The organism is Sorangium sp. So ce834 (assembly GCF_051521425.1).
GTDB classification, from domain to species: domain Bacteria; phylum Myxococcota_A; class Polyangia; order Polyangiales; family Polyangiaceae; genus Sorangium; species Sorangium cellulosum_D.
In genome coordinates this window covers 8,344,322-8,459,664 of record NZ_CP150351.1, presented here as the reverse complement: position 1 = coordinate 8,459,664, position 115,343 = coordinate 8,344,322, and the positions used below count along the sequence as shown (strand labels likewise).

Annotated in this window: 92 protein-coding genes and 5 pseudogenes (2 of these 97 running past the window's edge); 63 read left to right on the top strand and 34 right to left on the bottom strand. The window is 72.1% G+C overall.

The window, feature by feature from the left end:
- The 15 genes from WMF20_RS30755 to WMF20_RS30685 all read left to right on the top strand — a co-directional run.
- Positions 1-27 carry the final stretch of a hypothetical protein gene (locus tag WMF20_RS30755; protein WP_437605442.1) on the top strand. 1,092 nt of this gene lie to the left of the window's left edge, so only the last 27 of its 1,119 coding nucleotides appear in the window; the start codon falls outside the window, past its left edge; its stop codon occupies positions 25-27.
- Positions 24-797 carry an SDR family NAD(P)-dependent oxidoreductase gene (locus tag WMF20_RS30750; protein WP_129577734.1) on the top strand — a complete coding sequence of 258 codons (774 nt, stop codon included), beginning with the start codon at positions 24-26 and terminating at the stop codon, positions 795-797. The genes WMF20_RS30755 and WMF20_RS30750 overlap by 4 nt, the downstream gene beginning before the upstream one ends.
- A 38-nt stretch (positions 798-835) precedes the next feature.
- Entirely contained in the window at positions 836-2,458 is a 1,623-nt protein-coding gene (locus WMF20_RS30745; RefSeq protein WP_437605441.1) for an MFS transporter, read from the top strand.
- Between the two features lie 101 nt (positions 2,459-2,559).
- Positions 2,560-3,657: a PfkB family carbohydrate kinase gene (locus WMF20_RS30740; RefSeq protein ID WP_437605440.1), complete on the top strand. Its 1,098-nt coding sequence runs from the start codon at positions 2,560-2,562 to the stop codon at positions 3,655-3,657.
- The gene (locus WMF20_RS30735; protein ID WP_129577732.1) at positions 3,654-4,295 is read left to right on the top strand and encodes a bifunctional 4-hydroxy-2-oxoglutarate aldolase/2-dehydro-3-deoxy-phosphogluconate aldolase; all 642 of its coding nucleotides are present in this window, start codon (positions 3,654-3,656) and stop codon (positions 4,293-4,295) included. The genes WMF20_RS30740 and WMF20_RS30735 overlap by 4 nt, the downstream gene beginning before the upstream one ends.
- Positions 4,296-4,706: 411 nt before the next feature.
- The gene (locus WMF20_RS30730; protein WP_437605439.1) at positions 4,707-6,071 is read left to right on the top strand and encodes a hypothetical protein; all 1,365 of its coding nucleotides are present in this window, start codon (positions 4,707-4,709) and stop codon (positions 6,069-6,071) included.
- Between the two features lie 40 nt (positions 6,072-6,111).
- Positions 6,112-6,336, top strand: coding sequence for an RICIN domain-containing protein (locus WMF20_RS30725; protein ID WP_437605438.1), 225 nt, complete (start codon positions 6,112-6,114; stop codon positions 6,334-6,336).
- A gap of 291 nt (positions 6,337-6,627) precedes the next feature.
- Complete coding sequence (locus WMF20_RS30720; RefSeq protein WP_437605437.1) at positions 6,628-7,881, top strand: cytochrome P450; 1,254 nt, start codon at positions 6,628-6,630, stop codon at positions 7,879-7,881.
- Positions 7,878-8,072: a ferredoxin gene (locus tag WMF20_RS30715; protein WP_437605436.1), complete on the top strand. Its 195-nt coding sequence runs from the start codon at positions 7,878-7,880 to the stop codon at positions 8,070-8,072. The genes WMF20_RS30720 and WMF20_RS30715 overlap by 4 nt, the downstream gene beginning before the upstream one ends.
- A 78-nt stretch (positions 8,073-8,150) precedes the next feature.
- Positions 8,151-8,594 carry an IS630 transposase-related protein gene (locus tag WMF20_RS30710; protein WP_437605435.1) on the top strand — a complete coding sequence of 148 codons (444 nt, stop codon included), beginning with the start codon at positions 8,151-8,153 and terminating at the stop codon, positions 8,592-8,594.
- 32 nt (positions 8,595-8,626) lie between these two features.
- Complete coding sequence (locus tag WMF20_RS30705; protein ID WP_437605434.1) at positions 8,627-9,211, top strand: transposase; 585 nt, start codon at positions 8,627-8,629, stop codon at positions 9,209-9,211.
- A 180-nt stretch (positions 9,212-9,391) separates the two neighbouring features.
- Positions 9,392-10,654, top strand: a complete 1,263-nt coding sequence (locus WMF20_RS30700; protein ID WP_437605433.1) for a glycosyl hydrolase family 8 — start codon at positions 9,392-9,394, stop codon at positions 10,652-10,654.
- Between the two features lie 140 nt (positions 10,655-10,794).
- Positions 10,795-11,262 (top strand): RDD family protein, encoded by a 468-nt coding sequence (locus WMF20_RS30695; RefSeq protein ID WP_129577728.1) that lies wholly within the window; start codon positions 10,795-10,797, stop codon positions 11,260-11,262.
- Entirely contained in the window at positions 11,240-11,401 is a 162-nt protein-coding gene (locus tag WMF20_RS30690) for a hypothetical protein (RefSeq protein WP_165374287.1), read from the top strand. The genes WMF20_RS30695 and WMF20_RS30690 overlap by 23 nt, the downstream gene beginning before the upstream one ends.
- A gap of 24 nt (positions 11,402-11,425) precedes the next feature.
- Entirely contained in the window at positions 11,426-12,289 is an 864-nt protein-coding gene (locus WMF20_RS30685) for a hypothetical protein (protein WP_437605432.1), read from the top strand.
- A 459-nt stretch (positions 12,290-12,748) separates the two neighbouring features.
- On the opposite strand, the gene WMF20_RS30680 is transcribed toward WMF20_RS30685, so the two are convergent.
- Together WMF20_RS30680 and WMF20_RS30675 are read right to left on the bottom strand one after the other, a co-directional pair.
- Complete coding sequence (locus WMF20_RS30680; protein WP_437605431.1) at positions 12,749-13,534, bottom strand: YbhB/YbcL family Raf kinase inhibitor-like protein; 786 nt, start codon at positions 13,532-13,534, stop codon at positions 12,749-12,751.
- Between the two features lie 295 nt (positions 13,535-13,829).
- A complete protein-coding gene (locus WMF20_RS30675) occupies positions 13,830-14,693 on the bottom strand; it encodes a helix-turn-helix domain-containing protein (RefSeq protein WP_437605430.1) in 864 nt (287 codons plus the stop codon).
- Positions 14,694-14,773: 80 nt separating this feature from the next.
- On the opposite strand from WMF20_RS30675, the gene WMF20_RS30670 reads away from it, so the two are divergent.
- A complete protein-coding gene (locus tag WMF20_RS30670; RefSeq protein ID WP_437605429.1) occupies positions 14,774-15,769 on the top strand; it encodes a quinone oxidoreductase family protein in 996 nt (331 codons plus the stop codon).
- 215 nt (positions 15,770-15,984) lie between these two features.
- Here WMF20_RS30670 and WMF20_RS30665 read toward each other — a convergent pair whose 3' ends face one another.
- From WMF20_RS30665 to WMF20_RS30655, 3 genes are all read right to left on the bottom strand, one after another.
- On the bottom strand, positions 15,985-17,493 hold the full coding sequence (locus WMF20_RS30665) for a trypsin-like peptidase domain-containing protein (protein ID WP_437605428.1): 1,509 nt from the start codon (positions 17,491-17,493) through the stop codon (positions 15,985-15,987).
- Between the two features lie 406 nt (positions 17,494-17,899).
- Positions 17,900-19,201 (bottom strand): RNA polymerase sigma factor, encoded by a 1,302-nt coding sequence (locus tag WMF20_RS30660; protein WP_437605427.1) that lies wholly within the window; start codon positions 19,199-19,201, stop codon positions 17,900-17,902.
- A complete protein-coding gene (locus WMF20_RS30655; protein ID WP_061625379.1) occupies positions 19,198-19,596 on the bottom strand; it encodes a YciI family protein in 399 nt (132 codons plus the stop codon). Before WMF20_RS30655 ends, WMF20_RS30660 begins: the two co-directional genes overlap by 4 nt.
- A gap of 154 nt (positions 19,597-19,750) precedes the next feature.
- On the opposite strand from WMF20_RS30655, the gene WMF20_RS30650 reads away from it, so the two are divergent.
- Together WMF20_RS30650 and WMF20_RS30645 are read left to right on the top strand one after the other, a co-directional pair.
- Entirely contained in the window at positions 19,751-19,873 is a 123-nt protein-coding gene (locus WMF20_RS30650; protein WP_237244249.1) for a DUF2935 domain-containing protein, read from the top strand.
- 691 nt (positions 19,874-20,564) lie between these two features.
- The gene (locus WMF20_RS30645; RefSeq protein ID WP_437605426.1) at positions 20,565-20,936 is read left to right on the top strand and encodes a DUF4180 domain-containing protein; all 372 of its coding nucleotides are present in this window, start codon (positions 20,565-20,567) and stop codon (positions 20,934-20,936) included.
- A 53-nt stretch (positions 20,937-20,989) separates the two neighbouring features.
- Here WMF20_RS30645 and WMF20_RS30640 read toward each other — a convergent pair whose 3' ends face one another.
- On the bottom strand, positions 20,990-21,493 hold the full coding sequence (locus WMF20_RS30640) for an SRPBCC family protein (protein WP_437605425.1): 504 nt from the start codon (positions 21,491-21,493) through the stop codon (positions 20,990-20,992).
- Positions 21,494-21,638: 145 nt separating this feature from the next.
- Positions 21,639-21,869: a hypothetical protein gene (locus WMF20_RS30635; RefSeq protein WP_437605424.1), complete on the bottom strand. Its 231-nt coding sequence runs from the start codon at positions 21,867-21,869 to the stop codon at positions 21,639-21,641.
- 177 nt (positions 21,870-22,046) lie between these two features.
- Between WMF20_RS30635 and WMF20_RS30630 the strand changes: the two genes are divergently transcribed.
- Together WMF20_RS30630 and WMF20_RS30625 are read left to right on the top strand one after the other, a co-directional pair.
- Entirely contained in the window at positions 22,047-25,874 is a 3,828-nt protein-coding gene (locus WMF20_RS30630; RefSeq protein ID WP_437605423.1) for an ATP-binding protein, read from the top strand.
- A 118-nt stretch (positions 25,875-25,992) separates the two neighbouring features.
- Positions 25,993-26,349, top strand: a complete 357-nt coding sequence (locus WMF20_RS30625; RefSeq protein WP_437605422.1) for an ArsR/SmtB family transcription factor — start codon at positions 25,993-25,995, stop codon at positions 26,347-26,349.
- Between the two features lie 29 nt (positions 26,350-26,378).
- Here WMF20_RS30625 and WMF20_RS30620 read toward each other — a convergent pair whose 3' ends face one another.
- From WMF20_RS30620 to WMF20_RS30605, 4 genes are all read right to left on the bottom strand, one after another.
- Positions 26,379-27,011: a glutathione S-transferase family protein gene (locus WMF20_RS30620; RefSeq protein WP_437605421.1), complete on the bottom strand. Its 633-nt coding sequence runs from the start codon at positions 27,009-27,011 to the stop codon at positions 26,379-26,381.
- Positions 27,012-27,169: 158 nt separating this feature from the next.
- Complete coding sequence (locus tag WMF20_RS30615; protein WP_437605420.1) at positions 27,170-27,586, bottom strand: VOC family protein; 417 nt, start codon at positions 27,584-27,586, stop codon at positions 27,170-27,172.
- A gap of 47 nt (positions 27,587-27,633) precedes the next feature.
- Positions 27,634-28,125 (bottom strand): DoxX family protein, encoded by a 492-nt coding sequence (locus tag WMF20_RS30610; RefSeq protein ID WP_437605419.1) that lies wholly within the window; start codon positions 28,123-28,125, stop codon positions 27,634-27,636.
- A gap of 150 nt (positions 28,126-28,275) precedes the next feature.
- Positions 28,276-29,226 (bottom strand): sigma-70 family RNA polymerase sigma factor, encoded by a 951-nt coding sequence (locus WMF20_RS30605; protein ID WP_437605418.1) that lies wholly within the window; start codon positions 29,224-29,226, stop codon positions 28,276-28,278.
- 261 nt (positions 29,227-29,487) lie between these two features.
- On the opposite strand from WMF20_RS30605, the gene WMF20_RS30600 reads away from it, so the two are divergent.
- Together WMF20_RS30600 and WMF20_RS30595 are read left to right on the top strand one after the other, a co-directional pair.
- Positions 29,488-30,807 (top strand): flavohemoglobin expression-modulating QEGLA motif protein, encoded by a 1,320-nt coding sequence (locus WMF20_RS30600; protein ID WP_437605417.1) that lies wholly within the window; start codon positions 29,488-29,490, stop codon positions 30,805-30,807.
- 113 nt (positions 30,808-30,920) lie between these two features.
- Positions 30,921-31,751: a hypothetical protein gene (locus WMF20_RS30595; RefSeq protein WP_437605416.1), complete on the top strand. Its 831-nt coding sequence runs from the start codon at positions 30,921-30,923 to the stop codon at positions 31,749-31,751.
- A 13-nt stretch (positions 31,752-31,764) separates the two neighbouring features.
- Here the strand turns inward: WMF20_RS30595 and WMF20_RS30590 are convergent.
- Positions 31,765-31,938 (bottom strand): annotated as a pseudogene (locus WMF20_RS30590) (DSD1 family PLP-dependent enzyme); the annotation flags it as partial.
- 763 nt (positions 31,939-32,701) lie between these two features.
- Here WMF20_RS30590 and WMF20_RS30585 point away from each other — a divergent pair.
- From WMF20_RS30585 to WMF20_RS30570, 4 genes are all read left to right on the top strand, one after another.
- Complete coding sequence (locus tag WMF20_RS30585; RefSeq protein ID WP_129577707.1) at positions 32,702-32,905, top strand: hypothetical protein; 204 nt, start codon at positions 32,702-32,704, stop codon at positions 32,903-32,905.
- A gap of 212 nt (positions 32,906-33,117) precedes the next feature.
- Positions 33,118-33,855: a ferredoxin--NADP reductase gene (locus tag WMF20_RS30580; protein ID WP_437605415.1), complete on the top strand. Its 738-nt coding sequence runs from the start codon at positions 33,118-33,120 to the stop codon at positions 33,853-33,855.
- A 264-nt stretch (positions 33,856-34,119) separates the two neighbouring features.
- Positions 34,120-36,816, top strand: coding sequence for a valine--tRNA ligase (gene valS / locus WMF20_RS30575; RefSeq protein ID WP_437605414.1), 2,697 nt, complete (start codon positions 34,120-34,122; stop codon positions 36,814-36,816).
- 603 nt (positions 36,817-37,419) lie between these two features.
- Positions 37,420-40,116: a protein kinase domain-containing protein gene (locus WMF20_RS30570; RefSeq protein WP_437605413.1), complete on the top strand. Its 2,697-nt coding sequence runs from the start codon at positions 37,420-37,422 to the stop codon at positions 40,114-40,116.
- Positions 40,117-40,287: 171 nt separating this feature from the next.
- Here the strand turns inward: WMF20_RS30570 and WMF20_RS30565 are convergent.
- Positions 40,288-40,668, bottom strand: a pseudogene (locus WMF20_RS30565) (transposase); the annotation flags it as partial.
- Positions 40,658-41,113 carry a helix-turn-helix domain-containing protein gene (locus WMF20_RS30560; RefSeq protein WP_437605412.1) on the bottom strand — a complete coding sequence of 152 codons (456 nt, stop codon included), beginning with the start codon at positions 41,111-41,113 and terminating at the stop codon, positions 40,658-40,660. The gene WMF20_RS30560 and the pseudogene WMF20_RS30565, both read right to left, overlap by 11 nt.
- A 209-nt stretch (positions 41,114-41,322) precedes the next feature.
- On the opposite strand from WMF20_RS30560, the gene WMF20_RS30555 reads away from it, so the two are divergent.
- Entirely contained in the window at positions 41,323-41,595 is a 273-nt protein-coding gene (locus tag WMF20_RS30555) for a hypothetical protein (protein WP_437605411.1), read from the top strand.
- Between the two features lie 664 nt (positions 41,596-42,259).
- Complete coding sequence (locus WMF20_RS30550) at positions 42,260-42,466, top strand: hypothetical protein (RefSeq protein WP_437617262.1); 207 nt, start codon at positions 42,260-42,262, stop codon at positions 42,464-42,466.
- 71 nt (positions 42,467-42,537) lie between these two features.
- Here WMF20_RS30550 and WMF20_RS30545 read toward each other — a convergent pair whose 3' ends face one another.
- Positions 42,538-43,722, bottom strand: a complete 1,185-nt coding sequence (locus WMF20_RS30545) for an FAD/NAD(P)-binding protein (protein ID WP_437605410.1) — start codon at positions 43,720-43,722, stop codon at positions 42,538-42,540.
- A gap of 400 nt (positions 43,723-44,122) precedes the next feature.
- Between WMF20_RS30545 and WMF20_RS30540 the strand changes: the two genes are divergently transcribed.
- Entirely contained in the window at positions 44,123-44,782 is a 660-nt protein-coding gene (locus tag WMF20_RS30540) for a DUF1826 domain-containing protein (protein WP_437605409.1), read from the top strand.
- A gap of 175 nt (positions 44,783-44,957) precedes the next feature.
- On the opposite strand, the gene WMF20_RS30535 is transcribed toward WMF20_RS30540, so the two are convergent.
- The 4 genes from WMF20_RS30535 to WMF20_RS30520 form a co-directional block, all read right to left on the bottom strand.
- On the bottom strand, positions 44,958-45,344 hold the full coding sequence (locus tag WMF20_RS30535; RefSeq protein ID WP_437605408.1) for a MerC domain-containing protein: 387 nt from the start codon (positions 45,342-45,344) through the stop codon (positions 44,958-44,960).
- A 102-nt stretch (positions 45,345-45,446) separates the two neighbouring features.
- Complete coding sequence (locus WMF20_RS30530; RefSeq protein WP_437605407.1) at positions 45,447-46,373, bottom strand: DUF3299 domain-containing protein; 927 nt, start codon at positions 46,371-46,373, stop codon at positions 45,447-45,449.
- Complete coding sequence (locus WMF20_RS30525; protein ID WP_437605406.1) at positions 46,370-47,713, bottom strand: ABC transporter permease; 1,344 nt, start codon at positions 47,711-47,713, stop codon at positions 46,370-46,372. Before WMF20_RS30525 ends, WMF20_RS30530 begins: the two co-directional genes overlap by 4 nt.
- Entirely contained in the window at positions 47,710-48,444 is a 735-nt protein-coding gene (locus WMF20_RS30520; protein WP_437605405.1) for an ABC transporter ATP-binding protein, read from the bottom strand. Before WMF20_RS30520 ends, WMF20_RS30525 begins: the two co-directional genes overlap by 4 nt.
- A 233-nt stretch (positions 48,445-48,677) precedes the next feature.
- Here WMF20_RS30520 and WMF20_RS30515 point away from each other — a divergent pair, with 233 nt between their 5' ends.
- From WMF20_RS30515 to WMF20_RS30505, 3 genes are all read left to right on the top strand, one after another.
- Positions 48,678-49,115: a hypothetical protein gene (locus tag WMF20_RS30515; RefSeq protein WP_437605404.1), complete on the top strand. Its 438-nt coding sequence runs from the start codon at positions 48,678-48,680 to the stop codon at positions 49,113-49,115.
- A 45-nt stretch (positions 49,116-49,160) separates the two neighbouring features.
- A complete protein-coding gene (locus WMF20_RS30510; RefSeq protein WP_437605403.1) occupies positions 49,161-49,634 on the top strand; it encodes a hypothetical protein in 474 nt (157 codons plus the stop codon).
- Between the two features lie 115 nt (positions 49,635-49,749).
- Positions 49,750-49,968 (top strand): hypothetical protein, encoded by a 219-nt coding sequence (locus WMF20_RS30505; protein ID WP_437605402.1) that lies wholly within the window; start codon positions 49,750-49,752, stop codon positions 49,966-49,968.
- Positions 49,969-50,035: 67 nt separating this feature from the next.
- Here the strand turns inward: WMF20_RS30505 and WMF20_RS30500 are convergent, their stop codons facing one another.
- Positions 50,036-50,896 (bottom strand): class I SAM-dependent methyltransferase, encoded by an 861-nt coding sequence (locus tag WMF20_RS30500; protein WP_437605401.1) that lies wholly within the window; start codon positions 50,894-50,896, stop codon positions 50,036-50,038.
- A 326-nt stretch (positions 50,897-51,222) separates the two neighbouring features.
- Between WMF20_RS30500 and WMF20_RS30495 the strand changes: the two genes are divergently transcribed.
- On the top strand, positions 51,223-51,654 hold the full coding sequence (locus WMF20_RS30495) for a hypothetical protein (RefSeq protein WP_437605400.1): 432 nt from the start codon (positions 51,223-51,225) through the stop codon (positions 51,652-51,654).
- 41 nt (positions 51,655-51,695) lie between these two features.
- Here the strand turns inward: WMF20_RS30495 and WMF20_RS30490 are convergent, their stop codons facing one another.
- Entirely contained in the window at positions 51,696-52,769 is a 1,074-nt protein-coding gene (locus tag WMF20_RS30490; protein WP_437605399.1) for a CobW family GTP-binding protein, read from the bottom strand.
- Positions 52,770-52,967: 198 nt separating this feature from the next.
- Between WMF20_RS30490 and WMF20_RS30485 the strand changes: the two genes are divergently transcribed.
- From WMF20_RS30485 to WMF20_RS30465, 5 genes and pseudogenes are all read left to right on the top strand, one after another.
- Complete coding sequence (locus tag WMF20_RS30485) at positions 52,968-53,852, top strand: metallophosphoesterase family protein (protein WP_437605398.1); 885 nt, start codon at positions 52,968-52,970, stop codon at positions 53,850-53,852.
- Positions 53,842-55,485, top strand: coding sequence for a nucleoside recognition domain-containing protein (locus WMF20_RS30480; RefSeq protein ID WP_437605397.1), 1,644 nt, complete (start codon positions 53,842-53,844; stop codon positions 55,483-55,485). The genes WMF20_RS30485 and WMF20_RS30480 overlap by 11 nt, the downstream gene beginning before the upstream one ends.
- Positions 55,486-55,667: 182 nt before the next feature.
- Positions 55,668-55,925, top strand: a pseudogene (locus WMF20_RS30475) (DUF1636 family protein); the annotation flags it as partial.
- Positions 55,922-56,944, top strand: coding sequence for a hypothetical protein (locus WMF20_RS30470; RefSeq protein WP_437605396.1), 1,023 nt, complete (start codon positions 55,922-55,924; stop codon positions 56,942-56,944). The pseudogene WMF20_RS30475 and the gene WMF20_RS30470, both read left to right, overlap by 4 nt.
- A complete protein-coding gene (locus WMF20_RS30465; RefSeq protein ID WP_437605395.1) occupies positions 56,941-57,072 on the top strand; it encodes a multicopper oxidase domain-containing protein in 132 nt (43 codons plus the stop codon). The genes WMF20_RS30470 and WMF20_RS30465 overlap by 4 nt, the downstream gene beginning before the upstream one ends.
- A 144-nt stretch (positions 57,073-57,216) precedes the next feature.
- Here WMF20_RS30465 and WMF20_RS30460 read toward each other — a convergent pair whose 3' ends face one another.
- Positions 57,217-58,509 (bottom strand): hypothetical protein, encoded by a 1,293-nt coding sequence (locus WMF20_RS30460; RefSeq protein ID WP_437605394.1) that lies wholly within the window; start codon positions 58,507-58,509, stop codon positions 57,217-57,219.
- Positions 58,510-58,909: 400 nt separating this feature from the next.
- Between WMF20_RS30460 and WMF20_RS30455 the strand changes: the two genes are divergently transcribed.
- Both WMF20_RS30455 and WMF20_RS30450 read left to right on the top strand, forming a co-directional pair.
- A complete protein-coding gene (locus tag WMF20_RS30455; protein WP_437605393.1) occupies positions 58,910-59,455 on the top strand; it encodes a hypothetical protein in 546 nt (181 codons plus the stop codon).
- Positions 59,456-59,494: 39 nt separating this feature from the next.
- The gene (locus WMF20_RS30450) at positions 59,495-61,399 is read left to right on the top strand and encodes an Ig-like domain-containing protein (RefSeq protein ID WP_437605392.1); all 1,905 of its coding nucleotides are present in this window, start codon (positions 59,495-59,497) and stop codon (positions 61,397-61,399) included.
- 43 nt (positions 61,400-61,442) lie between these two features.
- Here the strand turns inward: WMF20_RS30450 and WMF20_RS30445 are convergent, their stop codons facing one another.
- Together WMF20_RS30445 and WMF20_RS30440 are read right to left on the bottom strand one after the other, a co-directional pair.
- A complete protein-coding gene (locus WMF20_RS30445; protein ID WP_437605391.1) occupies positions 61,443-62,801 on the bottom strand; it encodes a hypothetical protein in 1,359 nt (452 codons plus the stop codon).
- Positions 62,801-63,328, bottom strand: a complete 528-nt coding sequence (locus WMF20_RS30440; protein ID WP_437605390.1) for a hypothetical protein — start codon at positions 63,326-63,328, stop codon at positions 62,801-62,803. The genes WMF20_RS30445 and WMF20_RS30440 overlap by 1 nt, the downstream gene beginning before the upstream one ends.
- Positions 63,329-63,395: 67 nt before the next feature.
- Between WMF20_RS30440 and WMF20_RS30435 the strand changes: the two genes are divergently transcribed.
- The 6 genes from WMF20_RS30435 to zigA all read left to right on the top strand — a co-directional run bounded on the left by WMF20_RS30435 (position 63,396) and on the right by zigA (position 71,211).
- A complete protein-coding gene (locus tag WMF20_RS30435; protein WP_437605389.1) occupies positions 63,396-66,056 on the top strand; it encodes a TonB family protein in 2,661 nt (886 codons plus the stop codon).
- Positions 66,040-66,873: a hypothetical protein gene (locus tag WMF20_RS30430; RefSeq protein ID WP_437605388.1), complete on the top strand. Its 834-nt coding sequence runs from the start codon at positions 66,040-66,042 to the stop codon at positions 66,871-66,873. Before WMF20_RS30435 ends, WMF20_RS30430 begins: the two co-directional genes overlap by 17 nt.
- Positions 66,874-66,931: 58 nt before the next feature.
- Positions 66,932-67,867 (top strand): hypothetical protein, encoded by a 936-nt coding sequence (locus tag WMF20_RS30425; RefSeq protein ID WP_437605387.1) that lies wholly within the window; start codon positions 66,932-66,934, stop codon positions 67,865-67,867.
- Between the two features lie 315 nt (positions 67,868-68,182).
- Positions 68,183-69,148, top strand: coding sequence for a hypothetical protein (locus tag WMF20_RS30420; RefSeq protein ID WP_437605386.1), 966 nt, complete (start codon positions 68,183-68,185; stop codon positions 69,146-69,148).
- Positions 69,126-69,761: a hypothetical protein gene (locus WMF20_RS30415; protein ID WP_437605385.1), complete on the top strand. Its 636-nt coding sequence runs from the start codon at positions 69,126-69,128 to the stop codon at positions 69,759-69,761. Before WMF20_RS30420 ends, WMF20_RS30415 begins: the two co-directional genes overlap by 23 nt.
- Positions 69,762-69,960: 199 nt before the next feature.
- The gene (zigA, locus tag WMF20_RS30410; protein ID WP_437605384.1) at positions 69,961-71,211 is read left to right on the top strand and encodes a zinc metallochaperone GTPase ZigA; all 1,251 of its coding nucleotides are present in this window, start codon (positions 69,961-69,963) and stop codon (positions 71,209-71,211) included.
- A 101-nt stretch (positions 71,212-71,312) separates the two neighbouring features.
- Here zigA and rpmG read toward each other — a convergent pair whose 3' ends face one another.
- Positions 71,313-71,507: a 50S ribosomal protein L33 gene (gene rpmG, locus WMF20_RS30405; RefSeq protein WP_437605383.1), complete on the bottom strand. Its 195-nt coding sequence runs from the start codon at positions 71,505-71,507 to the stop codon at positions 71,313-71,315.
- A 176-nt stretch (positions 71,508-71,683) separates the two neighbouring features.
- Between rpmG and WMF20_RS30400 the strand changes: the two genes are divergently transcribed.
- Positions 71,684-72,367 (top strand): DUF1826 domain-containing protein, encoded by a 684-nt coding sequence (locus tag WMF20_RS30400; RefSeq protein ID WP_437605382.1) that lies wholly within the window; start codon positions 71,684-71,686, stop codon positions 72,365-72,367.
- Positions 72,368-72,370: 3 nt separating this feature from the next.
- Here WMF20_RS30400 and WMF20_RS30395 read toward each other — a convergent pair whose 3' ends face one another.
- Entirely contained in the window at positions 72,371-72,718 is a 348-nt protein-coding gene (locus tag WMF20_RS30395; RefSeq protein WP_437605381.1) for a hypothetical protein, read from the bottom strand.
- Positions 72,719-73,059: 341 nt separating this feature from the next.
- On the opposite strand from WMF20_RS30395, the gene WMF20_RS30390 reads away from it, so the two are divergent.
- From WMF20_RS30390 to WMF20_RS30360, 7 genes and pseudogenes are all read left to right on the top strand, one after another.
- Complete coding sequence (locus WMF20_RS30390; RefSeq protein ID WP_437605380.1) at positions 73,060-73,887, top strand: hypothetical protein; 828 nt, start codon at positions 73,060-73,062, stop codon at positions 73,885-73,887.
- A 168-nt stretch (positions 73,888-74,055) separates the two neighbouring features.
- Positions 74,056-77,943 carry a protein kinase domain-containing protein gene (locus WMF20_RS30385; protein WP_437605379.1) on the top strand — a complete coding sequence of 1,296 codons (3,888 nt, stop codon included), beginning with the start codon at positions 74,056-74,058 and terminating at the stop codon, positions 77,941-77,943.
- Positions 77,944-78,112: 169 nt separating this feature from the next.
- Positions 78,113-79,216 (top strand): annotated as a pseudogene (locus WMF20_RS30380) (serine/threonine-protein kinase); the annotation flags it as partial.
- A gap of 121 nt (positions 79,217-79,337) precedes the next feature.
- Positions 79,338-80,099, top strand: coding sequence for a hypothetical protein (locus WMF20_RS30375; RefSeq protein WP_437605378.1), 762 nt, complete (start codon positions 79,338-79,340; stop codon positions 80,097-80,099).
- A gap of 210 nt (positions 80,100-80,309) precedes the next feature.
- Positions 80,310-84,065, top strand: a complete 3,756-nt coding sequence (locus WMF20_RS30370) for a CHAT domain-containing protein (RefSeq protein WP_437605377.1) — start codon at positions 80,310-80,312, stop codon at positions 84,063-84,065.
- Positions 84,055-86,583 (top strand): hypothetical protein, encoded by a 2,529-nt coding sequence (locus WMF20_RS30365; protein ID WP_437605376.1) that lies wholly within the window; start codon positions 84,055-84,057, stop codon positions 86,581-86,583. Before WMF20_RS30370 ends, WMF20_RS30365 begins: the two co-directional genes overlap by 11 nt.
- A gap of 170 nt (positions 86,584-86,753) precedes the next feature.
- On the top strand, positions 86,754-89,897 hold the full coding sequence (locus WMF20_RS30360) for a WD40 repeat domain-containing protein (protein ID WP_437605375.1): 3,144 nt from the start codon (positions 86,754-86,756) through the stop codon (positions 89,895-89,897).
- A 31-nt stretch (positions 89,898-89,928) separates the two neighbouring features.
- Here the strand turns inward: WMF20_RS30360 and WMF20_RS30355 are convergent, their stop codons facing one another.
- The 5 genes and pseudogenes from WMF20_RS30355 to WMF20_RS30335 form a co-directional block, all read right to left on the bottom strand.
- Positions 89,929-91,095, bottom strand: a complete 1,167-nt coding sequence (locus tag WMF20_RS30355) for a hypothetical protein (RefSeq protein ID WP_437605374.1) — start codon at positions 91,093-91,095, stop codon at positions 89,929-89,931.
- A gap of 154 nt (positions 91,096-91,249) precedes the next feature.
- Positions 91,250-91,861 carry a methyltransferase family protein gene (locus WMF20_RS30350; protein ID WP_437605373.1) on the bottom strand — a complete coding sequence of 204 codons (612 nt, stop codon included), beginning with the start codon at positions 91,859-91,861 and terminating at the stop codon, positions 91,250-91,252.
- 22 nt (positions 91,862-91,883) lie between these two features.
- Positions 91,884-92,942 (bottom strand): annotated as a pseudogene (locus WMF20_RS30345) (ATP-binding protein); the annotation flags it as partial.
- Between the two features lie 496 nt (positions 92,943-93,438).
- Positions 93,439-94,230 carry an OmpA family protein gene (locus tag WMF20_RS30340; RefSeq protein WP_129577700.1) on the bottom strand — a complete coding sequence of 264 codons (792 nt, stop codon included), beginning with the start codon at positions 94,228-94,230 and terminating at the stop codon, positions 93,439-93,441.
- Positions 94,231-94,368: 138 nt separating this feature from the next.
- On the bottom strand, positions 94,369-96,486 hold the full coding sequence (locus WMF20_RS30335; RefSeq protein WP_437605372.1) for an OmpA family protein: 2,118 nt from the start codon (positions 96,484-96,486) through the stop codon (positions 94,369-94,371).
- 571 nt (positions 96,487-97,057) lie between these two features.
- Between WMF20_RS30335 and WMF20_RS30330 the strand changes: the two genes are divergently transcribed.
- The 3 genes from WMF20_RS30330 to alaS all read left to right on the top strand — a co-directional run bounded on the left by WMF20_RS30330 (position 97,058) and on the right by alaS (position 103,431).
- Positions 97,058-99,322, top strand: a complete 2,265-nt coding sequence (locus WMF20_RS30330) for a TIGR04551 family protein (protein WP_437605371.1) — start codon at positions 97,058-97,060, stop codon at positions 99,320-99,322.
- Between the two features lie 328 nt (positions 99,323-99,650).
- Positions 99,651-100,448, top strand: a complete 798-nt coding sequence (locus tag WMF20_RS30325; RefSeq protein ID WP_437605370.1) for a HEAT repeat domain-containing protein — start codon at positions 99,651-99,653, stop codon at positions 100,446-100,448.
- A 229-nt stretch (positions 100,449-100,677) separates the two neighbouring features.
- Positions 100,678-103,431, top strand: coding sequence for an alanine--tRNA ligase (gene alaS / locus WMF20_RS30320; protein ID WP_437617188.1), 2,754 nt, complete (start codon positions 100,678-100,680; stop codon positions 103,429-103,431).
- A 92-nt stretch (positions 103,432-103,523) separates the two neighbouring features.
- On the opposite strand, the gene WMF20_RS30315 is transcribed toward alaS, so the two are convergent.
- Positions 103,524-103,916 (bottom strand): hypothetical protein, encoded by a 393-nt coding sequence (locus WMF20_RS30315; RefSeq protein WP_129577695.1) that lies wholly within the window; start codon positions 103,914-103,916, stop codon positions 103,524-103,526.
- A 799-nt stretch (positions 103,917-104,715) separates the two neighbouring features.
- Here WMF20_RS30315 and WMF20_RS30310 point away from each other — a divergent pair.
- The 3 genes from WMF20_RS30310 to WMF20_RS30300 all read left to right on the top strand — a co-directional run bounded on the left by WMF20_RS30310 (position 104,716) and on the right by WMF20_RS30300 (position 109,322).
- The gene (locus WMF20_RS30310) at positions 104,716-106,578 is read left to right on the top strand and encodes an HTH domain-containing protein (protein ID WP_437605369.1); all 1,863 of its coding nucleotides are present in this window, start codon (positions 104,716-104,718) and stop codon (positions 106,576-106,578) included.
- Positions 106,579-106,775: 197 nt separating this feature from the next.
- Complete coding sequence (locus WMF20_RS30305; RefSeq protein ID WP_437605368.1) at positions 106,776-107,663, top strand: LolA family protein; 888 nt, start codon at positions 106,776-106,778, stop codon at positions 107,661-107,663.
- Between the two features lie 162 nt (positions 107,664-107,825).
- Positions 107,826-109,322, top strand: a complete 1,497-nt coding sequence (locus WMF20_RS30300) for a protein kinase domain-containing protein (RefSeq protein ID WP_437605367.1) — start codon at positions 107,826-107,828, stop codon at positions 109,320-109,322.
- Positions 109,323-109,400: 78 nt separating this feature from the next.
- Here the strand turns inward: WMF20_RS30300 and WMF20_RS30295 are convergent, their stop codons facing one another.
- Both WMF20_RS30295 and WMF20_RS30290 read right to left on the bottom strand, forming a co-directional pair.
- Positions 109,401-110,204 (bottom strand): glycerophosphodiester phosphodiesterase family protein, encoded by an 804-nt coding sequence (locus WMF20_RS30295; RefSeq protein ID WP_437605366.1) that lies wholly within the window; start codon positions 110,202-110,204, stop codon positions 109,401-109,403.
- Positions 110,201-111,205: a hypothetical protein gene (locus tag WMF20_RS30290; RefSeq protein ID WP_437605365.1), complete on the bottom strand. Its 1,005-nt coding sequence runs from the start codon at positions 111,203-111,205 to the stop codon at positions 110,201-110,203. Before WMF20_RS30290 ends, WMF20_RS30295 begins: the two co-directional genes overlap by 4 nt.
- Before the next feature lie 79 nt (positions 111,206-111,284).
- On the opposite strand from WMF20_RS30290, the gene WMF20_RS30285 reads away from it, so the two are divergent.
- From WMF20_RS30285 to topA, 3 genes are all read left to right on the top strand, one after another.
- A complete protein-coding gene (locus tag WMF20_RS30285; RefSeq protein WP_437605364.1) occupies positions 111,285-112,142 on the top strand; it encodes a hypothetical protein in 858 nt (285 codons plus the stop codon).
- 78 nt (positions 112,143-112,220) lie between these two features.
- Positions 112,221-113,192, top strand: a complete 972-nt coding sequence (locus WMF20_RS30280) for a DNA-processing protein DprA (protein WP_437605363.1) — start codon at positions 112,221-112,223, stop codon at positions 113,190-113,192.
- 130 nt (positions 113,193-113,322) lie between these two features.
- Positions 113,323-115,343, top strand: partial view of a type I DNA topoisomerase gene (gene topA / locus WMF20_RS30275; RefSeq protein WP_437605362.1) — the 5' portion only. It continues 577 nt past the right edge of the window; only the first 2,021 of its 2,598 coding nucleotides appear in the window; its start codon is at positions 113,323-113,325; its stop codon lies beyond the right edge, outside the window.

The following is a 115,343-nucleotide window of genomic DNA, read 5'->3' as shown; positions in this document are numbered from 1 at the left end:
ATCGCCGGGGAATGGCTGGGAGCATGACCAAACTCTTCGACATCGCGGGCCGCAGGGCCGTCGTGGTCGGCGGCACCTCCGGCATCGGCCGGGCGATCGCCCTCGGCCTCGCCGAGGCGGGGGTCCACACCGTCGCCTCGGGCACCCGGGCCGATCGGGCCCGCGCGGTCTATGGCGAGATCTGCGAGCGGGGCGTCCGCTCGCTCGAGGCGACGTGCGACGTGAGCGACCGGGCGTCCCTCGACGCCCTGCGCGACGGCGTGGTCCAGGCGCTCGGCGGCGTCGACATCCTCGTCAACTGCGCCGGCAGGACGTTCCGCACGCCCACGGCCGAGGTCGGAGACGCCGAGTGGAACGGCCTGCTCGACACGAACGTCACAGGCATGCTCCGCGCCTGCCAGTCGTTTTATCACCCGCTGCGCGAGAGCGGCCGGGGCCGCATCGTCAACATCGCCTCGCTGTCGAGCTTCGTCGCCTTCCACGAGGTGGCGGCCTACGGCGCGTCGAAGGCGGCCGTGATGGCGCTCACCCGCAGCCTCGGCGCCGAGTGGGCGAAGCACGGCATCCGCACGAACGCCCTCGTGCCCGGCGTCTTCGTGACCGACCTCAACCGCGCGCTCCTCGACGGCACCCCGCGCGGGCGGGAGCTGCTCGCCCGCACGCCGCTCGGCCGCTTCGGCGAGACCCAGGAGCTGATCGGCGCGGCCCTCTTCCTCTGCTCTGACGCGGTGAGCTTCATCACCGGCACGAGCATCGCAGTCGACGGTGGCTTCTTGGCTTCGGGGGTGAACCAGTGACCGCTGCTTCTCCTGTGGTCCCGGCGAGCGGCGGCGTGATGACGCGCACCCGCTGGACCATCTGCGCGCTCCTCTTCTTCGCGACGACGATCAACTACCTCGATCGGCAGCTCTTCTCGCTGCTGGTCCCGTTCTTCGAGAACGAGCTGCGCCTCGGGCCGACGGACCTCGCGCTCATCAACGTGAGCTTCCTGCTCGCGTACGGCTTCGGCATGGTGTTCGTCGGGCGCTGGATCGACCGCGTCGGCACCGGCAAGGGGCTCAGCGCGACGTTCCTGGTCTGGAACATCGCCTCCGCGGCCCACGCCTTCGTCGGCAGCTTCGGCGGCTTCGCCGCGATCCGCTTCCTGCTCGGGGTCGGCGAGGCGGGCAACTTCCCATCCGCCGTCCGCACCGTCGCGGAGTGGTTCCCCAAGAAGGAGCGGGCGCTCGCGACCGGCCTGTTCAACTGCGGGTCGAACGTGGGCGCCATCCTCGCCCCGCTCCTCGCGGTGCGCATCGCGGAGGCGTACGGCTGGCGCGCCTGCTTCCTCGTCCTCGGCGGGATCGGCGTCGTGTGGATCTTCTTCTGGACGCGCCTCTACCGGCGGCCGGAGGAGCACCCGAAGGTGTCGCCCGAGGAGCTCGCGCACATCCGCTCCGACGCGAAGGAGTCGACCGAGTCGCTCGGCGTCAGCGAGGTGTTCGGGATGCGGCCCGTCTACGCGGTCGCGATGGCGAAGTTCTTCACCGACGCGCCGTGGTGGTTCTACCTCACCTGGCTGCCGAAGTTCCTCGTCAGCGAGTTCAAGCTGACGCCGACGTTCATGGGCTACGCGATCCCGGTCGTGTTCATCGTGGCCGACGTCGGCGCGGTCGGCGGCGGCTGGCTCTCCTCGAAGCTCATCGCGAGCGGCCGCTCGGTCGGCGCGGCGCGGAAGCTCGCGATGCTCGCCTGCGCGCTCGCCGCGGTGCCCGTCATGGCGGTCGGGCAGCTCGTCGACGTCCCGAGCGTCGCCGGCATCCCGTCGGTGTACGTCGCGGTCGCGCTCATCTCGCTCGCCGCGGCGGCGCACCAGGGCTGGAGCAGCAACCTCTACACGCTGGTCTCGGACACCCTGCCTCGCCCGGCGATGGCGACGGTGGTCGGCATCAAGACCGCCTTCGGCGTCGTCGGCGGGGCGATCTTCCAGATCTTCGTGGGCCGGTCGCTCACGCTCACCGGCTCGTACGCCCTGCCGTTCCTGCTCGCGGGGAGCCTGTACCTCGTCGGGTTGCTCGTGCTGCACCTCCTCCTGCCGCGGGTCGAGCCGGTCACGCCCAAGCGGCGCGTGCCGCAGGCGGCGATCGTCGCCGGCGGCCTGGCGATGCTCGCCAGCATCGCGGGCCTGCAGCTCGCCCTCAACCGTCCTCCGTACGCCTCCGTCGACGACTACCGCGCGACGCGGCCCGGCCAGCTCGGCGCGACGGGCGCGCCGGTCGAAGGCCCCGCGGCGCACGTGGGCTGGATGGACGCGCGCTGGTACCTCTGGCCGACGGCCCAGGGGACCAAGGCCGAGCTCGTCAAGCTCGACCGCGACGGGCGGCCCATCGTCGAGTCGAAGGGCGCCGGCGCCAAGGGCTACATCGGCCCGTCCGCCACCGAGGTGCAGTCGACGCGCGCGCCGGGAGGCAGCCCGTGATCCCCGCCCTCGGCGAGCCCCATCGCCTCTGCTCGGCCCTTCGGGCCCACCTCCTCGATTCGGGGCTTCCGTCACGCGGCCAGCCCTCCTATCGGTAAACCATGTCCATCACGCTCCGCGATCCTGCTGAATGCCGCTGGGACCTCGTCTCCCTCGGCGAGGTCATGCTGCGCCTCGATCCCGGCCACGGTCGGATCTCGACCGCCCGCGGCTTCCACGCCTGGGAGGGCGGCGGCGAGTACAACGTCGCGCGCGGCCTCCGCCGCTGCTTCCGGCTCAGGTCGGCGATCGTGACCGCCCTCGCGGACAACCCCGTCGGGCGGCTCATCGAGGACCTCATGCTGCAGGGCGGCGTGGACCTCTCGCACCTGCGCTGGGTGCCCCACGACGGCGTGGGGCGGACCGTGCGCAACGGCCTGAACTTCACCGAGCGGGGCTTCGGCATCCGGGGGGCGGTCGGCGTCTCGGACCGCGGCCACACCGCCGCGTCGCAGCTGAAGGCCGGCGACATCGACTGGGACGCGATCTTCGGCCGGGAGGGCGCGCGGTGGTTCCACACCGGCGGCATCTTCGCCGCGCTCTCCGAGACCACGCCGGGCGTGGCCAAGGAGGCGATGGAGTCGGCCCGGCGGCACGGGGTCGTCGTCTCTTACGATCTGAACTACCGCCCTTCGCTCTGGAAGTCGATCGGCGGCCAGGCCCGCGCGCGGGAGGTCAACCGCGCGCTCGCGCCGTACGTCGACGTGATGCTGGGCAACGAGGAGGACTTCACGGCGGCCCTCGGCTTCGAGGTCGAGGACCTCGACGAGGGGCACAAGAACCTCCATGTCGGCGCGTTCGAGGCGATGATCCAGCGCGTCATCGAGGCGTTCCCGAACATCCAGGCGGTCGCGACGACGCTGCGCGTGGCGACGTCGGCGACGCGCAACGACTGGAGCGCGGTGCTGTACCAGGGCGGCCGGCTCTACCAGGCGCCGGAGCGCAAGGATCTGGAGATCTACGACCGCGTGGGCGGCGGCGACTCGTTCGCCTCGGGCCTGATCTACGGCTTCCTCGAGGGCAAGGGGCCGCAGTGGGCGGTCGACTGCGGCGCGGCGCACGGGGCGCTCGCGATGACGACGCCCGGCGACACCACGATGGCGACCCTCGACGAGGTACTCAAGGCGATGAAGATGGGCACGGCCCGGGTGGATCGATGAACAAGCAAGACGTGCTGGGGTGGATCGGTCGCACGCGCGTCGTGCCTGTCGTGCGCGCGGGCTCGGCCGACGAGGCGCTCCAGGCGGTCGACGCCCTCCTCGAGGGAGGGATCGACGTCCTCGAGATCACGATGACCGTGCCCGGCGCGGTCGAGGTCGTGCGCGAGGTCGCGGCGCGCCACGGCGATCGGGCCCTGGTCGGCGCGGGCACCGTGCTCGACGCCCGCACCGCCGAGGCGTGCGTCGAGGCGGGGGCGCGCTTCGTCGTCAGCCCCGCGCTCGACGAGGCGACGGTGAAGGCGTGCCTCGCGATGAACGTCGTGAGCGCGCCCGGCGCGCTCACGCCGACCGAGGTCGTGGCGGCGCACCGGGCGGGCGGGGACGTCGTGAAGGTGTTCCCCTGCGACGCCCTGGGCGGGGCGTCGTATCTCAAGTCGCTCAAGGCGCCTCTGCCGCACATCCCGCTCATGCCCACCGGCGGCGCGACGCTGCAGAACCTGGGCGCGTTCCTCGCCGCGGGCGCGGTGGCCGTCGGCGTCGGCAGCAATCTCGTGGACCTCAAGCTCCTGCGCGAGGGGCGGCGCGAGGAGCTCGTCGCCCGCGCCCGCGCGTTCCGCGAAGCAGCCCGCCAGGCCTGAAGGGGCACAGGAAAACGTAAGCGCCGTTCGCCGCGTCGAGCTCTCCCGCGCTGCCGGGCAGAGATCGACGCGACGCCGGGCCGTGATCCGTCCGGTGTAGTTCAGAGAAAAAGTGCAATGAAATCAATGGCTTGCGGCGCCAGCGAGGATTCCCGGCGCCGTCGATAACCAGGGGCTTCGGACATGAACCAATCGAAGGTTGCGAACCTATTCGGTGCGTCGATTTTCTTCGTGGCGGCGGCCGCGCACGGCCAGGCTCCCCCGCCGGCGCCGCCGCGGGGCGCGGCGCCTCCTCCGGCTGCGCCTGCTCCGGCGGCTGCGCCCGCGGCGGCTGCGCCCGCTCCGGCGGCTGCGGCTGCTCCGGCGGCCGCGCCGGCGGCGACGCAAGCCCCCCAGGCGCCGGACGCCGGCATGACGCAGCTGCCGACCGGCACGCAGGCGCCGGCCACGCCGCCGCCGATGGCGGGCACCGGGCCTGCGGCCGCGGCCCCGCCGCCGGCTCCCCCCGCGGAGTCGGCCAAGCCGCCCGTGCCGGCCGCCGTTCCCGTGACCTCCAAGTTCAAGGCCACGGTTTACGGGATGGCGGAGTTCGACATCATGCACGACTCCACCCAGAGCTTCGGCGAGTCGGTGGGGGCCACGGTGATCCAGCGCGAGGACACCTATGCGGGCACGCACGGCCGCACGCATTTCACGACGCGGAACTCCAGGCTCGGCGTCAAGGTGAGCGCGCCCGAGTACGAGGGGATCAAGGCCACTGCCGTCCTGGAGCTCGACTTCTTCGGCAACCAGCCGCCCACCGTCTCGGAAGCCTCGCTGGTGAGCAACGGCACCTTCCGCCTGCGGCAGGCGAACATCAAGGTGGAATCGGACTATGTCGACGTGGTGATCGGCCAGACCTATCACCTGTTCGGCTGGCAGCCGTTCTTCTTCCCGGCCACCACGTCGTTCTTCCCGGTGATGAACCAGGTCTTCGGCAGGATGCCGCAGCTGCGCGTCGGCCACACCTTCAAGTCGGACCCTGTGAACTTCGAGCTCGCGGCGGCCGCCGTGAAGCCGCCGCAGCGCGACTCCGAGATCCCGGACATCCAGGCGGGGCTCCGCTTCGGGGTCAACGGCTGGAAGGGGATTCACACGCTCGGCGCCGGCGGGATGTTGATCGACCCGCTGACCATCGGCGTCTCTGGGGCGCTCCGTCACTTCAAGGTGGCCGAGCACACCGCCGCTCCGATCTACTCGAGGTCGGCCACCGGCTACGGGATCTCGGTCGACGCGCTGATCCCGCTCATCCCGGCCAGCGCGCTGGATGACCCCGGCAATGCGCTGACGTTGACCGGCTCGTTCTTCTCCGGCACGGGCATCGCGGACATGGTGGGCGTCGCGAACAACGTGCCGAACCCGCCGCTCCCGGACGGCGCGGCCTACACGCCGAACATCGACAACGGCCTCGCGGTGTACGACGCGAACGGGAACCTGAAGACCATCGGCTGGCGAGGGATGATGGTCGGGCTCCAGTACTATCTGCCCCCCTCGGGGCGCGTCTCGATCTCCGCCAACTACACCCAGGGCTGGTCGGACCGGATCACGGCGGAGAACGGCTACAGCGCCCTCCGCACGGCGTTCAGCGAGTCGCGCTACATCGACGGCAACCTGTTCGTCGACATCACGCCGGCCGTCCGGGCGGGCCTCTCGTTTCAGCGCTCGGAGCAGACCTTCGCCGACGACGTGACCGCGACCAACGAGCGCTTCAAGCTGTCGCTCTACAGCTTCTTCTGAGCGGCGCGCGGGCGCGTCTGGGGCGGCGCGAACGGTCTCCGTGCGCGGGCTTCATCGACGGCAGCTACGCTTACCACGGCAGCTTCCGCCCGCTCGGGCAGATGTCGCGCGACATCACGCTGTTCAAGGACGACGATACGACGGGCTCGCCGCGCGGCACAGCGGCAAGTGCCTCGACGTGGTCAGCGGCTCGACCGCCGACGGCGCGGCCGTGAAGCAGTTCGCCTGCAACGGCGGCAGCAACCAGCAAGGGGAGAGCTGGTGACGCAGCACCGCGCGCCACGCAGCCGAGGCAGAGCGCCCCACCCCCGCGCGGGGCACGGCCCTTCGCCGGCGGGCGCCATCCGCCCGCTCCGCCCATGGAGAAATCTCCTGTGGGAGGACAGGTCCCCTGCCGCGTCGGAGCGCTGCTCAGGGGTCTTCGTGCTGCGTTCCCCGCTCGATTCCTGAGTATGCTGGCCGCCGGGACGGCGGGCTCGCTCGCCGGCCACGCTGGCGGCGAGGGGCGCTGGCGGAGGCCGGAGGGGCGCCCGTCTCTGCAGGCGAAGGAGCGACGATGATGACGCCGAATCAAGCCGCCAAGGGATGTCCGGTGCTCCACCTCAAGCCGGACGCGCCGGGGTTCGACGCGGACCCGTACCCCGCATACACGGAGCTGCGCGAGGCCGCGCCGGTGTATTTCTGGCCGGACGCGAAGTCCTATGTGGTCAGCCGCTTCGACGACGTGGCGGCCGTGCTGCGCGATCCGCGCCTCGCGACAGATCCGGTGGCGGCCGGGCTGCCCGCGCCGGATGCGGCGCTGCCGGAGGCGATCCGCGGGCCGTTCCAGCGGTCGCTGTTCCGCCTCGCCCCCAGGGACCACGCGCGCGTCCGCCGGGCCGTGAGCCCCGCCTTCACCCCGCGCGCGTGCGACCGCCTGCGGCCGACGATCCAGCGCATCGTCGACGAGGCGCTCGCGCCCTTCGAGGGCAAGGGCGAGATCGAGATCGCGGAGTTCGCCGACCTCATCCCCCTGCGCGTCATCTCCGCGATGCTCGACATCCCGGGCGAGCACGAGAAGACCTTCCGGGACTTCGGCGAGGCGCTCATCAAGACCGTCGATCCGCGCCTCACCCCCGAGGCGTACGCGGCGGTCGTCGCCCCGGTGCCCGCGGGCATGGCGCTGCTCCGCGAGCTCATCGCCGAGCGGCGCAGCCGCCTCGGCGACGATCTGCTGAGCACGCTCCTCCGCGCCGAGGCCGAGGGGGACCGGCTGAGCGAGGACGAGATGCTCGGGCTCGTCGCCGCCATCATCGCCGCCGGCTCGGAGACCACGGTGCACTTCATCTGCTTCGGCGTCATGTCGCTGCTCTGCGTGCCCGAGCGCGCGGCCGCGGTGCGGGCCGAGCCCGCGCTCCTGCGCAGCGCGATGGAGGAGCTCCTGCGCTTCGACAATTTCGGCAAGGGAGGGATCGTGCGGTACTGCACGGAGGACGTCGAGATCGGCGGGGTGAGCATGGCCAGGGGGTCGACCATCGTCGCGATCCTGCCGGCGGCGCTGCGCGATCCTCGCGCCATCCCCGACGCGGATCGCTACGACCCGCGGCGGCAGCACGACGAGGTCCTGAGCTTCGGCCTCGGGCCGCACTACTGCCTGGGCGCGTCGCTCGCGCGGCTCGAGGGGGAGATCGCCGTCGGGACGTTGCTCCGCCGCACCGCGGACATGCGGGTCATCGGCGCGCCGACGTACGCGGGGCACCCGACCCTCCGCAAGCTCTCGTCGCTGCGCGTGGCGGTGACGCCCGCGGCGCCGTCCGAGGTGGCCCGATGAGCCGGATCGTCGTGGACCGGGAGCTCTGCGAGGCCAACCAGGCCTGCATGCGGGCCGCCCCGGAGGCCTTCCGCGTGGACGAGGAGGATCGGCTCCACGTCCTCCTGACCGAGGTGGACCCGGCGCTGCGCCCGAAGATCGAGCGCGCGGTGCGGGCGTGCCCGAGGCGAGCGCTCGCGATCGTGGATTAGAGCGGTTTTCGTTCGGGTTCGGTGCAAGCAGAGCACGTCCGGTAGGGTGATGGCACGCAGGCTGCGTGGGCTACGCCCATGGGACCGTACAGTGTCGACCTGCGACAGCGGATCGTTGACGCCTACCGCAACGGCGAGGGAAGCATGCGAGAAATCGCCGCGCGTTTCGCCGTCGTTCTCAGCACTGTGCAGGAGTATCTCAGTCTCGAGCGGTCGACTGCGAGCGTAGCGCCTCGTCCGCACGGTGGCGGAAGGGCCTCGAAGATCGACGAGGCCGGAGCGCAGCAGCTACGAGCGCTCGTCGACGAGAAAAACGACCGAACCCTGGATGAGCTCATCGAGCTGCTGGAGCATCGCACGGGGGCGCGCGTGAGCCGCCCGACGATGTGCCGCGCGCTGATGCGGCTCGGTTTGACACGAAAAAAAAGACGCTATGTGCAAGCGAACAGGACAGGCCCGATGTCCAAGTCGCGCGTCGGAGGTTCCGCCGCCGAGCGCGGGCGGCGGGTGCGCGTCGGCTGATCTTCGTTGACGAATTCGGCGCTCATCTGGGCATGGCGCGCCGTCATGGGCGTGCGCCTCGTGGGAGGCGCGCGTACGGCAAAGTCCCCGCCAATCCGGACCCGAACATCACGCTGGTGATGGGGCTTGGCTTGCGAGGTGTCGTCGCACCGTGGGCCTTCAAGGGGCCGATGAACGGTGAGCACTTCGACGTTTACGTGCGCCAGGTGCTCATGCCCGAGCTGAAGCCCGGAGACGTGGTCATCGTCGACGGCCTTGGCGCGCATCGCCTACGTGGCGTGCGCCAGGCGCTTCGTACCCGAGGCGTCCGCTACTGGATTCTGCCCGCCTACTCGCCGGACTTGTCGCCGGTGGAGAACTGCGGCTCCAAGGTCAAGGAGGCACTTCGCGCCGCCGCTCCGCGCACCGTGCCGGCGGTTTACGACGCGATGGTCCGGGGGGTCGACAAGGTCTTCCGACAGGACGCGCAGGGCTGGTTCGCGCTGAAAGGCTACGTCCGACGACCTCGTCGTCCTACTCGGCGGCGCCCAGTCCGGTCGCAGGCTCCTGCGCGCGTTGGTCGAGCCCATGCCCCGCCGAATGCTGGGTGTACCGCACTCGAACGAAAACCGCTCTAGGGGGCAGATTTTCTGAAGGAGGCTCCCCTCCGGCGGCATTCAGCCTGGCAGCGTGACTCCTGGGCTCCTCCCGGAACATGGCTGACGAAGCGGAGCGGCCCTGCGCGGGCCGTTCCGTCGCGTTCGTCGCTGCTCACGCTGTCGTTTCGGACAACCCTTCTCCGATCGGAGGCTGCTTCCATGTTCATGTCACCCTCGACGGTCTCCTCGTCACGACGGACCGGAGCGTTGAAGCGGGTCCTGCAAGGGCTGACGCTGAGCTTGCTCTGCGCCGCCGGCAGCGCGCATGCCCAGAACCACCCGTTCGGTAGCCACCATCAGGCCTACCATCCATCGACGCTGCGCGTGTCGGCCGGCCAGGCCGCGGCCGACAGCGCGACATCGAATTTCTACTGGCAGTGGAAGAGTCGCTATGTCGAGCCCGGCTGTCAGCCGGGCGAATACCGCGTCCGGGCCAGCACGGGCGACGGCGCTCACGTCGTGTCCGAGGGCCAGGGGTACGGCATGCTGATCGCCGCGATGATGGCCGGGCAAGACGCCCAGGCGCGGACGATCTTCGACGGCCTGCACCGCTACAACCGCCGTCACCCCAGCCAGAACAACCCCGACCTGATGGCGTGGGCGCAGGACTCCAGATGCAGCGACATCCTCGACCACGACTCGGCCACGGACGGCGATCTCGACATCGCCTACGCGCTGCTGCTCGCGGACGAGCAATGGGGCTCCAGCGGCGCGATCGACTACGCGTCCGAGGCCACCCGCGTGCTCAACGCGATCGCGGCGAGCAACGTCAACCCGACCACGCGGCTCGTCAACCTCGGCGACTGGATCAAGTGGCCGGAGGACACGAAGTATTACTATGCCACGCGCAGCTCCGACTGGATGCTCGGCCACTTCCGCAGCTTCATCGGCCGCGCCGGCGCCGACTGGTCGCAGGTGCTGAGCGCGCACCAGGCGCTGATCGAGACGATGCAGAATCGGTACGCCAGCTCGACCGGCCTGTTGCCCGACTTCATCATCAACACCCACGCGACGCCTCGCCCCGCCGACGCCAACTTCCTCGAGGCGCCGCACGACGGCAGCTACTCCTGGAACGCGGCCCGCGTGCCGTGGCGCCTCGGCATCGACGCCGCCATCAGCGGCGACGCCCGCTCGCGCGACGCGGCCAGCAGGATCAGCCGCTGGATCCGCGGCAAGACCGGGGGGAATCCGAGCAACATCCGCGCCGGCTACACCCTCGCCGGCCGCGCGATCGAGCCCTACAACGATATGGTGTTCATGGCCCCGTTCGCGGTCGCGGCCACCACCGACTCCGGCGGTCAGGCGTGGCTGGACCGCCTGTGGAACGAGATCGTCTCCACCGCGCCCACCGAGGACTATTACGGCGACACGCTCAAGCTGCTGTCGATGCTGTGCGTCTCACGCAACTGGCTGACGCCGTGATCGAACGGAGCGCCGCGCCGGACGGGCCTGCATCGGCGGCTGCGCCTCTTCTTTTTTCTAGCGCGGACCGATGAGTTTCGCGCGGCGGCCGGGTCTCATCTCCGGACGGCTTTGCCGCCCGCCCTGTTCCGGAGGCCATCATGTCCGCTGTCTCGTCCGTCGCTTCGCCAGTCCCCGCCGAGCTCTCCTCCCGCATCGCCGCGCGCGGGATCGACGTCCTCCTCCTCGCCGCCATGGACGTCGGTCTCGGCCAGCTGATCGGCTTCGGCTTCGACTGGTTGCTCCTCGGTTCCGCGCTCGTCCTCGCGTACTTCACCCTGCTCGACGCCGCGGCGGGCACGACGCCCGGCAAGCTCGCGCTGGGCCTGCGGGTCGTCGGCCCGGACGGCGGCCGGCCGTCGCTGAAGCAGGCGCTGCTCCGCGAGGCATTCACGATCGTCGGTTCGATCCCGCTCCTCGGGCCGCTGCTCGCGCTCGCCGCCTGGACGTGGATCGCCCTGACGATCCGCTCGAGCCCGCTCCGCCAGGGCAAGCACGACCTGCTCGCGGGCGGTACGCGGGTGGTGCGCGTCGGGGGAGGGGACCGTGGAGCTCGTCGAGACCGGTGAGGGCCATCCAGGACAGCGGCGCGCGGAGGAGTCGCTCGCGCTCGCCGTCGCCCTCCGCGAGCGCGGCTACCGCGGTCACATCGCCGTCGGCGGCCGCTTCGCGACCTCCGCGAGCCCGCGCCGCCGCCCGGGCGGCTAGCGCATTGTGGCGTATGCTGCCGTCATGAGCTGGAAAGAGAGCTGTCGCACCCGCCTCCGCGAGCACCTCGACGCGCGCGGCGATCTCGCCCCGCCGTGGGCGCGCTTCCCCGATTACGAGCGCCACACCCTCGGCTGGCGCATGGGCGCCGGGGAAGACTGGATGGGGATGTGGAGCGTCTTCCTCGAGCAGCTCGCCCCGGATCCCGAGACCCGCATCGCTTACCTGCGGCGCCACCCGCCCGCTCCAGTCAGCTGGGCAGATGTCGTTCACGAGGTCCTGTTCCCCGCGGAGCGGAGCGACGACGACAGCGACGAAGACGACAGCGACGAAGACGACAGCGACGAGGACGATCCGACCGCGGCGGCCCAGCGCCGCTCGGCGCTCCTGGAGCAGGGCCTCATCGCGTCCGACGTCGCCTTCGTCACCTGGCTTGGCCAGCAGACAGGGGTGAGCTGGCCGTGGGCGCGTTGCCCGGCTCCCGAGGACGCGGCCCGCTACAACACCCGTGAGCTCTGGTTCTGGTCGCGGCAGGTCGCCGAGCTGCGGAGAGGCAGCGAATGGACGCCTCCCGGCGTGCCGGAGTCCTGGCGAGCGTGCGCACAGGCGCTCGAGACCGGGGACGTCGGCACGATCGAGCCCCGCCGCGGGCTCCTGTCGCTCGCCCGCCTGCTCTGCGCCGGGCAGGTGCAGGCGCCCTGGCAGCTCGGCCTGTCGCTCGCCGACTTCGCCGACTCCTTCGACGACGACATGGGCTATGTCGACGCGTTCCGCCTGTGGGGGATGTCGGCCTTCGACGATGCCCTCCAGCTCCGCCGCTACCTCGAGGCCACGCGCATGCCGCCGGGCTGGCGGGACTGGGTCGCGGAGCAATTCCCCGTCGCGTGAGCCGCCGGCGGCGCGCGCTGCCCGCGCGGCAGCGCGGATGAGCCGACCAAATCGACATCCGCGCCCTCGGCACGCATGCCACCCTGCGCGAGGCCCTCAAGTCCTGCATGAGGAGCCTCGCCTCGGGGACGCGCGCGGCGCGTTGACCGGCGAGGCAGCGCAGGATGCGACCGGAGCGTGGCAATCCGACCTGGGTCGCGGCAATGCGGTGAAGGTCCGGCGCCCGCGCTCGAGCATCCCGCGACGCGTCCTTGACGTGCGCCGTCCCCGTGTTAGTTAGGCAAACTAATCGATGTGCTGTGCCTGCTCAGGGGTCTCCGGCGCTCGCCGACCCCGCGGAGCAGGGGAGCACGGCGCGCAGCGGATCTGCAGCCGGTCTCTGGGCCGGCCGGTCGGAAGAGCGGCAGATCACGCCGGAGGACCCGGGCCTCGACGCGCGTCGAGGCCCGCTATCGCTCGTCAGGGCGGGGAGGCATTGGACGTGCCGGTGAGCTTCGCCTTCGCCAGGTTGTTCGCCTCGAGCTTTGTCTCCGCGTCCTTGACCGCGGCCGTGCCCGTGCCCGCGATCGTTATCGAGTCCTCCGCGAGCGCGTAGATCGTGAACTCGTAGGTGTCGGTGTTGGCGCTCCCGCCGCCGAAATTCGGGCAAGGCCCGAGGTAGTTGCTGTTCTGCTTGGCGCCGATCGACGCCGCGTCCTTGAACTCCTCGGGGAGCGAGGTGACGTTGGCCGGGATGTTGTAGATGACCCAGTGATAGCCGTTCATGTTGGGCGGCGTCTTGTGCGCCAGGGTGACGTCGATGAAGGTGATGGCGTAGCTCTTCGTGCCCGGAGGCCCAGCGGTCCAGTTGAGCTCCGGCAGGAGGCTGCCGTTGAAGCCGGCCGCCGCGCAGGTGTACTTGTCGGCGAACTCGTCGCCTTCCTCGTGGTTGGGGCTCGTGATCGCGAATTCAGCGGAGGACGCGCCGCCGCCGCCGTCGTTCGCGCCGCCCGCGTCGCCGCCGCCGCCGTCGCCCGCGCCGCCCGCGCCGCCGGTCCCCGTCGTCGCCGCCGTGGTCGTGGAGCTCGCCGAGGTCGTGCTGCTGGTGCTGCCGGGGCCGCTCGTGGTCCCGGTGCTCGTCGCGGAGCCCCCGCCGTCGCCCGACGGCCCGGTGTCATCGTCGGAGCAGTTCAGTGTTGCGAGCGGTACGCTTGTGAGGATGAGAATTCCAAGGCTGCGAATGAGCCTATCCGTGATGGTTCGCATGGGCGGGATGATGTCACGTTCAGGTTTCGCTCGCGATGGCAGTCGCTTCGCTCTGTGAAAAAAAAGAATCTCAATTCAGTGGGAGATTTCCCGGGACTTCGTCCGGTGTCGACACGCTTTATCTCTACAGCTCCGGCGCACATGCTTTGTGTTGACACGCTTTATCTCTACAGCTCCGCCGCACATGCTTTGTGTCGACACGCTTCATCTCTACAGCTCCGCCGCACGCGTCCGGCGTCGGAGGAGATTTGCAGGGATGGCCGCCGTCGCCGAGCGCGGGCCCTTCCTCGCGGTTTCAGAGGGCGACGAACCGGTCGCGGCAGATCAGCGGCCGGTACAGCGGCGCGATCAGGCTGGCCCCGGCCGCGCGCCGCAGCGCCGCGGGCGTCATGCCGGCGTACCGGCGCACGGCGCGGCACAGGTGGCTCTGATCGGCGAACCCGGCGTCGGCGCTCAGCGCGGCCCAGGACAGGCCCTCGTCGAAATGCTCCAGCGCGCGCTGGAAGCGCCGGATGCCCTTCATCTCGCGCAGCGTCACCCCGTGGTGGCGCTGCAGCAGCCGCTCCGACTGGCGCAGCGAGACGCCGAGCGCGCGGGCGAGGCCAGCCGCGTCCCGGTCGACGAGCCTCGCGTCGCGCAGCGCGGGGGCCGGCGCCGCCGCGCGCGGCGGCAGTGCGGCCGCCCAGCGCCGCACCGAGAGCAGGCGGCCGTGCGGCGTGCCCTCGCGCCGCACGGCCGAGAGCAGCCCCGCCACCCGGGCCGCGCCGATCGCGTCGCGCAGATCGATGCGGCGGTCGACGAGGCGCCCGGCGTCGAGGCCGAACCACGCCGGGATCACCCACGCCTCGAGCAGGACGATCACGGCGTGCAGCTCGGCCGGCAGCCGGTAGCCGAACGGCCGCGTCGCGACCCCGGACAGCCACACCGCGCCGCCCGCCCGGTCGTCGCGCTCGCTCTGGATCTCGCCGATCAGGCCGATGCTCAGGACCGCGTGCAGCGACGGCAGCGCGCGCGGCGCCGGCGGCCCCCACGACGCGACGCTCCCCGCCACGTCGACGAGCCCGGTGATCCCGGGCTGGCCGGCGCCGGGCGCGGCGTGCGCGAGGAGCGGCGACGCGCGGCGTTCGCGGGCGGCGGTGGCGAGCCTCGATGTCGACATCGTTCAATACGCGCCGGCCGCCGGTGATCACCTTGCGCCGGCGCCGCGGACGTCGGCGCCGATCGTGAGGAGCGAAGCGCATGAAGGCAATCGGAATCCATCGCCACGGCGACGCCTCGCAGCTCGTGCCGCTGGAGCTGCCCGACCCGGCGCCGGGGCCGCATCAGGTGCGGGTGCGGGTGATCGCGTCGTCGATCAACCCGGCGGACGTGCGGGCGCGCTCGCCGTCGCCCGGGCCGCGCCGCATCGAGCGGCAGCTCCCGCTGGTGCTCGGCTACGACGTCGCCGGCGTGGTCGACGCGGTCGGCCCCGGCGTCGAGGGGTTCGCGGTCGGCGACGAGGTGTTCGGCTCGCCCAGCCTGTTCGGGCAGGGCGCGAACGCCGAGCTGGCCGTGATCGACGGCCGCACCCTCGCCCGCAAGCCGCCGGCCCTGTCGCACGAGGAGGCCGCGTGCCTGTCGCTGGCCGGCGTCACGGCCTGGGAATGCCTCGCCCGCGCGCAGCCCGCGGCCGGCGCCACGGTGCTGATCACCGCGGGCGCCGGCGGGGTGGGGCACCTGATGCTCCAGCTCGCCCGGCACCTCGGGCTGCGCGCCGTGGCGACCGCCAGCCGGCCCGCGTCGACGGCGCTGTGCCGCGAGCTCGGCGCCGCGGTCGTGCTCGATCACGCCGCGCAGGACGTCGGGCAGGCCTGCCGGGACCTGACCGGCGGGGCGGGCGTCGCTGCGGCGTTCGACAATGCCGGCGGCAGCGCGCTGGATCAGGCGCTCGACGCGGTGGCCCCGATGGGCACCGTGGTGAGCATCGTGCCGACGCCGGCGCCGGTCGCGGATCGGCTCTTCATGAAGGCGGCGTCGCTCGTCTATCACGTGATGGGGGCCGCCTCGCTGTGGCGGCTCGACCCGCACGCGCAGGGCCGCGCGCTGGCCGCGGTCGCGGCGCTGGCGGCGCAAGGCCACGTCCGGCCCGTCGTCAGCGCGACCTACCCGGTGCGCGACCTCGCGCAGGCCCACCGCGCCATCGAGTCGGCGCGCACCGTCGGAAAGATCGCGATCCGCGTGGAAGACGGCTTCTGAGCCGCGGGGCCTCTCGCCTTTGCCCCGCGTCGCCGGACGACGACCCATGGGCGGGTTCGTGACGTCGACGCGGTCGGCGCTGCACGCTCGCGGGCCCGAGCGCCGGGCCAGCGCGAGGCAGCGCTCGCGGCTCCCCGATCGGCCGATTAGTTAGCCAAACTTATTGATCTCGGCCACGGGGGCAACGGCGCGCGGAGGGGGGCAGCGACGCCGGCTCAGTTCGGAGGCGGGATGAAGACGCCCGGACAGGGCTCGTCGCCGAAGACCCTGACGCCGAGCCGATACATCGTGATCTTCGGGTTGGGCGCCCAGTTCCAGCTGGCTCCGGCGTACGAGTAGTCGTTCGCCTCATTGAAATCCTGCCAGCTGGACGCGTGGAACGCGACGCGGAACTGCTCTGTGGTGCCCGAGGGCGCCAGCGTGATCTCCGGGATCACCACATCGACGTAGTGGGTCGCGTTCGCGCACCCGCCGCCGGGCACCTCATGGAAGGTCATCGCCGGCGTGGTCGAGCAGCCCCAGCACTCCGCCGCGAGCGTGCCAGGCGGCTCCTTGGTGAAATAATACCGCACCGTCGTATTCCAGAGAAAGAGGCTGTCGGTCCCGGTATTGCGCACCTGGATCCCCGGCGTCACCCAGTTCGGCTGCGGCGTGTGCTCGTCGTACAGCACCTCCAGCCGGCAGTCCGCCGGGCAGGACGAGGTGCTCTCGCCGGTGCTGCAGACGCCGTCGCCGCAGGAGCAATCGGCCGCGCACGAGGCCGGGCTCTCGAGCGGGCCGCACGCGCCGTCACCGCAGGAGCACACGTCGGACACCGTCATTTCGCACATGGCCTGGACCGCGAGGTGGGCGTAGGTCACGTCCTCGCCGCGGCATCCGTCGTCTGCGCACTGCTTCGGGCGCACGCAGCCGGCGCCGTTCGGGTCGGGCTCGAAATCCGCCGCGCCGCGCACCAGGATGCCCACGAGCTCGTGCGTGGCGAGATCGAACACGCCGGAGCCCGAGTTGCCCACGAACGTGTCCAGGTTCGCGACGAAGAACTCGGGGTCGCTCGCATCGCGGATGTTGGCGCCGTCGGCCAGCTTGAGCGGCAATCCGCGGGGGAAGCCGTGCACGATGAGGTCGGTCTCCTCGTCCAGCGGCGCGCTCGACGCGCGCACGTCCGCGGGCTGCCGCCCCACCACCGGCCGGTCCAGGCGCACGACCGTGTAGTCCGCTCCGCTCGGGTCCCGGTACCACGTGATGAAGTCCACGCAGCGGTAGAGGTCGTCGCTGGTGATCTGGTTGAGCTGGCCGGTGGACGGGTTGATGGCGTAATCGAAGACGAAGCGGCTGTCGGCGCAGTTGTTGATGCAATGACCGGCCGTCAGCACCAGGTCGTCGTCGATCAGCGTGCCGCTGCAGTCGGCGAGCGCCGGCTGGGTGGCGAAGCGCTCGTCGGGGCACACGTCGTCGCGCCCGATCCAGTCGGGTCCGGCGATCTGGATGTCGTTCGGGTCCGAGGCGTCGACCGCCGAGGTGGGGACCAGGGCCACGGTGAAATCCAGCACGCGCTGCGCCCACACGGGATCCGAGTACGTGAACGGCTCCTCCCGGTCGTCGGCGCCGTAGATGACCTCGGAGCGGATCTCCCCTGTGGCCTCGTCATCGACCGGCGTCCCGCAAGCCACGCCGGTCCCGGCGAACACGAGACCCGTGCAAGCGATCCATCGAAATATCTTCATGGCAAACTCCCGAGTTGCAATGCAAGGACATCGAATGCGCTGCGAGGCGCCCTCCGCGGCCGTGCCGCGAGGGCGCTCCTCGGCGGCGCGCGTCGACCCGAGGCGCAAGGAAGCGAGTCGAGCCGCCGCGCGAGCCCGCGAGGAGGGCGGCGCGGCGCGGGGATCAACTAGCGATCTCGAACGGCTGCATCAACGCTCGATCCGGCACCGAGCACGAATCTGACATCTTACGGATACTGACGCGCTCAAGCTTCGTAAGACACGAGAGCTGGTCAGCGTCGGACTCTAGTTTCCCCGGCGGCGCGGTCCCAATGGATATGCGGCATGGGCCTCATGCACACCGTGCATCGGGTTTGCCCTCACGCCCGCGTAGCCAACGTCGTCCCCGCGGAGATCCCCTGACTCGCTACGCACGGTTCCGGGCGTCGAGGAGCCGCGCCGCCTGCGACAGGAGGTAGCTCTGCTCCGGGAGGTTCGTCGTGCGGCCGGCCGCCCTCCGGTAGTGCGCTATCGCGGCCTCGTGATCCCCGGCCCGCTCCAGGAGGTGCGCGCGGGCGGCGTCGAGGCGGTGATGGCCCGCGAGGCGCGGGTCGGCGTCGAGCGATCTCAGCAGCTCGAGCCCCGCCTCGGGGCCGCGCACCATGGCCGTCGCGATCGCGCGGCTGAGCGCCACCATGGGGTTGTCGGACATCCCGAGGAGCAGGTCGTACAGCGCCAGGATCTGCGGCCAGTCCGTGTCCTCGGCGCGCGCCGCCTCGTCGTGCACCGCCGCGATCGCGGCCTGCACCTGGTAAACGCCGATCGAGCCCCGGGACAGCGCCGCGGTCACGAGCGCGACGCCCTCGGCGATGGCGCCCTGATCCCACAGGCTCCGATCCTGGTCGGCGAGCGGGATCAGCTGGCCCTCGGGCCCGGTCCGCGCCGCGCGCCGCGCGTCGGTCAGGAGCATCAGCGCGAGCAGGCCCGCGACCTCGCCGTCGTCCGGCAGGAGCGCGTGCACGGCGCGCGTCAGGCGGATCGCCTCGCTCGACAGATCGTCGCGGTGCAGCGCGGGGCCGGAGCTCGTCGTGTAGCCCTCGTTGAAGATCAGGTAGAGCACGTGCAGCACGGCGCCGAGCCGCGCCGAGCGCTCCTCCGACGTGGCCTCCGACGTGGCCTCCGACGTGGGCGGCGCGGGCATCTGGAACGGCACGCCGGACGCCTTGATGGTCTGCTTGGCGCGGCTGATCCGCTGCGCCATGGTCGCCTCGGGGACCAGGAACGCCCTGGCGATCTCGCCCGTCGTCAGGCCGCCGACGGCGCGCAGGGTCAGCGCGATCGCGGAGGACGGCGACAGCGCGGGGTGGCAGCACATGAAGAGCAGGGTGAGCGTGTCGTCCTGCTCCACCGCCTCGTCGCTGTCGGCGGCGAGGGCGATCTGCTGCTCCGGTGGCACGAGGCTGACCACGAACGCCTCGCGGCGCCGGCGGGCGGCCTCGCTGCGGACGTGATCGGTGATGCGCCGCGACGCCACCTCGATCAGCCAGGCGCGCGGCTCGTCGGGCACGCCGTCCCGCGGCCACTGGGTGGCCGCCGCGACGAGCGCCTCCTGGACCGCGTCCTCGGCGGCGCCGAAGTCGCGGAATCGACGGAGGACGGCGCCGAGCACCTGCGGCGCGAGGTCGCGCAGCAGGCGCTCGGCCCCGGTGTCCCGCGGCCGTGAGGTCAAGGCAGCTCTTGGGGGGGCGGCGCGCTCATCACCTCTCGCACCTCGATCGCCAGGTTGAGCGGCGCGCCGCCGGGGCCGGGCGCGGCGGACGCCTGGGCGGCGAGCTCGTAGGCGCGCTCGGGGCTGTCGACGTCCACGATCCAGTACCCGGCGAGGAACTCCTTGGTCTCCGGGAACACACCGTCGGTGATGGGCTTGCCGTCCTTGCCGGCGCGCACGAGCTTGGCCTGCTCGGGCCCCGCCAGGCCCTCGGCCGCCACGAGCTCCCCCGACGCGCTGAGCTGCTGGTGGAAGCGCTTCATGAAGGCGATGTGCGCCTGGAAGTCCTTCTGAGGCCAGCTGGCGACCTGGTAGGGACCGCCGTGCGGGGTGTGCATCATCATGATGTATTTCATGGCCGACTCCTTCTCATCGCGGGCGCCCCGGGGATCGGGGCGCGTTCATGGGGAGGTCGGAGCCGAGGGCGGGGTCTCGACATCCCGGGCGACGATAGCGAAGAATTTTTTGGACCGACACGGGGTCTAAAGTGGGTAAGTGTAGGTGTCTTGCGTGGCGGCGGGCTTCGTCGGCGGCGCTCGCCGCGCCATCAAGAGCATCATCGCTCCCTCGCTGGCCGATCACGTCCTCCGCGAGGCGGTGCGGTTCTCCGACGAGGTGAGGCGCGCCGGGTGAGGCCCCGCAGCCCTCCACCCGCCGGCTGCCCTCGACGAGCGAGCATGGACAGCCCGCTCAGACGCGAAGAAGGGCGACAGCGCGCCGCCTCGCCCGGCCGGGTGGACATCCGATGAGGCCCGCACAAGATGTCGCGCGGGCATAAGGCGGTGCGCGACTCCGATCGTTCATCGTCTGCAGCGGATTCAACGCGGAGGGGGGGACCATGGGGTCGACGAGAAGAATTCAGGCAATCCTCGCATTCGGCGTGCTGGCGGCCTTCGCTGGCGCGACGCGCGCGGCCAGCGCAGAGGAAGCGGCGTCGGGCGGAGCCGCTGGGGATGGTCAGCCTCGGGCTGCCGAGGAGACGGACTCCGAGACCATCGACAGCTCCAGGCAGTCCTTCCCGTGGTCGTGGTATTGCAGGCAGAGGTGCCAGCGCGCGCTTAGTTTCTGCGTGGCGTACCGGCTTGCTCCGCCGTACGCGTGCTATCAGCGTTACTGGAGGTGCTTGGCGAGCTGTCGTCCCTGGCCGGGGCCGTTCTCCGGCAGATAGCGTCGCTGCGGGGGAGCAGGGCCGGCGCGCTCGGCGCGCCCGGCGTGCGGCGTCTGTACAGCGACGACCGGCCGAGGTTACCCTGCGCAGGCCCGGCGGTCGTCGATCGCTGGGCGCGGCGTCGAGGCCGCATGCGAGGTAGCGATGGAACTGACGTTGATCGACGAGGGCGGTGTGAAGTTCGTGGAAGGCGTGCCGGACCAGGCCTTCATGTCGAGCGACCGCGACGTCAATCGCCTGCTAGAGGCCTGTTTCTCGGACGGCGTGCGGTGCGCCCTCCTCTACGCGGCGAACCTGCCGGCCGCCTTCTTCGACCTGAGCTCGCGGGAGGCCGGCGAGATCCTGCAGAAGCTGAGGAATTACTGGGTCCGGCTCGCGGTCGTGTGTCCCCCGGGGGGGCCGGGCTTCAGCAGCCGTTTCGGTGAGATGCTGGCCGAGGAGCGCCGCGGCGCGTATTTCGGTGTGTTCGAGACGCGCGACGCCGCCGTCGAATGGATCCGCCGGACGTCGGATGCAGAGCAGGCCTGACGCGCGGCGATGATCCGGGCGGGCGTCGCGCGCGCCCCAGCCCGCAACCTGGCTCAGCGCTGCTGCAGCTGCGCGACAAGGTCCTCGAGGCGATCGTAGCTGAGGGCCGCGCCGTGCTCCATGCCGGACGCGATGACCGCGTCGCGCACTTCCTTCGACGGATAGCGCGTCGTGGTCGTGACGCGCGTCTTGCCGCCCTCGTCGGTGAAGACCGACGTCACCAGCGAGACGGTGTCCGGATACATCTCGAAGATCTCGGTGTACACGAGCCGGCTCGGCGGCGTGATCTCCTTGTACTCGCCGTGGAAGGCGGCCTCGCCGTGGGGATGGCGGTTCACGAAGCGCCACGCGCCGCCCGGGCGAAGGTCGATCTCACAGACGGGCACCGAGTAGCCCGTGCCCAGGCAGCCCCACCACCGCTTCACGTGCTCGGGCTTCGTCATCGCCTCGAACACGAGGTGCCTCGGCGCATTGAACAGGCGTGTCATGAGGATCTCCTGTTCCGACGGCGTCGTGACCTGGAAGCTGTCCTTGTTTGCTGCGCTGGTTGCGACCATGACCCTTCTCCTCCTGCGTTGTCCGTCCCTGAGCGTGGTGCTCTGCCATGAGCCGGCACCCGTATATAACAAAACGGTTAATTAACCTTTGGGTTAAGTACATCGACGCGACAGGCTTGTCAAGCGGGAACGCCGGGCGGCGCTGCTACCGGGGCGTGTCGTCGCCGGCCGGGTGATCGATGAGGTAACGCCAGGTCCCGTCCAGCTGCCGGCGCACCACCTCCGCCGAGCGCGCCGTCTCGGTGACCTCCTCTCCGTCGGGGCCGACGAACGACAGGCTCCATTCGCCCTGCAGCGGGGCGATGTCCCCGGCCTGCATGCCGTTGAAGGCCTCGGCGAAGATCGCGTTCATCTGCTGGGGTTCCTTGACGTCCATGCGTGACCTCCAGCGCGACAGAGCCTCTGACGAACTCATCCGTCGAAGCGCGACCGAGCCGCGAAGCGCGGGGGCGCCGGAGGCCGCCGGACCCGGAGGGCTGTGGTACAAGCGAACGGTCGCCATGACGGGACAGCGCGCGAGCCACCTCGATCGCAGACGGGAGCGGAGGCCGGCATGAGCCGGGCCGAGGCGGCGGGCGCCGGAGACAGGCTGGATCCGGCCGGCGCCGCGCTCTCGGGCGGCGGGGAGATGGGGGCGCTCATCCGCTCGATCGACTGGTCGCGGACGGTGCTCGGCCCCGTCGAGGCGTGGCCCCAGTCGCTGCGCACCGCGCTCTCCATCCTGCTCTCGTCCGAGCACCCCATGTTCCTCTGGTGGGGCCGCGAGCTGATCCAGTTCTACAACGACGGCTACCGCCCCATCCTCGGCTCCAAGAAGCACCCGGCCGCCATGGGCCAGGCGGGGCGCGCGTGCTGGAGGGAGATCTGGGACGTCATCGAGCCGATGATCGAGAAGGTCTTCGCAGGAGGGGCCACGTACCTCCGGGACGGCCTGCTCATCCTCGATCGGAATGGCTTCCTCGAAGAGTGCTATTTCAACTACGGCTACAGCCCCATCCGGGACGAGAGGGGCGCTGTCGCGGGCGTCTTCGTGGCGTGCTCCGAGAGCACCGGGCACATCCTCGGGCAGCGCCGGCTGAAGCTCCTGGCGACGCTCGGGGCGAGGGTGGCCGACGCCAAGAACGTCGAGGATGCCTGTCGCGTCATGATGGGCACCGTGGCGGAGGCCGGGCGCGACCTGCCGTTCGCGCTGCTCTATCTCGCCGACGAGGGCGGCGCGCACGCCCGTCTCGCGGCGACCGCCGGGCTCGACCCGGGCCACGCCGCCGCGCCGGCGGCGGCGAGCCTCGACGCCGCCGCCTCCGGCGCGGTGTGGCCGCTGCATCGCGCGCTGCGCGAGGAAGCGGAGGTGGATCTCGCCGAGCTGCCCGCGGGCGTCGGCCCCCTCCCGGGAGGGCCGTGGCCGGACGCCGCGCGCCGGGCGGTGGTGCTGCCGCTCCCCCGCGCCGGCGCCGGCGGGCGGCCGGCCGGGTTCCTCGTCGCCGGCGTCAGCCCCCGGCTCGTGCTGGACGACGACTACCGCGCCTTCCTGCGGCTCGTGGCCGGCCACTGCGCGACGGCGATCCAGAGCGCCCGGGCCAGCGAGGAGGAGCAGCGCCGGCTGCAGGCGCTCGCCGAGCTCGACCGCGTGAAGACGGCCTTCTTCGGCAACGTCAGCCACGAGTTCCGGACGCCGCTGACGCTGATCCTCGGGCCGGTGGAGGACGGCCTCGCGGACGCCGAGCAGCCTTTGCCTCCCCGGCAGCGCGAGCGCCTCGCGATCGTGCACCGCAACAGCCTCCGGCTCCTCCGGCTCGTCAACACGCTGCTCGACTTCTCGCGCATCGAGGCGGGCCGCATCCAGGCGAGCTACCAGCCGACCGATCTCGGCTCCTTCACCGCGGACCTGGCGAGCTCGTTCCGCTCGCTCCTGGAGCGGGCCGGCCTCTCCCTCACGGTGGACTGCCCGCCGCTCTCCGAGCCGGCCTACGTCGACCGGGAGCTCTGGGAGAAGATCGTGCTCAACCTCGTCTCGAACGCCTTCAAGTTCACCTTCACGGGGGGCGTCCGGGTCTCGCTGGAGGCGGCCGGCGGGCGGGCCGTCCTGTCGGTCGCGGACACCGGCACCGGCATCCCGGAGGCCGAGCTGCCGCACGTGTTCGAGCGGTTCCACCGCGTCGAGGGGGCCAGGGGCCGCAGCTACGAGGGCAGCGGCATCGGCCTCGCCCTGGTGCAGGAGCTGGCGAAGCTCCACGGCGGCGCCGTGGCCGTGGAGAGCCGCCTGGGCGAGGGCAGCCGCTTCACGGTGTCCATCCCGCTCGGCAAGGCGCACCTGCCCGAGGACCGCGTCGCGCCGGCCTCGGCGCCGGTCGCGGGGGGGCGGGACGCCGCGCCCTTCCTCGACGAGGCCGCGCAGTGGCTCCGCGGCGAGCAGGCGCCGGCGTCCCGGCCGGCGGGCGAGGGGCCGGCCGGGAGGCTGCCGGGGCGCATCCTCGTCGCCGACGACAACGCGGACATGCGCGAGTACGCGCTGCGGCTGCTCGTGGCGGAGGGGTGGACGGTGGAGGCCGTGGCCGACGGTCGAGCCGCCCTGGAGCGCGCCCGCGCCCACCCGCCGGATCTCGTGCTCACCGACGTGATGATGCCGCGGCTCGACGGCTTCGGCCTGCTCAGGGCGCTGCGCGCCGACGATCGCACCCGCGGCGTCGCCGTGGTGATGCTCTCCGCGCGCGCGGGCGAGGAGGCGCGCGTCGACAGCCTCGAGGCCGGCGCCGACGACTTCCTCGTGAAGCCGTTCTCCGCGAAGGAGCTCCTCGCGCGGGTCCGCATCCACGTGGAGCTCGCGCGCCGCCGGCGCGAGGCCGAGGGGCAGCGCCAGTACCTGAACGACCTCTTCATGCAGGCCCCGGGGCCCATCGCCATCCTCCGCGGGCCGGAGCACGTCTTCGAGGTGGTCAACCCGCTCTACCAGCAGCTCGTCGGCGGTCGAGCGCTCGTGGGCGAGCCCATCCGGGCCGCCCTGCCCGAGCTCGAGGGACAGGGCATCTGGGAGCTCCTCGACGCGGTGGTCCGCACCGGCGAGCCCATCGTCGGCAAGGAGCTCCCGGTGCGGCTCGACCGCCGGGGCGACGGCACGACGGAGGAGGTGTTCTTCAACTTCGTCTACCAGCCGATGCGCGATCGCGACGGGGCGATCGAGGGCGTCTTCGTGTTCGCGTTCGACGTGACCGACCAGGTGCGCGCCCGGAGGCGCGTGGAGGCGCTCGTCGAGGCGCTGAAGCTCGCCGATCAGCGCAAGGACGAGTTCCTCGCGATGCTCGCGCACGAGCTCCGGAACCCGATGGCCTCGATCAGCCTGTCGCTGACGCTGCTCGACGACGCGGACGGCGACGGGCCCGCGTCGGCGCGCTACCGGGAGATCGCGCGGCGGCAGATGGGCCACCTCGTGCGGCTGGTGGACGATCTGCTCGACGTGTCGCGCATCACGCGGGGCACGGTGGAGCTGCGCCTCGAGGACGTCGATCTCGCGGCGGTGGTGCAGAGCGCCGCCGCCGCGGTGAGGCCGGCCGTCGAGGCCCGGCGCCATGACGTATCGCTGTCGGTGGGGCCCGGGGACTTCGGCATGCGGGCCGACGCGACGCGGCTGGAGCAGGTGGTGACGAACCTCCTGACCAACGCCGCGAAGTACACCCCGCCGGGGGGCTCGATCTCGGTGCGCCTCACGCGCGAGGCGGCGGTCGGCGCGCCCGAGGCCGTGCTGCGGGTGCGCGACACGGGCCGCGGCATCCCGGCGGCGATGCTCGAGAAGGTGTTCGATCTGTTCACGCAGGTCGACCAGACCATCGACCGGAGCACGGGCGGGCTGGGGCTCGGGCTCACGCTGGTGCGGCGGCTCTTGGAGCTGCACGGCGGCAGCGTGGCCGCGGCGAGCGCCGGGCCGGGCCAGGGCAGCGAGTTCACCGTGCGCCTGCCGCTCGGCCCGGGGGCGGCGCCGCCGCCTCCGGCGCAGCGCGCCGAGGCGCCCGAGGCGGCGGCCGGCCGGCGCCGGGTGCTCGTCGTGGAGGACGCGGAGGACGTGCGCCGGGTGATGCGGGCGTATATCGAGGCGCTGGGGCACGAGGTGACGGTGGCGGTGGACGGGCTGGAGGGCGTGACGAAGCTCCTGGACCTGCGCCCCGAGGTGGCCTTCGTGGACATCGGCTTGCCCGGCATCGACGGTTATGAGGTCGCGCGCCGGGCGCGGGCCGCGCCGGGCGGCGACGCGCTCTACCTGGTGGCGCTCTCGGGCTATGGCGGGCCCGACGATCAGGCCAGGTCCAGGAGGGCCGGCTTCGACCTGCACCTGACCAAGCCCGTGGTTGGCGTCACGCTGCAGGACGTGCTCACCGCGCTGCGCACGTAGCCGCGCGGCGCGCGTGATGCGAGCGGAGCCCCCGGGCCGAGCCGCCATCGCCTGGAGGCTTGACCGTCCGGGCCCCAGATTGTATAACTAATTGGTTTTTATACCAAGGAGTTATGCAATGACCCCGTCCGAGCGCCTCGACGCAACGTTCGCTGCGCTCGCCGATCCGACACGGCGAGCGATCCTCGCGCGCCTCGCGTCCGGCGAGGCGTCGGTGACCGAGCTGGCGAAGCCGTTCGCGATGAGCCAGCCCGCGATCTCCAAGCACCTCAAGGTGCTGGAGCGCGCGGGCCTGATCTCGCGCGGCCGCGACGCGCAGCGGAGGCCTTGTCGGATCGAGGCCAAGCCGCTCGAGGACGCCAGCGGCTGGCTCGACAACTACCGCCGCTTCTGGGAGGGCAGCTACGAGCGCCTCGACGACCTGCTGGAGGAGCTGAAGGAACGGGAGAGCAAGGGGGAGCGCCCGAAGCGCTAGGGCAGAGGGGGGACGACCCCGCGTCGTGCTCAGGCGCGCGCCGGGCTCTCCTGGCCGCGGCACCTCGCGCGCGCGCGCTCGAGCGCCGGCCGTGCGGCCATCCGCTCCTGGTAGGCGGCGAGCTCGTCGGGCAGCGCCTTGCCGAGCGCGCCGCGAACGATTCCGATCGCGGTGCTCACCGAGATGTCGGCGAGCGTGAGGCGCTCCCCGGCGAGGAACGGCCTGTCGCCGAGCAGGTCGGCCGCGAAGCGCAGGGCCCGCGCGACGTTCGCCTCGTGCGCGACGACCGACCAGTTGCGCTTGTCCGCCTCCGGCGCGCCGAAATGCGCCGTCAGCAGGGCGTTGACGCCCGCCCCGATCGCAGCCTCGCCGAACACGGTCATCTGCAGCACGCGCGCGAGCGCCGGATCGTCCTTGTCGGGCAAGAGGGGCGTGGGCCCGTATTTCTGCGCCAGGTAAAGCATCATCGCGACGGACTCGTGGATCGCCACGCCGCCCTCGTCCTCGAGGAACGGCACGTTGCCGAGCGGATGCAGCGCGCGATAGGCCTCGCTCGGCGGATACGACACCATCTCGACCTCGTAGGGCAAACCCATCTCCTCGCACTGCCACATCACCCGCAGGCCGCGGGCCCCGCGCGCGAAGTTGTAGACCTTGATCATCGGCGGCCTCCTGGATCGCGACTCAGGGATTCGAGGGGCGGGCTGGCCGTGGTTCGGCCCGGGGCATGGAGGCGGGGAGGCGGGGAGACCGGACGATGATCTCCCCACCTCCCCGCCCTCACGGGGCTCTTCCAGGCGGCGCGCCCGCGCCTTGCCGGCTACGGCTGGATCGCCTTGGGATCCATCCACATGACCTCCCAGTGGTGGCCATCCAGATCGTAGAAGCTCCACCCGTACATGAAGCCGTGATCCTGCGGATCCATCGCGTGCGACCCGCCCGCCGCGACCGCCTTCTTCACCAGGTCGTCGACCTCGGCCCGGCTGCTGCACGAGAGCGCGAAGAGCCCTTCCGTGTGCGTGCTCGTGCTGCAGATCTCCTTCTTCATGAACGTCTTGAAGAACGACTCCACGAGGAGCATGACATAGGCCTCCTCGCTGACGACCATGCAGGCGGCCTTCTCGTCCGTGAACTGCGGGTTGAACTCGAACCCGAGCTTGCTGAAGAACTCCATCGATCGCTTCAGGTCGCGGACGGACAGGTTGACGAAGAGCTTGCGGGGGTTCTTTGTGGTCATGGCTCGCTTCTCCTTTTACCGTGATGGACTCTCGTGAAACGTGAAGCTCATCGGCCCTGCGACGACGGGCTCGCGGTCAGCGCGCGCACGCGGCGGTCGCGCAGCCAGAGCCCCGCCCAGAGGAACGCGGCGACGTAGATGGGGAAGAGCGTGTGGCTGAAGAGCGGGTTCTCGACCCGCACGTGGATCGCGATCGCGCCGCCCAGGTAGCCGGTCCACAGGATCGCGCCGAGCACCGCGGTGCGCGGGATCAGGTAGGCCACGAGGCAAGCGATCTGGAGGTAGCCGAGGGTGGGGACGAGGTGCGCCGGGAACCCGAGCTCGGCGGTCGACGCCTCCGCGGGGAACAGCTTCAGCACCTTCACCGCGGCGTCGAACGTCAGGAACAGCGTGGCCAGCCCGCTCAGGACGCGGCCCGCCCACACGGCTCGCCTGGACGGCGCCGCGTCGGGCGCCGCCGCGCGGGCCGGCGCCTTGGCCTGGGGCCGGGTCACGAGATCCTGGTCACGATGATCGATGCTGGCGATGGTGACGGTCATGGGTGCCTCCGTGTTGGATTCACCCCCGTAGACCCCCGGCCCCGTCAGGACTCATCGGTCGCTCAGAAAAAAATCGTCGCCCCGTCGCTGGCCGGGCGCCCGTGGCCAGGCCGGGAGGGCGCCGCGGTTAGGCAGGCAGGGCGCCCGCGGCTACGCCGGTAGATCGAGCGGCAGGCCGAACCGCGGGAAGAGCGTCTCGGTGTCGAGGAAGGACGTCATGCTGACGATGCGGTCCCCCGCGACGTCGAGGACGATGAGCGCCCAGGCCCGGTGGCCGCCCTCCGGCGCCGGGCGATACTGCGCGAACGCGGGCGAGCCGCTCGCCGCCGTCGGTATCAGCCGCGACCCGCGGCAGCCCGCTCCCGGGCCGAGGAACCAGGCGCGGATCGGCTCGTGGCCGCGGAGCCAGAGGGTGTAGGGCGGCATCGACAGCGTCGCGTCCTGGTGCAGCAGCGCCGTGAGCGCGTCGACGTCGTACCGCTCGAAGGCGGTGACGTAGCGGTCGAGCAGGGCGGACTGTGGCTCCGGCAGCGAGGGGCGCGCGTCGCCGAGATCGCGGCTCGCGAGCGTCGCCCGCGCGCGCTGGAGCGCGCTGTTGATCGCGGCGACCGAGGTGTTGAGGCTGTCGGCGACCTCCGCGGCGGACCAGCCGAGCACCTCCGTGAGCAGCAGCGCGGCGCGCTGCTTCGGCGGCAGGTGCTGGAGCGCCGCGACGAACGCGAGGCGGATGCTCTGGCGGAGCATCGCCCGCTCCGCGGCGTCGATGTCCGCCGGCAGGGCGTGCGCATCGGGGACGGGCTCCAGCCAGTGGGTGCGCGGGCGCGTCTCGAGCGCGTCGTCCACCGTGCCGACCGGGCCTTCCTCGATGGGGCGCGCCCGGCGCGCGCGGTCGGCCCGCAGGTCGATGCAGACGTTCGTCGCGATGCGGTACAGCCAGGTGCGCAGCGACGAGCGCCCGTCGAACTTATCGAGGCTCCGCCAGGCGCGCACCATCGTCTCCTGGACGGCGTCGTCGGCGTCGACCACCGAACCCAGCATCCGGTAGCAGTGTCCGGTGAGCGCCGCGCGGTGTTCTTCGAGTTGAGCTACACTCTCCGACATCGGCCGGACCGTATCATCGGCTCTCCGGCGGGTCCACGGTCAACCGCGCTCGGCGCGGAGCATTCGTGTCTCGGGTGTGGGCCAAAGGACGCTCTCGAGCCAGCCCCGGAACACCCTCGCTGCGTGCAACCGCGCTGGATCGCCGGAGCCCGCAGGCGAACGCGACGACGGCGCTCCAAAAAGCGACGGAAGATGGCAATCGCTGCCTCGTCGAGGGAATGATGGTTCCGGCGTCTCGCGGTTTCGGCGATCCTGCGATCGATGAGCATCGACCGCGCCGTGCTGGAGCAGCTCGATCGGGTCGGCGGCCGCCTGGCGGAGGGCAAGGCCCTCAAGCTGCTCGAGGACATCGCCTGGCCGCGTGAGGTGGAGGAGCGCTTCTTCGCCGCCGGCGAGGACCGCCTCCCCGAGGTCGAGTACCGCGTCGATCGCGACGGGCTCGCGCGGCGCGTCGCCGAGCTGCGCGAGCTCCTCGCCTCCATCGACGGGGACGCGCCGGCGCTCGACTGGCTGCGGGACAACGTCCGCGCGCAGATCCAGGCCGCGGAGCTGCTCGAGGCCGCGGGCACCGCCGCGTTCTCCGCGCGGTCGCAGGAGCTCTACGGCGGCGCGCGCTCGCGGTTCTTCGGCGGCTCGCTCAGGAACATCGACCTCGCCGAGCACCTCACCGAGCGCCTGCGCGTCCACGGCTGGGACGAGGCCAGCGATCCCGAGGAGGAGCCGCTCGACGCCGGCGCGCTCCGGGACATGCTCGCCGCCCGCGTGGCCGGCCGGGCGCCGCGGCTCGACATCGAGATCACCGTCGACCCGCGCGTCACGGCCAAGGTGGTCGCCGGCATGAGCCGGGTCCGCATCCGGCCGGAGGCGACCTTCGCGGCCTGGGAGGCCGAGGGGCTGTGGCACCACGAGGTCGAGACGCACGCGCTCACCGCGCACAACGGCGCGGCGCAGCCGCGGTGCGCGTTCCTGCGCTCGGGCGGCCCCCGCACCACGCGCACGCAGGAGGGGCTCGCCATCTTCGCCGAGCTCTACAGCCGCTCGCTCTCCATCGGCCGCCTCACCCGGCTCGCCGAGCGGGTGCGGCTCGTGGACATGGCCGAGCAGGGCGCGAGCTTCCTCGACCTGTACCGGCACCTGCGCGAGCGCGGCGCCGAGCGCCGCGACGCCTACTTCGACGCCCAGCGCGTGTGCCGCGGCGGGCTCGTCGAGGGCGGCGCGCCGTTCACCAAGGACGCCTGCTACCTGGCCGGGCTGCTCGAGGTCTACGCCTTCCTGGCCGCGGTCCTTCGCGGCGGGCTGCGCGACGAGGTGGAGCTGCTCGTGTGCGGCCGGATCGCGCTCGACGACATCGCGGTGCTGGCGGAGCTGCGCGCCGCCGGCGTGCTGGAGCGGCCGCGCTACCTCCCGGGCTGGCTGCGCGCCTGGCAGACGCTGTTGCCGTACTTCGCGTTCACGTCGTTCATGGACGGCATCGACCTCGGCCCGGTGGAGCGGCACTTCCAGGAGCTGCTCCGCGTGGCCGCCGACGCGCGGCCGGCCGGGGAGGGGAAGCGGCGCCGCGGCCGGCCGCGCGAGGGGTGAGCGGCGAGCCGCCGCGCGGGCCGCCGGCGCGCCTGTTTCCTGCGGAGCGGAGGTCTCGTGCTCTCGGACTCCCGCGCCTTGACCCGGCCCTGTCGAGGGGCGACGCTGCGCGCATGGAGCAGGTCCACCTCCGCTTCGCGCGCCCGCGCGCGGCCGCGGCGCGCCGTCGTGTCGTCGCGTGGGCGCTGGGCCTGGCTGCCGCGGCGCCCGCGCTCTCCGTGGCCGCGGAGCCGCCCGCGCCTCCCGCGGCGTCCGCGCCCTCCGTGGCCGCGGAGCCGCCCGCGCCTCCCGCGGCGTCCGCGCCCTCCGTGGCCGCTGAGCCGCCCGCGCCGCCCGCGGCGTCCGCGCCTTCCGTGGCCGCGGAGCCGCCCGCGCCTCCCGCCTCGACCCCGGCGCCCCCTGCCGCGCCGGCCGTGGCGGGGGTCCCGCCCGGGGCCACGTGGGAAGCGACCGCCGCCGCGCACGAGGCGCGCATCGCGGCGCTGGAGGGCCAGGCCCGCCGCGTCCACGAGATCGGCTCCGCGGACGAGCGGCGCGCCGAGCAGCGCCGGATCGAGCTGGAGCTCGCTGCGGCGAGGGCGGCGTTCCGCGACTTCGAGGAGCGGACGACGGAGTGGAACAGCCCGGTCATGGTGGTCTCGGGGCTCGTCCTCACGACCCTGGGCGGCGCCGCCATCCTCAGCGGCGCCGTGCTGGTCTTCGCGAGCCACGACGACAGCAGCGCCGCGCGCACCGAGGCGTCCAACGTGGCGATCGCCACCGCGCTCGGCGGCGTGGCCGGGGTCGCCGTCGGCTTGCCGCTCTACGTGTTCGGCAAGCGGCGGGTGCGGCGAGACGACGCGCCGAGCGCGCCCGCCGTCGCGCGGCTCCTCGTGGGTCCGGGCGCCGTGGCCGCGTCGCCCGGCGCAGGCCCCCTGAGCGCGGGGCTGCGCGTCGCGTTCTGAGCGCCGGGCGCGCTCACCACCCGCCGAGGCGCTCCCACACCGCCTCGATCGCCGTCCCACCGGCCACGACATGGTACCGCGCGTGCTGCGCGGCGGTCGCGCAGGCGTGGTTGGGCAGAATCCGCAGCGGCGTGCCATGCCGTCGAGGTTGCGGTCGAGGCGCGCGCGACGGAGCACGAGCGCCGGTATCTCCAGCTCAGCGATATCCATCGTCGATGTCCGCGGCGCGGGGCCGCGAGCCTCGCAGCAGGACAGCCCTCCTCCACAAAAAGTGCTGGGCAAGATCGAGGTCGAGTGCTAGTGTCCCTCTCGACGCGTAGCCCGCGTCCACCATGCGCATCTCTCGCTGAAACCACCGCTCCGTTGCGCGGACCCTCAGGGGCCTACTCAGGGTAGTAGCTACTCGGCGTAGGAAGAGATGAACGCCTGTTGCCCAGGTAGGCACGGCGTCCCACCCTGTGTTGTCGCGCATGAGCAGCCACGACAGCGGCCCGCGGTTCCCCGCGCGAGCTCGTGTCGTGTGCGCGCTGGGACGGAGCGGGGGCGACGAGCGGACGAGCCCGAGGCGCTGGAGGTCGATGGCCGGGAGATTCGTGATCTCCTGGCGATCGTCCCGCGCTCGCTGGCCGCGCGCTCGAAGCACCGAGCCGTCGTGGCGCGACGGGCCGAATCGTCATCTCTCCTGACGTCGAGACGCTGAGTCGTCTCGACGGGGAGCGTGCGGCGAGGCGGACCGTCCCGTCCCGACGAACGGCGGAGTTGCGTCGAGAGAGCGCCGGTCGAGCGAGCAGGGAGAGGCCCAGAGAGCCAGCGTCCCTCGCGGGTTCGATCCGTCCTGAGTCCGGGGTCGCACGATGAATGGAGGGTGTATGAGAGCCGGTTCTTCGAAGGTTTCTTTCGGCCTGGGTGCTCTTCCCGATGTGTTGATGACCGATTCCATGGAGGATTCTATGCAGCGACGCGCGCATCTCCCCGTCTCCGATCTCGCGCTGGGCTCGGCCAAGTCGCCCGACCAGCGCCCGGCTCAGCGAGGGCAGCTCCCCGCGCAGAAGCCCGCGCACCGGGATCCCCGCCCGCCGCGCGCGCTCCCCAACCTGGATCGCTCCCGGCCGGCGGTGAACATCCCGCAGCGCCGCCGCATGGGCGTGCGGTAGAGCCCGCGACGGCTCCCCGCCGGAGCGCGGGCCCGGGCGGCGGCCCGGCCCCGCGCTCCGGCGGCGCGGGGGGCGGAAGCCCGTGATTCCCGCGATTGCGCGCCCTCCGGCGGCGCCATCCCCGCTGCGATCGCGATTGGGCCGGGGCGCAGGCTGCGGTAAGACCTCGCCACCCGCGCGGCCTCGCAGCCGAGCCCCGCCGGGGCCCGACCATGATCCACGCCGAACCGTTCGAAGCCCGCCTCGTCGCCGCCCGGCCCCTCAGCCCTTTCGTGCGCGAGCTCTCGTTCGAGCGCGCCGACGGGAGGTCGTTTCTGTTCGAGGCGGGCCAGTGGGTCAACCTCGTCCTCCCGCTCCCGGGCGGCGAGGTGAAGCGCGCCTACTCCATCGCATCCGCGCCCGACGGCTCGCCCCGCTTCGATCTCGCGGTCACGCTCGTGCAGGGCGGGGCGGGCTCGGAGCACCTGCACCGGCTCGAGCCCGGCGCCACGCTCCGCGCCATCGGCCCGCACGGGCTCTTCACCCGCGATCCCGGGGATTCCGCGCCCTCCTTGTTCGTCGCGACCGGCACCGGCATCACGCCGCTCCGGAGCATGCTGCGCGCCTCCCTGCGCGCGGGGCTTGCCGCGCCCCACCTGTGGATCCTGTTCGGCGCGCGCTTCGAGGAGGACGTCATCTACCGCGACGAGCTCGAGGCGCTCGCGCGCGGATCCGACCGGATCCACTACGAGATCACGCTCTCGCGCGGCGGCCCGTCGTGGGCCGGCCGCCGCGGCTACGTGCAGGCGCACGTGCCCGAGCTCTACCGGGAGCTCGCGGAGAAGAGCGGCGATCCGGCGCCGCACGTCTTCATCTGCGGCCTCGATCGGATGGTCTCGTCCGTCCGCGAGCTCGCCCGCGGCGAGCTCGCCGTCCCCCGCAAGCACGTCCACGTCGAGCGCTACGACTGAGCCCCCGGCCTCGCCGCGATCGAGGCGCCCGCCTCTCCGCGATCTCCGCGGCGGCGCCGCCGGCGTCCTCCACGACCCGGGCGCCGGCCTCTCCTCGCAACGGCGCGCGCGCGCCGGCGGAGCCGCCGGGCTCTGGCGGATGCGCGGATGCGATCGCGGATCGCCGCCGCGCGGGCGCGGCGCGCCTTGAGCGGCACCCGGGGGACGACGTAGGATGCCGGCCCCGCGGGAGGTTCCTGCGGGGTCTGTTCTGCAGGTGACCACGTGACGATCAAGAAGACGTTCCGCTCCATCGATCCCGCGACGCTCCCGAAGCACTTCGACTCGCCCGTCGCCGAGCTGCGCCTGGCCGACGTGTGGGAGGCCGACGGGACGTACCGATACGACCCGTCGCGCCCCCGCGAGGAGACCTTCGTCGTCGACACCCCGCCGCCGACCGCCTCGGGCTCGCTGCACATCGGCCACGTCTTCAGCTACACGCACACGGACGTCGTCGTCCGCCAGCGCCGGATGCGCGGCTTCAACATCTTCTACCCGATGGGCTGGGACGACAACGGCCTGCCCACCGAGCGGCGCGTGCAGAACTACTTCCACGTCCGCACGGACGTGCGCACGCCGTACGAGCGCGGCCTGACCTTGCCGCAGGCCTCGCCGGAGACGATCAAGAAGGAGCCGCCGCGCATCGTGTCGCGGCCCAACTTCATCGAGCTCTGCCACAAGGTCACGCGCGAGGACGAGCAGGTCTTCAAGGCGCTCTTCCGCCGGGTGGGCCTCTCGGTGGACTGGCGGAACGAGTACACCACCATCGATGATCACTGCCGCAGGACGGCGCAGCTGTCGTTCCTGGATCTCCACGAGAAGGGCCACCTCTACTCGGTCTTCGCGCCGACGATGTGGGACGTCGATTTCCAGACCGCGGTCGCCCAGGCGGAGGTCGAGGATCGCCCGCAATCGGGCGCGTTCCACGACATCGCGTTCGCGGTGGAGGGGACGGCCGAGGAGCTCGTCATCGCCACGACGCGCCCGGAGCTGCTCGCGGCCTGCGTCGGCGTCACGGCGCACCCGGAGGACCCGCGGTATCAGCACCTCTTCGGCAAGACGGCGCTCACCCCGATCTTCCGCGCGCCGGTGCCGATCTTCCCGAGCCCGCTCGTGGATCGCGAGAAGGGCACGGGCATCCTGATGGTCTGTACCTTCGGCGACGCGACCGACGTGATCTGGTGGCGGGAGCAGAAGCTCCCGCTCCGGCAGATGCTCGGCAAGAACGGCCGTGTCCTGCCGGTGACGTTCGGCGAGGGCGCGTGGGAGAGCCGCGACCCGGCCGCGGCCAACGCCGCGTATGCGCCGCTCCAGGGCAGGGGGGTGAAGCAGGCGCGCGCGGCGGTGGTCGAGCTGCTCCGCCGCGAGGAGCACGCGGCGGCGCCCGGCCGGGGGCCGGCGCTGCGGGGCGAGCCGAGGCCGATCGAGCGCGCGGTGAAGTTCTACGAGCGGGGCGACCAGCCGCTCGAGTTCGTGCCCACGCGGCAGTGGTTCGTCCGGCTCGCCGACAAGAAGGCCGAGCTCCTCGAATACGGCGACAAGATCAAGTGGCACCCGGATTTCATGCGCCTCCGGTACCGCAACTGGACCGAGGGGCTCCAGGGCGACTGGTGCATCAGCCGCCAGCGGTATTTCGGCGTGCAGTTCCCGGTCTGGTATCCGCTCGACGCCGAGGGCAACCCGGATCACGGCCGGCCGCTGCTCGCGACGCGCGAGATGCTCCCGGTCGACCCGACGGTCGACGTGCCGCCCGGGTACGAGGCGTCGCAGCGGGACCAGCCCGGCGGCTTCACCGCCGAGTCCGACGTCTTCGACACGTGGTTCACGAGCTCGCTCACGCCGCAGATCAGCTCTCACTGGGGGGACGACCCGGCGCGCCACGCGCGGCTCTTCCCGGCCGATCTGCGGCCGCAGGCCCACGACATCATCAGGACGTGGGCGTTCTACACGATCGCGAAGGCGATGCTGCACGAGTCGTCGGTCCCGTGGCACCACGTCGCGATCTCCGGGTGGATCCTCGATCCGGATCGCAAGAAGATGTCGAAGAGCAAGGGCAACGTCGTCACGCCGATGCACCTGCTCGACACGTATTCTTCGGACGCCGTCCGCTACTGGTCGGCGAGCGCGCGGCTCGGCACGGACACGGCGTTCGACGAGAAGGTGCTGAAGATCGGCAAGCGGCTCGTCACGAAGATCTGGAATGCGAGCAAGTACGTGCTCAGCCAGTCGGCGGAGGTCCACCCGATCTCCGAGGAGCTCGACCGGGCGCTCTTGCACAAGCTGTCGGCGGTGGTGGAGGACGCGACGCGCTCGTTCGACGAGCACGAGTTCGCGGCGGCGCTCGAGCGGACCGAGGATTTCTTCTGGCGCTGGTTCACCGACGCCTACCTGGAGCTCGCGAAGGCGCGGGCGCGCGGCGAGGGCGGCGCCGGTGAGGCGGCGCGCGGCTCGGCGGTGGCGGCGCTGCGGCTCGGGCTGTCGGTGCTGCTGCGGCTGTTCGCGCCGGTCCTGCCGTACATCACCGACGAGGTCTGGCGCTGGGTGTACGCGGAGGAGACGGGCGAGGCCTCGATCCACCGGGCGAAGTGGCCTTCGGCGGCGGATTTCGCGGAGGTCGCGGCGCCTTCGGACCCGGGGCTCCTGGATCTGGCGGCGGCGGCGATGGCGGCGGTCAACAAGCGCAAGAGCGAGCTCGGCGCGAGCGTGGGGCGCGTCGTGACCGACCTCGCGCTCGGGGCGAACGCCGCGACGCTGGCGCGGCTGAAGCCGGCGCTGGGGGACGTGCTCGCGGCGGTGCGCGCGGGCGCGCACGAGCTCGTGGAGCGGCCGGAGCTCGCGGATGGCGAGGTCGAGGTCGTGCGCTGCGAGCTGGAGCCGGCGGGGGCGGCGGCCGGGGCGGGGGCGGCGGCCTCGGAGGAGTAGAGAGCCTGTCCGAGGTGGCCCGGCCCTCGTGGAGGGAGCTCGCCGCGCGGGGCGGGCACGGGCTGAACTCGCCTGAGACGTCCTGTGCCCGTCGCGCTGCGCGCGCCGGACACAGGACGTAAAATGGGCTCAGACACCAGCCCATGCCCGCACCGCGCGGCGAGCTCCCTCCACGAGGGCCTACGGGTCGGATCGCGGGGGAGGAGCTTCCGCGAGCCGAGCGCGGGACGGTCAGCGCGCTCTGGCGGCGGCGTCCGCTCACCGCCCGCGTCAGGGCACAGCTGTCGGCCATCCGGACATGGGGGCGGCCATCCGGACATGGGGGGCGGTCATCTGGACATCCCCGGCGGCCATCTGGACATCCCCGGCGGCCATCTGGACATCCCCGGCGGCCATCTGGACATGCCAGGCGCCCATCAGGACACCTCGCGCGCTCCTCTGCGCGTAATTCAATGCAACTCAGCTCGTGCCGCGCGCGTCCTCTGAACCAGCGGGGCATCGCGGAGGTGAGCCTAAGGGCGGCAGCGCCGGGTGGCCAGCGCGGCGATGTCGGCTGCGTGCGCCCGGTGGCGGCATACCGAGGCGTGGACCGATCCGGCGGCCGTGGATCCCGAGCGCGAGGCGGTCACGCTCGGGCTCGCGTTCAACCGGGCGCAGGGCCGCACCTACGCGCAGCGGCCCGAGGCTCGCGCGGAGTACATTGGAACCGTCATGCGCGCAGCGGATGTGATCGAGGATCGTTTCGAGATCGAGCGGCTCGCCGGCTCCGGCGGGATGGGGGACGTGTACCGGGCGCGCGACCGGGTGTCCGGGCAGGCGGTCGCGCTCAAGGTCTTGCAGGGCGCGAGCGCCAACGACCTGCGCCGGTTCGCGCGGGAGGCGGAGGCGCTCGTGACGCTCCGGCTGCCGGGCGTGGTGCAGTACGTCGCGCACGGGGTGACCGGCGCAGGGCAGCCGTACCTGGCCATGGAGTGGCTCGACGGCGTGACCCTGGAGGAGCGGCTCGCCGGAATGCCGCTCACGCTCGCCGAGAGCGTGGCGCTGGCCGCGCGCGTGGCCACGACGCTCGGCGCGATCCACCGGCTCGGCGTCGTCCACCGCGACCTGAAGCCGAGCAACCTGATGCTCGTGGGCGGCGCGGTCGAGCGCGTCACGCTGCTCGACTTCGGCATCGCGCGCCACCTCCGGCTCGCGCCGACCCTCACGTCGCCCGGGGCCGTGCTCGGCACGCCCGGGTACATGGCGCCCGAGCAGGTGCGCGGCGACGCGCCGGTCGACGCCCGGACCGACGTGTTCGCGCTCGGGTGCGTGCTGTTCCAGTGCCTCGCGGGGCGCCCGCCGTTCCTCGGCAACAGCGCGCTCGCGCTCCTGATGCGGGTCGTCCTGGAAGAGCCGCCGCGGCTCGGGGAGCTGTGCGGCGACATCCCGGAGCCGCTCGAGCGCCTGGTAGCGCGGCTGCTGGCGAAGAACGCGGGGGAGCGACCGCGCGACGGCGCCGCCGCCGCCGCGGAGCTCGCGGCGGTGGCCGGCGAGGGGCTCTCGATCGGAGCGAGCGCGGTCGCGGCGCCGGCCGCGCCGGGCGAGGCGATCACGACGGCCGAGCGCAAGGTCATGTGCGTCATCCTGGCCGAAGACGGCAGCGCCGAGACCGACGCCGCGCTCTCGGAGGACGACGGCGCCGCGCGGGCCGAGGCGCTGCGGGACATCGCGGCGCGCCACGGCGGGCGCCTCGATTGGCTGCAAGCGCGCTGGTGGCTCGTCGCGCTGTCCGGCACCGAGTCGCCCACGGATCTCGCCACACGGGCGGCCCACTGCGCGCTTGCGCTGCGGGCGGCGCTCGGAGGCGTGCCCGTGTCCGTCGCGACAGGGCTGGCCGAGGTCGAGGGGAGGCTGCCGGTCGGCGAGCTGATCGATCGGGTCGCGCAGCTCATCGCCGGGCGCGATGGCCGGTCGCCGCCGGAGATCCGGCTCGACGACGCGACGGCCAGCCTGCTCGCGAGCCGCTTCGAGACGGTGCAGGGGCCCGGAGGGTGCTTGCTTCGCGGCCCGAAGGAGGAACCGGATGCCGTGCCCCGGCTCCTCGGCAAGCCGACGCCCTGCGTGGGGCGGGAGCGCGAGCTCTCGCAGCTCGCGACCGAGTGGCGCCATTGCGTCGACGAGCCCTCCGCGAACGCGGTGGTCGTCGTGGGCGCTCCTGGCCTCGGCAAGTCGCGCCTGGCCTGGGAGTTTCTCCGCGCCGTCGAGGAGCGGGGCGAGGCCGCCGAGGTCTGGATCGGCCGGGCCGATCCCATGGCGGCCGGGTCGGCGTTCGGCCTGCTCGCCCGTGCGCTGCGCCGCGCCATGGGCATCCTCGACGGCGCGCCGCTGGAGGAGCGGCGGCGCAAGGTGCTCGCCCGGGTCGAGCGGCTCAGCAGCCTCGGAGGCAAGCGCGGGCACGTCGCGGCGTTCCTCGGCGAGCTCGTGGGGGCGACGTTCCCCGACGAGGGGGACGTGCAGCTCCGCGCCGCGCGGCAGAACCCGATGCTGATGGGCGACCGCCTCCGCGAGGCGTTCGAGGACTTCATGCGGGCCGAGTGCCAGCGGAAGCCGGTGCTGCTGGTGCTGGAGGATCTGCACTGGGGCGACCTGCCCACGGTGACCCTGGTCGACGCCGCGCTCCGGCACGCGAGGGATCTGCCCTTCTTCGTGCTGGCGCTCGCCCGTCCGGAGGTCGACGGGCTCTTCCCGTCGCTGTGGAGCGAGCGCAACGGGCTGCGGGTGCGGCTCGCGCCGCTGCCGCGGCGCGCCAGCGAGCGGCTCGTCCGGGAGGTGCTCGGCGAGGCCATCGACGCCGAGCAGGTGGAGGAGCTGCTCGCGCGCGCCGAGGGCAACGCCTTCGTGCTGGAGGAGCAGATCCGGGCGGTCGCCGAGGGCCGGAGCGCGGGCCTGCCCGAGACGGCGCTGGCGATGGTGCAGGCGCGGCTGGAGGCGCTGGACGTCGAGGAGCGGCGGGTGCTGCGCGCGGCGAGCGTGTTCGGCGAGACGTTCTGCAAAGGGGAAACTATTTGTAGACGCACAAATAATTACGAATGGTTCCGGCATGTTGGCCGCCGTGCCCGGCCGCTGCGCGGCAAGCGCGGGGAGGCCGGGGGAAGCTGTACGGGGCCATGCCTGGGGCACGCGCTCGGGGCTGTGGTCGTTCACCATCCGGCAGCTCGACAAGGAGGACGTCGGCGAGGCCGCCGTCGAGCACAGGGCGCCGGAGCCGATCGGCGCGGCTCCGCGGCGCGGGCGTCGGGCCGGGGGCCGCTCCACGCCTAAGTAGATTTGCAGAAAAAAATTGACAGTGCCCCGCGTAGCCAGAAGCGCCGTGAGAGTACGCCGGCCTTGCGCAAGACGGCGCGCCGAGGCAGGCGGCGCAGGTCGCAGGTAACGAAGGACGCGCGCGACCTGCACGTCGATGGTCACGTCCTGATGGTTCGCGCAGACCTTCTCCTTCACGGAACGCCACAGCTGATCCATGGGGCTCAGCTCTGGGCAGCGCTTCGGAAGCCAGAGCAGCGTGATGTCCAGCGTCGCGGCCAGGCGTTGCGAGGAATGTGCGGTGTGGCTCGGGTTCTCGTCGAGCAGCAAGGCGATGGGACGTCCGCGGTACCTGCGGTACACCTCGCGGAGGAAGGCGCCGAAGTCCGGCGCCCTCTGCTGCGCTCGAGCCAGCAGCACGAGGCGGCCGGTGCGGAGATTGAGCGCGCCGAAGAGGACCCGGCGGGCGTTGCGGCCGGTAAGCCAGACCTTGGCCTGCGAGCCACGCTTGGCCCAGACGAAGCGCAGGGGTGGAAAGAGCAGCAGGTCCGTTTCGTCTTCAGCAAGCACGACGCTGTGTTCTGGAAGATGCTGGATTTGTCGGCGGATTTGGCGTTTTTTTCTCTCGGTCGGGGTCGGGCTGCAGCACGTAGCGAGGGCGCTTCCACACGTAGTCCAGCCGGCGCAGCTCGCGTCGAACCGTCGCGCCCGATATGTGGACCCGCATCCACTTCGCCAGGTGCTCGCTCAACAGCGCCGTCGTCCAGCCGACCGCGGCGTAACCCAGCGCGCTCGGCGGCTGGTCCAGGCTCCACGCCAGGAACCGCCGCTCGGCGTCGGACATCTTCGGCGATCGCCCTCGGCCCGCTCGATCGCGAAGCGCATCGGAACCACCGTGCGCCTCGAACCGCGCGATCCAGTTGTACACGGTCTGCCGCGTGACCCCGAGGCCCGCGGCGACCTGGGCGAGCGGCGCACCGCGATCCAGCTCCAGGAGCGCCAGGATGCGCTTCACGACGCGGACGTTCTTGCTGGTCCTGAGCTCGGTCCGAAGGTGCCGTCGCTGTCGCGCGGTCAGACGAACGTCCTGCATGCAGCCCCCCAGCCGGAGCAACGAGCCCCCGGCACCAGGGGCATCCCTCAGTGGCCGCGAGTGTCAAATTTTTTCTGATAACCTACTTAGGCTTCGGCACGAAGTAGTGCGGCCCGCGGTGTCAGCGCGGCGTGTCCCTCGGCAACGCGCAGGATGTCGCCCTGGAGAGGGCGTACAGCGCGTACCGCAGCATCGCGAAGGGGACGCTCGCGCTGCCCACCGATCCCAGCGCGTACGACCAGAAGCTCACCGCCTACATGCGCGCGGTGGCGTGGCGCCTGCTCCGCAACCACAAGCGAGCCGGCGACATGTTCATGCCGCACGACCGCGAGCCCGGCACGGAGCTGCTCGTGTCGCGCACGTACCACGTAGAGCCCGCGCTGGTGAATCGCGCGACGCCATAGTCGGGTCTGGCCGGTCTGACGTGAAGGCCGCCGCTGTCGCTCGGCCCCGCACCCATGGCGGGCGTGGGCAGCATGGCATGCGCAGGTGACCGCGAGGCAGCACCTAACCCGTCACGACCTCGCGGCAGGACGAGCCACGGGCCGGCCGCAGTACAGCCGCCGGCGCAGAATTACCAAATTGGGGGGGCCAAAATTGGGCCTCGCCGGCGCTTCTGAACGCGCGCAACTGCACGTCCTGATTGGGTTTACCTCGTTTCCTGGGAAAGGTAACTCGGCACGAGATAGTTTTCCCCAGAGTTGCCTTTACGTGCATTTCGGCGCGGTCGCGTCAGGCTCGCCGTGGACCGACACACACGTATCCGGGAACGCTGGCGCACGGCACGCAGTTGTGCGTCTCCTGACTCGCGACCGTCAGCGCGCGGTCATCGGCTGCGACCTGCCCCACGGAGGCGCGACCGGCCGCCCCTCGGCCGGTACGGTGGCGAACGGCACGCCCGCGCCACGACGGCAGGCGGATCGTGTTCGAAGGCACCCCGGCCGACCTGGTGGCGGCGAAGTCGACGCTGACCGGCGAGCACCTGGCGGCGTTCGTGGGCGGCCGTCCGAAGGCTGTCTCAGGAGGTGCGCGCGAGCCGCATCGGGCTCCTCTTCAGAGGAAGTCCCATTGAGCTGGAACAAACCGATTCGGCAGATCCACCGCTGGCTGTCCATTGCCTTCACGATGGCCGTCATCGTCAACATCGTCGCCATGGGGATGGAGGAGCCTGCCGTCTGGGTGGGCGCCCTGGCGCTGATCCCGCTCGCCGTGCTCCTGCTCACCGGTCTGTACCTGTTCGTGCTGCCGTATGCCAACAAGCGACGCACCGACTGAACGAGCGACCGGCCGCACGACAAGACCGCGTCGCTACAAGGCTCCTCCCAGCGCACGCCTTCGCGCGCTCGTCAGGCCGCGGCGACGAGCCGTTCGGCCGCCGCTCGCGCGCCGGCGATGTTTCGCGCCGTGGGGCCCAGCTCCAGCTCGGCCAGAGGACCGCTGACGAACAGGCCTGGCCCCCACTCGAGGCGCGCAGAGACCACCGGGTACCCACAAGCAGCGCAGCGAAGCCCCAGGCGGTCGAGCGCCGCGTCGTCGACGAGGGACCCGCCGGGGCGGTGGCTGTCGAACCCCGTGGCGAGCACGACGCGCTCGGCCTGCACGGCATGAGGGGGACGGTCGAGCTGCAGGATCACCCGATCGCCTTTGGCATCGAGGGCGAGAGGTTCCGCCTCCACCCAGCGAACGCGGCCCGTCCGTGCCTCGCGCCGCAGCGCGCTCGCGATCTCGGGAGGCATCGACCCCCGGTGCCGAGCGGCGGCGATCTGCCGGCGCCGCTCGGCCAGGTCACGGGTCCGCGTGAACCCTGCCATGGCCCTGGGCCCGAGCCACTCCGGATCGCTGTCGAAGCGGTGCACCCGGGCCTCGTGCCTTGCCACGACGGTGACCTCGGCGCCCGCCGCGGCGAGCGCGCAGGCGAGCTGCGCGGCAGAGATCCCACCTCCCACGATGGCGACAGACGATGCGCCCGCGAGGTCTTCTCGCCGGAACGAGGGCGCGAAGATGTGGTGCACACGCGGCTCCGCGTGCGCCGCGAGCGCTTGCGCCCAGCGCGGTATGCACAGCTGCTCGGCCAGCCCGACGGCCAGCACGAGCCGCCGAGTCAGGAGCGAGCCCAGATCGGTCTCGACGCGGTAGCCCGTCTCGGTCCGCTCGATGCGGTGCGCTCGGCATCGCTCGCGCCGCGCGTCGAGGCGGTGCTCGCGGACGACATGCTCCGTGTGCAGGCGAAAGAACTCGAGTCCGGGCCGATCGTAGGGATAGACGAACCGGGCGTGCCGACGCCCAGCGCCCCGCTTTGCGAACCGACGGAGCGCGTACGGGTCGAGGTCGAGGTGGTGAACGCCGGGCGAGCGCAGATACGTCATCCCCGTGGCGCCGGTCACCCGCCAGAACGTATCGAGAGGCTGCGGGTGGGGGTCAAGGACACGCACGCGATCGGGAGAGGCGCCGCCTCGCTGCACCAGGGCGTGCGAGAGGTATGTGCCATGGACGCCGCCTCCGATGATCAACCAGTCGAGCGGGAGGCTCATGACACGCTCGCTCCGTCGCTCGCGTCGGCGCCGCAGCCTCGCCACCCATCCACGGCGGGACAGGGATCGTCAGGTCCTGCCCAGCGCCTCGGGCCGGTCGCGAGCTCCGCCGGCGCCTCGCCGGCGCCGAGGAGATCGAAGAGGGCTGTCACGGGTCGCTTCAGAGGCTGCATGCGCACTGTCCAGCGTAGCTCACGGCGCCGTGAGGGCGGTGATCGAGCGTCGTCATCGATGGGATCCCGTAATCTATATGCAACATAATTGCAACAGCATTCGGGGTGTGTTAGCTCCGCGGCATGTTCCTGCTTCCCGCCGCGCCTCTTCATCGCGTCGCGCGACGCGCGCGTGCTCGCCTGAGCGTCGGCCCCGCCTTCGAGCGCAGCAGCGAGGGCGAGGTCGCATGGTGAGCCAGGCTCTGTCGACGGTCGCCGCGACCACGTGGCGAACGAGCCCGGACCCCGAAGTGCTGGATCAGATCCATCGGCCCGAGGTCAACCTCGTCTGCTGGAACAGGCGGCTCCCTTCGGGGGTCGACGAGCGGCTCGCCGCGTGGGCGCGCCGCCTTCCGGCGGATTTGGACGAGGTCGTGCCGGCGGCCAGCGTCGACCTCGCCGCCGCGACCGGCGGCCTCGACGAGCCCCTTCGCGGCTGGCTGACCACGGATCTCGCGGCGCTCCTCGCCCGCTTCGCCAGCCTGGCGCAGGCGTCACGCCTCCGCGTCTCGTTCGGGGCCGTTCGAAGCGACCAGTGCCGGAAGTTCCACGTGGACTACGTCCGCTACCGTCTGATCAGCACGTATGCAGGCCCCGGGACGGAGTGGGTTCCCGACGACGCGGTCTCCAGGGAGGCTCTGAGTCGTAAGGGCAGCTCTCCCCGTGACGCAAACCGGGAGATCGTCCCGAGCGCCTCCGCGGTGCAGCACGCGGCGGCCGGCGACGTGATCGTCATGAAGGGCGCGCGCCACGAGTGCCGTCGCGGCGCTGTACACCGATCGCCGCCGATCGAGGCCTCCGGCAAGGTTCGCGTGGTGCTCGTCGCGAGCACGGTGGACGCGTCGTGACCGTCCTCTTCCTCTCCGCGCCTGTGACCTCCGGCCGCTGAGCGCGCCAGGCCCCACGACGGGTCGCCGCCCGGCGAGCGCCGCGCCGCGGACGGCGTCGAGCAGCGCGACGCGCTCCTCGGGCGCGACGGGCGCGAGCGGCGCCTCTGCGGCCACCTTGCCCATCCGCCCGCCCTCAGCAGCACCCGGCGTGCGCCCGCAGCGCGCGCCGGTTCGCGAGGTGAGCCGCGACGAGGAGGGCGCTCCCGAGCACCACCAGCGCCGGCCCGAGCGGCCCATCCTCGGCGCCCTCGAGCTCGGCGCCCTCGAGCGCGCGCAGGGCGGTGAGCGCGGCGAGCCCCAGGGCGAGCAGCACGAGCGACCCGGGCCGGCGGTGCCGCCGCACGCCGCTCCCGATCACGAGCGCCGTGAACCCCGCGAGCACCAGGAAGGCCCCGAGCTCCACGCCCTCGCCGGCGAGGAGCGGCAGCGCCGCGGAGAGCAGCGGCGCTGCCAGGCAGTGCACCGCGCAGAGCATGGAGAGCCCCGAGCCCACCACATCGAGCCGCCCAGGACCGCTCATTGCCAGAAGATCCGTCCTTTTCACGTGGAAACCGATGCTCCTTTGCATTTCGTGACGAAGCTGCGCTCCGAGCGACGCTCTGCCGCTCCACCCCGGGCCGGCTCACGGCTCGGCCGCGCCGTCGTGCAGGGGCCTCACCGAGCTCGCGCGGAGCCTGTAGACGCTGGTGACCCCGCCGGCCTCGCGCTGCTCACCCACCTCCAGCGTGCCCAGGACGAGCACGGGACCGTCGACGTAGGACGCGCCGGCCGGCGCCTCCACGCGCACGAGGACGAGCTGGTTGAGCTCCGGCGGACTCGTGAAGCAGCAGGTGATCTGGGACTCGACCAGCACGAACTCCCGGATGCCGCGCACCTCGCCGAGCGTGTCCATGTACCCGCTCACCCCGACGCGCTGGCCGTCCAGCCGCCGCGCCGACGCGGGCAGCGGCGCACCCTCGACGTAGGGGAAGCCGCCCAGCGCCTCCCAGCGCACCGCGGCGTACCCCGGCGGCAGCCGCTCCGGGGGCGGGGCCCGCAGCGCGGGCGTGTGCGCGCCGCCCGGCGGCATGAGCATCCGGACGTAGGTCGCGAAGCCCTCCGCGCGAGCGCGGAGCCGCGCCGCCTCCTCCGGCGTCACGGGCGAGCCCGCGCCGCGCGGAGGCCGCTCCTCGAGCGCCTCGATCATTCGTTGCACGAGCCGCACTGCGGCTTGCTCCCGCGCGCGCTCGTCGCCCAGGCCCTCCTGCGCGATCGCCTCGGCCAGCCGGCTGACCATCCGCCGGAAGCGTCGCTCCTCGAGCCCCTCCGCCGCCGCGTCCCGCAGCGCCGCCTCGAACTGGTGGGCGAGGGGGTCCTCGGACGTCGCTGCCGCGCGCGCGCTCGGCGTGACGGTGGCGCGCGGCGACGGCGCCGCCGCTTCGGCGCGCGGAGCCCCCGCGACGGTGGTGGCGCGCGGCGTCAGCAGCCGGCGAAGGCCGAACAGCGCCCCCAGCGTGATGCCCGCCACGACGAGCGCCACGAGCCATGGAGACGAGGTCCGCGCCTTCATCCTGTGTCCTCCAGGCTCTGCGCCACGGAGATCCGGTAGGCCTTCACGCCCGGCGCGAGCCCCGCCAGGGCCCCCAGCGTGGCGGCGGCGAGGACCAGCCATGGCTCCACCGGGAGCGCCGCGAGCGACCCCTGCGCGCCCTCTCCGCCCGCCGGGGTCCACGACCATGGCGAGGGGTCGACCCCGAAGGCGTGCTCTAGGCGGGGGCCGAGCACGAACAGCAGCGCGCGCCCGAGCAGCAGCCCGACCAGCGCGCCCGCCACGGCGATCGCCGTGGCCTCCCCGACCAGCATGAGCAGCACCCCCCGCCTCGGCGCGCCGAGCGCGCGCAGCACCGCGATCTCCCTCTGCCTACCCGCCATGGCGGCGAGGAGCGCCGCCGCGATCGACGCCGCGCCGGCCAGGACCACCGCGCCGGCGATCGCGACGAGCGCCTGCTCGACGCCGCCGACCACGCCGAGGAGCTTCTGCACCTCCCGGCCCGGGCTCGCCGCCTGCAGATCGGGGCGCCGGTTCAGGGTCGCGAGCATCCGCGCCGCGAGCGCCGCGCTCCGCGGGAACACCAGCACCGCCGAGATGGCCGGCTCCAAGCCGTTCCCCTCCCGCCCCTCCAGGCGCCCGCCCTCCCGGTGCTCCTCCACCGCGAGGAAGCTCTCCAGCGTGATGAAGACCCCGCGATCGATGGCCGTCGACGTCCGCTCCAGCACGCCCACCACGGTCCACCGCCGCCCCTCCGCGTGCGCGCCCGCGTGCTCCACCCCGTGGGTCGGCTCGATCTCCGACCCTACCCGGAGCCCGAGCCGCTCGGCGGCGGCGCGCCCCACCACGGCCTCGGCGACCGCGCCGCCGGCGTGCTCCCCGCCGCCCGCGCCGCTCCGGATCTCGTCGAGCACGCGCGCGAGCGCCGCCTCGTCGTGGCGGAAGGGGCGCCCCTCCCGCAGGCGCAGCGGCAGCCCCGGGCGCGGCTCGAAGCCTCCCTCGAAGAGCGCCGCCGTCGTCCCGATCACCCGGTGCCCCCCCACGGCGTCGCCGAGCGCATAGGGGATCGCCAGCCGCACCCAGGGCGCCTCCCGCAGCTCGGCGTACGCCGCGTAGGGGATGAGCCCCGGGCTGTCGTCGGCGAGGTAGACCGCGCTCATCACGAGCTGCAGCGCCGACCCCTTCGCGCCGACGACGATCGGCGCCCCCCGCGCCTGCTCGCGGTAGCTCGCGCGCACCTCGTGCCCGAGCCGCAGCAGCGCGGACGCGAGCATCACCCCGAGCGCGACGCAGAGCCCCGTCAGCGCCACGACCGGCCGGCGCTGCCGGAGGCTCGCCAGGGCTGCGCGCGCCAGGCTCATCGCGTCGGGCCCTCCGGCCCTCCCACCATGTGGAGGACGCGCTCGAAGCCCGCGCCGATCCGGTCGTCGTGCGTCACCAGCACCAGGTTCGCCGCCGACTCGGCCGCCGCCTCCCGGAGTAGCCGCGCCGCCACCCCGGCGCGGGCCTCGTCCAGGCTCGCGGTCGGCTCGTCGGCCAGGAGCAGCCGCGGCCGGCAGGCCACCGCCCGCGCGATGGCTGCGCGCTGCCGCTCCCCCAGCGAGAGCGAGCCGGGCCGCGCGTCTCCGAGCGGCGAGAGCTCCAGCCGCTCGAGCAGCTCGCCCGCGCGGGCCCGCGCCGCGCGCCGCGGGATCCCGGCGAAGCCGAGCGGCAAGAGCACGTTCTCCAGCACGCTCAGCGAGGCGACGAGGTGGAGCGACTGCAGCACGTAGCCGATGTTGCGCGCCCGGAACCGATCCCGCTCCGCCTCTCGCAGCCGCGCCAGATCGATCCCGCCCACGAGCACCCGCCCCGCCTCGGGCACGAGCAGCCCGGCCAGCACGTGCAGCAGCGTCGTCTTCCCGGCGCCGGACGGCCCCACGACGCACACCTGCTCGCCCTCCCTCAGCCGGAGATCGGGCAGCTTCAGGGTGACCGCTCCTCCGGCGCCACCTCGCCGGAGCGTCTGCTGCGCGCCGCAGAGCTCCACCGCGGCCGCGCACCCCACCCCGGCGTCGAAGCGGTCGGGGTGCGGCGAGCCATCGGCCCTCATGCCCCCGAGCCTAGTCGCAACCTGAATCATTATGCAACTTGGTTGCAAATGTTCTTTTGTTGAAGTAGCGATCCACCGTCCGGCGGCGTCGCGCGCCGCCGGCACCGACTCACCCGAGCTCAGGAGGCACCCATGCGCGACACCCTCAAGCTCGTGTCGTCCGCCGGCACCTTCGCCGCGGCCCGCCTGCGCCGCTGGCGCCTCATCGCCCCCCCTGCCTGACGAGCCCCATCATGCATACGCCCCACGATCCCCGCGCCCTCTTCGCCGCCCACCTCCTCGAGGCCGGATGGTCTCCCCTCCGCCCCGAGCCCCTGGGCGGCCTCGCCATGCAGCGCGCCGGCGAGCGCCTCACGCTCACGCTCTGGTATCTCCCGGCGCCCAACGTCCTGCGCCTGCGTGTCGCGTTCCCCTGCGGCGAGGCCTCGGGCGGCCTCCTCCGCGACGGCGAGGCCGACCTCCGGATGATCACCGCTCCCAGCATCCTCCCCGAGGTGCTCGAGCGGATCACCGCCGCCGAGCGCCTGCTCACCCCCGGCCTCTTCCCGGTCTGGATCGAGCAGCTCCTCGGCCTCTGCCCCGAGACCTACGCGGTGATCTCGTCGCCCGGCGCCCCCGAGATCCTCGCCCTCGTCACGGGCGCGTCCCCCGCGCACGCCATACTGAACTGACGCCCCCGCGCCCACGCGCGCCCCCGCATGAACGGAGCCCTCACCATGATCAAAGCCCCCGATCCCGGCCTCTACCGCACCACCGCCCCGTACCCCGGCCAGGAGCAGGCCATCCCTGCCGGCGTCCTCGTCTATGTCGGCGCCCGCGACACTGGCGCCCCCTTCGTCGTCCGGCCCGGCCAGAACCGCCGCAACCGATGGTTCTGGGGCGAGCCCGTCACCCTGCTGCGCTCCCTGAGCTGGGGCGAGACCTTGAAGCGACTCCCCTCCGAGGGCTTCTACACCCTCCCGCACGACCTCGAGGTCGCCGGCGGCGGCCGCTGGGTCAAGAACGCCATCGTCCAGCTCGGCTACAACGGCGAGGGCCGCGGCATCCTCTTCGTCGCCGAGGACCACGCCGACGAGACGCGCAACGTCCTCGTGTTCAGCGACCGCGGGATGCTGATCGACGACGACCTGCTCATGCGCCTGCAATGGGCGTCCATCCTGCCCGTGCGCGCGGGCAGCAACGCCACGTAACACCCGGAGGAGCTCGAGATGAAGCGAACGTCGATCATGATCCATCGCTCGCGGACAAGCGCTTGTCGAGCTCGGCCGGCGGGACCTGCTGCACCACGACGCGATGGTCGCGGCGATGGCCGCGGTGCACGGCTGCGTGCACCCGTCGCTCCTGGAAGAGGCGCTGCGGGGGAGCGACGATCCGCGGCTGCGCCGGCTCGCGCTGGAGGCGCTCGCGCAGGCGGCGTCGCCGGAGAACGGGCGGACGGCGGAGCGCCGCGCGTTGCTGGAGCGCTACCGGAAGGACCCGTCGCCCGCCGTGGCGGGAGCGGCGTCGTTCGTCGCGCCGCGGTGAGGCGGACGCGTGGGGGGTTCACGACGTAGCATGCTTGCTGGTGCATCGCATGGCGGACGCGAAGAGCTCAGGCCCGGCGCGCGACGAGGAAGTGGCACGAGGCATCGAAACGCACGGGCCTGTCTGCGCCACCCGCGAGCTCTTCGAAGCTCGACAGCACCGACCGCTCGACCGGGGCGAGCTCTTCGTCCGAGCATGCCGCGAAGAGCGAGCGCGTGACCGGGTTCTCGCGCATCATGCTCCACGTCGCGCGCGGCGTTGGAGCCGTCAGAACGGCGTTGAAGACCGACACCTCAGGGGCGACGAAGCCCGCCGCCGAGACCTCCTTCGCGAGCCCCTCCGGCGACGCGATGTCGAGCCAGCTCGCTCGTGGAAGGGACGCCCGTACGCGTTCCGGCAGCGCAGCCATCACAGGCGCCATCTGGAGCCGCGCCAAGGCGTTGTCCTCCGGCCCACGCCACACGGCCGTCGCGAGGAGCCCGCCGGGGCGCAGCACGCGAGCCGCTTCACGCCAGCCCGCGTTTCGGTCAGGAAAGAGGAAGATGCCGAACGCCGAGAAGACGGCGTCGAAGCTCGCATCCTCGAACCCGAGCGCCTGCCCGTCGCGGACCTCGCATTGAACGATGTCCGCGGCGCCGAGCACGCCGAGGTTGCTCTTCGCATGAGCGACCATCGCTGGCGAGAAGTCCGTGGCCACGACGCGACCGCACGTGCCCGTCGTCTTTCGCTCTTCGAGGCAGTGCATGACCGCCGCGCGGGAGAGCTCGCCGTTGCCACAGGCGATCTCGAGGATGTGGGCAGCGCTCGGCAAGCGCCCCGCCACGGTGTGAAAGAGCGACTGCGCGATGTACCCTGTGCACGGTGCGCCCACGCGAGCGTACGTTTCGGCGTGCCGATCCCAGGCTCTGGAGAGGTCGTCGTTCGTCATGTCCGTGCCTTGCCGCGTTGGAACCGTGTGCTGTGTTACGTTCATCCGCTCGCCTCGCCGAGGCCGGTCGCCCGCGACGGGAAGGGATCCGGATAGCGAGCCCATGCCTTCGGGCCTTCTCCATTTCGTCCAGCAGGCACCGATCGAGCCCTGCGCGCAGCGGCGGCTCGTCCATTCCGGTGCCCGCACATGTGCAATAAAATTGCATCTGAGTCAAGGCGGATGGACAATCGATGGGAGCTTGAGGTCGTCCAGCGCCGGGATCCATCGAGCCAGAGAACGCAATGAAGTTGCACGGTTCCGCAGCCTCGGGTAGCTTCGTGTTCGTGCGTACGAAGCTTCACGAAAACGGGCACGCTTGCGACTGCGCAGCCCACCGTGCGTCCGCCTCACCGGATGGAGGCCTCTGGTCCGCGCTGCTGCCGGTGCTCGCCTGCGCGGTGTGCCCTGCGTGCCTCGCGACCTACGCCAAGCTCTTCTCCGTGCTCGGGGTCGGCTTCGGGCTGAGCGAGCTTCATCATCTGGTGCTCCTGGTCTTCGCCATCTCGGCCTCCGTGCTGGTCAGCGCATGGCGGTCGTGGCGCTCGAAGCGCCTCTGGCCCATTGCCGTCGCGCTCACGGGCTCTTCCCTCGTGTTGCTCGGGCACTTCGCGGGCGACCTGCATGTCGTCGAGTGGGCCGGCGTCGTGTGCTTGCTCGCGGGCGGCCTCACGGAGCAGTTCCGCCTCAGACGGCGGCTCGTGCATTCGCACGCGTAACCCCCGCGGCGACGAGCGTCCTCGACTCACCGGCCGAGGTTCTACGCGAAGCGCTCGCCGTCCGAGCGCGGCGTCGATGCGTCGATCAGCTCTTTGAGGCTCGCTCGAAGTGATCTCACGAGCGTGGGCGGCATCCCGCGCGTGATCGCCATGAGCCGAGTCGACCGGTCGGCGCTGGGCCAACGGGCCATCGAATAGACCGGATACACGACGTGCTGCACGGCTTGCACGACCCTCGGTCCCGGCTCGTCGTCGACGCGAAGGAGCCCCTTCAAGCGAAGCAACGTCTCGCCGTGAAACTGGCTCACCATCGAGAGCCATAGCGCAAAGGCACGGAAGTCGACCGCCCGGTCCGATCGTACCGAGAACGAGCGCACCGCGCCCCCTGGATGGGAGTGCTCGCCGCGAGCGACGTCGAGACGCGACGCGACGGTGGAGGGCGTCCATGCGAGCAGCGGCCGCCAGTCCAGGAGCCCGTGCTCCGCGAAGAACACGCGCGCTCGAGGACGGAGGGCCGCGACGGCCTTGCGGGCCTCGGCGAGCGCGGACATGCTGGCTCGGTCGACCTTCGTCAAGACGAGATCGTCCGCGAGGATCACCTGCTTCGCCGCCTCGTCGTGACGCGCCAGCGTAGAAGCTCCCTGCTCCCCGTCGACGGCGGTGATCACGGCGTCGAGGTGGTAGCGCCTCGACAGCTCGGGATGACGCACCAGCGTGGCCACGATCGGCGTGGGATCCGCGAGCCCCGTGGTCTCGACGATGACGCGATCGAAGGGCGCCGCGCGGTCGCGCGCCGTCTCCGCGAGGAGCGTGTCCACGAGGTCCCCTCGAATCGAGCAGCAGACGCACCCCGAGCCGAGGAGGAGCACGTCTTCGCGCACCTCGCGAACGAGGAGGTGATCGAGAGGAACATCGCCGAGCTCGTTCACCACGACGAGCGCGCGATCGAGCAGCGGCCCACGAAGCGCGTGGTTGAGCAGCGTGGTCTTCCCCGAACCGAGGAACCCGGTGAGGATGGTGATCGGTACCGTCATGGTGCAGGCTCGGTTTGCCATAAATGCAATTGTGTTGCAATAACTACCGGGCCGCGATAGAGTCCCGGCGATGCGTGCCATGGTGCGTTCCTCCCTCTCCTCCAAGCTCGTCCTGCCCCGGCGGCGGGCGCTGAGCGTCGGTCCCGCCCACGAGCGCGAGAACGAAGTCGACGAAGCTCCGCTCCCGCTCTGGCAGCCCGGCGACCCGTGGCGCCCGGTCTCCCGGGGGGAAAGCGTGCAGGACCAGGGCGTTGCGTCGTGAGCACCATCGAATCGAGGATGACGGAAAGAGCGTTCGCGACCCCGCCCGAGCAGGCAAGGCGTCTGGGCATCCTCTCGTGCATCCATGGCAACCTCGAGGCGCTCGATAGCGTCTTGGCCGACCTGCGAGCGCGCGAGGTCGACAGCCTCCTCTGCTTGGGCGACCTCGTCGGCTACGGCCCTTTCCCCAACGAGGCCGCCGCGCGGATCCGATCGCTCGGCATTCCGACGGTCCTCGGCTGCTGGGACGAGGGGATCGCCGAGGGCAACGAGAGCTGCGGGTGCGCCTTCATCTCTGAAGAAGAGGGAGAGCTCGGGGCGATGGCGTTCTGGTGGACGGCGACGCAGACCTCGGATGAGACGAAGGCTTACCTAGGCACGCTGCCGTCGAGCCTGGCCTTCGACCTGCCCTGCGGGCGTCTCGTCGCCGTCCACGGGAGCCCTGCGAGCACGTCCGAGTATCTGACGGAGTCGACGCACGAGCTCGTGCTCTTCGAGCGGGCGGCGAGCGCGGGGTGCGACATCCTGCTGTGCGGTCACACGCACGTGCCGTACGTCAAGCACGTCGCAGGCGCGCTCGAGGTCCGCGCCGAGGCCACCGTCAAGGACCGCATCTATCGCGCGCGCTACGGCCAGCCGTCGCCCGCGCGCGCAGTGACCCTCGCTCCGAAGACGATCATCAACGCCGGCAGCGTCGGGGAGCCTCGCCACGGCGGCCTCGCTGCCACCTGCGTCATCCTCGATACTCGCTCGGGCGACGTCGAGCTGCGCGAGGTCGCGTACGACGTCGACAAGACGGTGCACGCCATGCGAGCGCGCGAGGTCCCGGAGACGTTCGCGCAGCGCCTTCGTCGAGGGCAGGAGCTCACCGGCAAGCAGAAGGAGGTCTTCTGTGCGTGCTGACTCGCCCGCGAGCGTCGTGCTCGTGGGGCTCGAGTCCGTCGGCAAGTCGGCGCTCTTTCGCGGGCTGACGGGCAATGCGACGGGAGACGAAGCGAACTTCCGCGGCTCGACCGTCGTCTGCCGCCGGTGTCGCTTGAGCGAGTGCGACTGCGAGCTCGTCGACACGCCCGGGATCCGTGTCGAGGGCGACAGCGCCACCGCGGCGCTCGCGCTCGCGACGCTCGGCGAGGCCGACGCCGTGGTGCTCGTGCTCCGCGCGCCGTACCTCACGAGCGAGGCTCGAACGTTGCTCCAGGCGGTGCGCCTCGGTGTGCGCCGGCTCGCGATCGTCGTCACGTTCGCAGACAAGGTCTCGTCGGATCTGGCGCGGGCCACGCAAAAGCTCCGGGCACGCCTCGGCGTTCCGGTCGTCTCGCTGAACGCGCGGGAAATGACCTCCGCCCGCCGCGCGGAGGTCCTCGAGGCGATCCGGGATGCGCGCCCGCTCACCGCGAGCGCCCTCGAGGAGCCGCTCGTGCAACTCCGCGCACGCCCACCGGCGCGGACGCTCTTCGAGCGCCCAACGCTCGGTCCGCTGACGGCGCTCGCGGCCATGGCGGGTCTCCTGACGCTCCCCGTCGTGTGTGCGTTCCACCTCGCGAGCTGGTTGCAGCCGCACGCCGACGCGGCGGTGATTGGCCCCGTCACGCGGGCGCTCTCCGGCGCATGGCCGCCGCTCGCGGCCGTCCTGGTGGGCCCATACGGTCTCTTGACGCTCGGCTCCTACTCTTTCCTCTGGGCCTTCCCGGTGGTCCTGCTGCTCGGGATTACGGGCAGCCTCGCCGAGGAGACGGGGCTGCACGATCGGAGCACCGCCGCGCTCGATCCCTGGCTGCGTCACGTCGGGCTCTCCGGTCGTGATCTCGTTCCGGTGCTGACCGGGTTCGGCTGCAATGTCGTCGCGGTGCTTCACTCGCGGGCGTGCTCGGTCTGCTCGCGAAAGGCCTGCGTCAGCCTCGTCGCCTTCGGGAGCGCGTGCAGCTACCAGATCGGCGCGAGCCTCTCCCTCTTCGGCACGGCGGGCCGCTCGTGGATGTTCGCCCCGTACCTGCTCGCCGTGTTCGTCGTCGGTCTCTTGCACACGAGGCTCTGGCACGGCGCGCTCGCGCGGCGCGCCGCGCTTCCGCTTCACGAGCGCGCGTACTTGCAGGTGCCTTCGGGGCGCGCCGTGCTCTGGCGCGTCGGCGCCGTGATCGAGCAGTTCCTCCTGCAAGCGATGCCGATCTTCCTCGTCCTTTGCTTCGTATCCGCTTTGATCGAGCACGCGGGCGGGATGACCGCGCTGTCCCGGGTCCTCGGCGCTGGCGTGCGTCTCTTTCACCTCCCAGAGGAAGCGTCGCTCGCAGTGGTCCTCAGCGTCCTTCGCAAGGACGGGATGCTGCTCCTGAACACATCGAACGGCGTCCTTTTGCGCTCGCTCTCAGTAGGGCAGCTGTTCGTCACCGTCTACCTCGCGAGCACCTTGACGCCTTGCCTGGTCACGCTCGCTGCCGTGCGGCGGGAGCTCGGCTGGAGAGCGGCAGGCGCGGTCGCGGGACGGCAGGCACTCACGAGCGTCGTGAGCGCGTGGCTCTTCAGCCAGCTCGTGCTGTGACGATGCGGCGAGGGCGGCAAGCTGCAGAGCGCGGCCCGCGCAGATGCAATAGAGTTTCATATACGCGGGCCCTGGGATACACGTCGTTCGATGCACGCGCTCCGTCGTTCGCCGCGCTCCGAGCCCTGCGCACCTCCGTGTCTTCTTGAACGGAATGTAGCGCTCGGGCACCTGCCGATTGGGCGCGGCGGGAGAACTTCCGGATCGTTCCGTACGAGCGCCTGAGCGCCTGCTCGCGCCCCTGCGGCGTCGCGCTGCGCGCCCCCGGCAAACTCGCTTACGTGTCGGGAGACCTCTCGCCTGACGAGAGGGAGAGCGACATCGTCGATTGCGCGACCCTCTGTCGTCGCGCCCCCGGCTGGGGCCTCGCCCGCGAGGATGGCCCTCCCACGCTCCGGGCCGGGATCCGCACGCGCGTGCCACCGCTTGAAGCGCCATGACGGGCTGGTCGGTTCTTCTCCTCGGGCTCGGGCTCGGACTGCGGCACGCCACGGACGCTGACCATCTCGTCGTCGTGTCCACCCTCGTCCAACGAGAGCCTGGCATCGCGAGAGCCGCGCGCATCGCCGCCCTCTGGGGCGCCGGACATACGGCCACGTTCCTCGGGCTCGGGCTCCTGGTCGTGCTTGCCGAGCTGCGATTACCTCCGGTGTTCGAGCGCATCACCGAGGTGATCGTCGGGGCGATGTTGCTCGGACTCGGGCTGTGGCACCTCGCGCGGAGTCGGACGTCGACCCGAGTGTCAAGGGCTCCCGCGACCACGCACGCGCGCCCCGTGGTCGCCGGCCTCGTCCACGGCCTGGCAGGCTCGGCGGGGATCGCTCTGCTCGCGGCGACGCCCATTCCCTCGCGAGCGCTCGCCGTCGCCTACCTCGGATTGATCGCGCTCGGCACGGTCGTCGGCATGGTCGCGCTGACCGTCGCTATGGCGCGCCCCATCGGTTGGACGATGCAGCGCGAGGGAGCGCTCACGCTGCGCGACGCGGGGTTCTGCTGGTTCCATCCGCTCGTGATGGAGCCGGAGCAGATCCAGAAGGGCCTCTTCGGCCTGATCCGGGTGCGCGGACCGAACGAGCCGGAGGATGACAACAAGCGGATCGTCGTGCTCGGGGACGTGCTCCTCAACGAGGACGGGGGCTTCTACGAAGAGCTCGACGACGACATGATCATGATGGACCGCGAGGGCAACGTCGTGCTCGTCAACGGCAAGACGTTGCCTGTGCTCGATGTGCATCCGGGCGCGCTCACGCGCCTCCGGATCGTCAACGTGGCGAACGGGCGCTTCTTCAACCTGGCGCTCCCGGGCCACACGTTCCGCGTCATTGGCACCGACGGCGGGCTGATCCCGAAGCCGTACGATGCCGAGAAGCTCCTGCTCTCTCCCGGCGAGCGCCACGACGTGGTGCTGATCGCCCAGGGCCGCTGTCCGAGGATGAGCTCGCCAACAAGGACGCGGTGATCCTGCCGCAGCGGTCCACGGTACGCATCGTGACGCGCTTCGATGAGCCGGGGATGTGGATGTATCACTGCCACATCCTCGAGCACACCGAGCGCGGGATGATGGGCGAGATCCACGTCGCGCACTGAATCAACGCTTGAACATCCCCATCAGCACTCGAACTTCGGCTCTCCCGCCCTCAACTCGGGCAGGTCGATGGTGACCGCCTGCCCCGTACAGGCCGAATTGCCGCATGCAGGCCTGCCGCCTGAAGCGGCCTCCTCGGACCCGGCTCAATCCGCGTGATAGATGACGCGTTCCCAGTCGGGAGGCGAGTAGTTCAGGTCGTTGTCCCCGCAGCGGTAGCCCACGTCGAGCGCTCCATCGACCGTGTGCCAGCACATCCGCTGATGCGGCACGGACTCCCCAGCCGCGTCATCGCATAACATCCGCGTCACCGGCTCTCCTGCCGGTGCGAAACCCCACGACGAGCGCTCGTCGAAGTACCACCCCACGCCGTTCTGCTCATGAACGCAGCCTGCCGCGTCACCGCACGGCCACAGCACGTCGGCCCGCGGCGCCATCGCGAGCAGCGTGAAGCTCTCCTCGCCCACCGGGCGGCAGGCGAGGAGCAGCTTCCGCTTGCTGCAGCGGGCGAGGATCTCGGAGAGCGCTGGCCCACTCTCCGCGAACTGGTTACTGAAGCACTGGGTCCAGCCGCTCAAGGACGAGGCCGGGACGCCCTCCTGCACGCCGGACCGCCAGAATGGGCAGTCCCCGTCGTCCGCGTCGCTGCATCCAGACGGACAGCAGCTATCGCCTGTCATGCACGCGGCGATCGCGCCGGTCGGCGTACCGCAAACGCCGTCCTGGCACGTCGTGCCGGCCGTGCACCCGTCGCCGTCGTCGCAGGCACCCCCCTCGTTGGCCGGCATGACGACACAGGTCCGGGCGGCCTCATCGCAGCTGCTCACCGTGCAGCCATCGTCCGGCGCGCCGCATCGGTTCGGAGCGCTGACGCAGGCGCCGCCGCTGCACACGTCGCCCACGGTGCAGAACCTGGAGTCGTCGCACCGAGTGCCGTCCGGAGCGAACACCGACTCCACGACGCATTGCCCAGCGCGGCAGACGCTCGCTCCGCAGGTGTTGTCCAGGTCGCAGGCCGCGTTCTCGTTGATGGGGTCAACGGCGCAGCCGGCTGCCGGATCGCAGCGCCCCACCGCACACTCCGAGTCGAGCGCGCTGCAGTCGCGGGGGGTGCCCTGACCGCACGCGCCGCCCGCGCAGACCTCTCCCTCGGTGCAGGCGTCGCCGTCGTCGCACGGCGCGCCCTCGCTGTCCAGGTCGGGGCGGATCACGCAGGCCCCGTCCACGCACGCAGCTGCGTCGCAGGAACCGGCGGCGGGAGGGCAGTCGCCCGCCGTCACGCACTCGCCGCCGGCGCTGCCCGTCGAGGTCGCGCCGCCCGAGCCGCCGGCGCCATCCATCGGTCCACCGGTCCCCAGGCCACCTGAGCCGCCCGCGCCTCCCTGGCCGCCGCCTCCGGCTGCGCCACCCCCGGAGCCGCAGGCGGCGGTCAGCAGCATCGACAGCAGAACCGAGACACAAGGGATGCTCCGCATTGGCGGCGGACCCTCTCACGAGCGGCGGCGGCGCGCAAGCACAAAACGCAATCTGATTGCAATTGCATCGCGATGGCTATATGATGGCGTCCATGCTTGTACTGCGAGCGCATGAGCACGGGCCCGGGGCCTGTGGTCGATGGCAGCGGCGCGGCGACGGGCGCCCGCGCCCCAGCAGGGAGATCCGAGGATGAAGCGGCTCGTCGTGGCAGCCCTGACGGCGGCAGGGGCGACCGGGTGCTGGCTGTTGCTCCGGACAGAGCGGCCCGCAGAACGTTCACCTGCGGAGGTCAAGGAGGAGGCGCGGCCCGAGAGGGCGCGCCCGCAGCGCCCCCGCGTGGTGCGCCGTGACTTGCCGGATCCCGTGGAAATCGAGCTAGCGTCGGCGGCGGCGTTGGCGCGGGGGGACGAGCGGCGGGTCGCGGGGAAGCGGCTCCCTCTCCAGCCGGCCGCCGAGGATCCTGACGGCACGGAGGATCCCGAGGGGAACGGAGACCCGCGTTCGGAAGCCGAGAAGCTTCGCCGGCCTATCATCCAGGCGATCCGTGGCGAACACACGAGCCCCGTCGCCCGGCGCGAGGCGATGCTCAAGGCGCTCGAGGACTCCGGAGAGGACCGCGAGCGCTGGACGACCGCGGCTCCGGAGATCTTCGCTTTTTGGCAGCGCGCGATGCCGGACGACGCCGGCGCCGTGCTGGACCCGGAAGCCTCACGCTGCTTCCGGGCCGGGTGCGAGGTCGACGTGCGCTTCGCCGATGAAGCTGCCTACGAGAGGGCGGCCGCGGCCCTGCGGCACCTCGCAGAGGATGCGCCTGGGCACGGGGGTCGCGTGCAGACGCCGCCGGAGCGCCTGCCGAGCGGCGAGGTCCAGGCGACGTGGATCCTCCTCCGGCCCGAGCGCACGGACTGACGCCCTCGGCACGCAGCCCGAGGGAGACGAGGTGCCGACATGAGAATGAGATGGAAGAGAGGCCGAGGAGAGATGCTCGGCGCCGCGGCGCTCACCTGCGCCCTCGCGCTCGGCGCGTGCGCTCCTGAGGCATCCTCGCCAACCGAGCGGCCCGGTGGCGCGGGCGGCGAGGGCGGCGAGGGCGGCGGCGGGGGAGAAGCCGTCGACCAGGTACGTCCGACGGTGGTGTCGATCTCTCCCGAAGACGGCGCGACCGGCGTGGCGCCGCACGAGCCGATCGTCATCGCCTTTTCCGAGCCGATGAACGAGGCGCTCGGCACGGTCCGCATCGAGCCCGGGGACGGGGCGCTCCAGGCCAACGCTGGCTCGTGGAGCGCCGACTGGACCACCCTCACCCTGGTGCCCTCCGCACCGTTGCCCTCCAGAGCGACGGTGACGCTCACGGTCGACGTGGACTTCGAGGACAGGGCCGGCAACGCGATGGACGCACCGTACACGGCCGCCTTCCGGACCAAGGATGTCGCCGCTCCCTACGTCGTCGCCGCGACGCCGACCGAGGGCGCCGCGCTGGTCCCGATCGCGACCGAGGAGATCACCATCACCTTCAGCGAGCCGATGGACCCCACCGCGGGCGAGCTGGTCGCAGGCGGCGATCTGGTCCTCGGCGAGAAGCGCTGGGACGAGCTCACCGTCCGTTACGCCGTGAGCGGGCTGGAAGACGACCGCGACTACGCGCTCTCGCTGGAGGGCTTCCGCGACCTGGACGGCAACCCGCTCGACGGCGCCGTGTTCCTGGCGGACGGCGAGCTCGACTTCACGACCGGCGTGGACTCGACGCCTCCCCACGTCGTGACCGCGGCGCCCGCGGAGGGGTCGAGCGACGCCGCGGTACACCTGACAAGCGCGGTCGAGATCACGTTCAGCGAGCCGATGGACACCACGGCCGGCGAGGCGACGCTCTCGGGCGACGCGCGCCTCGTCCCGCTTCCGATGGCATGGTCGCCGGATCGCCTGCGGATCTCGCTCGACGTCGCTGGGCTCTTGCGCGACGGCGCGGCGTACAGCGTGCTGCTCGCAGGTCTGCTCGACCAGAACGGCAACCCGCTCGACCCGGTGCCGCACCTCGAGGACGGGGCGCTCGACTTCACGACAGGCCGGGACACGCTGAAGCCGCACGCGGCCGCGTCGTACCCTGCCGAGGGAGATCAGAGGGTCTATCCGACGGAGATCTACGACAGCGACTCCATCGTCTCGGAGCGCAAGCGCCTCCGCGTGACGTTCAGCGAGCCGATGGATTCTAGCGTGACGCAGGCGAGGCTGATCAACACGACATCGGGCGCTGGCCGCGCTCTCTCGGGGACCTGGGCACCCGATGCGCTCTCGATCGAGCTCACCGTCCTCGCGTCGGACGGCGCCGATCACCCCCTCGACGAGGACGCGTTCTACGCGCTCGACCTCCGAACGCTCCGAGACGCAGCGGGAAACACGCTCGACACGAGCCATCCGTACCTGGGCAACGGCATCCTCAACTTCAGGACGATCGCATCCGACGCCGGCCTCAACCACACGTGCCAGCACACGCTGTTCGGTCCGTTCGAGAGCGTGCGCGCGACCGCGTCGCCGGACGGCGCGCCGTCGACCAGCGCCACCCACACGGAGTTCACGATCGACCTGCCATCGAGCGGCGGAGAGCCCACAGGGTATACCCGCGTCAGCGTTCCGGGCGGCGGGACGCGCGTGTTCTACTTCAATCAGCTCGTGCCCTTCGAGCTGTACGACACGTCCGCGATGGCCGCGCTATCGCTGACCGTCCGTCCGGCGCCCGATGCCTGCCCGGGCATCACCCATTACGCCGAGGCGACGCTCGCCGCGGACGTCTGGCACCGAGCGAGGTTCGGTCCGGTCTCCAGCCCGCCGCTCAAGATGGTGCTCGAACCCAGGTAGCTGCGCAGCCGGCGCGGCCACGACGGAGGCGCCGGCACACGCTTCAGTCGTGGGCCGCGCCGGGCGCGACGTTCATGTTCTTGACGTTCAGTCCCATCACGACGACCGCGCTGGGAGCGCCGCCGACCTGATAGCTGCGCGTGATCGTGAGGCTCCGCAGGCCGATCTCGTGCACCTCGCCGCCAGCGGGGTCCGTGACATAGGCGTAATCGGGGGCGAGCGCGAGGCCCGGTCGTACCGCGTCGTCGCACTGGAACGCGGGGACTGCCGCCGCGTGCGCCGTTATGGCTGCGCTGGCGAGGTCGAGCGCGTACACGTTCCCGTCCGCGGCGAGCGCGATGACCTGCTCGCCCCGGCCGGGCTCCAGCTCGAAGTGGCAGACCGGGGCGGGGAACTCGAACAGGCGCGCGGCGCCGTCCTCTGGCTCGATGGCGAGCAACGTGGACTCTTCGAAATCGCCGATCAGCGTGGTCCGCTCGACGTGCGACCTCAGCGTGAACGATCGCGCGTCCGCGCGGGGATAGGAGAGCTTCCGCGCCGTGGTCGTGCCGCCGTCTCGCCCTACCAGCAGCAGGCCGTCGTCGCAGGCGAAGGCAAATTCGCGCCCGATCGCGGTCTGGCCATGCAGGCCCGGGCACGGCGAGGACACGTCCTCGAGGACCTCGCCGTCCGCGCTCAGGACATTGAGCCCGAGCGGCAGGCCGCCTGGCTCATCCTCCGGCGGAAACGACACGAGGAACGTGTCACCGAGCGGCGCCGCGAGCCCGCGGTGCGGCTCCACCGGCGGGAGCGACAGGATCTCGGGCTCCTCGGCGTTGAGCGACGGCTCCTTGACCATCACGGCCTGCGCCGAGACCTCGCCCCCCGCGGTCCCGTCGAAGAAGATGGACAGCCACTCCTCGCGGGACACGAACGCGCCTGGGGACGCTCCTGGCAGCGAGAGGTCGAGGACCTTCGGAGGTGACTTGTAGATATGGATGTGATCCGTGTGATCCACGATGGCCACACCCGATCGGATGAACCGGACCTCCTCCGCGCCCACCGCGACCGCGTAGTCCCCGGACTCTGTCCCGTGAAGCGCCGCCGGGCCCCCGGCGTCGAGCTCCGCGATCACCTCCTCGTCCTCGATGTCGATGACGTGGAGGCTGCCGCTCCGGCCGTCACCGACCAGGACGCGCGCCCGCCGCCACGACGTGTGACGCTCGGCTTCCGGCGCATCTGCCCGGCCACCCGCGCCCGCGCCCGGCTCGGCCTCGCTCGAGCACCCGAGCACGGCGCCGAGAACGGTGATCGAGAGCGCGAGCCCCAGAGAAGTGCCGCTTTCACGCGCGAGCCCGCGACCGTGACGCCACCCGCTGGAGGGCCTGCGCGCCCCGTCTTGCCCCCTGTTCCTCCTCATCATCACATTCCTCCCATCTCCTCGATGATCACCAGGACCTCTGGTGCCTCGGCCGAGCCGAGGAGGAGCCGGTTCGGCGCCTTCCGGCGCAGGTCGAAGAACACGGCGCGCCCGAGCTCCGGGCACGCGTTCGCGGGCTGAACCGCCCGCGGGCACACCTCCTCGCCCGCCGCGTCGAGCAGGGAGAGCGAGGTGTCGTGAGCGACGAAGAAGGCGAACGTCGCGTCGACCCGAGGCTCGAAAACGCTCGCTCCACCGTAGCCGTCCTGCCCGCGCACGAGCGCTACCGTGTAGGCCGTGTGCACGTTGCGGAGCTCGTCGCCGGGAGCTTCAGGATCGGCGGACGCCGCCACCGACTCGAATGGACCGTGCACCACGTGCATGCACGCATGATCGGCCGCCGCCTCGGTCAGCTCGGCGCTCTGCGGCGGCGGAGAGCAGCCCTCAGGCACCTCTTCGTCGGAGCACCCGGCCGCCGCGAGCGAGAGCAAGAGCCCGAGGCGGCCGCCTCGGGAAAGGAGAGACCTCATGGCGGTTCAGGTACCACGACCCGTTTTCATTTGCAATCCGTTTGCATTATTGTTATGCGCCGGTGCGTTGCTGAGACGTCCTGGGAGATTCGAGGCGAGGCGAGCCGCGGCGCTGCGGGGGCGCTCGCGTCTTTGTTGCGCCGGGGCGGCGCTCGCCCTGCTCGCCGCGGTGGTCCCGGCGCGCGGCGAGGTGTCGCCGCCGAGGGCGATGGAGGCGCCGGCGCCGGCGTGGCCAGGCGGCGCGCCCAGCCCGGAGGACGTGCTCGTGCCCATCGAGCTGACGGTGCGGGCCGACGGCACGGTCGAGGACGCGAGGGTCGAGACGAGCGTGGAGCCGCGCCTCGATGCGGCGGCGCTCGAAGCGGTCAGGCGGTGGAGGTTCGAGCCGGCCGTTCGCGACGGCCGTCCGGTTGCGGCGAAGATCCGGGTTGCGGTCCGCTTCCAGGGCGAGGAGCAGCGCGTCGCCGCGCCGCCTTCCGGTGGCGCGCCGTCGCCGCCCGGGCCCGCCGCCGCGTCCACGCCCGCCCCCGCGCCCCCCGCTTTTGCCTCGGCCTCCGCGCCGCCCGCCCCTGCCTCGGCGCCCGCCCCCACGGCGGCGGCCCGCGAGGCGGCCGTGCGCCCTGCCGTGGAGGTCGTCGTCGCGGGAGCGCGCCGGCCCGCGCCCCCCGTCGCGGCCGGCGACTTCCGGGTCCACGTGGGGCAGCTCCGCGATGTCCCGCGGGGCTCCGCGGAGCAGATGCTCACGCTCGCGCCGGGGTTCTATCTCGAGAACCACTCCGGCGAGGGACACCCGTCGGCTGTCTTCCTGCGCGGGTTCAGCGCCGGCGAAGGGCAGGACATCGAGTTCGTGGCCGACGGCGTGCCGCTGAACGAGGTCTCCAACGCGCACGGACACGGCTACGCCGACTCGCTGTTCCTCATCCCCGAGCTCGTCCGGGAGCTCCGCATCGTCGAGGGGCCGTTCGATCCGCGCCAGGGCGACTTCGCGGTGGCCGGCACGGTCTCCTACGAGCTCGGGCTCGAGCCGCGGGGGGTGATCGCCCAGGCGGGTTATGGCTCGTTCAACGCGCGCGAGCTGCTCCTGCTCTGGGGGCCGGCCGGAACGCCGGCTGGCACCTTTGCCGGCGTGCACGCCGAGCAGGACGACGGCTTCGGGCCGAACCGGGCGCACGCGGCGGCGCGTTTCCTCGGGCAGATCGAGCTCCGGCGCGACGAAACGACCCGCGTGTTCGTGGCCGCGTCGGGCTACGTGACCCGGTTCGACAGCGCCGGCGTGATCCGGAAGGCCGACGTCGAGGCGCGAGCGCTCGACTGCCCCAAGGACGACGACAGCCAGTTCTTCTGCCTGTACGACCCCAACCAGGGCGGCGCCGTGGGCCGGTTTGGCGCGTCACTGCGGCGGGAGCACCGGGGAGAGTCGCACGCCGACACGGAACAGCTCTTCGCGACGGTGCGCAGGCTGCGGATTCGGGAGAACCTGACCGGGTACATGACCGACGTCGGCGCGATCGGAGAGCCCCAGCGCGGCGACGGGACCGAGCAGATCTACCAGGCCGTCACGGTCGGCGCGCGCGGCAGCACCACCCGCTGGCTCGACTGGCTCTCGCACCGGCAGGAGGCGGAGATCGGCTTCTTCGCCCGGTACGACGACGGGGAGACCCGCCAGAGGCGGCTCCGGCGCGCCTCCGGCGTGCCGTACCGGGTCGACTTCGACAACGACCTCGGGATCGGCAACATCGCGGGCTACGTGGCCGTCCGGTTCAGGCCGTGGCGCCCGCTGGTGCTCCGGGGCGGCGTGCGCCTCGACACGTTCTTCTTCTCCGTCGAGGACCGGAACCGCCCGACGTCCGATCGCAGCGGCGAGCGCGAGCCGTCGGACATCGTCGAGGCGCTCGGCGTCGCGCTCGGGCCGCGGCTCTCGGCGGACGTGACGCTCGCGCCCGGCCTGAGCGTCGTGGCGAGCTACGGCGCGGGCAGCCGCTCCAGCGACGCGCAGGCGCTCTCCGACGGCGAGTTCGCCCCGTTCGCGCGGGTGCACGCCGCCGAGACCGGCCTCGTCCTCGAGCGCGGCCGCGGCGGCCCGACCGAGCTGAGCGCGCGCGCCCTCGCCTTTTACACCCGCGTCGAGCGCGACCTCGTGCTGGACGAGACGCGCGGGCGGAACGTGCTCGCGGGCGCGTCGAACCGGTTCGGCGCCCTCGCCACGGCGCGGCTCGTCTCCTCCGCGGGCGTCGACACCCAGGCGAGCCTCACCTACGCCGAGGCGTACCTGCCGCCCGCGGGCGCCTCCTGGTACGAGCTCACCGCCGGGCCGCGAATGCCTTACATCCCCCGGTGGGTCGCACGGCTCGACACCTCGGTGCGCCGGGAGATCGCGCTCGCGGGCGAGCGATTCCAGGCCGGCCTCGCGCTCGGCGCTTCCTACGTTGCGCCGCGGCCCCTGCCGCTCGAGCAGCTCGGCCGCGAGACGCTCACGGTCGACGCCGCCGGGCGGCTGCGGTGGCAGATGGTCGAGGTGGGGCTCGAGGTGACCAACGCGCTCGACCGCCGCAATCACGCCGCCGAGTTCAACTACGCCTCGAACTTCGCGAGCCCGGATGCGCCGGTGTCGCGGCTCGCGGCGCGTCATTTCGCGGCGGCGCCGCCCAGGCAGCTCCTCGGGACGCTGCGGGTCTATTTCGATGCGCCGCCCGAGCCGGAGGAGACGAAGGATGCGACCAGCCCCTGACCGCGCGCTCGGCCTCGCGGCGGCCCTGCTGCTGCTCGCGCCCCTGCCCGCGTGCGACATGCCGAGCGGCACCGGCGGGCGGGAGGTGCGCTTCGCCCTGGAGCTTGCCACAGCGGCCGCTCCTGACAGGGCCGCCGGCTCGTTCACGACGAGCACGGGCTGGGACGTCACCCTGGAGTCGGCGGTCATCGCGCTCGGACCGGTCTACCTCTACGAGAACCCGCCCCACCTCGTCACGCGCGGCCCGGCGGGAGGGCTCTGGGACGCGCTCGTCCCGCCGGCGCACGCCCACGCGGGCAGCGAACACTTCTTCGGCGGCGAGGTGAAAGGGGAGTGGCTCGGTCAGGTCGCGCTCGACGCGCTCGCCCCCGGCGTGCGGCTCGGCGACGTCCCCGGCACGGCCGGCGGCGTCCGCTCGCTCTCGGTGGGGCTCTACCCTCCGCGCACCTCCATCGCAGGGGACGCAGGCCGGCTGGAGGGCCATCACGCCTACGTCGTCGGCGCGGCGACCCGCGGGGATCTCGAGATCCCGTTCGAGGGAGGGCTCGATATCGAGGCGGAGGGCAACAAGCGCGAGGTCGCCGGGATCCCTCTCACGGCCGAGCTCGATGACGGCGTGTCCGTGACCATCGAGCTGCACCTCGAGGCGTGGTTCGACGAGGCGCACTTCGATCGGCTCACCGAGAAGAGCCCTCGCGGACGGTTCCTGATCACCCGCTCGACCCAGGCGGGTGCGGCGTGGTTCATCGGTGCGCGCGGCGCCACCGCGTTCTCGGCCAAGGGGTCGCGCGCGGCGGATCAAGGAAAGAGCCTGTGACCGCCGCGCGGGCCCCGGTCTGCGTGAACCCCGGCATCCGGGGATGGAGATGACAGCCATGGTGCACAAGGGAATTTGCCGCTGGAAGCGGCGTGGGATGATCGTGGTCCTGAGCGGCCTCGTCGGGCCGGCGTCCGGGTGCGTCGCGGGCGACGGCGGATCGGCGTCCGAGGAAGGATCGCTCGCCCTGCGCGTGAGCGGCGAGGACGCCGCCAAGAAGGGCTACCCGGTGCTCAAGAACGGCCGCGAGCTCGCGTTCGTGGACGGGTGGACGGTGACGTTCGACAAGTTCATCGTCTCCCTCGGGGACATCGAGCTCAGGGGCGCTGACGGCGCCAGCGCGTTCAAGGACGAGTCCATCTACGTCGCCGACCTCCATCGAGGCGACCCGACCATCGCAGTGTTCGAGGGGCTCGAGGCGCGCCGCTGGGAGCGCTTCAGCCTCAAGACCCTCCCTGCCACGCCGGATGCGGTGAACCTGAACGGCGTGTCACAGGACGATGTCGAGCGGATGGCGTCGAACGGGTACAACTACTGGATCGAAGGCGCGGCGACGAAGGGCGGCGAGGCGTACACCTTCAGCTGGGGCCTCGTGAACCCCACGCGCAACTCGAACTGCACGAACGGCCTGGACGGCACGGACGGCTTCGTCGTGAAGAGCCATGCCACGACCGAGGCGGAGATCACCGTGCACGTGGACCACACGTTCTGGGACACGCTCGGCTCGGAGGTCGCCGACCTCCGCTTCGACGCGATAGCAGCGGCGGCGGGCGCCGACGGGCACATCGATTTCGAGGAGCTCGACGCGCAGCGCCTGTCGGATCTGAAGGGCCTCGGCGGCGGGCCGCTGCTGGACGAGAGCGGCGCCCCGATCGTCTACAACCCCGGCAGCATCCCGCTCGAAGCGAGGACGCTCAAGCACTTCGTGCTCGCCGCATCCGCCTCGCAGGCGCACATCAACGGGCTCGGCCTCTGCACGGTGAGCGCCCTGTAGTCCAAGGCGCTCGGACGTCGCGCCGCCCCCCCCCCGAACCAGCTGCTCGGGCCATTCCCTAAGGCTCTCGGCGCGGATCTCTCGCCGCGGGTTGCTCGCGATGTCGTCTCGCGCGCGCGTCCCGTCCGACCTGTCCCGTGACATCGGACGACCTCCGTTCACCCGCGCGTCACGACATCGAGCGGATCCAGCGGCGCCATGAAATCAATTGCAATTAAGTTGCAAGTGATCTACTTGTTCAATTGAGACACGATCGAAGGGCGGACCTGCGGGCCCGCCGCGATCGGCGGCCTGGCTTCAACCTGGAGTGCAAAGATGAGAATTGCGCGCGCAGCGTTTCCTTTCGCGATCCCCTTCCTCGTGGCCTGCTCGGTCTCTGCCGGCGGTGAGCCGGCGAGCCTCGACGAGGGCCAGAGCGCGCTCGAGGGCGGCGAATGCCCTCTCCTCGGAGAGGAGGCCATCGAGCACACCTGCTTTCACGCGAGCTTCGGCCCGTTCGTGACGGTGGCCGCGGGCGCGGATCCGGCGACGACCACGGCCGACATCAGCGCGGGACACACGGCGTACACGGTCAACCTCGCCGGCTCGGGCGGGGTCTTCGGGGGCGCGGTCCTCTACACTCCGGACGAGGACGGCGAGTTCGCGATCTTCCTGGATCCATCCGTCAGCGTGTCGGTCCTGGACTCGTCGGGCGCACCCGTCGCGATCGAGGACGACGTGAGCATCGACCCGACGGAGTGCTCCGAGCTCTCGCGAGCCCTCGTCGTCGATCTCTCGTCGGCGGAGACGTACGCGATCGTGTTCGAGCCGACCAGCGAGCCGAGCGCGCTGGTGCTGGTCGAGAGCCTCGCGGAGTTCAACGCGCCGGAAGGGATCCTCCTCTCCGCGTCTCGGCATTACAGCCCACCGTCGTGGGACGTCGCCGAGGAGGGCGTCGAGCACCCGTTCACGTTCGAGCTGCCCAGCGAGATCCCGGTCGTGAGCGGCAACGCCGGCAAGGGCTGGGTGGTGTTCGCCCATCGCGACGGCGAGAGCGATCCTTTCACCTACTGCTTCTACCAGGGCGGAGCGAGCGTGTGGCACCCGACGACGCCCGGGGACGTCGCCGCTGGAGAGCAATACGAGTTCGTGGCCTGCACGGACGGCGCCGTCCCCGGTGACGACGTGGTGGCCGACTACTTCAAGCTCAGCGTGCTGAAGGGCGACCGGCAGGCGGGCACCACGACGGTCGAGCTCCTCATCCTGGATGAGGGGTGCGGTGGACACGATCATGAGCACTGATCCAACACGGTTCGATGAAGAGCATTTCTACGGGAGGAACATGATCATGAAGAGCATCGTGCGCCTGGCATCCGTTTCCATGTTCAGCGTATTTTCCGCGGCGTGCATCGCGGATCCTTCCTGGGATCCGGAGGGCGAGCCTCTCGAGGACATCAATGAGGCCGGAGAGGCCTTGGTCTGCACCTCGATCGGCGCCACCGCGGTCAGCCACTCGTGCGCTCACGCCACGTCTGGTCCCTTCGGCTCGGTGACCGCGGACGCCAACCAGTGCTTTACGAACGCGAGCCCCAACGTCAACGCGACCCACAAGTGGTGGACCGTGACCCTTCCCGGCGCGGGCCCGTACGAGGGTACCGTGAAGTACCGCCCTGATGTCACGGACGACTACGCGATCTTCCTCGAAGATCCGAACGTTTCTGTGACGATCCTGGATTCGTCGTGCAATAGCATCACTCCGAGCTACGACATCTCGGTGAGCGGCTGCACCCATATCACGCGGGCAATAGGCGTCACCCTCACGGCGTTCACGACATACCGCATCAAGCTGTCTGACACGACCGCATCGCAGGAGCTCCTCATCGAGCGCCAGAACGGGTGCAACGCCGTCGACTGAGCCCGGCCGTCAGGGCTCCGGCTCGTGCTGGCGGAGATCCACGGCCTCGTGGCGCGTGTGCCCGCGGCCGTGGCGTCCGCGCCGAGCCGGAGCTCGCGCAGGCGCCCCGCGCCCCTCGCTCCACTGGAGCCAGCTCCCATCGAATGCGGTGAACGTCCGCCCGCGCCGGTGCGCGGGCGCTGCCGAGAGAGGCCTCGTCGTGAATCGAAAGCTCCCCGTGACCGTGCTGTCCGGCTTCCTGGGCGCCGGCAAGACCACGCTGCTCAACCACGTCCTCGCGAACCGCGACGCGCTGCGCGTGGCCGTGATCGTCAACGACATGAGCGAGATCAACGTCGACGCGGCGCTCGTCCGCGGTGGAGGCGCGGCGCTCTCCCGCGTCGAGGAGAGGCTCGTCGAGATGTCGAACGGCTGCATCTGCTGCACGCTCCGCGAGGATCTGCTGGTCGAGGTGGCCCGCCTGGCGGGCGAGGGGCGCTTCGATTACCTGCTCATCGAGTCGACGGGCATCTCGGAGCCGCTCCCCGTGGCCGAGACGTTCACCTTCGACGATCCCGAGACGGGCAAGAGCCTCTCCGAGGTCGCCCGGCTCGACACGCTGGTCACGGTCGTCGACGCGCAGCGGTTCCTCTCGGACTGGACGAGCGCCGACGACCTCCGGGCGCGCAGGGCCGCGCTGGACACGGGCGACGAGCGCACGGTCGCCGATCTGCTCGTCGAGCAGGTCGAGTTCGCGAACGTGCTCGTGATCAACAAGACGGATCTCGTCGGCGAGGACGAGGTCGAGCGGCTCACGGCGATGCTCCACCACCTGAACCCGGGCGCCCGGGTGATCACGGCCTGCCGCGGCCACGTCGATCCTCGCGAGATCCTCGGCACGGGGCTCTTCGACTTCGAGGAAGCGGCGCGCTCGCCCGGCTGGATGAGGGAGCTGCGCGGCGAGCACGTCCCCGAGACCGAGGCGTACGGGATCGAGAGCTTCGTCTACCGCGCGGGGCGCCCGATGCACCCGGAGCGGCTCTGGGACTTCATCCACGGCGCGACCGCCTGGGATGGAGTGCTCCGCTCCAAGGGGTTCTTCTGGCTCGCGTCCCGCATGGACGTCACCGGGGCGTGGTCGCAGGCGGGCGGCGCGGCCTCGTTCGAGGCGGCGGGCCACTGGTACGCGGCGCTTCCGGAGGACCAGCGGCCGGAGGACGAGGAGGAGCGCGCGGCGCTCGACGCCGCGTGGCATCCGGTCTGGGGCGACCGGCGGCAGGAGATCGTCTTCATCGGCGTCGACATGGCCCGGGAGGAGCTCACGCGCGGGCTCGACGCCTGCTTGCTCACCCAGGAAGAGATGGCCGCGGGGCCCTCCGGCTGGCGCCGGTTCGAGGATCCCTTCCCGGCATGGCAGGAGACACGAGAGCAGGAGAGCGAGGCCGAGCCTGCGCAGCCTCTCCACGCGTGAGGCCGCGTGATGTCGCGCATGCAGGACGGCGTGGCTCATCCTCGGCGGGCCCACGCTCACGGCGTGGCGCGTCGCGCACCGGCAGCGCGACGGCGACGCGCTTACTTGCCGCCGCCCTTCGAGATCTTCCCCTCCGTGAAGACCACGTGCTTGCGCGCGACGGGGTCATACTTCTTGATCTGCATCTTCTCCGTCATCGTCCGCTTGTTCTTCGTCGTGTAATAGCAATAACCAGTCCCAGCAGACGAGACGAGCTTGATGATATCGCGCACGGTGTGCCCTCCTTGTCGTCGCATGGCAGCAAGCCGCGGCAGTGGATCAGCGGACCTGCTGGATGCGACATCCCTATCTCGATCTGCTCGATGATGTAACTTAATTGCATCAACCGCGCGCTTCATGGCATCATGATTCACGAGGCTTCACCGCGGCATGACGGCTCATGTCGCGGCGCCCGCGGGAGACCAAACACGACATGATGACGAGAACGACCGCTGAGGAACGCGGGGATCTCGCGTCGCTGCGCGCGGCGATGGGCAGCTCGACGCGCATCGTGACGGAGCTCGCCGATCTGGCGGAGATCGCGGCGCCCGAGGTGAGCGTGTGCGTGCTGCGGCGGGGCGTCGACCCCGACGTGGACGGCTTCGTGCGCGAATGGCTGCTGCCGCGGCCGCTCTCCGAGGCGCTGCACGTCGACCCAGGCGCGCCCGACCTCGCGGCGCTGGCCGCTGGAGCGCCCCCCTCGCCCGGTCGTGAAGCCTTCCTCCAGGACGTGCGCGGGCTGATCTCGCTCTTCGCGGATCTCACGGGCTGCCCGCGGGTCGGCGTACGGTTCGCGCGGCTCGCGAAGCCCATGTGCCCTCGTCTCCACGCGGACATGGTGACCGTCCGCCTGGTGACCACCTACATCGGGCCTGGGACGGAGTGGGCAGAGCACACGGCCGTCCGGCGGGACCGGCTCGGACACCGCGCGAACGGCGTCCCCGACGAGGTCTCGGGGGTGCTGCGCGCCGGCGCGCGCCTCCGCCGGATGGAGCCGTTCGACGTCGGGCTGCTCAAGGGAGAGGCGTGGCCGGGCAACCAGGACCGCGGCGCGGTGCACCGGTCGCCTCCCGGAACGTCGCCGCGTGTCGTCGTGACGCTCGACGCCCTGGCTTGAACGCTACGCCAGCTGCACGCTGCCGTGGTGGTCGCAGTGCCCGCTGTGCGGGTGGTGCAGGTGACCGTCGACGAGGAAGTCCATGTGGTCGCCGTGGGGGACAGCGGGGTGGCCGCAGTTATCCCCGTGCACGTGCTTCACGTCATGCCCTGAGCACGCGTGGCTCGGGGTACACTGAGCAGGGTTCTCCTCGTCCACCGAGAGAGCGTGCTCGTCGACGTGATCATCATGCCGGTGATGCAGGTGGCCGTCGTGCAGGTAGTCGACGTGGTCGCCGTGGCGGATCGCCTGGTGCCCACACCCCTGGCCGTGGTCGTGTGCATGCTCCTGATGCGTCGCGTGATCCTTCATCTGGTCTCCTTATCGAACGGTGGGGAAACGCACAGCTCTGGAGGGTGAAGAGGCAGATTGCCTCAGCCCCTGAAGCCCGATTTCTCGGCCGGCTGGAACGAGAAGTTGGGCTCCAGGTAAACAAACCTACCCGCACGGCACGGATCGGTCACTAAAATTTCTTCTGGGACGGTAGTCGTCTGGGCCGGGCTCGCCTTACGGCCCGCCTCCGCCGCTATTCCACCTGCCAGGACGCGACCGTGCCGGCGGCGTCCGCGCCGAGCAGCCCCGCGTGCGCGGGGTGCCAGGCGAGCGCGGTGACCTCGCCCTCGAGAAACGCGTAATGGTCCTCCCTCTCGAACGTGGAGTCGCCTGATGTCGAGGTGATCGCGCGTCTCCACGAGGCGCGCTCGGCCTACGCGATCTGCACGGGCGACCTGGGGGCCTGTGCTGAAAGCCTGGAAGCTGCCTTGTCGGCCCTCGAGCAAGCCGGCGATCATCGCAATGGGGCGAGCACCCGGGCGGGCCTCGGCTCCACGTACACGGAGCTCGGCGATTTCGACACGGCGCAGTCGATGATAAGGGCCGCCCTGGAGGCGGCCGTCCGGATGCATCTGTATGACCTGAAGCTCGCCGCGCAGGCCAACCTCGCGCATGTCCTCGGGTGCTGTGGCCAGCTCGCCGAAGGACGGGCGCTCGCCGAGGCGGCGGCCGCGTCGGCCCGGGGATCGGGCCTGGTGCGCACGGAGATCTTCGCGCGCTGCTGCCTCGCGAAGATCGCCTTCGCCATGGGCGACTTCGAGGGCGCCGAGCGCGAGGCGCGCGCCGCCATCGCGCTCTTCCAGAGCGCGCCGACGCTCGGCGTACAGGCCTTTTCCATCCTCGCACGCGCGCTGCTCGGGCTCGGGCGCATCGATGAGGCCATGGCGGCTGCCGCCGAGGCGAGCGCGCAGCTCGCGGAGTTCGGCACCGTAGAAGAGGGCGAATCGCTGGTCCGGCTGGCGGTCGCCGAGGCGCTGGCCGCGAGCGGCCGGCACGCCGAGGCGACCGCCGCGATCGCGGCCGCCAGGGCCGCGCTGCTCGCGCGCGCCGAGAGGCTCAGCGACCCGACCTGGCGTGAGCGCTTCCTCCGCGATGTTCCGGACAACGCCCGCACGCTCGATCTCGCGCGGCGGTGGCTCGGCGGTTGATCCGTGCGTCCGGGCTCACGGATCGAACTCTCCGCACGCTCGCCGGCGCTGGTGACGTCGAGCTCGTGGCATCGTCGTCCCTCGTGACGTCGTGCTTGCGCGGAGGACCTGCGGTGTCGCCCCGGGAGAGCACACGCGGGGGCTCACTCGAAGTACATGAGAACGGCGATGCGCACAGCGGATGTGATCGAGGATCGTTTCGAGATCGAGCGGCTCGCCGTCTCTGGCGGGATGGGGGACGTGTACCGGGCGCGCGACCGGGTGTCCGGGCAGGCGGTCGCGCTCAAGGTCTTGCAGGGCGCGAGCGCCAACGACCTGCGCCGGTTCGCGCGGGAGGCGGAGGCGCTCGTGACGCTCCGGCTGCCGGGCGTGGTGCAGTACGTCGCGCACGGGGTGACCGGCGCAGGGCAGCCGTACCTGGCCATGGAGTGGCTCGACGGCGTGACCCTGGAGGAGCGGCTCGCCGGAATGCCGCTCACGCTCGCCGAGAGCGTGGCGCTGGCCGCGCGCGTGGCCACGACGCTCGGCGCGATCCACTGGCTCGGCGTCGTTCACCGCGACCTCAAGCCGAGCAACCTGATGCTCGTGGGCGGCGCGGTCGAGCGCGTCACGCTGCTCGACTTCGGCATCGCGCGCCACCTCCGGCTCGCGCCGACCCTCACGTCGCCCGGGGCCGTGCTCGGCACGCCCGGGTACATAGCGCCCGAGCAGGTGCGCGGCGACGCGCCGGTCGACGCCCGGGCCGACGTGTTCGCGCTCGGGTGCGTGCTGTTCCAGTGCCTCGCGGGGCGCCCGCCGTTCCTCGGCAACAGCGCGCTCGCGCTCCTGATGCGGGTCGTCCTGGAAGAGCCGCCGCGGCTCGGGGAGCTCCGCGACGGTATCCCGGAGCCGCTCGAGCGCCTGGTGGCGCGGATGCTGGCGAAGAACGCGGGGGAGCGGCCGCGCGACGGCGCCGCCGCCGCGGCGGAGCTCGTGGCCGTGGCCGGCGAGGGGCTCTCGATCGGAGCGAGCGAGATCGCGGCGCCGGCCGCGCCGGGCGAGGCGATCACGACGGCCGAGCGCAAGGTGATGTGCGTCATCCTGGCCGAAGGCGGCGGCGCCGAGGCCGGCGCCACGCGCTCGACGCTCACCGATACCGACGGCGCCGCGCGGGTCGAGGCGCTGCGGGACATCGCGGCGCGCCACGGCGGGCGCCTCGATCGGCTGCAAGCGCGCTGGTGGCTCGTCGCGCTGTCCGGCGCCGAGTCGCCCACGGATCTCGCCGCGCGGGCGGTCCACTGCGCGCTCGCGCTCCGGAAGGTGCTCGGCGCCGTGCCCATGTCCGTCGCGACCGGGTTGACCGAGGTCGAGGGCAAGCTGCCGGTCGGCGAGCTGATCGATCGGGTCGCGCAGCTCATCGCCGGGCGCGATGGCCCTCCGCCCGGGGAGATCCGGCTCGATGACGCGACCGCCAGCCTGATCGCGAGCCGCTTCGAGACGGTACGGGGGCCCGGCGGGTGCTGGCTTCGCGGCCCGAAGGAGGAGCCGGACACCATCCCGCGGCTCCTCGGCAAGCCGACGCCCTGCGTGGGGCGCGAGCGCGAGCTCTCGCAGCTCGCGACCGAGTGGCGCCATTGCGTGGACGAGCCCTCCGCGAACGCGGTGGTGGTGGTGGGCGCGCCTGGCCTCGGCAAGTCGCGCCTCGCCTGGGAGTTCCTCCGCACGCTCAAGGAGCAGCGCGACGGCGCCGCGATCTGGATCGGCAGGGCCGACCCGATGGCGGTCGGCTCGGCCTTCGGCCTCGTCGCCCAGGCGCTCCGCCGCGCCATGGGCATCCTCGACGGCGAGGCGCTGGAGGTGCGGCGGAGCAAGGTGCTCGACCGGGTGGGGCAGCTCGACACGCTCAGGGCGAGGGGCCTGCACGTCGCGGCGTTCCTCGGCGAGCTGGTGGGGGCGCCGTTCCCCGACGAGGGGGATGTGCAGCTGCAGGCGGCGCGCCAGAACCCGGTGCTGATGGGCGACCGCATCCGCGAGGCGTTCGAGGATTTCGTGAAGGCCGAGTGCCAGCGGCAGCCGGTGCTGCTGGTGCTGGAGGACTTGCACTGGGGCGACCTGCCGACGGTGCGGCTGATCGACGCGGCGCTGCAGCACGCGAGGGACCTGCCGCTGATGGTGCTGGCGCTGGCGCGCCCCGAGGTGGACGAGCTGTTCCCCGAGCTCTGGCGGCATCGGATCGGGCTGCAGCTGCGCCTCTCGCCGCTGCCGCGTCGCGCGAGCGAGCGGCTCGTGCGCGAGGTGCTCGGCGACGGCGTGAGCGGGGCGCAGGTGGACGAGCTGCTGGCGCGGGCCGAGGGCAACGCGTTCGTGCTGGAGGAGCAGATCCGGGCGGTGGCCGAGGGCCGTGGCGAGGGCATGCCGGAGACGGTGCTCGCGATGGTGCAGGCGCGGCTGGAGGCGCTGGATGTCAAGGAGCGGCGGGTGCTGCGCGCGGCGAGCGTGTTCGGCGAGACGTCGTGGAGAGGGGCGATGGCGGCGCTGGTGGGCGGGGCGCAGATCGAGCAGCCGCTCGCGGAGCTCTCGCGGCGCGAGCTGCTGGTGCGGCGGCCCGAGGCGCGGATCGCGGGCGAGGTGGAGTACCAGTTCCGGCACGCGCTGGTGCGGGAGGCGGCGTACGGCATGCTCACGGAGCGCGACCGCCGCGTCGGCCACGGCCTCGCGGGCGACTGGCTGGCCCGGGCCGGCGGCGCGGACGCGATGGTGCTGGCCGAGCACTTCGAGATCGGCGGGGCGCCGGCGCGGGCGGCGGAGGCGTACCTGCGCGCGGCCGAGGAGGCGCTGCGCGGCGGCGATCTCGACGCGGCGATCGCGCGGGCCGACCGGGGCATCGGCTGCGGCGCGGCCGGGGAGACCGCCGGCAGATTCCGCCAGATCCAGGCGGAGGCCCATGTGTGGCGAGGCGATCTCGCGCTCGCCGCGGAGCGGGGGAGCGAGGCGGGGGGCCTGGTGGAGCGCGGCTCGGCCGCGTGGTTCTCGGCCATCACCCAGGTCGTGCTGGCCTCGTCCAAGCTGGGCCGGCCTGATGAGGTCGAGCGCTGGACGGCCATCGCGGCGGATACCGCCGCTCGGGGCGACGACACGGCCGTCAGGCTCATCTGCCTTGCCGAGTGTGCGATCGCGCTGCTGCTCAACGGACGTTACGCGGCGGGCGGTGCGCTGGTCGAGGCCGTCGAGCGCGCGCTGGCGAGCGTCGAGGCAGGAGGCCTCGAGGTGGTCGCCACGCGACTTCACTTGGCGCGGTCCTACCATGCGATCTGCACCGGCGATCTGGGCGCCGGCGTGGACCGCATGAAAGCCGCGATACTCGCATTCGAGATGGCCGGGGATCGGCGCAATGCCTGTGGTGAACGCGGAAACCTCGGATCCGTCTATGCAGAGCTCGGCGACTTCGAAACGGCTGAATCGACATTGCGCGAAGTCTTGGAGGAGTCCGACCGGCTGCAGCTGCAGGAGCTGAAGCTCTCGGCGGAGTCGAACCTCGCCCGTGTCCTGGCGTGCCGTGGTCGACTCGCCGACGCGCGGGCGCTCGCCGAGGTGGCGGTCACGTCGAGCCAGGGAGCGGGCATGGTGCGCACGGAGCTCTTCGCTCGCTGCTACCTCGCGAAGATCGTCCTCGGCCTGGGGGACCTCGAGGCCGCCGAGCGCGAGGCGCGCTCCGCCATCGCGCTCTTTGAGAGCGCCCCGACGCTCGGCGTGCAGGCCATCGCTGTGCTGGTGCGCGCGCTCCTCGGGCGCGGGCGTACGGACGAGGCGATGCGGGCTGCCGCCGAGGCGAGCGCGCAGCTCTCGGAGTTCGGCACCCTGGAAGAGGGCGAGCCGTTCGTCCGCCTGACGGTCGCCGAGGCGCTCGCCGCGAGCGGCCGGCGCGCCGAGGCGAGCGCCGCCATCGCGTCGGCCAGGGACGCGCTGCTCGCGCGCGCCGAGAAGCTCAGCGACCCGACCTGGCGCGAGCGCTTCCTCCGCGACGTTCCGGACAACGCCCGCACGCTCGAGCTCGCGCGGCAGTGGCTCGGCGGCTGAGCGGCGCGGATGGGCTCACGGGTCGACCTCTCCGTACGCTCGCCGGCGCAGGCGGCTCCGAGCTCCCGGCGTCGTGTTCACCGGGCTAGGGGGTGTGTGCGCGAAGGGCCTTCGGTGCCGCCCCGACAGAACACACGCGGGGGCTCGCTCGAAGTACATAAGAACGGCGATGCGCGCAGCGGAGGCGGTCGAGGATCGTTTCGAGATCGAGCGGCTCGCCGGCTCCGGCGGCGTGGGCGACGTGTACCGCGCGCGCGACCGGGTTTCCGGGCAGGCGGTGGCGCTCAAGGTGCTGCAGAGCGCGAACGTGCGCGACCTGACCCGGCTGTTGCGCGAGGCAGAGGCGCTCGCCGCGCTCCGGCTGCCGGGGGTCGTGCAGTACGTGGCGCACGGGATGACCGGCGCAGGGCGGCCGTACCTGGCCATGGAGTGGCTCGACGGCGTAACGCTGGAGGAGCGGCTCGCCCAAGGGCCGCTCTCGATCGCCGAGAGCGCGACCCTGGCGGCGCACGTCGCGACGACGCTCGGCGCGGTCCACCGGCTCGGCGTCGTTCACCGCGACCTGAAGCCGAGCAACCTGATGCTCGTGGGCGGCGCCATCGAGCGCGCCACCCTGCTCGACTTCGGCATCGCCCGCGACCTCCGGCTCGCGCGGAGCCTGAGGATGCTCTCGAAACCGCCGGGACACCGGCCGCGCGACGGCACCGCCGTCGCCGAGGAGCTCGCTGCCCTGGCGCGGGCAGGGCTCCCCGCCGGAGCGCACGAGACCGCGGCGCCGCCCGCGCCGCGCGTGGAGATCACCACCGCGGAGCGCCGGGTCATGTGTGTCATCCTTGCAGCCGAAGGCAGCGCGGAGGCGGACGCCACACTCTCCGAGGCCGAGGGCGCCGCTCGCACCGAGGCGCTGCGCCAGGTCGCGGCGCGCCACGGCGGGCGCCTCGAGCTCCTGCAGTCGCAGTGGCTGCTCGTCGCGCTGTCCGGCGCCGAGTCGTCCACGGATCTCGCCGCGCGCGCGGCCCACTGCGCGCTCGCCCTGCGCGCAGAGCTCGGGGGCGTTCCGCTGTCCGTCGCCACAGGGATGGCCGAGGTCGCCGGGCGCCTGCCGGTCGGCGCGCTAATCGACCGCGTCGTGCAGCTCTTCCCGAAGCGCCCCCGACCGCCGGAGTCGGGCATCCGGCTCGACAGCGCGACGGCGGGCCTGCTCGCCAGGTCCTTCGACATGGCGCACGTGGACGAAGGCGCGTGGCTCCGGGGCCCGAAGGAGGAGCCGGAAGATCGGCGGCGCGCCGGCGCGGGCGGCGGACGCGTACCTGCGCGCGGCCGACGAGGCGCTCCGGGGCGGCGACCTCGCCGCGGTGATCGAGCGGGCCGACCGGGGCATCGGCTGCGGGGCGGTGCCAGAGGTCGCCGGCAGGCTCCGCCGGGCCCAGGCCGAGGCGCACCCATGGCGCGCTGATATCTCGAAGGCTCTGGAGCGGGGCCTCGAAGCGGTCGAGCGGATCGAGCGCGGCTCGACGGAGTGGTTTTCTGCCGTCACGCAGGTGGTCTTTGCGTCGTACAAGCTGGGCCGGTTCGATGACGCCGAGCGCTGGATGAGCGTGGTCGCGAGCACTGCCGCCATGGCCGACGCGGAGAGCGTCAAGCTCATCTGCCTCGCGGACGGCGCAGCGGTGCTGTCGATGGTGGGTCGCTACGCAGGAGGGCGCGCGCTGCTCGACATCGTCGAGCGCGCCTATGCGAGCACCGACGCGCTCGACGTCGAGGCGGCCGCGCACCTTCACGAGGCGCGCGCCGCTCATGCCGTCTGCACGGGCGATCTCGCCGCCGGCGCGGACGGCATGGAAGCCGCGAGCCGTGCCTACGACCAGGCCGGTGATCGCCGCAACGCATGCAGTACACGCGTCAACTCGGGCAGTATCCTGGAGTCGTTCGGCACGCTCGAAGAGGGCGAGTCGCTGGTCCGGCTGACGGTCGCCGAGACGCTCGCCGCGAGCGGCAGGCGCGACGAGGCGATGGCCGCGATCGCCTCGGCCAGGGCCGCGCTGCTCGCGCGCGCCGACAAGCTCAGCGACCCGACCTGGCGGGAGCGCTTCCTCCGCGACGTTTCCGACAACGCCCGCACGCTCGACCTCGCGCGGCAGCGGCTCGGCGGCTGAGCAGCGCCGGCTCCCTCGGCGTCGCTCGCGCGGACGTAGAGACCGGATCCGTTCCAGTGGGATGGATCCGAGCGACCGCGCCGCCGCCACTTCGCGATCATGACCATCGCGAAGACGTGTAAAATCGGCTCCATGATCTGGGGTCGCCTTCGGGCGAACGGGGCTGGTCGAGCACGTAGGCAGATGGTCCGCAGGGGCATTCGGGCTTGCGTGGCCGCAGCGCTGGTGGCGAGCTGCCACGCGCCCGCGCCGCCGCCGTCCAGCGTGGCGGGCACATCGGCGCGGGTGCCCCTGCGTGCCTTTGCGAGCGCGGACTCCTGGTTCCAGATGGGCCGCGCTCTGGCGAGCTGGGTTCATTACAACGTGCAGCCGGCGGCCCTCGCGCCGGGCCGCGAAGGACGCCTCGAGATCCTGTCCGACTGCGCCATGCTGACAGGCGCGATCGCCGACGCCGTAGATCGCCTCAGGCCACGCACCGGAGACGGTACCCTGGGAGACACGTTGCGCCGCGTCGCTCAACGCTGCCAGCACGCCGATCCAGAGCGATGGCAGCGTGTCGCCGAGGAGCTGGTCGAGACGGCCAACCATATCTCCGGAGATGCACCGGAGGTCGCGGCGCCGCTGCTCCTCCTCGGCACGAGGCTCGGCGCAGGTCTCCCCGGGAGCGGCGGCCCGAGAGGAGAGACGCCGGAGTTGGCGCTCCGCGCCGCCACGCTGGCCTACCTCGAGACGGCGCCAGAGCCGGCCGGGCAGCGCGCCTGGCTCCTCTCGCGTCTCTACCAGGCGGGAATGGGGATCGCCCGGGCCGCGGAGGCACCCCGCGCGGCACGCGTCGCCTACGAGCTCAGCCGACTCGACGAAGAGCGCCTCGGTCGACTGCGCGAGTTCCGAGAGCGCCTCTCGGACGACCCGAGCCTCTTCTTTTCGGACGATCTCACCAGCCTCGCGCGCGAGGCGGAGGCGCTCCACGATGATGTGATGGCGAGCGCGTTGCGGTACATGGCGCTCACGCTCACAGCCGAGGCCGAGGTCGACTGGCGTGCTGCGCAGGACGGCATCCGCATGCTCCTGGAGAACGGCCTGATCGAGATGGCGGCAGCCGCTCTCCTGACGGCGGCCACGAGCCAGATGGAGACGGCCGACGCGGATCGCTCCAGCGCGTCGTTCCTCGCGCTCGCCAGGGAGGTCGAGCGCCGCGCCGCCCGCTTGCCGACGTGGCGAGGCGCGCTCTCCTCGGCCCGCGTCAGCGAGCTCGTGTTCCTGCTGGCCGTCGATGAGCGACCCGAGCGGTATTGCACGCTCTGGAACGAGGAGGACATGAGGGCGCTCTCCTTCGAGCCGGCGGCCCGCAGCCTGTCCGTGGTGCTGCGAATCCTCGCGATTCCCTGCATCACCACCACGAGCTCCCACGAGGCCACGCGGCTCGTCGACCGGATCCTCGACGAAGCCGAGGAGCTCGACGTCTGGATGCGGAGAAATGGAGGATTGCTGGCGATGGCGACGCGATCGACGCCTCCTCCGCAGGGCCAGATGCAGGTCTTCGCCGCCTACCTGGCAAGCCACCACCTCGCGACCATCGGCCACGTCGACGCATCTCGAGTGTATGCGCGACGCGCCCAGGATCTCGCGAAGCAGCATGGCCTCCCCCTCGACGCCGGCCCGCCGCTGCGCGGCATGCTCATCGACATGCTCTCGGGGCAGACGCTCTTCGACACGCGCGGAGAGACGCTCCTGTCCGACGACCTGCTCCAGGCCTTCCGCGCTCCGTCGCCGATCGCCTCCGGAAGCGACCTCGACAAGGCGATCGCGCAGGCCGCTCTTCAGCTGCTGATGGGCCCCAAGGACGACTGGCGCACCCTGGAGAGCCTGCTCCAGTCCGCCGAGCGGGCCGTCCAGCCGCAGGCATGGCCGCGGGCGCAGCGGGCTTCAGCGAAGCTCCTCCGCGCCTGCGTACAGCTCGTCCGGACCGGACAAACCGGGGCGATGCGGACTCTCCTGCGCGAGATGGATGCGGCGCTCTCCGTCCTCGAGGCAGAGCACAGCCCCCTGCTCGCCTTCGTCGCGTCGCAGGGCTTCTTCGTGCTCACGCAGCATCCCCTCGGCAAGGTCACGGCCACGGCGCTCGCCCGACGGATGATCGCCGTCGACATCGAACGCAGCCCGGCGTCGGAAAATATCATGCTTGATTGGCTGATGCTGCTCCCGAGGCTCCGCGTCATCGAGGCGGATCGTGACCTGCCTGCAGCGCGGCAGCTCGCGGAGCAGATGATTTCCAGAGTGAACTCCGCCCTGGGCTCGTTCATCGGGACGCCGAGCCAGATCAAGGCATACCAGCTCTGGAAGGTGCCGCTTGAGGCCATCGCCGAGGCCGTCATCGGGCTCGACGTGCGCCCGGAGCAGGAGCTTGCTCGTCGGAGGCTGGCCCTGCGGCTCCACGATTTGACGCAGGCCCGGAGCCTCACGCGGCGCCTGCACCAGCCGGCCGACGCGGCGGCAGCCGGCGTCGAGGCGCGCTCGCGGCAGATCGAGCAAGCGCTCCTCGATCTCGATCTCGCCCCCACGCCGCCGGGTGTCGGGCCACGCGAGCACCACGAGAGCGCTCGGGCGAGGCTCATGCACGAGCTCGCCGCGCTCAAGGGCCTGCCCGCGGCGGGGCAGCAGGCCCTCCTGCCGCTCGCCGATGGCGACATCGACGAGCTCTTTGCCACGCTCGGGCCACGAGAGCGGCTGGTGCTCCTCCATCGAGATCGCGAGCATCTCACGCTGTTCGTGCTCTCGCGGGGTGGCCGGCTCGACATGCAGAGCGCACCGATCGCCGCGGACCTCGTCGATCGGATCGATCTGGCGCTGAAGCAGATCAGCGATCCCTGCAGCAAGACGGAGGCTCTGCCTCGCTCGACGACCTTCGCGCTCTTGCAGGAGCTCTATCGCACCCTCGTTCTCCCGCTGGAGGAGAGCGGAGCCATCTCGCCGGGCGACTCGCTGGTGTTCGCGGGCGACGACGAGCTCACCGCCATTCCTGCGGCGCTGTGGATACGACGAGAGGAGCGCGGTCGCCCGGAGTACCTCGTGGAGTCGTATACGGTCTCGGGCGCTCCTTCGGCGAGCGCCTGGCTGGCCTCGGCGCGCAAATGGAGGAACAAGGCCTTCCAAGGGCGCGGCCAGGTCTTCGCCGTCTCGCGCTACGAGGGGGCCCGCCTCCCCTTCGGTCGCGGCGGGTCGACGTTCGTCCCAGCAGATCTCCCGGGTACGCGGGACGAGGGAAAGGCGACCCAGCGCGCCCTTGAGCGCATCGTGCCCGAGCTCTCCGTGACGCTCGATCGAGAGGCGACGACACAGGCGTTCCTCAAGGCGGCCCGATCGGGGCCGCTCGACGTGCTGCACGTCGCGGCGCACGGACTGGGAGGTCCCACGATCAAGGCACCCGCGGGACAGGGCGGGCTGCTCCTGAGCGGCCGGGGTCGGGATGGGTTCCTGCCGATGATCGAAATCCTGGCGGAGCAGCTCAACGCTCGCGCCGTGGTGCTGTCGGCATGCGATGGCGGGGTGGGTCGAGGGGTGTCCGGGGAGGGCGCCCTGTCGCTCGGCTGGGCCTTCCTCGCCTCGGGCGCTGAGGCCGTCGTCGTGTCGCGGTGGCCCCTCGCCGATCGGCCCATCCATCGTCTCATGCAGGGCTTCTACGAGGCGGCGGCCGCCGGAGCATCGCCCGCCTCCGCGCTCGCCGCCGCGCAGCGGAAGCTGCTCGACGAGCCGCTCCCGGAGGCGGTCGCGTGCAGAACGCTCGGGCAACCCGTCACCCTCGAGCAGCTGAGCCACCCGAGTCCCCCGAGGGCGGCGCCTGCTGCGAGGCGCTGGCGTGACTATCCGGGCATGTGGGGCGGCCTCGTGTTGATCGGGCACGATCCCGCTCGATGGCTCGTGCCCCATGCCGGCGCGCCCGTGAAGGACCGAGCGGATGCGCAATAGGCGAGCCATCGTGGGGCTCTGCGTGCTGGCGGCGCTGTTCTTCTCCGCGTGCTCCAGCGCTGCCCCTGTCGCCCCGATCGAGATGCGAGCCACGCGCCCCGAGGGCTCGCGCGCTCCAGCGCAGAGCTCCTGCCAGCGCGCCGACACGGCGCGCGCCCGCGTCGCCGGGCTGTGGGGCGAGGGGAAGCTGCATCGGCTCTTGCGCGTCATCGCGCGGGCGAACGCGCTCTGTCCCCAGGGCGCACCCGCGACATGGAGCTTCGAGCTACGGGCGCTCGCCGCGATCGGCCGCCGCAGCGACGCGCTCGAGCTCGCGAGAGAGATCGAGCGATCCGACAGCGCCAACGACGAGGCGCGCCGCGCCCTGCGCGAGCTCCGCGTCGACGACGAAGCGCACCCCGATGCACCGCTGACCGGAGAGGCGGGGCGCTCGAGCGCACTACGGCTCTACGCCGCGGGTCACGACGCGCGATTGGCCGGGGACCGCCCTGGGGCCCAGCGCTTGTTCGACCGCGCTGTCGAGCTGCTCCAGCGTGCGACCGGCGCCGAGGTGGAGCTCAGCCCTCCCGTCCGTTTCGATAGGCCCTCCGATGTCCGCTGGTCACCGGACCAGCGCATGATCGCGGTCGCCGACGGGAACGATATCGTGCTGGTCGACGCCGCGTCCGGCCACGAGATCCGGCGCCTGACCGGCCGTCGCGGCGAGGGCGCCCCCATCGCCTTCTCCCCCGATGGGGCCGTGCTCGCCTCGGGAGGGAGCGCGTCCACGGTTCGCCTCTGGAACGTCGCCGCCGGCGTACCCCTAGGCCTCCTCGACGGCAGCGGAATCTTTTACGTGAGCGCCTTGACCTACTCTCCGGACGGGAAGCTGATCGCCGCCGCGGACGGCGGAGGACAGGTTAAGCTCTGGGATGCGGTCACCAGGACGGAGCGCGGCAATCTGGCTCATCGGCACATCGTGCGGGAAATTGCGTTCTCCGCCGACTCAAAGACACTGGCCTCGGGCGGGGAAGACGGGCTCATCCGGCTCTGGGACGTAGGGGCCGCGCGGGAGAAGGGCAGCCTTGAAGGCCACACCGCCGCCATCAACGGGCTCGCGTTTCTGCGCGATGGAACAACGCTGGCGTCCGGCTCGAAGGACGGCACCGTTCGCCTCTGGGATAGCCGCGCGCGGAGGCCGCTCCGGATCCTTGCGACCCATCGCACGCCCATCCGCGGGCTCTCGGCCTCGCCGGTCCAGGACACGCTGGCGGTCGCGAGCTCGGGCGCAGGGATCACGGTCTGGGATGTCCCGACCGCGCGGCCGCTCCGTGAGCTTGGCCCGCCCACCGCATCGGTGGACAACCTGGTCTTCTCCGCCGACGGACGGCGGATTGCCGGAATGCTCGACTCACTGCTCGCGGTCTGGGACGAGGGCCATCCGGATCCACGGCCCTTCGGCGTCGCGTCCCCCGCGATGTGGTTCGCCGCGCTGTCCCCGGACGAGTCCAGCCTCGTCGCCGGCGACGTCGACGGCACGACCGCGGTGTGGGACCTCGGGGCCGGGAAGCCGCTGCGCCTGCTGCCTCGGCAGGATCAGCACAACAGCGAACGCATCCGAACGGCCGCGTTCGCGCCCGACTCGGAAACCCTGGTGACGGGCCATGACGACGGGGCTGTCCGGGTATGGACGGAGAAGGGTCGGGCCGTCGCGCGCGTGTTGAGCGGGCATCGCAAGGCGGTTTCCGCGGTGGCCGTCTCCCCGAGCGGGAAGCTCATCGCCACCGGCTCGAGCGATCACACCATCCGCCTCTGGAACGCCTCCACCGGCGACGAGGTGCGCGTGCTCGACGAGCACGACGGCGAGGTGAGCGCGTTGTTGTTTGCTGGAGACGAGACCCTCGTCTCGGGGGCCGACGACAAGTCCGTCATCTTCTGGGACGTGGCCAGCGGGGCCATCGCGTACCAGAGCGACCCGCTCCACGCGCGCGTCGATGCGCTCGCGCTCTCGCCGGAGGGCGACCGGCTCGCCGCCGCCGGTGTCATGTTCTTTGAGCTCTGGGACCGGAGGACGCACGAGAAGCTCCGGACGCTGAAGGACTCCCGACGGCTCTTCAGCTCGATGACCTTCCTCCCGGGGGGGACCACGCTGGCGGCCGGCCTTGACTCCGACATCCAGATCATCGACGTCGCCGGAGGCCGCACCCTACGAACGCTGCGCGGGCACCGCTCCTCGGTGACGTTCCTTGGCTGCAGCGGGAGCAACGACGTGCTCGTCTCGGCAGGTATGGATGGCGACTTGCTCTTCTGGCGACCCTCCACCGGCGACTTGCTGGCCACCGTCGGCCTCGGGCAAGGCGGTGGGAGCTACCTCTACACGCCCGACGGGCGGATGGAGGCCCAGGGCGGGAGCGAGGGCTTGTTCGCGTGTCGTTTCGGCGCGTCGTTCTTTCCCATCGAGCTCTGCGAGGAGCGGTTCTCCTCGCCTGGCTTGCTCGCCCGCCTCTGGAGCGGGAGCGGCGCGGAGGTCGACCCGTGAGCTCGCTCTCCCGTCGAGGCGAATCATGGCGCCGCGCGACGCATGGAATCCGCCGCGCGGTCGTCGCGGGGCTCCTCGCGCTGGCCTCCTGCGCCGGCGCTGCTTGCGCTCCGGCGCATCCCGGTCGTCCGCCGCGCGACGGCGCGCCCCCTGCGCGCTCCCCGTGGGGCATGCTCATCCCCCAGGTAGCGCACCCGCAGGGGGTGAACGCCGTGGCGTTTTCGGCTGACGGGGGCCTCCTGGCCTCCGGCGGCGCCGATCATGCCGTGAAGATCTGGAGCACGCGCACAGGCGCGCTGCTCCGCGACCTCATCGGTCACACCGCCTCGGTGGTGGCCGTCGCGTTCCCGCCCGGGCTCGACCGAGTCGTCTCCGCCGGCGCGGACGGTACGGTGAGGATCTGGAACGTCCGGACGGGCGAGCTCGTGAAGACGCTCGGCGGACACCGGGAGGGGGTCACAGCGCTCGCGCTGTCGCCGGACGGCAAGACCGCCGTGGCGGCGAGCCGCGATCGGAGGGTTCGTGCGTGGCGGCTCGACGGAGCGTGGAGCGCGACGCTCTGGAAGGTGTCCTCGGCCGTTCGCTCTGCGGCCTTTTCGCCGGACGGCAAGATCGTATTCCTCGGTCAGGAAAAGGGCAGCATCAGCACCTGGGATCCCGAGTCAGGGAGGGCGCTCGGAGCGTATCACGACGACAAGAGCACGTTCGGGGTCGCGGAGATTGGAGCATTGCCCGGAGGGCGATCCGCGTTGATCGCGGCGTACCGCGAGGGCCTCCTCCGCTGGGACCTCGGGGGTGGCCCACCGACGCGCGCGTGGTCGACCGGCACGGCGCCGATCGAGGCCATGACGATGTCACCAGACCGGGCGCACGTGCTCGCGGCGATCCGCGGCCGTGGGCTCGTGGTTTATGACGTCGCCACCGGATCTCCCGTCCGAACCCTCGCCCAGCGGGACGACTCGACGAGCTGCGTCGCCTACTCGCCGGACGGCCTCCACGCCGCCTCGGGCGGGCGCTGGACGCTCGATCTGTGGGATCTGACCACGGCCGAGCGCACCCGGAGCCTCGGCGCGCGGGTCAGCGACGTGAGCGGGCTCGCGGTCTCACCGGATGGAACGCAGCTCCTCGCGGCCTATCGAGGTTTCGGCGCTCGGCTCTGGGACCTGACGACGGCGAGCCTGGGGCGCGACTTCGTGCCGAAGGAGGGGGTCGTCGTAGCCGCCGATTTCCTCGATGGAGGGCGGCAGGTCATCGCCGCGATTTCCAGCCCGGATGCCGAGTACAACGGGATCCGGATCTGGGACGCCCGCACCGGCGCTGCCGTTCGGAGCATGGGGGAGACCTCGGGCAAGCTGGAAGAGGCGATCTCGTGGACGCGGGCGCTCCCCGACGGGAAGCGGGCGCTCACGTGGCGGATCCTCAAGCAGCGCATCGAGCTCTGGGACATCGAGACCGGAGACCTCCTGCGGCGCGCGCCGACCGGCGACGAGCCACTCGCCCTCTCGCCCGACGGGCGGACGTTCGTCGGGCAGGACAACGGCGATCTGCACCTGTGGAGCGCCGAGACGCTGGAGCCGATCTCCACCCTCGAGGCCCACGTCGATGATGCGACCTGCGCGGTCTACTCCCGCCGGGGCGTGCTCCTCCTCTCCGGGGGGAAAGACGCGACGATGCGGCTCTGGAGCACCGTCGACGGCTCGCTGCTCTACACCTATTACGGTCACCAGCATGCCGTTACGGCCCTCGCGCTCTCTCCGGACGACGCCGTGATCGTCTCCGCGGCCTCCGACGGCGCCGTCCGCCTCTGGCGCCGCGAGGACGGCTCGCTGATCCGCACGCTGCGGGGGCACACGGCCAGCGTGACGTCGCTCTCGTTCCTGCCCGATGGGCGCCGGTTCCTGAGCGGAAGCACGGATGGCACCGTCCGCTTATGGACGCTGGACGGCGACGCGTCGCTGGTCCTCCTGGCCTCCGGCTCCGAGTGGCTGACCTATAGCTCGGAGGGATATTTCGACGCCTCCAGGAGCGGGGGACGTCTCGTGTCGGTCACCCATGATCTCGAAGCGTACCCGGCCTGGTCGGTGGCCGCGCGGGCGAACCGCCCGGATCTGCTGCTCCAGCCCTTCGGGCTCGCCGGCTCGTCGACGCTCGAGGTGCTGAGACGACGGCCGACATGGCTTCCGACCCCGGGGCCTTTCGACGGCCCCGCGTCGAGCGGAGGGCCTGTCGTCAAGGTCAAGCGCGTAGCGGCCAGCGAGCGATCCGCGACGCTCGAGGTGGAGGTGCGGAGCACGGCGCCGCTCCAGCGCTACAATGTATTCGTCAACGCGACGCCTCTCCATGGCCTGGGTGGTCGGGCTGTGTCGGGGACGCGCACAGCGCTGATCGAGCGCCTGGATCTCGGCTACGGGGACAATCAGATCGTGGTCTACGCCTCGGACGGCGCGGGCGCCGTCGGCATGTCTCCGCCGGTCGTCGTCCAATCGCGCCACTGGATACCGCCGATCCTTCACTATGTGGGGATCGGCGTGGCGCGTTACCGCGACCCTCGGCTCCGCGCCGAGCACGCCGACCGCGATGCCATCGACTTGGGCGCGGCGCTGCGCGCGACCGAGGGGCCCCTGGTCGCGCATGCCAAGGTGACCACCTGGACGGACGAGGAGGCGACCGCGGGCGTCGTACGCAGCCTGGATCGGCACCTTGGGGAGGCAGCCCCGGACGACGTCGTGATCGTTCTGCTGTCCGGGCGCGCCACAGCGGCCGTCGATCGCCCGGAGACGTTCCGCTACCTTCCTTACGACGCCGACCCGAGCGATCTCCCGGCGACGGGCCTTGGCCTCGCGGAGCTCGATGCCATCCTCGCCCGCGTCAGGGCGCGGCACAAGCTCCTGCTGATCGACGTGAAGGGCGCTGGATCCCCGGGAACATCCGCGGCGGCGAGCGCTGCCGCGCCGGGGGAGCGCGCGGATCGACGGGCCAGAGCGCATGAACGCTATGCCTTCAACGACCTGCGCCGGCGGAGCGGCACCATCATCGCGCTCTGCGGAGATCTGGGCGAGCAATGCCGTGAGACGGTCGACGGGGATGGCGGCCTCTTCACGAACGAGCTCCGGACAGCCTTCTCGACCGGAGCTCCGGATCAGGACGGCGACGGGCAGATCTCGACGGACGAGCTGCGCGTGTACCTGGAGCGGCGGATCGCCGAGCTGACGAACGGCGCGCAGAACCCCGTCTTCCTCAACTATCCGGAGTGGTCGTTCGCGTTGCCCGTCGCGCGCGGCCCCGTCACGGAGCGGGCAGGCGGCACCCCGTAATGCGCCCGCTGGGCGGCCCTTCGTCGGGATGTCAGTGAACGAAGTCGAAGGAGAACACCGAGGTATCGGTTGTGGCCAGCTGGAGCCACTCGGGGATTGTCGACGCCGGCCAAGGGCGGGCGTGGTCGCGCCGGGCGCTCGCTTCGGCGACCGTGGTGGGTTGTCCCAGGGTGCGCGTGAGCAGCTTGGGAATCTCGCGCGGCGGAGCTACGCGGCAGCTTCCCACAAACCTCTCGGGCTCGGGGATCGGAGCTCGGGTCAGCAGAAAATGGAGGAGCTCCTTCACATGGGTGTCCTTCAGCGGGTAATAGGGCCGGTTCTTCGTACCCGGCCGGCGCTGGGGGAGCTCGGTGATGACGCCGGGCAGAATCTCCGCGACCCCATCGGGGGCGAGGATGCGATCACAGCGCTCGCCCTTGAACGTGTCGACGAAGAGGTAGACCCAGGTCCTCCGGTCGGCGCGGAGATCGATGTAGAGGTACTCGCGCGGGTCGAGGCGCGCTCCGGGCGTGATCAAGCGGGGTTTCCCCGCCAAGCCCAGCCTCGACCAGACCTGGATATCGACGGTCGAGGCGCTCGCGGTCGCGTCCGCTGAGCCGGCGCCGCTTCCCGGCTCTCCGGAGGGGCTCGGGCGAGGCGCGCTCGTGACCGGCGCCGCGCCGAGCTCTGCTGCGCGGGAGCTGGCCCCGGCGGGGACGGCGGCTGCATCCGGCTCCCCCCGCGCTGAGCTCTCCTGCCATCCCGAGCGGATGCCCCACAGCGCCGTCGCGGCCGCGATGGCCACGCCGAGGGTCATCGCTCCGGCGATGGGCACCCAGCCGGCGCGGGGCGCCATCGTCGGGGGACTCCCATGGCTCTGCCGGTCCGGCGCCGTAGGCTGCGCGCGCCGGCGCCCCAGCGTCTCCTGGATCTTGCCGAGCGCTGTCCGGAAGACGGCTGCCTCTTCGCGGGGCTCGGTCAGGGCGATGGCGTTGGAGAGCCAGCACGTGAGCGGCACACCCTGGTCGGCGAGGGTCTGCGCGGCGTTGAGCGTGTGGAGGTCGTTCAGGATCTGCGCGCTCGGACTCTCTCCGCGCGGGAGGCCGGCGACGAACCGCTCATCGAGGCCCGCGAGCAGGGCGGAGCGGTGCTGGTCCAGTCGAGTCGACGTCGCCGCGCGATGGATCGCGAGGATCTCGTCGTGGCTCAGCAACCCCATATGTCCCCTGGTGCCGCGGCTCGCTGTCCCGGCAGGAGATGGTCGTCGAACGCCTGGCAACTGTCAACGCGCCACCTCGAGGGAGCACCGCGCCCCGTGGCCAACGCCATGGGCTGCTCGGGCTCACCGGTCGACCTCGTCGCACAATTGCTGGTCACCAGCGAGCGCGACCGAGGCCCGGCAGAAAGCGCCCCACCTTCGCGCAGTAGGCGGCGTAGGCCTCGCCGTGCGCGCGGAGCAGGTAGGGCTCCTCGACCACGCGGACCTGCAGCTCGATCGCGGCGACCAGCGCCACGAACGAGGCGAGCGCAGCGGCGTTCGGGAGGATGAGCGCCATCCCGAGCGCGGCCAGCATCATGAAGCTGAAGATGGGGTTCCGCACCAGGGCGAACGGCCCTCCGGTCACGAGGCTCGTGCGCTCCGCCTCGCTCACGCCGATGCGCCACGACGCCCCCATCGCCCCCTGGGACCACAAGGTGCCGAGGATCCCTGCGAGGGTCGCGACGGCCCCGAGCCCGACGACGACGAGGCCAGGCTCGGCGAGCGGCCCGATCCAGCCGGCGAGCTCCGCGACCGGGGCGGCCAGGCCGAGGAGCATCGCGACCGCGAAGAGCACGCCGCCGAGCCAGGGCAGCGATCCCGGCGGCCCCGAGATGCCGCGGAACCCCGTCGATCCGGTCGCGCGGCGCTGGCGGAGCGACCGCCATCCGAAGGCGAGCGCCATGTAGACGGCGTACAGAACAAGCGCGAACCAGGGACGACTCATCTCAATCTCCCATCTTGCCATTGAGCTGGCGCACGATGATCTCGCGGTAGATGGGATTGGCGATGACGAGGCCGCCCTCCGCTGCGCGGCGCACGAGGCCCAGATCGACGGCGAATCGCCGGTCGTCTTCGGGCACGTCGCCGAGGGTGCCGCCGGCGAGCATGGGCTCGATCACGGCGCGGATCCGCGGCTCGCGCAGCCGCTCTACCAGGCTGTCGAGGTGCGTGTCCTGCCGCTCGATCAGGATCTCCTTGGCGCGATCGACGTCCGCGGCGGTGATGGGCTGCGCGCGATCTTTGACCAGGACATCGACGAGCTGGCGGGCGAGCGCGTTGACGAGCCACGGCTGGCCCTGGGTGAGCTCGAAGGCTCGATCCACGGCGCCCGAGTGAAAGCCCTGGCCCGTCTCGGCCGTGTGCTGGGCAACCAAGGCGGCGACCTCGTCGCGGCTGAAGTTGCGCAGCGTGAGCGACTCGACCTTGATGTTGAACGGGCTCGATGTGCCGAGTCGGTCGCCGCCGTCGGAGGCGACCTTGGAGTCGCGCACGTCGCGAAGGCCGACGAGCGCGAGCGCGTGCGGGAAGCCGTGCGGGCGACCTAAATGGCCGCTCCGGAGCTGGCGCAGGACGGAGATGAGCGTGATGTCCCGCAGAGCGTCGATCTCGTCGAGGAAGACGACGAGCGGTCGCGGCGCCGCCTGAGCCCAGGCCCCGAGCGCGGCGCCGATACGCTCGCCAGGTGGCGCGTCCGGGAACGGCGGTGGCTGGAGCTCGGCCGGTAGCTGCGAATCGGCGAGGCCGCGCCACTCGCTCAGCATCGCGAGCTCCGCAGCACCGGGGTCGCCCGGAAAAGGGGCGCCGACATCCATCGAGACGCGGACCGCCACGTAGCGCCCTTCGCGCGTGAGCGCCTGGGCGAGCGTCAGCAGCGAGGTCGTCTTCCCGATCTGCCGCGGCGCGTGCAGCACGAAATAGGCTTTGCGGTCGATGAGGTCGCGTACGCCGGGCAGGCGCTCTTCCGGCGGAAGCATGTAGTGATCGGCCGGATTGCAGGGGCCTGCCGTGTTGAACCAGCGGGGCATCTCAGCGCAAGTCTAGAGAGCGGAGCGCGAGGTGGCCAGCGCGCCTTGGTGGTGGCGTTCGCCCGTCGTTCGCGACCCCGGACACCCGGGTACCAGAACGCGCTGCGGTCACCGGCGCCCCCGGACACCCGGGTACCAGAACGCGATGTGGTCGCCGGCGCCCCCGGACGCCCGGGCACCAGAACGCGTTGTGGTCGCCGGCGTCCCCGGACGCCCGGGCACCAGAACGCGTTGTGGTCGCCGGTATCCCCGGACGCCCGGGTACCAGAACGCGTTGTGGTCACCGGCGTCCCCGGACACCCGGCACCAGAACGCGTCGTGGTCGCCGGCGTCCCCGGACGCCCGGCACCAGAACGCGTTGTGGTCGACCCAGGAGCCAGGATCCCGAAATCGCCCAGCTTTTTATGCTGACGTGAGCTGAATCACGAATCTGCCGGCCGCGCCACCCCGCGCCGCGCGCGGGCCCGCCCTGCGAGCCCCGCTCTCGCGCCCGCCCTCACTTCGTGGCGAGCTTCGTCAGGTCGAGCATTTCGTCCACGTCCGGCACCACCACCAGGTCGCACCGGCGGTTCTTCTGCTTGCCGGCCGGCGTGGTGTTGTCCGCCACGGGGTCCGTGTCCGCGAACCCGGCCGCGCTCCAGTGCCGCGTCGGCAGCCGGCCCTCCTTGCCGATGAGGAACAGCAGCACGGACCGCGCCCGCATCAGCGAAAGCCCCCAGTTGTCGAAGAACGGGCCGTTCTTGTACGGCTGGCTGTCCGTGTGCCCCGCGACCTGGTAGTCGCGATCGACCAGCGACTTGTCGCCCCGGATGACGTCCGCGATCTTCTTCAGGATCTCCTGGCCCTCCTTGCTCAGGGTGTCCTTGCCCGAGTCGAACAGCACGTCCCCGGGCAGCGAGATGACCATCCGGTTCCGGCGGACCCGGACCTCCAGGCCGAGCTTGGTCAGCTCCTCGAGCTTCTTCCGGAGCAGGTCGAACCGCGCCTGGATCGCCTCCAGCTGCTTCGCGCGCGCCTTGTACTCCGCCAGCGCCTTCTCGCGGTCCTCCAGCGTCGAGCTCATCTTCGAGATGTCGGCGCCCTGGTCCGCGAGCTTCTTCTCGAGCTCCTCGACGCGCTGCTTCGCGTCGGCGAGCTCCTTCTCGAGGTCCGCCTCCCGCTTCTGGCTCCGGTTCTGGAGGTCGTTGTACTTGGCGAGCTGCGCCTTCCACTCCTGCTCGGAGTGGCCGCAGCCCGCGGCGAACAGCGACGACAGCACGAGGGGTAGTGCAATGAGTGTCCGGTTCATCAGCGCTTTCTCCATGGCTCCGTCCCGCGGAGCGGGATGCCGCGGGCGGGAGCGTCGCTCAGCTCGGCCGAGAGATCCAGAGGAGAGGACGGCGAGATCCGCCCGTCCACGCGGCCCTCTGCCGCAGGACAGGGGCGATCAGGGCTTCGGCGGCGGAGGCGCGAGCGGCAGCGGCACCGCCGGCGCTGCCCGAGGCGCCGCGGCCCCAGGCGGAGCAGCCGCAGGCGGCGCCGCCGACCCCGCGGCGGGCGACGCTGTCGGCGCTGCCGGCGCCGTCGCCGCCGGATCCCCGGGCGCTTGCTGCGGCTTCTTCACCGAGTGCACGATGACGAACTCGACGCGCCGGTTCTTCTGGCGGCCCTTGGCGGTCTTGTTGTCGTCGATCGGCTTGTCCGGGCCGTAGCCCCGCGCCACGAGCCGCGCCGGGGCGACGCCCTTGCTCGCGAGGTAAGCGACCACCGCCTCGGCGCGCCGCTGCGACAGCGACCGGTTCATGTCCGCCGGCCCGGCGTCGTCCGTGTGGCCAGCGACCTCCACCTTGAAAATTTCCGGGTGGAGGCTCAGCGCCGACACCACGGCGTCGAGCACCGCGAAGCTCTGCGCGCCCTGGATCTTGTCGTTGTTGAGCGCGAACTCGACCCGCTGGAGGATCTTGATGTCCTCGTCGCCGACCTGCACCAGGCTCGCGCCGCGGTCCGGGCAGCCGTCCAGGTCCTCGAAGCCGTTCAGGTTCTCCGGCTGCGTCGGGCACCGGTCCTTCTCGTCCGGGATCCCGTCCCCGTCGCTGTCGGGGAGCTCGTCGGGGCAGCCGTCCTCGTCCTTGAAGCCGTTCTTCACCTCGGGCTGGTCGACGCACTCGTCCTGCTGGTCGAGCACGCCGTCGCCGTCGTTGTCCGGGTCGGGGCAGCCGTCCTCGTCCTCGAACCCGTCGGTGTCCTCGGGCGCGTCGACGCACTTGTCGACCCGGTCCGGCACGCCGTCCTCGTCCTTGTCGGGGCAGCCGTAATGCTCGGGCAGGAGCACCCGGCCCGCCTGATCCGGGCACTTGTCCTGCGCGTCGGGGACCCGATCCTTGTCGCGATCCGCCACCTCGTCGGGGCAGCCGTCCTTGTCGTCGAGCCCGTTGACGACCTCCGCCTTCGTCGGGCAGCGGTCGCTCTCGTCCGGGATGCCGTCCCCGTCGCCGTCGTCCTCGGGGCAGCCGTCCTCGTCGGCGATCCCGTCCCGGTCCTCGGGCACCGTCGGGCACCGGTCCGCCGCGTCGTCCACCCCGTCGGCGTCCGCGTCGCCGGGCTCGTGCACGAAGAGGATCCCCGCGATGCCGCGCGCCACGGGCACGCCGATGCCCTCGACCACGCCCGCGCCGCCGCCGATCGTGAACACGAGGCCGAGGTCGCGCGGGGCGATCTGGAGCGCGCCGTCGACCTCGAGCGAGTTCGTCCCGCCCTGCGCGCTGAACTGGGTCGCGCCGTACCCCTCGGCGAGCACGCGGAGCATCGGGGCGATCTGGTAGCCGAGCCCCCCGCCGTACCGGAATTCGACCGGGCCGACCTCGGTCGAGGCGATCCGCGCCGCCTCGGGGAGCAGCTTGCCGCGCAGGTTGAGCCCGAACGACAGCGGCCCCGCGCTGCCGTCCACGATGAGGCGCAGCCCCGCGGTCACCGGCGACGAGCTGCCGAGGTAGCTCCCCTCGCTGGTCGCGTGCCCGAGCGGGAAGCTCACGTCGGCCGCGGCGCCGAGCACCAGCGGATCGCGCGGCCCGCCGAAGAACCGCACCTTGGCCTCGAGCGTCGGGTCGCCCGCGCCGAACGCCTTCAGCCCCTCCGCGGCCGCCGCGCCGGTGGCGGCGTCGACCCCCTGGCCGCTCACGTAGGCGACCGGGAAGCGCAGGCCGACCTGGAGCCACGACGCCGGCGTGATCGAGGCCAGCACGTTCCAGGTCAGCATGTCCGAGATGACCGGCAGCTCCCGGTGGTCCCGGGCGTCCGGGGAGGAGCAGTCGGTCGCCGAGACGCAGCTCTCGAGGACGAACGGCTCCCGCGCGTAGTCGAACATCAGGCCGGCCGTGACCCCGAGCGACGCCTCCATCCGGGCGCCCTCGACGCTCAGGTAGTTCTTCGACCCCGGCGCCGGCTCGAACCGCTGCACCGAGAACTCCCCCTCGCGGACCGCCCCCTGCGCGCGCGCCACGCCCGAGGCGAGCCCCACCCCAGCGCCCACGATCGACAGCAGACACAGCGCTCGCAGCGTTCTCATCTATCCCCTTTCAGGCATCTTCCCGGTCGGTGAGCCTCCGGCAGCGCACGGCCGTTCCAGGATGGACGTTCGCTGGGACGGAGGCGCTCCGCGCGGACCGGTGAGGCGAGTACGGCAGCCGGCGCGCGCGGCGGCATCCAACGCAACGCGGTGGATCTTCCCGGATCATGCGCAGAATTCCAAGAGGGCTCGAAGAAGCCGCTGCTTGCGGTCGGGGACGGCGGGACGGGCGCGGTCGGGACGCGCGGTCGGGGACGGCGGGACGGGCGCGGTCGGGAGGCGCGGTCGGGGACGGCGGGACGGGCGCGGTCAGGACGCGCGGTCGGGGACGGCGGGACGGGCGCGGTCGGGGGGGCGGCGGGACGGCGCCGGGCGCGCGCGCAGCAGGGCGCCGGCTCGGGGGGCTCCGGGGGCGGTTCCGGGGGGGCGGGTTCCAGGGGTCGGGGCCGAGCGGCGCCTTGACCACACAAGCCGGGCATGAGACATCGGCGCCCGGCCTCCGGGCCGCCGAGAGCTCGGAACATCAACCTCATCCTGCGCGCGGGGCCAAACGCGCGAACGAACCAAGCAGATGCCCATCTCGTCGCGGTCTCCGGGAACGTCGTGCAGCCCTGGCACCCCTCGCCGTCGCCTCCGGTCGGGCCTCGCGCTCGCGCTCGTGCTGGGCGCGTCCTCCGCGTCCGCCCAGCCGGCGCGCCGGCCGGCCCAGCCGCCGGCGGCGCAGCCGCCCGCCGGGCAGGCCGGCGCTCCTGCTCCGCAGCCCGGCGCGGCACCCGCCCAGCCCGGCGCGGCCACCGCGGCCCCGGCGCAGCCCGGCGCGGCGCAGCCCGGCGCGGCCACCGCGCCGCCGGCGCAGCCGGGCGCGGCGCAGCCCGGGGCGACCCCGGCGCAACCCGGCGCGGCGCCGGTCGGCGGCAGCGACGTGGAGGCGCTCGAGCCCCCGGCGCCGACGCGCGAGCCGCTCATGCCGCCGGCCGACGACACGGCCGCGCCGGCCGCGCCCCAGCCGGCCAGGCCGGCCGCCTCGGAGGGGCCCTCGGCGGCCGCCGAGGGGACGGAGCGGAAGGCGACCCAGGGGGAGATCGGCGCCCGCCCCAGCGAGGTGTACGCCGAGGACTGGTGGGCCCACGCGCGGCCGACGTTCGAGTTCCACGGCTACTACCGGCTCCGGTGGGAGCTCTTCAACAGCTTCGCCCTCGGCCGCACCGACCTGCGCAACGCGGCGCTCTGGCCCCAGCCGGCCGACAACTCCTACGACGCGGCCCACGCGGTCAACCTCTGCGACCCGAGCGAGACCACGAGCGGCGGCTCGCGCGATTTCCACTGGTGCAAGAGCGACACCCAGGCCGGCGCGAACATGCGCTTCCGGCTGAACCCCGAGCTGCACATCAGCGACAACCTGCGGATCCTCTCCCAGGTCGATCTCCTCGACAACGTCGTGCTCGGCTCGACCCCGGAGGGCTACGCGAACCAGCCGGGCGCCGGCGGCGGCTACCAGGTCGCCCGCCGGGGCGGGTACTCGCCGCTCGGGGCCTTCTCCAGCACCCAGTGGGCGCCGAGCGCCGGCATCAACTCGACCAAGGACTCGATCTCCGTCAAGCGGATCTGGGGCGAGTACATGACCCCCGTGGGCCTCCTGCGCTTCGGCCGGATGCCGAACCACTGGGGCCTCGGCATGGTGGCGAACAGCGGCGATGGGCACGACTCCGACTACCAGTCGACCGTCGATCGGCTGATGTTCGTCACGGGGATCAAGAAATACGACCTCTACTTCGCCGGCGCGTGGGACTGGGCCAACGAGGGCGCGACGAGCGCCTCCCTCCAGGAGCTCGAGGGCCAGCCCTACGACCTCGCCCAGTCCGATGACGTCGATCAGTACGTGTTCGTCGCCGTCCGCCGCAAGAACCCGGAGCTCCAGAAGCTGGATCTCGCCCGCGGCAACATGGTCGTGAACGGCGGCGTCTACTTCGCGTACCGGAAGCAGACCCTGGCGAACGACGAGAACGTCGACTCCGAGCACCCCGACAAGTCCGCCTCGCTCGGCGCGACCGCGGACACCGTCGCGAGCGGGTACGTGCATCGGGGAGCGGAGATGGTCATCCCCGACGTGTGGTTCCAGCTCCTCTACAAGAAGTTCCGCTTCGAGCTCGAGGCGGCGATGATCTACGGCTCCCTCGACCTGCGCGGGCAGAGCGAGGCCGATTACACGAACGTCCTCTCGCCGAAGGACACGGGCTGGGGCATCCGGCAGTTCGGGATCGCGACCCAGGCCGAGCTCACCGAGATGGAAGGCCGCCTGCGGCTGCATTTCGGCTTCGGCTACGCGACCGGCGACGACGACGTGCCCTCCCTGAAGCCCGTCGGCACCCTGACCGGGGCCATGGACCCCCAGAACTCGACCGATCGCACCTACTCGACCTTCCGTTTCCACCCGGATTACCGCGTCGACCAGATCCTGTTCAGGAACATCCTGTCTCGGGTCCAGGGGGCCTATTACTTCCGTCCCGGCGTGGACTGGGACTTCGCTCGTGACAAGAACGGCCAGCGCGCCGGCCTGGGCGCCGCGGCCATCTGGAGCCGCGCCTCGGAGTTCGTGCAGGCCCCCGGGAACGCCAGGGACCTCGGCATCGAGCTGAACGGACAGCTGTACTTCCAGTCGAAGGACGGGACGCTCAACGACGATCCCGACAAGATGGGCGGATTCTACACGGCGGTGCAGTACGGCGTGCTGTTCCCGCTCAGCGGGCTCGGCCAGCTCAAGGGCGAAAAGAACCTCCAGCCGATCGACCTCGAGACCGCACAGACGGTGCGCTGGTATCTCGGTATCCTCTTCTGAGCTGGTCAGCCGATTTCTGAGCTGGTCAGCCGATCCAGGGGCAGCCGTGGCAGTGTGTCTGGAAATAAGCGCTCCGGGCGGTACACCGGAGCGCTCCGGCGCGTGACGACGACGTCTGCCGGGCTCGTCACGCCTCCTGCATGAGCCATCACGGGCCAAAGGGGCCTTGATCTCGCGACCGTCCTGGCCAAGGATAAGGCCGTCTGGGCGCCAGGCGCGTCGCGAGACTTCCGTGGTTCACCGAGGAGAGCGGGTGGCGAGGGCCGCCGATCTCCGGAGGGACGTGATGGTTCGTCGTCTCCTCATTGCGATGTTCTTGGCGACTTCGATGGTTTTCGGCTCGACGTCCCTGTCGAGCGCGCAGGACGCCGACACCTCCGCTTTCCGCGACATCGCCGTCGGCAAGGACTACCGGCTGAGGGTCGCGGCGGCGCTGGCGCTCGGCCGATCGAAGAGCCCGGGCGCGCGGCCCGCCCTCGAGAAGGCGCTCAGGGATCCGCACCCGGCGGTGCGCGCCTCGGCCGCGGCCGCGCTCGGCGCGCTCGGCAACCCCGCGGCGGTCCCGGCGCTCAAGGCGGCGCTCACCGTCGAGTCCACCCCCAGCCAGAAGCGCCCGATCCAGGCCGCCATCGAGCGGCTCTCCAAGTCGTCCGCGAAGGCGCGCTTCCTGGTCAGCCTGGGCAAGTTCGAGAACCGCTCGGGCGTGAAGGACGCGATGCTCGGGTCGCTCCTCAAGCAGCAGACGCGCAACCGGGTGATGCAGTTCGCCGACATCGAGATCGTGGCCGACGGCACGGACGTGGCGGCGGAGGGCAAGAGCCGCAAGCTGCCGGCGTTCACGCTGGACGGCTCGGTCACGCACCTGAGCAAGCGCCACGGGGCCGACGGCGTCGGGTATTCGGCCAAGGTCGAGTTCGTGATCCGCGAGATGCCGAGCCAGACGCTGAAGGGCTCGATGACCGGCTCGGCCCAGGCGGTCGCCGAGGCGCGGCGCGCCCGCGGCGGGCGGGAGCTCGCCCAGCTGCAGAACGACGCCGTCGCGGGCGCGATCGAGAGCGCGCTGCAGCGGGCGCCCCTCGCCCTCGAGGCCGCCTCGGGCAGCAGCGTCGTCCCCTCCGGCCGCTGACCCGGCGCGCCGCGGGCGCTCGACCGGCGCGCCGCGGGCGCTCGACGGGCGCGCCGCGGGCGCTCGACCGGCGCGCCGCGGCGCTCGACCGACCGGCGCCCGCGCCGGCGCGGGTCGACTCGGGCCTCCCCAGTCCGCGCGCGGCCGCCGCGGCGGCGGCCGGGCTCGCCCCCTCGAGCGGGCGGATGCCGCTCTCCGGTCGTGCTAGACCGCGCCTCCTCCTATGCCCATCGCAACGCCTGCCAGCTCCGATCTGATCCGACGCACGTTCCTCGAGTTCTTCGCCCAGCGCGGGCACGAGGTCGTCCCGAGCGCGCCGCTCCTGCCGCAGAACGATCCGACGCTGATGTTCGTGAACGCGGGTATGGTGCCGTTCAAGGACGTCTTCACGGGCAAGGACAAGCGCCCCTACCAGCGCGCCGCATCGAGCCAGAAGTGCATCCGGATCAGCGGCAAGCACAACGACCTTGAGAACGTCGGCGTGACCGCGCGCCATCAGACGTTCTTCGAGATGCTCGGCAACTTCAGCTTTGGCGACTACTTCAAGGAAGACGCGATCGCCTTCGCGTGGGAGCTCCTGACCAAGGTTTACGAGGTCTCCCCGTCGCGGCTCGTGGTCACCATCTACAACGGCGAGGGGGGCTTCCCGGCCGACGACGAGGCCGCGGCGATCTGGCGCAAGGTCACCGGCTTCGGCGACGACCGGATCCTCCGGCTGGGCCTCGCCGACAACTTCTGGACGATGGGCGACGTCGGCCCGTGCGGCCCCTGCTCGGAGATCCACTTCTTCCACGGGAACGAGCCCGACGTCTCGCGCTTCGGCGAGGAGCCGCGCATCGACGGCACGGGCTGGACCGAGATCTGGAACAACGTGTTCATGCAGTACGAGCGCGTCGAGAAGGACGGCCCGCTCGTGCCGCTGCCGGCGCCGAGCATCGACACCGGCATGGGCCTGGAGCGGATCGCGAGCGTGCTCCAGGGCGCGACGTCGAACTACGACACCGACCTGCTCCGGGGGCTCGTCGACAAGGCCGCGGAGCTCAGCGGCAAGCCGTACACCGGCGGGAGCGCCGACGACGACGTGTCGATGCGGGTCATCGCCGATCACGCGCGGACGACCGCGTTCCTGATCGCCGAGGGCGTGATGCCCGAGCGGCAGCGGCGCGAGTACGTGCTCCGCCGGGTGATGCGCCGGGCGATCCGCCACGGGCACCGGCTCGGGATCGACCGGCCGTTCTTGCACGAGGTCGCGCTCGAGGTGGTGCGCCGGATGGGCGAGACGTACCCGGAGCTCCGCGATCGGCGCGAGCTGATCGCCCGCGTCACCGAGGACGAGGAGATCCGCTTCCGCTCCACGCTGAAGCGCGGGATGAAGATCCTGGACGAGCGCTTCGACGAGATGCGCTCGTCGGGCGAGAAGACGCTCCCGGCCGCCGCGGCGGCCGATCTCTACACCACCTACGGATTCCCGCTGGATCTGACGCAGGTCATCTGCGCCGAGTCGAACTTCGACGTCGACGTCCAGGGGGCCGAGGCGGTCATCCACGGCGCCGCCGAGGCGGACGGCCCGATCGATCCGAACGCCGCCGTGGACGCCGCGCACCGCGAGGCGCGCGGGAAGCTCGCGCAGCCGGTCGTCTTCACGGGCTACGAGCGCGAGGAGGGCGACAGCGAGGTCGTCGCGATCATCCGGGTGGAGGTGCAGGGCGAGGGCGACCGGGCGCGCAAGGCGCGGACGCTGGTGGAGCGCGCGGAGGCGGGGGAGGCGGTCGAGATCGTCGTCCGCGAGACGCCGTTCTACGCCGAGTCGGGCGGTCAGGTCGGCGACAGCGGCGAGGTGACGGCGGAGGGGGCGCGCGTGGAGGTGAAGGACGCGCAGAAGCCGGTCGCGGGGCTCGTCGTGCACGAGGGCGTGGTGCGCGAGGGGGCGATCGCGGTGGGCCAGCGCGTGCACCTCGAGGTGGACCACGCGGCGCGGTCGGCGACGCGCCGCAACCACTCGGCCACGCACGTGCTGCACTGGGCGCTGCGCAAGGTGCTCGGGGAGCACGCGCAGCAGAAGGGCTCGCGGGTCGGCCCGGACATCCTCCGCTTCGACTTCACGCACAACCGGCCCCTCACCCGCGAGGAGATCGCGCGGATCGAGGACCTCGTGAACGAGAAGGTCCTCACGAACGCGAAGGTGACGACCGAGATCCTGCCGATGGACGAGGCGCGGCGGCGGGGCGCGATGGCGATCTTCGAGGAGAAATACGGCGACACCGTGCGGATGCTCACGATGACGCCCGAGGTGGTGGAGCTCTGCGGCGGCACGCACGCGCGCGCGCTCGGCGACATCGGGCTGTTCAAGATCACGGGCGAGGGCGGCGTGGCCGCGGGCGTGCGCCGGCTCTTCGCGTCGACGGGGCTGAACGCGCTCGCGTACGCGCGGGGCGTCGAGGCCGAGCTGGCGCGGGCGCGGCAGGTCGCGAAGGCGCAGGGCGGCGATCTGGCCGAGAAGATCGGGAAGATCGTGGCGCACGAGCGGGAGCTCGAGAAGAAGGTCGCGGACCTCGAGCGGCGGATCCTGGAGGGCGGCGCCGGCCCCGCGCAGGGCGGCGGCGGCGGCGGCGGCATCGACGCGATGCTGGAGGACGCGCGGGAGATCGGCGGGATCAAGGTGCTCGCGCGCCGGGTGCCGGACGGCACCAACCCGGGCGCGCTGCGCGACCTGGCGGAGAAGCTGCGCGACAAGCTCGGCGATCGCGCGGCGGTGCTGCTCGGCGCGGCGGTGGGCGACAAGGCGCAGCTCGCCGTGATGCTCTCCAAGTCGGCGACCGAGCGGCTCAAGGCCGGGGAGCTGATCAAGCCGATCGCCCGCATCGTGGGCGGCTCCGGCGGCGGCCGCCCCGACATGGCGCAGGCCGGCGGGACCGACGTCGCGCAGCTCGACGCGGCGATCGCGGCGACGTACGTCGAGGTCGAGCGGGCGCTCGCGTCGTAGCGCGCGGCGCCGCGCGAGGAGCCCCCGCCGGCGTCCTCGCGAGGCCGGCGAGGGGAGGGCGGCGCGCCCGGGGAGGGGGCGCGCCGCCGCGATCAGGAGTCACGCCATTTGGTGCGGGCGAGCGGGAGCAGCGTCGTGGCTTTCCCGCGCTTGCCGTGGCGCGTCGGCAGGCGCACGGGCTCGCCCGGCGCGGCCGCCCGCGGCCGCCCACCGCGGGCGTGGGCGCCGATGGTCGCGCGCACGATCGGCGGCAGGAACACGGACTCCAGGTCCACGCGCGCGAGCGCGGCCGCGACCGTGGCGATGCGATCGGGCAGCGACGCATTGGCGTCGACCAGGATGACCCGGCGGCCGAGCACGGTGCAGAGCCCGCCCCGCGGATTGCGCGCGTCCGACAGGTGCGGATCGAACGCCTCCATCCGGACGGCGATGCCGACCCGGTTGGCCGCCAGGGTGAGCTCATCGAGAAGCCGCGAAAGCTCCACCCACGCAGCGTAACCCCCTTATCCGGGAGATGGCAAAGCGCAAAAGCGATGTTGTCGCCGCTCCGTTGTCGGCGCGCCGCGCCGGCGGCCCGGTGTCGTCGCCGCGCCGCGCCGCGGCGCGCCCCGGCGAGGCGCGGCGGCGGCGCCCTGGCCGGGAGGGATCTCCCGCTCTCGGCGCGCCCTCATTCCCGTCTTCGGCCCGTCTTCGGCCCGTCTTCGGCCCGTCTTCGGCCCGTCTTCGGCCCGTCTTCGGCACGCCCCTGCTCTCGCGCTGGCCGGGGGGCGCGCCACGTCCAATCGCGTTCTCCATCATCGCAGCTCGCGCCGCGGCCGCGCGGAGCCGCCGCGCCCCGCGATGAGCGTTTAGCCCATCTCCCGCCTCGCATATCCCGTGCTCCGGACTGGCCGACAGCCGCTCACGGGCGACATCGATGCTCGCGCGGGACCCGCGCGCCGCCGCCGCGGCCGGCGCGCGCGGATCGCGCCGGCCGCGCTCTCGCCCGCGCCGCACGCCCGCTTTCGCGCGGCAGATCCGGGCTTCGCGCCGGCCGCGCCCTGGTTCCAGCCCCAGAGGTCGTCCAGCGGCTTATCTTGAGCCAGATCGCGCGGCCCGTTGACCGCGGCGCTCGAGCATGCTACGAGCAGGCCGTTCCGCGCGTCGTGGCCGAGTGGGAGCGAATGTGCGTTTCCCGGCTGCGGTGGGGTATCCCGCGCGCTTCGTCAGCCACTGTGGACGGGGCGGCCGCGATGGGGACGACGAGGGCGCCCGCCGGGCGGCGCGCCCCGAAGGGCGAACAAAATGACGTTCACGGATGCAGCCGCCGAGGTGCTTCGCCTCATCGGTAGACCGCTTCACTATAAAGAGATCACCGATATCGCGATCGAGAAGAACCTCCTTAGCCACGTTGGCAAGAGCCCAGAGGTCACGATGGGCGCCCGCCTGGCGGCGACGCTGAAGAAGGACACGGCGGACAACCCCCTGGTGCGGGTGAAGCCGGGCGTATTCGCGCTGCGCGAGTGGGACGAGAAGACGATCAAGTCCGGGCTCGACGGCAAGAAGGGGAAGCGCGGCGGGAAGCCCGAGGCGGCCAAGGCGCGCAAGGACGAGGAGCAGCCGACCCTGTTCGAGGCGGCCGCGGACGACGAGGCGGCGGAAGAGAGCGATTCGGGGGCTCTCGCGGCGGAGCCCGAGGCGGAGGCCGAGGCGGCGGACGTCGAGGCCGAGCCCGCGGGCGAGGCGGCGCAGGCCGCGCCCGCGCTCGACGACGAGGAGGACGACGACGAGGCGCTCGTCGCCGCGCCCGCCGCGGCCGGGTTGAACGGGGTGGAGATCCCGGCAGCGCGCGAGCTCGTGCCGCCGCCGGCGCCCTCGTCCCCGCGGGCCGCCGGCGCGTACCTCGACGAGGAAGACGGCGAGCTCGAGGACGCCGAGCCGCCGGGCCCGGACGAGGCGATGCGGGCCGAGGCCGTCGCCGGCGCCGCGGAGCTCTTCGACGAGGAGGACGACGACGATCAGCCGATCCTCGGCGGTGAGGACCGCGCGACCCCCGGCTCGTCGGGCGAGCAGGGCGAGGGCCGCCGCCGCCGCCGCCGCCGTCGCCGCGGCCGCGGGACCGCGGAGGCCAGCACGAGCTCCGGCGGGCTGCCTTCGTACGTCGCGACGCCGGTGTTCGAGGCGCGCCGCGAGAACGGCCGCGAGCCGCCGCGCTCCGACCGGACCGAGCGCTCCGACCGGACCGAGCGCTTCGACCGCCCCGAGCGCGTCGAGCGCGTCGAGCGCGTCGAGCGCGCCGAGGGCTTCGGCGCCGAGCCGGTCTACCGCGGCCCGCAGGTGATCGAGCTCACGGGCGGTGAGGGGCACGCGCTCGACGACCTGGCCGGCCGCGATCTGGCCGACGCCGTCGCGGGCATCCTCTCGACCTTCGATCGGAACGCGGGCGCGGTGTCGCTCCGTCAGATCGCGGAGACGGCGCAGCGCCGGGGCCGGCTCGCCGGGGACGTGCAGCTCGTGCAGTCCCAGGTCGCGGCCGCCGTGCGCGCCGACAACGCCCGCCGCACCGCCGCGGGGCAGCGGCCCCGCTTCCGCTTCGCCGGCGGCCGGATCGCGCTGACCGACTGGCTGCTCCCGGGCGACCTGGCGCGGCTGGAGCAGGAGGCGCTCGCCGCCGTGGAGCGCTACCGCGACGCCGCGCGGCGCGCCTTCGCGCGCAAGATCTCGGAGCTCCCGGGCCACGCCTTCGTCGAGATCTGTGTCCTCGCGCTCGAGCGCATCGGCCTCGGCCAGCTGCGCGCGGTGCGCCGCGCCGGGGCGCCGGGCGGCGAGAGCCACTTCTCCGGGGCGCTCCGCACGGCGGGCGACGAGATCAAGCTGGCGCTGGTCATCCGGCGGGACGGCCGCGAGGTCGGCCGCGAGCGGGTCACCGAGCTGCGCGGCTCGCTCCACCACTACGGCCCCGCGACCGCCGGCTGGATCCTGACCGCCGGTCAGATGCTCTCCGGCGCGCGCGAGGAGGCCGCGATCCCGGGGACCGCGCCCATCTCCCTCTTCGACGGGCTCGCGGTGGCGCGCCTCTGCGAGGACAACGACGTCGCCGTCCTCCGCGCCCGCCTGCCGATCGCGATCCCCGACGTCGATCTGCTCGAGGCGCTCCGGGCGTCCTGATCTCGGCCGCGCGCGTCCGGCCGGGGCTCGCTCCGGCCGGGCGCGCGGCGCCCCCTCTTCGGTCCCCTCGGCCTCATCGCCTTCGGCCGGCCCCCGTCCTCCACCAGGGCGCTTCCGGCGCCTGTCCTGCATCAAGGCGCCTCCCTCGCCGCTTCCGCGGTTGACGGGCTCCGCGATCCTTGTCAGCGTCCGCGCCCATGCGCCATCGCGCGATCGCCTGGGCCGCGACCCTCGCCGTGCTCGTGACCGGCTGTGCCGCCGTGGCTCCGCCGCCATCTCAGTTCCCGACCGCCGACGCGGCGCTCGACCGGATGAAGGACACGTATGCCTGCGTGAACGGCGTCCAGGGCACCGCCAAGATCGACCACTTCTCGCGCCAGGGGAGGATCCGCGGTGACGTGTACATCCTCGCGGTCAATCCCGATCGGGTCCGCTTCGATGTGGTGAGCCCCTTCGGCGCGACGCTCTACACGCTCACGTCGAATGGCACCCTGTTCCAGATGCTCGATGTCGGGGAGAAGCAGCTTTTGCATGGGCCCGCGAGCGCGTGCAACCTGGCGCGGCTCACCCAGGTGCCCATCCCCGGGCATGCGCTCGTCGCGCTCCTCCGCGGCGAGGCGCCGGTGCTCGTCCACGAGCCGCACGGCGCCTCGATCGCCTGGGACGGCGACGGCTTCTACCGTGTGCTGATCCAGAGCACCCGCGACGCGGTGGAGGAGATCCACCTCGAGCCGCGCCCGGACGACTGGCGCCTGCCGTGGAGCCAGCAGCGCTTGCGCGTCCGGGAGGTCCGTGTCGCGCAGCGGGGGATGGACCTCTATCGCGCCGAGCTCAGCAATCACGGGGTCATCCGCACCGCGCCGCCGCGCGTCGACCCGGAGGGGATCGACGATCCGATCCCGCCGAGCGGCGGCGCCTGCGAGGCCGAGATCCCCCGCTCGATCCGCATGCGGGTGCCCAACACGGAGGACGACGTCATCTTTCAATACAAGGAGGCGAAGTGGAATCCGCCCCTCCTCTCTGGGGCGTTCACCCAGCCGATCCCCGGCGGCGTCGTCCGCCGTTATGTCGACTGCCAGGACTGAGTCCGCGCGCTCAGGCGATCCCTGAGGGAGCCCAAGAGCGAACTGCGCACATCGCGGCGGCGCCGGCCGCCGACCTGCTGCGCTCGCCAGACGGCGTGGACGCCGCTCGCTCGAACGTCTAGATCTGCCCAATCCACCTCGCCTCGGCGGGAGGAGTCGGCGATGGACGTCGAGCCCGGAACGATCGTCGGCGAAAAGTACCGCCTGGAGAGGCCGCTCTCGCGCGGGGGGATGGGCTCCGTGTGGGCGGCGCGGCACGTCCAGCTGGGCGCGCCGGTGGCGATCAAGTTCATGGACCCGGAGCACGCGGCCTCGCCCGAGTTCCGCGCGCGCTTCTACCGCGAGGCGCGCACGGCGGCGAACCTCGAGAGCCCGCACGTGGTGAGCGTGCAGGACTACGGGATCCAGGGGAGCGTCCCGTACCTCGTCATGGAGCTGCTCCGGGGCGAGGACCTCAGCCGCCGCCTGAGGCGGGTCCGCCGCATCCCCCTCGCGGACGCGGCGCGCATCGCCATCCAGACCGGCAAGGCGCTGCGCCGCGCGCACGAGTCCGGGCTCGTCCACCGCGACCTCAAGCCTGGCAACCTGTTCCTCGCGCGCGTCGATGACGAGGAGGACATCGTCAAGGTCCTCGACTTCGGCATCGCCAAGCAGCTCACGGGCAAGCTCCTCAGCGACGAGACCACGAAGACCGGCGAGCTCCTGGGCTCGCCGTTCTACATGAGCCCGGAGCAGGCGCGCGGCGACAAGGACCTCGACGCGCGCAGCGATCTCTGGTCGCTCGGGGTCATCCTCTTCCGCGCGGTCACGGGCAAGCTCCCGTTCGAGGGCGACGTGCTCGGCGCGGTGCTGTCGCGGATCCTCGTCGAGCCGATCCCGCTGGCGACGCGGCTCGCGAGCGATCTGCCCGCCGAGCTCGACGGGTTCTTCCTGCGCGCGCTCTCGCGCGAGAGGTCCCAGCGGTTCCAGTCGGCGCAGGAGATGGTGCACGCCTTCGCGGCCGCGGCGGGCGATCTCGGCGTCCCGCTGCCCGCGCCCTCCGTGCCGCAGCCCCCGCCGGCCGCGTCGCGCACGGGGACGCTGCTCGGGCTGTCGCCGGCCGGCGCCGCAGAGCTCTCGGGGCCCGGCGACGTCGGCGCGCTCTCGTGGTCCGAGGCGCCCGAGGATCGGGGCGCGGCGCCGCGGGAGGACGCGCTCACGCCGCTGCCCGATCCGTCGCAGCCCGGCACGCTCACGGCCGCCGCGGCCGGGGAGGTCCGCGACGCCCGCAGGCCGAGCGCGAGCGCGACGCGGCGCTGGCTGCTGGCGTGCGGCGCGCTCTTCGTGCTCAGCGGGACGGCCGCGGTCACGGCGCTGCGCCCCGTCGGCCAGGAGGGCGCTGGCCCCGTGGCCGCGCCGGTCGAGCCCGCGCTGGTCGAGCCCGCGCCGGCGATCACGGCCCCGCCGGTGGAGGTCGCCCGCGCGTCGACGCCGGTGGCGGATCGCCTGCTCGTCCCCGAGAGCGCGCCGGCCGCGGACACGGCGCCGCCCTCGACGGCGCCCTCGGGCACGGCGGAGCCAGCGGCGTCCACGGCGAGGAAGGACCCGCCGGCGCGCTCGGCGCCGCGCCGGGCCCCGCACCGGGCGCGCGAGATCGTCGACCCCTGGCAGCGACGGTAGCCGCCGCCTGCGTTCGCGGCGCCGATCACCCGCGGCCGGCTGCGCGCGAGGGCGCGGTCCGGCCGTCGGAGGCGCCGGTCACGCGAGCGCGTCGCGGAGGCGGCGCGGCACGTCGGTGATCAGCCCGTCGACGCCGAGCGCCGCGAGGTCCCGCGCTTCCCGCGGGTCGTTCACGGTCCACACGTTGATCACGCGCCCCTGCCGCTTCAGCAGCGCGATGCGCTCGGGCGACGCGATCGTCCGCTCGATGTGCGCGGCGAGCGCCCCGAGCGCCGGGGCGAGGCGCACGGCCGTGTCGTGGTAGCGGCTCCGGTGCACGAGGAGCGCGCGCGGGACGGCCGGCGCCATGACCCCGAAGGAGGCCAGCATGACCGGATCGAACGACGAGACGAGCACCGCGTGGCGGGGATCCCAGGCGCGCAGGAGGCGCGCGGTCGCGAGCACGACGGCGGCGCGGTCGGGCACGTCCCGCTTCATCTCGATGTTGACCGCGAGCCGCCGCCCGCGCGCGAACGCGAGCACCTCGGAGACGAGCGGCACCCGGCCGCCGTCGAGGTCGACCTGCCGGAGCTCGTCCCAGCGGAGCGCCGCGGCGACGCGCGCGTCCGCGCCGTGGGTCACCCGCTCGAGGTCCGGGTCGTGCAGCGCCACGAGCTCGCCCGACCCGCACACCCGCACGTCGAGCTCGATGCCGTCGGCGCCCTGCGCGGCCGCCTCCTCGAAGGCGGCGAGGGTGTTCTCGGCGGGGGCGCCCTCGCCGCGCACGCCCCGGTGCCCGAAGAGGAGCGGCGCGCGAGGCCCGAGCGCGCCGGCCCCGCCCCGCGGCGCCGCCTGCCCCGGCGCGCGCGCGCTCCGGCGGAAGCGCTGCTCGGCCCAGGTCACCGCGCGGGCTCCTCGTCGAGCTCCTCCGCGATGGTGCGGGCCGCCTCGCGCGCGCGGTCGAGCGCGGAGAGCGGGAAGGACGCCGCGCCGACGGCCGGGTGCCCGCCCCCGTCGTAGCGCCGGCAGATCGGGGCGATGTCGCGATCGCGCGCGACGCCGCACCACGGGTTGTAGCCGACCGAGAGCTTGTAGTGCTGCTTCTGCCGGGAGAGCGTGACCGAGTACACGCAGTCCGGGTACATCGCGTACGTCATGAACTTGCCGACCGCCTCGAGCGGCGCGTCGGAGAGGTCGACCAGCACGACGCGGCCGAGCTTCCGCGCGCCGCGCTCGATGCGCGCGACGAAGGTCTGCCGCGAGAGGGAGAGCGGGCGCCAGAGCTCCTGGATGTCGGGCGCGCACGCCACCTCGCTCACGGGCCGCTCGACGAGCCGGGGCACGACGGAGGCGAGGAAGGGCCCGTCGCCGTGGTGCTCGACCACCGAGGCGAGCTGCATGATCGGCTCCTCGCGGCTCACGGCGGCCTCGGCCGAGGGGAAGCGCGCGGTGTCGATGAGGTCGGCCCAGCGGATGAGCTCATCGACGCCGGACATCTCGACGCCGAAGTGATCGCGGCTGACGTCCGCGATGAGCTTCGTGCACGAGCCGTAGGCGGCGTCGTAGAAGACGTGCGGCGCGTCGCCCGGGGCCGTGGAGCGCGACGCGCCGGCGAGCGCCGCGTCGCGCTCGTCGTCCGAGCCGAACCCGGTGACGTGGTGGTCGAAGTACCACGTCAGCTTCTTCGTCGGCGTGTACCGGAAGTCGAGGATCGCGTTCTCGTCGCCGTCGAGCCACGAGGGCGGGATCATCGTCATGCCCGGGCCGTACCCGCAGGAGCGGTACCGGAGCGCGAGCGGCTCGCCGTGGCGGAGCGCCTGCATCAAGCGGGTGAACAGCGCCGCGCTCGCCATGCCGTCGAAGCAGTGGCCGTGCGTCGCGACGACGATGTCCCTGGGCTTCATCGGGCGAGGGGGTAGCACGCCTCACGGCCGGCCGCTCGCGGACCGAGCATCGCGCGGCGGTTCTGATAGGCTCCGCGCCGTGCGGCGTGCCCTCGTTCTCCTCGCACTGCATCCGTTCAGGCCGGCGCGCCGCTTGGCCGCCGCGCCGCTCGCGGCGCTGCTCGCCGCGTCGGGCTGCGGCGCCGGCGCCGCCGCGCCGCGCGCCGAGGTGCTGCAGCCGAGCCCTCCGCCCGCGCCTGCTCCCGCGCCCACGCGCGAGGTGCGGAACCCGCCGCCGCCGAGCGATGCACCCGAGCCGGACCCGGAGGCGGCGCGCCTGTTCCTGAGCCGCGTCGGGCAGCAGCGGCCCGCGGCGAGCGCGCCGGCGCCGCGCGTGACCGCGCTCGCGCTCGCCAACACCGCGCGCGGCGAGGCGAGGGGGATGACGCCGCTCGGCGACGTCGTGTCGCTCGCGATCGGGGAGGGGGAGAGCAGCGCGATCCCGGTGCGCGTTTCGCCGGGGGAGTGCGCGGTGTTCATCGCGCAGGGCGGGCTCGGCGTGATCGAGGTCGATCTCTTCGTCACGAAGGGCGCGCCGCCGTCGCTCGAGATCGTCGGACAGGACGCGGACAGCGGGCCGATCGCGGTGATCGGCGGCCGCGGCGCGTGCTTCACCTCGCCCGGAGGCGCGCCGTTCGCCGGGAGCCTGCACGCGCAGGTGCGGCGCGGCGCGGGCGTCGTGCTCGTGCAGGGCTACCGCGGCCCGCGCCCGGCCGCGCCCCCCGGCGCCGGGCCGCCCGGCGCGACCCCGCCCGACACGGCGCCGCCGACCGGCGCGCCGCCCAGCGCCGCGCCGCCGAGCGCGCCGTCTTCCAGCGCCGCGCCGCCAGGCGCCGCGACGCCGAGCGCGCCGTCCTACAGCGCAGGCGCCGCGTCGCTCCGCGCCCCGCCCCGGTAGCGCCGCGGCGGCCCGGGCGCGCGGGGCGCGCTCCGCATTTTGCGCAACTCGGCCCGGGCGCCGGTCGACACGCCGCGTATGGCGTCGATCGAGATCCAGCCCGCAGATCCCTCCTACCCCGCGCCGCTCTGGGCCCTCGTGACCGAGACCGAGGCCGCGCCGCCGACGCTCTACCTGCGCGGCGCGCTCCCGTCGCGCCCCGGCATCGCGATCGTCGGGACGCGCGCCGCGAGCGACGACGCGCTCCGGTTCACCCGCGCGCTCGCCGCGTCGCTCGGCGAGGCGGGCTACTCGATCTGGTCGGGCGGCGCGCGCGGCGTCGACGCGGCCGCGCACGAGGGCGCGCTCGCGGCGCGCGCGCCGACCGTGGTCGTCGGCGGCGGCGGCCACGCGCGCCCGTACCCGCGGGAGCACGCGCCGCTCTTCGATCGCATCCTCGCCGCGGGCGGCGCGCTGCTGGCGCGCGTCCCCGACGACACGCCGCCGCTGCCGGGGCTGTTCCTCCAGCGCAACGCCGTGCTCGCCGCGCTCACCCTCGCGACCGTCGTGGTCGAGGCGGGCATCGAGAGCGGCGCCCGCTCCGCCGCCGCGGCGGCTCGCCGCCTCGGGCGCCACCTCTGCGTCGTCCCCCACGCCCCGTGGAGCCCGCGCGGCGTCGGCTGCGCGCTGGAGCTCGTCGCCGGCGCGCGCCCCGTCACGCGCGCGGCCGACGTGATCGACGTCCTCGGCGGGCCGGCGCCGCCGCCCCGCCGGCGGGCGCGGCGGTCGCCTCGCAACAGCCCGCCCGCCGCCGGCACCCTGCCGCTGCCGGACGCGGCCGTCGCCGCGCCGGCGAGCGCTCCGCCCGAGGAAACCGCGCAGATCCCGGCGATGAGCGCGGTCGAGCGCGCGGTTTTCGACGCCCTGGACGCCTGCCCGGCGCACGTGGATGAGGTCTGCGAGAGGACGGGGCTTCCGCCCAGGCGCGCCGTGGAGGCACTCTTGACGTTGACGCTCCAGGCCGTAGTAGTAGAGGGGCCCGCCGGGTTGTTTCGGCGGGCTCTTCGTTGAAGGGGCGCGCCGGCTCACCCTGCCCAGTGCGGTTTCGGGTGGCCGCCTCCTCGCGGGGGGGCCTCCCTCGCACCGAAGGTCGCCCTTCAATCCTCCCACAAGCCCCGATCTCGTTGCTCAGAAGGTGGTGATGGCCAAGACGCTCGTCATCGTGGAGTCGCCGGCGAAGGCGAAGACCATCAAGAAGTATCTCGGCAACGGGTACGAGGTGTTCGCCTCGAAGGGGCACGTCAAGGATCTGCCCAAGAAGCAGAACGCCGTCGACGTGCAGAACGACTTCGCCGAGACCTACGAGGTCATCGAGGGCAAGGAGAAGGTCCTGGAGGAGCTCAAGTCCGCCGCGAAGAAGGCGGACGAGGTCCTCCTGGCGACCGACCCCGATCGCGAGGGCGAGGCGATCGCGTTCCACATCTCGGAGGAGATCAAGAACCCGAAGCTCAAGGTGGCGCGGGTGGAGTTCCACGAGATCACGAAGAAGGGGGTCGACCACGGCGTCCACAACCCCCGCAAGCTCGACGAGAACCTCTACGACGCCCAGCGGGCGCGGCGGGTGCTCGATCGCATCGTCGGCTACGACGTCTCGGCGCTCGTGTGGTCGAAGCTCGCGTTCGGCCTGTCGGCCGGGCGGGTGCAGTCGGTCGCGCTGCGGCTCATCGTCGACCGCGAGCGCGAGGTCGAGGCGTTCGTCCCGGAGGAGTACTGGAACATCGCGGTCGGCCTCACCGCGGCGAGCCCGCCGCAGCGCGCGCCGTTCGTCGCGAAGCTCGCCTCGGCCGACGGCAAGAAGCTCGAGGTGACGAACGGCGAGGTCGCCGCGAAGGTGCGCGCCGACCTCGAGACCGCCCGCTACCGGGTGGCGAAGGTCACGCGGCGCGAGCAGAAGCGCAACCCGCCCGCGCCGTACACGACCTCGAAGCTCCAGCAGGACGCGACGAACTACCTGCACTTCGGCGCCAAGCGGACGATGCAGATCGCCCAGGCGCTCTACGAGGGCATCGACCTCAAGCGCGACGGCGGCCCGGTCGGCCTCATCACGTACATGCGTACCGACTCGACGCGCGTGAGCGACGACGCGGTCGCCGAGGTGCGCGGCGTGGTCGCGAAGCGGTACGGCAAGGAGTTCGTCCCCGAGCGCCCGAACATCTTCAAGTCGAAGAAGAACGCGCAGGACGCGCACGAGGCGATCCGGCCGACGAGCGTCGAGATCCACCCGGACTCGATCAAGAAGTACCTCAAGGACGAGCAGTACAAGCTGTACAAGCTGATCTGGAACCGCTTCGTCGCCTCGCAGATGAACCCGGCGGTGTACGACCGCACGACGGTCGAGATCGACGTCGCGCCGACGGTCGAAGGGCCCGCGCACCGGAGCTACCTCGCGCGGGCGAGCGGGCGGATCCTGAAGTTCGCCGGCTGGCTGCAGGTGACGGAGGGCCAGCAGGAGTTCGCCGGCGAGGAGGAGAGCGCCGGCGGCGCGGCGGACGGCGGCGGCGGCGCGGCGGCGCCCGCCGAGGCGAGCGCCGGCGAGGCGGAGCGGGCGGCGCCGGGGCCGTCGGCCGAGGAGGACTCGGAGGCGCTCCTGCCCGACATGAAGGAGGGCGAGGCGCTCGCCGTGACGCCGCCGGGGGTCGTCACCGACCAGAAGTTCACGCAGCCGCCGCCCCGCTACAACGAGGGCTCGCTGGTGCGCGAGCTGGAGAAGCGCGGCATCGGCCGCCCGTCGACGTACGCCGAGATCATCAGCAAGGTGCAGCAGCGCGCGTACGTGGAGAAGCGGGAGGGCGGCGCGTTCCAGCCGACGCTCCTCGGGAAGTTCGTGGTCGACGGCCTCGTCCGGTCGAACCTCGACATCATGGATCCGAACTTCACCGCGCAGATGGAGGAGGAGCTCGACGCGGTCGGCGCCGGCAACCTGAAGCGCGAGCAGCTGCTCAAGCGCTTCTACAAGAAGTTCCGGGAGCAGCTCGACAAGTCGAAGAAGCTCGCGCCGTGGAAGCCCGAGGCGGAGAAGACCGACATCGTCTGCGACGAGTGTGGGTCGATGATGCTCAAGAAGTGGGGCAAGAACGGCTGGTTCTTGAGCTGCGAGCGCTACCCGAAGTGCAAGGCCACCCGCGACCTGTCCGACGCGCGGGGGAGCGCCGCCGTCCGCGA

What these genes read in the sequence shown, in the direction of transcription:
- WMF20_RS30750 (WP_129577734.1), top strand. Translation starts at nt 24, where the DNA reads ATGACCAAACTCTTCGACATCGCGGGCCGCAGGGCCGTCGTGGTCGGC.
- WMF20_RS30745 (WP_437605441.1), top strand. Translation starts at nt 836, where the DNA reads ATGACGCGCACCCGCTGGACCATCTGCGCGCTCCTCTTCTTCGCGACG.
- WMF20_RS30740 (WP_437605440.1), top strand. Translation starts at nt 2,560, where the DNA reads ATGTCCATCACGCTCCGCGATCCTGCTGAATGCCGCTGGGACCTCGTC.
- WMF20_RS30735 (WP_129577732.1), top strand. Translation starts at nt 3,654, where the DNA reads ATGAACAAGCAAGACGTGCTGGGGTGGATCGGTCGCACGCGCGTCGTG.
- WMF20_RS30730 (WP_437605439.1), top strand. Translation starts at nt 4,707, where the DNA reads ATGACGCAGCTGCCGACCGGCACGCAGGCGCCGGCCACGCCGCCGCCG.
- WMF20_RS30720 (WP_437605437.1), top strand. Translation starts at nt 6,628, where the DNA reads ATGATGACGCCGAATCAAGCCGCCAAGGGATGTCCGGTGCTCCACCTC.
- WMF20_RS30715 (WP_437605436.1), top strand. Translation starts at nt 7,878, where the DNA reads ATGAGCCGGATCGTCGTGGACCGGGAGCTCTGCGAGGCCAACCAGGCC.
- WMF20_RS30710 (WP_437605435.1), top strand. Translation starts at nt 8,151, where the DNA reads ATGGGACCGTACAGTGTCGACCTGCGACAGCGGATCGTTGACGCCTAC.
- WMF20_RS30705 (WP_437605434.1), top strand. Translation starts at nt 8,627, where the DNA reads ATGGCGCGCCGTCATGGGCGTGCGCCTCGTGGGAGGCGCGCGTACGGC.
- WMF20_RS30700 (WP_437605433.1), top strand. Translation starts at nt 9,392, where the DNA reads ATGTTCATGTCACCCTCGACGGTCTCCTCGTCACGACGGACCGGAGCG.
- WMF20_RS30695 (WP_129577728.1), top strand. Translation starts at nt 10,795, where the DNA reads ATGTCCGCTGTCTCGTCCGTCGCTTCGCCAGTCCCCGCCGAGCTCTCC.
- WMF20_RS30685 (WP_437605432.1), top strand. Translation starts at nt 11,426, where the DNA reads ATGAGCTGGAAAGAGAGCTGTCGCACCCGCCTCCGCGAGCACCTCGAC.
- WMF20_RS30680 (WP_437605431.1), bottom strand. Translation starts at nt 13,534, where the DNA reads ATGCGAACCATCACGGATAGGCTCATTCGCAGCCTTGGAATTCTCATC.
- WMF20_RS30675 (WP_437605430.1), bottom strand. Translation starts at nt 14,693, where the DNA reads ATGTCGACATCGAGGCTCGCCACCGCCGCCCGCGAACGCCGCGCGTCG.
- WMF20_RS30670 (WP_437605429.1), top strand. Translation starts at nt 14,774, where the DNA reads ATGAAGGCAATCGGAATCCATCGCCACGGCGACGCCTCGCAGCTCGTG.
- WMF20_RS30665 (WP_437605428.1), bottom strand. Translation starts at nt 17,493, where the DNA reads ATGAAGATATTTCGATGGATCGCTTGCACGGGTCTCGTGTTCGCCGGG.
- WMF20_RS30655 (WP_061625379.1), bottom strand. Translation starts at nt 19,596, where the DNA reads ATGAAATACATCATGATGATGCACACCCCGCACGGCGGTCCCTACCAG.
- WMF20_RS30640 (WP_437605425.1), bottom strand. Translation starts at nt 21,493, where the DNA reads ATGGTCGCAACCAGCGCAGCAAACAAGGACAGCTTCCAGGTCACGACG.
- WMF20_RS30635 (WP_437605424.1), bottom strand. Translation starts at nt 21,869, where the DNA reads ATGGACGTCAAGGAACCCCAGCAGATGAACGCGATCTTCGCCGAGGCC.
- WMF20_RS30630 (WP_437605423.1), top strand. Translation starts at nt 22,047, where the DNA reads ATGAGCCGGGCCGAGGCGGCGGGCGCCGGAGACAGGCTGGATCCGGCC.
- WMF20_RS30625 (WP_437605422.1), top strand. Translation starts at nt 25,993, where the DNA reads ATGACCCCGTCCGAGCGCCTCGACGCAACGTTCGCTGCGCTCGCCGAT.
- WMF20_RS30620 (WP_437605421.1), bottom strand. Translation starts at nt 27,011, where the DNA reads ATGATCAAGGTCTACAACTTCGCGCGCGGGGCCCGCGGCCTGCGGGTG.
- WMF20_RS30615 (WP_437605420.1), bottom strand. Translation starts at nt 27,586, where the DNA reads ATGACCACAAAGAACCCCCGCAAGCTCTTCGTCAACCTGTCCGTCCGC.
- WMF20_RS30610 (WP_437605419.1), bottom strand. Translation starts at nt 28,125, where the DNA reads ATGACCGTCACCATCGCCAGCATCGATCATCGTGACCAGGATCTCGTG.
- WMF20_RS30605 (WP_437605418.1), bottom strand. Translation starts at nt 29,226, where the DNA reads ATGTCGGAGAGTGTAGCTCAACTCGAAGAACACCGCGCGGCGCTCACC.
- WMF20_RS30600 (WP_437605417.1), top strand. Translation starts at nt 29,488, where the DNA reads ATGAGCATCGACCGCGCCGTGCTGGAGCAGCTCGATCGGGTCGGCGGC.
- WMF20_RS30595 (WP_437605416.1), top strand. Translation starts at nt 30,921, where the DNA reads ATGGAGCAGGTCCACCTCCGCTTCGCGCGCCCGCGCGCGGCCGCGGCG.
- WMF20_RS30585 (WP_129577707.1), top strand. Translation starts at nt 32,702, where the DNA reads ATGCAGCGACGCGCGCATCTCCCCGTCTCCGATCTCGCGCTGGGCTCG.
- WMF20_RS30580 (WP_437605415.1), top strand. Translation starts at nt 33,118, where the DNA reads ATGATCCACGCCGAACCGTTCGAAGCCCGCCTCGTCGCCGCCCGGCCC.
- WMF20_RS30545 (WP_437605410.1), bottom strand. Translation starts at nt 43,722, where the DNA reads ATGAGCCTCCCGCTCGACTGGTTGATCATCGGAGGCGGCGTCCATGGC.
- WMF20_RS30540 (WP_437605409.1), top strand. Translation starts at nt 44,123, where the DNA reads ATGGTGAGCCAGGCTCTGTCGACGGTCGCCGCGACCACGTGGCGAACG.
- WMF20_RS30535 (WP_437605408.1), bottom strand. Translation starts at nt 45,344, where the DNA reads ATGAGCGGTCCTGGGCGGCTCGATGTGGTGGGCTCGGGGCTCTCCATG.
- WMF20_RS30530 (WP_437605407.1), bottom strand. Translation starts at nt 46,373, where the DNA reads ATGAAGGCGCGGACCTCGTCTCCATGGCTCGTGGCGCTCGTCGTGGCG.
- WMF20_RS30525 (WP_437605406.1), bottom strand. Translation starts at nt 47,713, where the DNA reads ATGAGCCTGGCGCGCGCAGCCCTGGCGAGCCTCCGGCAGCGCCGGCCG.
- WMF20_RS30520 (WP_437605405.1), bottom strand. Translation starts at nt 48,444, where the DNA reads ATGAGGGCCGATGGCTCGCCGCACCCCGACCGCTTCGACGCCGGGGTG.
- WMF20_RS30515 (WP_437605404.1), top strand. Translation starts at nt 48,678, where the DNA reads ATGCATACGCCCCACGATCCCCGCGCCCTCTTCGCCGCCCACCTCCTC.
- WMF20_RS30510 (WP_437605403.1), top strand. Translation starts at nt 49,161, where the DNA reads ATGATCAAAGCCCCCGATCCCGGCCTCTACCGCACCACCGCCCCGTAC.
- WMF20_RS30505 (WP_437605402.1), top strand. Translation starts at nt 49,750, where the DNA reads ATGGCCGCGGTGCACGGCTGCGTGCACCCGTCGCTCCTGGAAGAGGCG.
- WMF20_RS30500 (WP_437605401.1), bottom strand. Translation starts at nt 50,896, where the DNA reads ATGACGAACGACGACCTCTCCAGAGCCTGGGATCGGCACGCCGAAACG.
- WMF20_RS30490 (WP_437605399.1), bottom strand. Translation starts at nt 52,769, where the DNA reads ATGGCACGCATCGCCGGGACTCTATCGCGGCCCGGTAGTTATTGCAAC.
- WMF20_RS30485 (WP_437605398.1), top strand. Translation starts at nt 52,968, where the DNA reads ATGACGGAAAGAGCGTTCGCGACCCCGCCCGAGCAGGCAAGGCGTCTG.
- WMF20_RS30470 (WP_437605396.1), top strand. Translation starts at nt 55,922, where the DNA reads ATGACGGGCTGGTCGGTTCTTCTCCTCGGGCTCGGGCTCGGACTGCGG.
- WMF20_RS30460 (WP_437605394.1), bottom strand. Translation starts at nt 58,509, where the DNA reads ATGCTGCTGACCGCCGCCTGCGGCTCCGGGGGTGGCGCAGCCGGAGGC.
- WMF20_RS30450 (WP_437605392.1), top strand. Translation starts at nt 59,495, where the DNA reads ATGAGAATGAGATGGAAGAGAGGCCGAGGAGAGATGCTCGGCGCCGCG.
- WMF20_RS30445 (WP_437605391.1), bottom strand. Translation starts at nt 62,801, where the DNA reads ATGATGAGGAGGAACAGGGGGCAAGACGGGGCGCGCAGGCCCTCCAGC.
- WMF20_RS30440 (WP_437605390.1), bottom strand. Translation starts at nt 63,328, where the DNA reads ATGAGGTCTCTCCTTTCCCGAGGCGGCCGCCTCGGGCTCTTGCTCTCG.
- WMF20_RS30430 (WP_437605388.1), top strand. Translation starts at nt 66,040, where the DNA reads ATGCGACCAGCCCCTGACCGCGCGCTCGGCCTCGCGGCGGCCCTGCTG.
- WMF20_RS30425 (WP_437605387.1), top strand. Translation starts at nt 66,932, where the DNA reads ATGGTGCACAAGGGAATTTGCCGCTGGAAGCGGCGTGGGATGATCGTG.
- WMF20_RS30420 (WP_437605386.1), top strand. Translation starts at nt 68,183, where the DNA reads ATGAGAATTGCGCGCGCAGCGTTTCCTTTCGCGATCCCCTTCCTCGTG.
- rpmG (WP_437605383.1), bottom strand. Translation starts at nt 71,507, where the DNA reads ATGCGACGACAAGGAGGGCACACCGTGCGCGATATCATCAAGCTCGTC.
- WMF20_RS30400 (WP_437605382.1), top strand. Translation starts at nt 71,684, where the DNA reads ATGATGACGAGAACGACCGCTGAGGAACGCGGGGATCTCGCGTCGCTG.
- WMF20_RS30395 (WP_437605381.1), bottom strand. Translation starts at nt 72,718, where the DNA reads ATGAAGGATCACGCGACGCATCAGGAGCATGCACACGACCACGGCCAG.
- WMF20_RS30385 (WP_437605379.1), top strand. Translation starts at nt 74,056, where the DNA reads ATGCGCACAGCGGATGTGATCGAGGATCGTTTCGAGATCGAGCGGCTC.
- WMF20_RS30365 (WP_437605376.1), top strand. Translation starts at nt 84,055, where the DNA reads ATGCGCAATAGGCGAGCCATCGTGGGGCTCTGCGTGCTGGCGGCGCTG.
- WMF20_RS30360 (WP_437605375.1), top strand. Translation starts at nt 86,754, where the DNA reads ATGCTCATCCCCCAGGTAGCGCACCCGCAGGGGGTGAACGCCGTGGCG.
- WMF20_RS30355 (WP_437605374.1), bottom strand. Translation starts at nt 91,095, where the DNA reads ATGGGGTTGCTGAGCCACGACGAGATCCTCGCGATCCATCGCGCGGCG.
- WMF20_RS30350 (WP_437605373.1), bottom strand. Translation starts at nt 91,861, where the DNA reads ATGAGTCGTCCCTGGTTCGCGCTTGTTCTGTACGCCGTCTACATGGCG.
- WMF20_RS30340 (WP_129577700.1), bottom strand. Translation starts at nt 94,230, where the DNA reads ATGAACCGGACACTCATTGCACTACCCCTCGTGCTGTCGTCGCTGTTC.
- WMF20_RS30335 (WP_437605372.1), bottom strand. Translation starts at nt 96,486, where the DNA reads ATGAGAACGCTGCGAGCGCTGTGTCTGCTGTCGATCGTGGGCGCTGGG.
- WMF20_RS30330 (WP_437605371.1), top strand. Translation starts at nt 97,058, where the DNA reads ATGCCCATCTCGTCGCGGTCTCCGGGAACGTCGTGCAGCCCTGGCACC.
- WMF20_RS30325 (WP_437605370.1), top strand. Translation starts at nt 99,651, where the DNA reads ATGGTTTTCGGCTCGACGTCCCTGTCGAGCGCGCAGGACGCCGACACC.
- WMF20_RS30310 (WP_437605369.1), top strand. Translation starts at nt 104,716, where the DNA reads ATGACGTTCACGGATGCAGCCGCCGAGGTGCTTCGCCTCATCGGTAGA.
- WMF20_RS30305 (WP_437605368.1), top strand. Translation starts at nt 106,776, where the DNA reads ATGCGCCATCGCGCGATCGCCTGGGCCGCGACCCTCGCCGTGCTCGTG.
- WMF20_RS30300 (WP_437605367.1), top strand. Translation starts at nt 107,826, where the DNA reads ATGGACGTCGAGCCCGGAACGATCGTCGGCGAAAAGTACCGCCTGGAG.
- WMF20_RS30290 (WP_437605365.1), bottom strand. Translation starts at nt 111,205, where the DNA reads ATGAAGCCCAGGGACATCGTCGTCGCGACGCACGGCCACTGCTTCGAC.
- WMF20_RS30280 (WP_437605363.1), top strand. Translation starts at nt 112,221, where the DNA reads ATGGCGTCGATCGAGATCCAGCCCGCAGATCCCTCCTACCCCGCGCCG.